Below are 114,404 nucleotides of genomic sequence, written 5' to 3'. Positions count from 1 at the left end.
GGGCGACGCCAGTGCGGTGGGCGCCGGCACCTTCACGCTGACGCCCGGCACGCACGAGAAGGACGCGAAGGGGCGGTTCCGGGTGCCGCCGAGCGCGCAGCCGGGGACGTACGAGATCGTCGCGGTCTGTGCCCAGGGCGGTCGGCGGGTGACAGGTGACCTGGTGGTGACGCTGACGTCCCCCCGGCAGCAGGTGCATCCCCGGGGAAGTGTGAAGACGGGGGTCGGCGGCGGTCTCGGCCGCGACCCCGTGCAGACCGCGGCAGGCGTGGCGGCTCTCGCCGTCGCCGCCGCGGGCGGTACCTGGCTCCTGCATCGCCGGGCGAGAGGCGACGGGATCTGACGGACACCCTCCGCTGTCCGTCCGCCGGTACCGCATGTCCCCTCCCCCTCCGGGTCCGACGCCCCTCGCGGCCCGGAGGGGGAACAGGGGTCGACCGAGGAGGCTCGTGTGCACAGGTTCAGCAACATGGCGATAGCCGGCGTCACCGTCGTGGCCCTGTGCTCCGGCGCGTGGCTGCTGGGCAGCGGCGCGGAGACACGTCCACCGCCGCAGCCGTCCGCCGAGCAGGCCGGCTCCGGGGAGGACGGGCCCGGGCGCGGTTCCGGGCGGGACGGCGGCCGGGACTGGACGTACGGCCGACTGCCGACGGCCCCCGCCGCACCCGCGCTGCCGCCGTCCCCGCCCGACCGCATCCGCATCCCGGCGATCCGCGTGAACGCCCCCCTCATGGGCCTGCGCCTCACCCCGACCGGCAGCCTCGACGTCCCGCCCGCCGCGAAGAAGAACCTGGCCGGCTGGTACGAGGCCGGCACCACCCCCGGCGAGACCGGCACCGCGATCGTGGCCGGACACGTGGACAACGCCGACGGCCCCGCCGTCTTCTACGACCTCGGCGCCCTGAAGAAGGGCAGCACCGTCGAGGTGGACCGGCGGGACGGCGGCGTCGCGCTGTTCACCGTGGACGCGGTCGAGATGTACGCGGCGAAGGACTTCCCCGACGAGAAGGTGTACGGGGCTGCCGAGCGGCCGGAACTACGGGTGATCACCTGCGGCGGAGGCTACTCACGCGCCACCGGCTACGAGGGGAACGTGGTCGTGTTCGCGCACCTGACGGGCAGCCACTGAGGCGGAGCCGGCCGGCGGGCCGGAATCGGCACACGGCCCGAATCGGCCGGCGAGTCGACCCCGACGACCACACACGTCCGGCGCGTCCAACCCGCCCACCCCGCCCAGGAAACAGACCGTCAGGCGAGCCACTGCTCGTACGCCAGGTTCGCCACCAGTGCGAAGACCACCGTCAGCAGCACGATCCGTACGAAGCCGCTGCCCTTCTTCAGCGCCGTGCGCGCGCCCAGCATGCCGCCCGCCAGGTTGAACACGGCCATCAGCGCGGCCAGTCGCCACAGCACCTCGCCCTGCCAGGCGAACATCGCCAGGGCACCCGCGTTGGTGCAGCAGTTGACGATCTTGGCGATGGCGGAGGCGGTCACCAGGTCGAGGTGGAGTACGGCGGTCAGGGTGAGGACCAGGAACGTACCGGTGCCGGGGCCGATCAACCCGTCGTAGAAACCGATGCCGAGGCCCGCCAGGCCGATCGCGGAGAGGACCTGGCGGCCGGTGGCCGGGCCGGGGGCAGGGGCCGTGCCGAAGGCGGGCCGGAGGATGACGAAGGCCGCGACCGCGAGCAGCACGACCATGATCACGGGCTTGAGGACGTCCGTGCTCATCCCGGCCGCGAAGAACGCCCCGGTTGAGGAGCCGACCAGCGCGGCCAGACCGATGCGTACGGCCGTGCCGACGTCGACCGGCGCCTTGCGGGCGTACGTCACCGCCGCGCCGGTCGTGCCGACGACGGCGACCGCCTTGTTGGTGCCGAGCGCGGAGGCGGCGGAGGTGCCGGCCGGCAGCCCGAGGAGCAGGGCCGGCAGGAGCAGCAGACCGCCTCCGCCGACCACGGCGTCGATCCAGCCCGCCGCGAGGGCCGCGAGGCAGAGGACAACGACCGTGGTCAGCGATATGTCGGGCATGATCGCGACCTTAGGGACAGGATGCGTGCGCCGTCCATGTAACTGAGCGGGTTCTGAGGTTCGGCCGGTGGGTCGAGACGGGCCCGCACGGACTCGACGTCCTCCGCCCGCCTCACACCCCGCCCCCGCCGTAGGCCCGGAACCCTCACACCCACCCCCGCCGTCCGCTGAGGGCAGCGTTCCTCACGGGAAACAGACGTGATGCGGTCGGGTAACACCCGCACCGCACGCTCCTGACATGACCTCGAATACGCGTGTGGTGGTGATCGGCGCCGGACTCGCGGGCGTACGTCTCGCCCGGCGGCTCGGTGAGCTCGGCACGCCCGCGCTGCTGATCGGCGAGGAGGAGCACCGGCCGTACAACCGGGTGCTGCTCGCCGAGGTGCTGGCCGGCCGCTACAGCGCCGAGGTGATCGCCCTCCCGGCGCCCGCGGAGCTGACGCGGGCCCGGGTCACCGGCATCGACCGCGCCGCGCGGACCGTGAGCTGCGCGGACGGCTCGTTGATCGCATACGACACGCTGGTCCTGGCCACCGGCTCCAACCCCGTCCTCCCGCCCCTGCGCGGCCTGTTCACCCCCGATCACGAACTGCCCGAGGGCGTCCACGCGTTCCGCACGATGGACGACTGCCTGGGCCTCTCCAAGGCGGTACGGCCCGGTGTGCGGGCGGTCGTGATCGGCGGCGGACTCCTCGGGGTGTCCGCGGCCCGCGCGCTCGCCGTACGCGGAGCGCAGGTCGTCCTGGCCCAGCAGTCCGAGCGGCTGATGGAACGTCAGCTCGACCCGGGCGCGTCCCGGCTGGTCCGCCGCCACCTCACGGAACTCGGCGTCGAGGTGCACACCGAGTGCCGCGTACGGGACGTGCGCTGTGTCGGCGGCGCGGTCCGCTCGGTGGAGATGGCCGACGGATACGCCCTCGACGCCGACCTCGTGGTCCTGGCCTGCGGGGTCCACCCGCGCGTCGGCCTCGCCCAGCAGGCGGGGCTCGCCATCCACAAGGGTGTTCTCGTCGACGACGAGCTCCGCACCTCCGACCCGCACATCCGGGCCGTCGGCGACTGCGCGCAGCACGACGGCACGGTGTACGGGCTCGCCGCCCCCGCACTCGAACAGGCCGAGATCCTGGCCGAGTTGCTGGCGGGCGGGGCCGCGGTCGCCGGCGCCCGCTACACCGGCACCCGTTCCCTGACCCGGCTCACGCTCGCCGGGCACAGCGCCTTCGACCTCGCCGCGTTCGGCGAGACCGAGGCGCGCCCCGGCGACGACGTCATACAGCTCGCCGACGCCACCCGCGGCACCTACCGCAAGGTCGTCGTCCGCGACGACCGCCTGGTCGGCGGGGTTCTCGTCGGCGAACTCGGCACCGTCGGCGCGCTCGCGCGCGCCTGGGAGGGAGCAGAGCCGCTGCCCTCCGACGGCGGCCCTCTGCTCCACCTGCTCACCAACGACGGAGGCTCCTGATGACCGCCACCCTGGGGGCCACCCCCACGATCGTGCTCGTCGGCCATGGCATGGTCGGACAGCGCTTCCTCGAAGCGCTCGCCGAGCGCGGCCTGACCGCCACGCACCGTGTGGTCGTGCTGTGCGAGGAGCCGCGTCCGGCGTACGACCGCGTGCAGCTCACCTCGTACTTCTCGGGCCGCACACCCGAGGACCTCTCGGTGACCGACATGGAGTTCATCAAGGACCACGGGATCGAACTGCACGTCGGCGACCCGGCCGAGACCATCGACCGGGCGGCGAGGACGGTGACCGCGCGCTCCGGTCTGACCGTCGCGTACGACACCCTCGTCCTGGCGACCGGTTCCTACCCCTTCGTGCCGCCCGTCCCGGGCAAGGACGCCGAGGGCTGCTTCGTCTACCGCACGATCGAGGACCTCTTCGCGATCGAGGCGTACGCGAAGTCGCGGGCGACGACGGGTGCGGTGGTCGGCGGCGGCCTCCTCGGCCTCGAGGCGGCCGGCGCGCTCAAGGGCCTCGGACTGACCTCCCACATCGTGGAGTTCGCACCGCGCCTGATGCCGGTACAGGTCGACGACGGCGGCGGCGCCGCCCTCCTGCGCACCATCGAGGACATGGGCCTGAGCGTCCACACCGGCACCGGCACGCAGGAGATCGTGGTCGGCGAGGACGGCGCGGTCACCGGCATGAAACTGTCCGACGGCTCCGAACTCGCCACCGACATGGTGGTGTTCTCGGCCGGTGTCCGGCCGCGCGACCAGCTCGCCCGCGACAGCGGCCTCACGGTCGGCGAACGCGGCGGCATCGCCGTCGACGAGCAGTGCCGGACCGTCTCCGACCCGCACGTGTTCGCGATCGGCGAGTGCGCGCTCGCGGCGGACGGCCGGGTGTACGGCCTGGTGGCCCCCGGCTACGAGCAGGCCCAGACCGCCGCGGCGACCATCGCCCAGGACGAGGCGTCCTTCACCGGCGCCGACCTGTCCACCAAGCTGAAGCTCCTCGGCGTCGACGTGGCGTCCTTCGGCGACGCCCACGGCACCACCGCCGACTGCCTCGACGTCGTCTACTCCGACTCGCGCTCGGGCACGTACAAGAAGCTGGTCATAGGACGCGACGGTCAGCTCCTCGGCGGCATCCTGGTCGGCGACGCGGAGGCCTACGGCACACTGCGTGCCCTCACCGGCTCGGTGCCGCCGATCTCGCCCGAACAGCTGGTGCTGCCGGCGGGTTCCGGGGGCGGCGCCCAGCTCGGCCCCTCCGCCCTCCCCGACGAGGCGGTCATCTGCTCCTGCCACAACGTCACCAAGGGCACGATCCGCGGCGCGGTCACCGAGCACTCCTGCACCACCGTGCCCGAGGTGAAGAAGTGCACCAAGGCCGGTACCGGATGCGGCAGTTGCGTCAAGGTGCTCGGCCAGCTGGTCACGGCCGAGCTGGAGGCGAGCGGCGTCGAGGTCGACAAGGGCCTGTGCGGCTGCTTCGCGCAGACCCGCGAGGAGCTGTACGAGATCGTCCTCGCCCTGCGTGTCAACACCTACCAGGACCTCCTCGACCGTTACGGCCGCGACGGCGCCCGGGGTGGCGACGGCTGCGAGATCTGCAAGCCGGCGGTCGGCTCGATCATCGCCTCCCTCGCCCCGACGATCGGTGCGAGCGGCTACGTCCTGGACGGCGAGCAGGCCGCCCTGCAGGACAGCAACGACCACTTCCTCGCCAACCTCCAGAAGAACGGCTCGTACTCGGTCGTGCCGCGCATCCCCGGCGGCGAGGTCACCCCGGAGGGGCTGATCGTGATCGGCGAGATCGCCCGCGACTTCGGCCTCTACACGAAGATCACCGGCGGCCAGCGCATCGACATGTTCGGCGCCCGGGTCGAGCAACTCCCGCTGATCTGGGCCCGTCTGGTGGACGCGGGCTTCGAGTCGGGCCACGCCTACGGCAAGTCACTGCGCACGGTGAAGTCCTGCGTGGGCCAGACCTGGTGCCGCTACGGCGTCCAGGACTCCGTCCGGATGGCGATCGACCTCGAACTGCGCTACCGGGGCCTGCGCTCACCCCACAAGCTCAAGTCGGCGGTCTCCGGCTGCGCCCGCGAGTGCGCGGAGGCCCAGTCCAAGGACTTCGGCATCATCGCCACCTCCAACGGCTGGAACCTCTACGTCGGCGGCAACGGCGGCGCCACCCCGCGTCACGCGGACCTGCTGGCCCAGGACCTGTCCGACGCCGAACTGATCCGCCTCATCGACCGGTTCCTGATGTTCTACATCCGCACCGCCGAACGCCTGGAGCGCACCTCGACCTGGCTGGAGCGCATCCCCGGCGGCCTCGACCACGTGCGGGACGTGGTGGTGGAGGACTCGCTCGGCATCTGCGAGGAGCTGGAGTCCCTGATGACCGACCACGTGGCGGGATACCGCGACGAGTGGGCGACGACCATCAACGACCCCGAGAAGCTCGCCCGGTTCGTGTCCTTCGTCAACGCGCCCGACACCCCCGACCCGGTGGTCGGCTTCGTCCCCGAGCGCGACCAGATCAAGCCCGACCTTCCGCTGCTGAGCATCGGCATGCGGCCCCTGGAAGACACCGCAGACGTCCTGGAAGGAAGCGCCCAGCGATGACCCTGGCACCCGAGACAACCGATCTGAAGCTGCAACTCCGCCTGGACGACGTGGACGAGGCCTGGTTCACGGTCTGCGACCTGAGCGCGCTGCTGCCCGGCCGCGGCGTGGCGGCACTGCTGCCCGACGGCCGCCAGGCCGCCCTCTTCCGCGACCGGGCCGGCCGGCTCTACGCCATCGACAACCGCGACCCGTTCGGCGGCGCGGCCGTCCTCTCCCGCGGCCTGACCGGCACCCACCAGGGCCGCCCCTTCGTCGCCTCACCCCTGCTGAAGCAGCGCTTCGACCTGGAGTCCGGCCAGTGCCTGGACGACGAGGCGGTCCGCGTGACGACGTACGAGGTCCGGGCCGCGTAGGGGGTGCCCGACGGGTCGTTCTCCCGCTCGGAGGAGGCGGCCCCAACGGTGGACGGCGGCGCGACGGCCTGACCGCGGTCGGGCCGTCGCCGGATGTCACGGACGCCGGATGTCACGGAAGAGACACTTCCACCACGAGGCCGGGCGGGCGGCAATACGGTCATTCCCCTCACGTAGCACCTCTGGGGGACGAGATGAGCAATCCGTACGCCACGCCGCAGCCGCCCAAGTGGGCCCGGAAGCGGTACGTCCTGCCCGCGCTCGCGGTGGCGCTCTTCGCCGGTGTCGGCATAGGCGCCGACGGCGGCGACACCACGACCGACGCGAAGCCGGCGGCCGCCGCGCCCCGGCCGACGGTCACCGTCACGGCCACGACCACGGAGACGGCCGCGCCGGAACCGGCAGCCACGGTGACCGCCACCAAGACCGTCAAGGCCACCAGGACCGTCAGAGCCACCAGAACCGTCACCGCCCAGCCGGCCGCCGACAGCGACTCGGGCGGCGACGACGTCTACTACGCCAACTGCACCGAAGTCCGAGCCGCCGGCGCCGCCCCCATCCACCGCGGCGAACCGGGCTACGCCTCCCACCTGGACCGCGACAACGACGGCATCGCCTGCGACACGTGACCGCCGGCGATTCGGTCCCACGACGTCAACCCCCCTGAGGTGACGCGCACCGGACCGAGACCTTCCCCCGTACCGTCGGATCGCTGACGACCTGCGGGCGGCGATCGCGGTGGGAAGGTTCGCTCCGGGCGAGAAGCTGAAGTCGGAGAACGAGCCCAAGGAGCAGTACGGCACGACCCGGGTGACCGTGCGCAAGGCGCTGTCCCTGCTCAAGGCGGACGGGCTGCTGATCAGCGAACAGGGCAGCCACACGAGCCCAAGGCCGGGCCTCAACCCAGTTGCTTCGTGATCGTGACGGCAGCCTCTGACGGCAACGTCAGCGGGCGCGTCCCAGGGAGCTCACCAGGCACAGCCATGGGCTCGGAAACCAGTCGGGGAACCCAGTCGATGCAGGGTGAAGGTCACTATCGTTTGAGCCAGGCACGCATCACCGAGTTCCAAGGTAACGGAACCTGGACGTCGCTTCCCTTAGCCCTCTTGGATTCGCAATTCGAGCCCCCACGCCTCACGGAAGGTATTCTTACAGAAAATCGACGCACCCGGATCAAGAGCGATGGTATGGCGAGCGTAAGCCAGTCTATTTAGCGACTTAGCGCCGGACACTGGCTCTTTCGCCTCTTTCATTCTCCGAGTGATCTGATCTGTATCGAAGAACTCATTCACCGTCAGGGCAAAGTACATAAATGCCTGAAGTTCCTGCCCCAAACGGACAGCTCGGGACAGCCTTTCGGAGGCTCCCAGATCCGCCTGTCCTGCGACCCATTGCTGCAATCTGACATACCACTGGAAAAGAAGCTCCGCTGTCACCGGGTCGGCAGGTTCGATGCGGTCCAGTTCCTTTAGCAAAGCGACGCCAGCCGCATCCAGCGGATCTGCAATCACAGCGTGCCTCACAGCACGCAGCCTAGCGTTGCACTCTCGATGGAAAATTTCAGAAAGAGCCGTCGAAAATTGGATCTTGCTCGATTCCTCCAAGCCTCCGACGAGTAGCCGTGCACTCCGGTGCAAGTCCCGAGGGAGACCACCGGAAAGGGCGGAGCATAGGCCGACGAAAGGCTCGGTAGTTGGATGATCGCCGACGGCCGGACGGACGAGTTTGTGAGACTCGCCGCCGACCTGGACAAGGGAGTCCGTGACGAAGCCCTGCGGCTGTCACGGCCTAGAAGGCTGATGAAGATCTTGGTGAGGGGCTGTCCGGCCGTCAGGCCGGACAGCCCCTCCGGTCATGTAGTGGCTGGTGCGAGGTGCCAGGTGCCACTGGTGTGGGTGAGTCCGAGGTTGATCAGTCGGCGGAGGTTGAGGGCGGCGGCCCGGGTGTGGAGCCAGGTGTTGTTCTTGATGGTGCCGCGGTAGCGCAGGCGCCGGTTGCCGTGGTGGACGAGCCAGGCGACGGCGCGTTCGACCGGTGGTCTCCAGCGGCGGTAGTCGGCCTGCCAGCCAGGGTCGGTGGCGGCCTGGTGGCGGGCGGCTGTCTGGAGGTCGTGGTGCGGTCGGATGGTCAGGATGCGTCCGGCCTTGGCTTTGGTGCACCGCTCGCGCAGGTGGCATGCGGTGCATAAGTCCCCGAAAGAGGCTTTGCGTTGGTGGTGCTGCCCGCCGGGGTCGGACAGGGCCACGGCGTGTCCGGCCGGGCAGGTCACGATGGCGGCTGTGGTGTCGATGGCGAAGTCGTCGAGGATGAAACCGCCGGGGATGGCGGGTCGCAGTGGGGCGGGTTTGAGGAACAGCCGGTGGCCGGCCTCGTGGAGGGTCTGGCGGGCGTCGGCGGCGGAGTAGGCGGTGTCGCCGAAGACGTCCAGCGGGTCGTCCTCGTCGGCGAGCAGGTCCAGGCCGACGGCGGCCTCGTGGTGTTCGGCTCCGGCGCCGGGCCGCAGGGCGACGGCGGTGTATAAGCCGGTCTCGGGCTCGATGGCCAGGTGGGCCTTGAAGCCGTCCTGCTGGTGGCTGCGGGTCTTGTGGATGTGCCGGGCTTCGGGATCGACGGTGGAGAGCATCCGGCTGGGAGCGGTGCCTTGGGTGATGCGCCAGCGTCCGTCGCGGCCGTCGGAGTCCTCGGCGGGCTCGACGTCCTGGCCGGCGACCAGGGCCAGGATGCCCACCACGTTCGCGGCTTTGTCGCCGAGTTGCTGGTCTGGCAGGTGGCCCAGCAGTCGCAGGGCATCGGTGACCAGCGCGTCGACCAGCTCGGCGCGGGCCTGCTCGTCGTTCCAGGCGATGCGGGGCTTGCCCGGGTCGGTGTAGTCGTGGGCGGTGCACTGCGCAGCGACGACCGCGTCGGCGCCGGGGACCTCGCGGATCACCGCGCGGACGGCGGCGATGAGCTGGGTGACGGTGTCCTGGGTGGCGACCGCGTCGTCCAGCACGGTGGAGTCCAGCGCCCGGCGGTGCTTGCCCTTGAGGACTCCGGTGGCCTTCACGACCTCGCGCACGGCCTCGAAGATGCGGTTGGGGCGGGCGGAACGGGCCAGCCGGCGGCGGAAGTAGGCCAGCAGCGACGGGTCGAAGGCCATGTCGTGCAGGCCCAGCCCGCAGGCGGCCTTCCACCGCAGGTCGCACCGCAGCTCCTGGACCGTCTCGAAGTCCGACAGCCCGTTAAGGGCCTGCAAGGTGATCGCGGCGGCCAGAATCTGCGGCGGCATGCTCGGCCGTCCGTTCGCCGACGGGTACATGTCCACGAACATCTCAGCCGGGAACAGCTCGCCGCGGTGCTCGGCCAGGAACGCGAACACACTCCCTGCCGGGATCAACTCCCGGCAGGTCTCCCACACGTCCGGCCCGACCATCTCGCCGACCCACTCACCCATCGCCACATGGCGAGTCTTGTCGGCGTACACACGATCGTCCCCGGTCGCGTACGAGTGAAAAGGGACGCTTGATGGTGCGGTGAATCGTGGTGCCCGGCACTCTTCTGCTCGTCCGGTGAAGGGTGGCGGAGGGTGGTGACGCGGTGGTTTTGGACCCGCAGCGCTGGCTGGAACTGCGGCGGTTCCGTGCTCTGGTCGAGTCAGGGGCGGTCAGTCTGACCGAGGTGGCCAAGGAGACTGGGCTGGACCGCAAGACGGTCCGCAAGTATCTGTCGAGCACGGCGGCGTCGGTGCCGCCGAGGCGGACGTCGAACGGCCGGCCCCGGAAGAAGGCGGTCGACGAGGTCGCCCCGTTGATCGACGCGATGCTGCGGGCAGAGATCCTCATCAAGGGTGCTGTGGTGCACGAACGCCTGGTGAAGGAGTACGGCTCGACGATCAACTACCAGCGGGTCAAGCTCTATCTGCAGGAGGCCCGGCCGCGGATCGCGGGTGAACTGGGGATCGAGCCGCGGGAGTTGGCGGGTATGCACCGCCGCTTCGAGGTGGTTCCCGGGGCCCAGGCTCAGGTCGACTGGGGCGATGAAGGCAAGATCCTCGCCCACCTGGGAATCCCGAAGGTCTACTCGTTCCATATGGTGCTGTCGTACTCGCGCGATCCGTTCTGCTGCTTCACCACGAGCCAGGACCTGCAGACCTTCTTCGACTGCCACCGGCGGGCATTTGCGCACTTCGGCGGGGTGCCGATGTCGATCGTCTACGACCGGACCAAGACCGTCGTGCGCCGGCACGTCGCTCCCGGTGAGGCGGTTCCGCTGCATCCGGAAGCGGTCGGCTTCGCCGGCCACTACGACTTCGACATCGACGTGCTGGCCGCCTACCGGCCCACCGGGAAGGGTCGGGTCGAACGCCAGGTGTTGATCGTGCGTGATCACGTGCTGGCCGGGCGGGCGTTCTCCTCGCTCGAGGAGTTGGATGCCGCGTTCTTGGCGTGGGTGCCGCAGCGACGCGCCCGCACCCACGCCACCCACCACGAGGTCATCGGACACCGGGCCGCCCGGGATCACGCCGCCCTGAAGCCGTTGCCGTCCTCGCCCTATCTGGTGGCCGAGCGGCATCTGCGGCCGGTGGGCAAGGACTGTCTGGTCGCGTTCGGCGGGAACCTCTACTCGGTGCCCGCCCGCAAGGTCCGCCCGCGTCAGCTGGTGGAGATCAGAGCGACGAAATCCCAGGTCATGCTGCACACGACCGTCCCCGATGCCAGCGGCGAGACGTTGCTGTCCAGCCATCCGCGGGCGGTCGGCCGCGGCGTGGTTGTCAAGCAGGATGAGCACTGGGACGGCCTGCCAACCGGCAAGAACCGCCGCACTACGACGGGCGACGAGCCGCCACCACCGCAGAGCGAGTTCCCCGCGGCGGGTCGCATCGGGCCCTTGCAGGCCCTGTTGAACCGGGCCGCTGCAACCCAGATCGAGGTCGGGCGGCGGCCGCTGTCGGTCTATGACGAACTGACCGGCACCCGGCCCTTCACCACCAACTCCCCGACGAAGGAGTCGTCTTGAGCGAGCTGACCGGCAACCGCATCCGCACCACGGCCGGCAAGCTCGGCCTGCCCCACCTGGCGGAGACCATCAACGAGTACACCCGCCGAGCCGACGAGGCGAAGATGGGCTACCTCGACTTCCTCGACCTGGTCCTTTCCGAAGAGCTCGCCGTCCGCGACGACCGCCGCTTCCGCCAGGGCCTGCGACTGTCCAAGCTGCCACACCACAAGACGCTGGACGAATACGACTTCTCGTTCCAGCCCGAGCTCGACCCGCGCAAGGTCAAAGACCTCGCCAGCCTCTCCTTCGTCGACGGCAAGGCGAACGCCGCGCTGCTGGGGCCACCGGGAGTGGGCAAGACGCATATCGCTGTCGCTCTCGCTGTCGCGGCCTGCCGGGCCGGCTACTCGATCTACTTCACCAGTCTCGACGACATGGTCCGCAATCTGAAGGCTGCCGAGTCGGCCGGACGGCTGGTCAACAAACTCGGCACCTACCTGCGGCCGAGCGTCCTTGTGATCGATGAGGTGGGCTACCAGCCCCTCGAACGGGCCGAGGCGAACCTGGTCTTTCAGGTCATCTCCAAGCGTTACGAGAAGGGCTCCATCATCCTGACCTCCAACAAGACCTTCAGCGAATGGGGACAGGTGTTCGGCGACGAGGTCCTCGCCACCGCGATCCTCGACCGGCTCCTCCACCACTGCGAAGTGATCGCGATCAACGGCCCGAGCTACCGGCTCAAGAACCGCCTCCAGGCCATCGAGCGGGAGAACGAAGTGGCCTAACACCTGGGGACGTTCAAACGTACCGGCCCGGCCCGAAGCGAGAGTACGCCGACAAGTCTGGCCCTGCCGCTGACGCGGCAGGGCCAGAACCCAAGATCTTCATGAGCCTTCTAGGGAGCAGCCATGAGTAAGCGTCGGTACGTAGCCAGAGGCGTGCCGGACGGTCACCGGATCTGGGACAACCGAGGGCGCCGATGGTGGGGCGATCTCTACGAGCTGTGTCCCGATCTTCTACTGGTTGAGCTGAACGGCGCGGCCGACAGCGAAAAGATCACGGCTCTGCTCAAGCAGTACCGAGCCCAGAAGCGGTAGCGCCGGGGCCGTCTCCGAGAAAAGCCGCTTGTCAAGACCGCGTGCGGCGGCTGACACCAGCGGTTGACACCAACAAGCGCGAACAGCAGCGGTCGACGCCGGACCTCCGTGGACGATCGGCCGAGGCGTAGGACCGGTGGGTCGACGTCGATGGTCCCCGGTGATCGACCTGATAAGGATGAGGCCACAGGTTCAAATCGTGTTGGCCCCACCGGTTCGAAGACCCTTGACCTATCCCGGTCGGGGGTCTTCGGCGTTCACGGACCCTTGTCCACAGGAGGCGGACTGGGTCGGCCGATTCCTGCCAGAAGTGGGCCGACGGCAGACAGGATGGGAGCAACCGCTACAGCGGAAAATACGTGCGGGTTTCAGCGGGCCGGGCGCCGGGTGGAGCACCAGATGGAGCGGGCCGCCAGGTAGACCAGATCGGCGATGAGGAGTAGTACGCCGACGGACATCAGGTAGAGCGTGCCGTCGACGGCCGCGCCGATGGCGATCAGAGCGGTTCCAGCGATGAGCAGGGTCAGGAAAAGGACCACGACGGGATGCCTCCCGGGAAGGAATCGCGCGGGACCTCATGCGGTGCGCCGGGCGCGGTGGCGGGCCTCCCTGAGTCGGACCTTCGACGGGAGGCGGTCCAGGCCGGCCGAGTCTCGTGCGTTTGCGAGTGTTTCGCGGCTCAGCTGTCCCAGCGTTCGCGCCGGCTCCGCGTAAGGCTCCAGCAACAGCCGCACGCGTGCGGTGGGAGCCGTACGTCGGCCCGACAGCCGGACCTGAGCCCGCGAAACCCCGTTCAGGGCTCGCGCCTCTTCCTCGATGGCGTCCTCCAGCGTGCGTCCGTCGAGCCGCGCCGCCGCGCCGTCCTCGCTGTGGACGAGGACCCTGTCCAGGCGATGTCCGCGCTGCGCGAGGAGCCACCACAACAGCAGGACCAGCAGCACGGCGAGCACCGCGATCACTGTCGGCCACCACCAGCCCTCGTCCCGCCACCGGGTACGTCCCTCGGCACCCAACAGCACATCGTCCGGCCCGACGAAGGGCCACCAGCCCGGCATGCCGAAACCCCAACGGCGCTGGAGATCCAGCCCTCCCACCAGCACGCCGCTGCCCAGGGCGAACAGTCCGAGGCCGAGAAGCCCCAGCAGCACCCGGTTCACTGTCCTGCGCATCAGAATCACCTCAGCCCTTCTTCGGGCGCCGGACGCGCACGGTCAGTGTGGGTTGCCGGGCGAGACCCAAGGACTTCACGGCTTCCCCCAGCGTGGCGGCCAGATCCTCGTGGACCTCCTCGAGCCCGCGGAAATGGGCCTGTGCCAGGACTTTGACCTTCCGGCGGCCGACAGCGATCTGGGCCGACCGGACACCGGGCACCCGCACCGCCCAGTCACGCAGCACCAGAGCGGCCGCGCGGCGGTCGAGCCCAGCTCGGACATCCTCTGTACCGGGGACGACGGTGGGCTGCCGCATGGGCAGCAGCCTGCGCAGACCCGGCGTCACCGCCAGCAGGAAGAGCCACAGGCCGAGGGCCATCGCCACCGCGGCCCCGACCATCACCCAGATGTCGTCCAGTGGCCGTGTGGCCAGTTCCTCGGCGAGCTGCCGCCGCCAGCTCATCGCGGACCGGCCTGCCCGCACCGCGACCACGTCGTACAGGAGCAGTCCGACGGCCGCGGCGGACAGCAGGGCCACCATGGCCGCGGGAATCCGCCGCGCCGACCAGAAGCGGCGCGCCAACCGGCCTGATGCGTCGGTCGTCGCCGTCGCGCCCGTGCCCGGGGTGTCCTCGGCGGACGGAGCCGCCTGTCCGGGATCGGCGGGAAGGTCGCTGTCACCGGTCGACTGCCGCCAGGTGTGCGCGCTCATCTCACCCTCTCCTGGTCCGTGTGCCGCCCATGCACTGAGTGCAGCCTCTCGACCGACACCACGAGGTCAGACACGTCCATGCCGACCCATGTCCTGAGCCGTTCGGTGACCTCCCGGCGCACCGCGGCGCACTGCGCCCCGATATCGGACGGATAGCCGAGCTCGACGACGATGCGCAGCCGCGCCTCCCCGAGCGCCGCCTGCCGTTGCGCGGCGGACTCGGCGTCTCGTCCTGCGGTATTCCGCCCCGGGGATCGCCGCACAGATGAGTTCACACGTGGCGTCCGGCGGCCCGGCGGTACGCGGCGGGTGAACCCGCTCAGTGCCTCGCGCGTCACATGGGCGGCGATCTTCGCAACGACCCGGTCGGCGACGGTGATCGCACCGCGCTCCTCGCGGGGAACGGCCGGACGCCGATCTGCTTCACCGGTCACTGCCGCCAGTCCCCGCGGGTCCGTCGCCGGTCGTCGCGGATCCGCTCCTGGCGGTCCCGGCGGCGGACGAAGTCGCCCGGTTCGAGATCGCCTTCCGTGAACCGCCCGACCACAAGACCGACGACACCCAGCCCCAGCACCAGCAGGAAAGCCCAGAAGTTACCGAAGTACGCCGCGAAACCCAGCGCCATTCCGGCCATCAAGCCCACCACGGCCCTGCTCATCACGCGCTCCTTCACTCAAGCCGGCTGCTCCGCGCGCGCCCCGGCTACTGAATCCGCTGCCGCTCTTCCCCTTCGTCCTCCTCGTCGGCCGGCAGCTTCACGTCGCTGACCGTGATGTTGACTTCCACCACTTCCCGACCCGCCATCCGCTCCACCGCGGAGATCACGTTCTCCCGCACCTCGGCGGCCACGTCCGTGATCGAGACGCCGTAGTCGACGACGATCTCCAGGTCGATGGCCGCCTGCAGCTCTCCGACCTCGACACTGACCCCGCGCGTGGCGGATTTGCCACTGCCCGCGCCGGGCAGCCGCTCCCGCATGGCTCCCATCGAGCGGGCCAGTCCACCGCCCAGGGCATAGACGCCGAGCACGTCCCGTGCCGCCATTCCGGCGATCTTCTCCACCACCACATCGGCGACGGTCGTCCGGCCGCGAGAACCGGGCGCACCGCCGAGCTTGACGCCGGTGTTCTTTACGCCGGTGTTCTCAGTCATCGGGACATTCCTCCCTTGAGAAGCTCACATACCACTCACCGTTGATATTGTAGTCGTTTTAGTATTTTTTGGCCTAATATGTGGCGTGAGGTGGAGCGGTCCCATGAGTGGCCCGAACGTCCTGCCTGGGGCTCTCGCGGACACTCCGAGCGCAGTGTGGGCAGGAAGAGAACCGCAGCCATGGGAGCAAGAGGGTGAGAGGGGTGAAAACCGAGGCATGGACGCAGGCAGTACGGCATCAGCTCGACCTCGGTCGGCTGCTCCCGCTCGGCCGGCCGGGCGACGGGACATGGATCACCGAGCAAGCGGCCGTCCGGGTCCTCGGGCGCGCGGCCGCCGCGATTCCCGGTGTTTGGCTTGAGTCCCTGCGCATCGGGCCGGCACCGCTCGAGCCCGTGTCCGAACCGGCCGTGCGTCCGCCAGCCAGCGCGCTACCGCCCGGCCCGCTCAGGATCGAAGCCGCCTTCGCGGCATCCCTCGGCCGGCCACTGCCAGAAACCGCCGCCCAGTTGAGGAGTGCGCTGCTCAACGCGGCCGCTGAACGGCTCGGCCTGGCCACAGTTACAGCCGACCTGCGCGTCACGGATCTCCAGGTGGGCCCGGAGACGGTCGTCAGGTCAGGAACCTCAACGAGGGCCATGGAGCCCGCGCCGGAAGCGGCAGCCACAGCCCCAGCCGCGCGAAGCTCGCCCCCTGAGACCGGAACAGGACCCATGTGGGGGCCCGTCAGTAAGCTGGCGGACGTCGCGTCGGCTGTTCCGGGCGTCGCCCGCCTCACCGCCGTGTTGGGAAGCCGCCCGGTCAAGGTGCAAGACCATGACGATCCACCCGGCCGCCACATCGAGGTCCACCTCGCGGTAGCCCCAGGACACCATCCACTGGAAGTCGCCCGCGCCATCCGGGCCGCCGTAGCCGACGCAGCCACCACTGACGCCCCGGGCCCGATCACCGTCGCCGTCCTCATCGCAGAAACCGCGGCCTAGCCCGGGCCTAGCCCACCACTCGTCAACAGCAGCTCAAAGCATTCGGCCTGATCCAGTCCCATGTCTTCGGCCTCACCCTCGGCGCAGGCCACACCGCGGCGAGCACTGCCGGGGCGATCGCTGTGACCTGGGCAACCAGCGAACGAGCCAACGCCTCCGAAGCCGGTGCAGTACAGCAACCCCAGCAACCGCCAGCGCCCAACACCGGCCCTCACAGCCCTCCCCGCAGCCTGTATGACCTCCATCCAATGACCGATCTCTACAGAGCTACGGATCAAAAGGCCTCTGACATCCACGGCTGACCTCAACGACGCCAGACGGGGGCACACCCGCGTCTCTGTCCGGCCGTCGCACCAGTCGAGAGCAGCAGCCGCAGAGGGCCCGGATCGAACTCCTGAAGCGATGCTCTTCCACCCGCCGTCTAGGGATCCCAGTCAGGGGAGGCGCCTCTCTTATGACGGCTCGTGACAGGATCCGGCCGCATACGGAGGGCACAACGAGGGCACAACGGCTTCACTCCGGTTCAACGGCAACCAACGTCAGCAAGCTGCATTTTCCCTGGTCAGCGCCGTATCTTGACAGTCTCCGCAGTTGATGCACAAAGGGGCGGCACCCCCGCACAGGGTGCCGCCTCCTCCTTGCGAGCCGGAGCCGTCGTGATCGGTGAGGGTCGGGGATCGGCGACCGCTCCGGGGTCAGTGGGAGATCAGCGGTGGTCGCTCCCCGTCGACTGCGAGGCCGCCCGTCCCGCCTCCAGTCGTGCCACCGGGATGCGGAAGGGGGAGCAGGAGACGTAGTCGAGGCCCACCTCGTGGAAGAAGTGGACGGACTCGGGGTCGCCGCCGTGTTCGCCGCAGACGCCGAGTTTCAGGTCGGGGCGGGTGGCGCGGCCGGCTTCGGCGGCGAGTTTCACCAGGGAGCCGACGCCGTCCCTGTCGATCGTCTCGAAGGGGGAGACGCCGAAGATGCCCTTCTCCAGGTAGGCCGTGAAGAACGAGGCCTCCACGTCGTCGCGGCTGAAGCCCCACACCGTCTGGGTGAGGTCGTTCGTGCCGAAGGAGAAGAACTCCGCGGCCTCCGCGATCTGTCCGGCCGTCAGCGCGGCGCGCGGCAGCTCGATCATCGTGCCGATCGCCAGCTTCAGCTCCGTACCCGTGGCGGCCTCCACCTCGGCCACCACCTGGTCCGCCTCCTCGCGCACGATCTCCAGCTCCTGGACGGTGCCCACCAGCGGGATCATGATCTCCGCGCGCGGGTCGCCCTTGGCCGCCTTGCGCTCGGCCGCGGCCTCGGCGATCGCTCGTACCTGCATCGTGAACAGGCCGGGGATGACCAGGCCGAGGCGCACACCGCGCAGGCCCAGCATCGGGTTCTGCTCGTGCAGGCGGTGCACGGCCTGGAGCAGCCGGAGTTCGTTCTCGTGCGGCTCCTGGCGGGACTCCGCGAGCGCCACGCGGACCGACAGCTCCGTGATGTCCGGGAGGAACTCGTGCAGCGGCGGGTCGAGGAGGCGGACGGTGACCGGGAGGCCGTCCATCGCCGAGAACAGTTCCACGAAGTCCTTCTTCTGGAGCGGCAGCAGCTCCTTCAGCGACTCCTCGCGCTCGGTCTCCGTGTCCGCCAGGATCAGGCGCTCCACCAGCTCACGGCGGTCGCCGAGGAACATGTGCTCCGTGCGGCACAGGCCGATGCCCTGGGCGCCGAAGCGGCGGGCGCGCATCGCGTCCTCGGCGTTGTCCGCGTTGGCGCGCACGCGCAGCCGGCGCTTGCGGTCGGCGAAGGCCATGATCCTGTGTACGGCCTCGACCAGTTCGTCGGCGTCGTTGGCGCCCGCGTGCATCCGGCCCTCGAAGTACTCGACCACCGGGGAGGGGACCACCGGCACCTCGCCGAGGTAGACCTTGCCGGACGATCCGTCGATGGAGATCAGGTCGCCCTCCTCCACCACGTGTCCGCCCGGCACCGTCATCCGGCGTCGCTTGGTGTCGACCTCGAGTTCCTCGGCGCCGCACACACACGTCTTGCCCATGCCCCGGGCGACGACGGCGGCGTGCGAGGTCTTGCCGCCGCGTGAGGTCAGGATGCCCTCCGCCGCGATCATGCCGTCCAGGTCGTCGGGGTTCGTCTCGCGGCGGACCAGGATGACCTTCTCGCCCGAGCGGGACCACTTCACCGCCGTGTACGAGTCGAAGACCGCCTTGCCGACGGCCGCGCCCGGCGAGGCCGCGATGCCTCGGCCGACCTGCGCGACCTTGGTGTGCTCGTCGAAGCGGGGGAACATCAGCTGGGCGAGCTGGGCGCCCGTCACGCGCTGGAGCGCCTCGGCCTCGTCGATCAGGCCCTGGTCGACGAGCTGTGTGGCGATGCGGAAGGCCGCGCCCGCCGTGCGCTTGCCGACGCGGGTCTGGAGCATCCACAGCTGGCCGCGCTCGATAGTGAACTCGATGTCGCAGAGATCCTTGTAGTGGTTCTCCAGGGTCTCCATGATCTGCATGAGCTGGTCGTACGACTTCTTGTCGATCGTCTCCAGCTCCGCGAGCGGGACGGTGTTGCGGATGCCGGCCACCACGTCCTCGCCCTGGGCGTTCTGGAGGTAGTCGCCGTAGACGCCCTGGTGACCGCTGGCGGGGTCGCGGGTGAAGGCGACGCCGGTGCCCGAGTCGGGGCCGAGGTTGCCGAAGACCATCGAGCAGACGTTGACCGCGGTGCCGAGGTCGTGCGGGATGCGTTCCTGGCGGCGGTAGAGCTTGGCCCGGTCGGTGTTCCAGGAGTCGAAGACCGCGTGGATCGCGAGGTCCATCTGCTCGCGCGGGTCTTGCGGGAAGTCCCGGCCGGCCTCGGTCTTGACGATCCGCTTGAACCGGGTGACCAGCTTCTTGAGGTCGGCCGCCTCGAGTTCGGTGTCGACCGTGACCTTCTTGGCGTCCTTGGCCTTCTCCAGCGCCTCCTCGAAGAGGTCGCCGTCGACGCCGAGGACGGTCTTGCCGAACATCTGGATCAGGCGGCGGTAGGAGTCCCAGGCGAACCGCTCGTCGCCGGCCTGCGCGGCCAGCCCCTGGACCGACTTGTCGGAGAGGCCGATGTTCAGGACGGTGTCCATCATGCCGGGCATGGAGAACTTGGCGCCGGAGCGGACGGAGACCAGCAGGGGGTCGTCGGCCTGGCCGAGCTTCTTGCCCATCTTCGCTTCGAGGGCGTCGAGGTGTGCACTCACCTCGTCACGCAGTGCCGCCGGCTCCTCACCACTGTCGAGGTAGACCTTGCAGGCCTCGGTGGTGATCGTGAAGCCCGGAGGCACCGGAAGGCCCAGGTTCGTCATCTCGGCGAGGTTGGCGCCCTTGCCGCCGAGGAGGTCCTTGAGGTCCTTGTTGCCCTCGGTGAAGTCGTAAACGAACTTCACGCCCTCAACGCTGGTGCCGTGCTCAGCTACCTGGGGATCTTTGTTTTCCGACACGGGTCTCGACTCCTCGAGGACGCGGTGGCTGCCCTGACGGGCAGGAACATACCCAGATCGAAGGCGCCTGGGTACGTCCACTTGCGCGTCATGCGCCTGTAACCACTCGTCCGCCAGCGGATCGAAAGTCAAGGCTTGGCAAGCGACCGACCGTTTGTGTTTTCACTTCTTGAACGCATCGACCCCCCGAACCTCGTTACAGTCCCACCATAGCGCTCAGGTGAGCGTCTTTCGGCACGTTTGATTTCGATCGATGAACGATCAAGGGGTGGCACTGAGTGCCACCCCTTGGAGAAGTGCAGTCGCCCATGATCCGCTCATCTGAGCTCAACCCCGATCAGGCGTGGCGAGAATCACCTGTCGCGGCCGACGAGATTTCACCATCCGGACGCGCTCCCGGACCGGAAACGGCGGGAAACAGCCTCGTCACACGCCGAGCGCCAGCAGCCGCTGCTCCACCCGCTCCGGCGCGTACAGATGCTCCACCACGAGCGCACCGGCCCCCACCAGCCCGGCCCGCTCCCCGAGCCGCGAGGTCACCACGTCCAGGTGCGCGGTGGAGCGCGGCAGCGCCCGCTGGTACAGCAGCTCGCGCACGCCGGTGAGGAAGGGGGTTCCGGCCAGATCTCCCGCGATCATCAGAACCCCGGGGTTGAGCAGGGTCACCACGGTGGCCAGGACGTCACCGACCTGCCGTCCCGCCTCGCGCGCCAGCGCGGCCGCCTCCGGATGCCCGGAGGCCAGCAGATCGCGTACGTCCGAGCCGGAGGCGGCCGGCACCCCGGCCTCCGCCAGCCTCCGCGCGACGGCGCCGCCGCTCGCCACGGCGGCCAGACAGCCGTAGGAACCGCAGCGGCACAGCAGGTCCGCGCCCGCCGGGACCCGGATGTGGCCGAGGTCGCCGGCGCCCCCGTCGATGCCCCGGTAGAGGGAGCCGTCCACCACGACGCCCGCGCCGATACCGGTCGACACCTTCACCAGGACGAACGCCGAGCAGTCCGGGTGGGCGGTGCGCTGTTCGCCGTACGCCATGAGGTTGGCGTCGTTGTCCACGAGCACCGGCACCGCCGGCCCGCCCGTGTGCTCGGTGAAGACTCCGGCCAGCCGGCTCCTTATGTCGTAGCCGTCCCAGCCGGGCATGATCGGCGGCTGCACGACGCGGCCGGTGTCGCCGTCGACGGGCCCGGGCACCGCGAGTCCGATCCCGCAGACCTCGTCCGCCCGGCGGCCGGTCTTCTCGACCAGTTCGGCGAACCAGCGACCGAGTTCCCCGAGGACCACGTCGGGGCCGTCCTCCAGGCGCGGGGTGCCGCTGTGTTCGGCGAGGATCTCGCCGGTCAGGGAGAGGACGGCCGCGCGCGCGTGCCGGGTGTCGAGGTCGGCCGCGAGGACGACGGCATGGGCGTCGTCGAACTCCAGGGTGATGGAGGGCCGGCCGCCCTGCGGGGAGTCCACGGGACCCCCGGCGCCCTCGCGCAGCCAGCCGGCGCGGAAGAGGCGGTCGAGGCGGTGGCCGACCGTGGCCCGGGAGAGTCCGGTGACGTGCTGGAGCGCGCCGCGGGTGGTGGCGCGGCCGCTGCGGACCAGCTCGAGCAGGTCTCCCGCACTCGCCTGACTCGCGCTCCTCCCGGTTCTGCCGGGCCTTCCGGTCATGCGCACCCCCTTGTGTTTCTCCATGTTGCATTACATATTGAGTTTTGCGTGTTAAATAGACGTAACCCTACGGTAGCCACTGCCGAACTGGTCGGCCGTACGTCTTCGGGGAGCCTGAGTGGACCGCACAACCCAACTGACCGCTCGTAACGCGGGACGCCTGGACCACGCGCGCACCATGTCCTCACCTCCCTTTTCCGGCCATGGTGAGGTTTCGGGCCCGGAGCCCATTGCATACGATCCGGCCGTGACCAAGCCGTCACTGCACGTCAGGGCAGCCCGGGTGCTGGAGGGCAACTGGACCGGCACGTCGACGGTGCCCTCGCGCGGCCTGTACCCGCACCAGTGGTCCTGGGACTCCGCGTTCATCGCCATCGGTCTGCGCCACCTGTCGCCGTTACGGGCCCAGACGGAGCTGGAGACGCTGCTCGGCGCCCAGTGGGGCGACGGGCGGATCCCGCACATCGTCTTCAACCCCTCCGTCCCGCTCGACGCGTACTTCCCGAGCCCCGACTTCTGGCGCTCCTCGACCGCGGGGCGCGCTGCGGGCGCCCCGCGCACGGTACAGACCTCGGGCATCGTGCAGCCACCGGTGCACGCGCTGGCCGCGTGGCTGGTGCACTGCGCGGACCCGGGTCTGTCACGGGCGCGCGGCTTCCTGGCCGGCGTGTACCCACGCCTCGCCGCCTGGCACCGGTATCTGCTGCACCGGCGGGACCTGGGCGGGGGCTCGCTGGCGTCCGTCGTACACCCCTGGGAACAGGGTATGGACAACAGCCCCTGCTGGGACGCCCCGTTGAGCCGGATCACGCCCGCCCCGGCCCGCTCCTTCCGCCGCGCGGACCTCGACCACGGCGCCGCCGACGACCGGCCGACGGACCTGGACTACGGGCGTTACGTGCGGCTGGCGACGGACTACCGCGACGGCGGATACGCCGACGGGGCGGACACGGGACCGGCCCGCGGGGCCTCGGTCGAGGGCGGTGGGGGGAGAGGTGCGGGCGGATTCGCGGTGGAGGACCCCGCGTTCAACGCCCTGCTCATCGCCTCGGAGCACGCGCTGGCCCGCATCGCCCGGGAGCTGGGGGCCACCGGCACGGCCCGGCACGCGCGCGCGGAACGGCTGACAGCCGCGCTCGTCGACCGGCTCTGGGACCCGGCCGAGAACCTGTTCTTCTGCCGGGACGTGCGCGGCGGGGAGCTGATCCCCGAGCGGAGCGTGTCCGGGCTGATCCCGCTGCTGCTGCCCGGGCTCCCGCGCGAGATCACCGCCGCCCTGGTCGGGACGGCGTGCTCACCGCACTTCGGCCTCGGCACCTCGACCCGCCTCGTACCGAGTTACGACCTGCTCGGCGAGGCCTTCGACCCGCACCGCTACTGGCGCGGGCCGGCCTGGTTCAACACGAGCTGGCTGGTGGAGCGCGGGCTCAGGCAGCACGGCGAGCAGGCGAGGGCGGGTGCGCTGCGGGAGGCCGTGCTGCGGACCGCCGACAGCTCGGACTTCGCGGAGTACGTCGATCCGTACACCGGCGAGGCCTGCGGGGCGACCGGCTTCAGCTGGACCGCCGCGCTCACGCTCGACCTGCTGCACGAGCCCCTCGCGGGCGGCGCGGCCGGACCGGGCACCGGCGCAGCCACGGACACGGACACGCACACGGACAGCGGCATGTTCGACCTGAGCGGCGTGCACGTCCGGACCGCGTGACCGGCCCGGACGTGAACAGCCTGGACGGCAAGGCACTCAAGGGCGTCAAAGGAGGGGACCGGGGATGACGGACCGGCATCATCTGCTCGTGCACGGCGGGACGTTCGCCGCCGTGGGTGACGGTGGGGACATCAGCGGGGTCCGGGGCGGAAGCTCCCCGGACGGATTGTTCGTGCGCGACGCGCGACACCTGAGCCGTTGGCAACTGACGGTCGACGGCGCGGTGCCCGAGGCGCTCACGCCGGTCGCGGACGGGGACACGGCACGCTGTGTCCTCGTTCCGCGCGGCGGCCGGCAGGAACCGCCCGCGTACACGCTCTTCCGTGAACAGGCCGTCGGAGACGGCGCGTTCGTCGAGTCGCTGCGGGTGACGAGCAATCGTCCGGTGCCGACGACGGTCCACCTCGCGGTCACCGCGGACGCCGACTTCGCCGACCAGTTCGAGCTGCGCTCCGACCACCGCACCTACGCCAAGTCCGGAGCCACCCGCTCCCGCCAGATCCATGACGACGGCGTGGAGTTCACCTATCGGCGCCGTGACTGGCGGTCCGTCACGACCGTGACGGCGGAGCCCGCGCCGGACGCCGTCGAGGAGACCGGCACGGGCGCCCGGCGCCTGGTCTGGACACTGGAACTGGAGGCGCACGGCTCGGCGGAACTGATGCTGCGGGTCATGGCACGGCCGCACGGCGACCGGCGGACCCGGCGCGTACCCCGCTCCCCCGCCGCCCTCAACGAGCAACTCATCGCTCTCGAAGGCGAGTTCGTGGAGGGCGTGGCGTTCCCGACCGGCTGGCCCGAGCTGGCCGCGGCCTGCGCGCGCGGTCTCGCCGACCTGGCCTCGCTCCAGGTCCCGGCGACCGGCCCGGACGGCGAGGAGCTGCGGGTGCCCGCCGCCGGCGCCCCCTGGTTCCTGACCCTGCTGGGCCGCGACGCCCTGCTCACCTCACTGTTCGCCCTTCCCTACCGGCCCCAGCTGGCCGCCGCCACGCTCCCCGCGCTCGCCGCAGCCCAGGCCACGGAGGTCGGCCCCGACGCGGTGGCGCAGCCCGGCAAGATCGTGCACGAGGTACGGCACGGCGAGCTGGCGCACTTCGGGCAGGTGCCGTACGGCCGGTACTACGGCTCGGTCGACGCCACCCCGCTCTTCCTGGTGCTGCTCGGGGCGTACGTCGAGCAGACGGGGGACGCCGCGCTGGCCCGCCGTCTGGAGCCCAACGCCCGCGCGGCGATCGGCTGGATGCTCGACCACGGCGGGCTCACCTCCCGCGGCTACCTGGTCTACCGCGCCGACCAGGGTGGCCTGGCCAACCAGAACTGGAAGGACTCCCCCGGCGCGATCTGTTCCGCCGACGGCACCCGGGCGAGCGGCTCGGTGCTGGCGGCGGGAGCCCAGGGGTACGCGTACGACGCGCTGCGCCGCACCGCGCACCTCGCGCGCACGGTGTGGGACGACGAGGTGTACGCGGCCCTGCTCGAGCAGGCCGCCGCCGACCTCCGCGACCGTTTCCAGCGTGACTTCTGGATGCGGGCCCACTCCTTCCCGGCGCTCGCGCTCGACGGCGAGGGCCGGCAGGTCGACGCGCTGGCCTCCGACGCCGGGCATCTGCTGTGGTCCGGGCTGCTGGACAAGGAGTACGGCGAGCTGGTCGGCCGGCGCCTGCTGGAGCCCGACTTCTTCTCGGGCTGGGGGGTGCGCACGCTGGCGGCCGGGCAGCGGGCGTACCACCCGCTGTCGTACCACCGCGGTTCGGTGTGGCCGCACGACAACGCGCTGATCACCCTGGGCCTGGCCCGTTACGGCCTGCACGACGAGGCCCGCACCGTCGCCCACGCCCTCGTCGACGCGGCCACCGCGGCCGGCCACCGCCTCCCCGAGGTCCTCGCGGGGTACGGCCGGGACACGCACGCCGAGCCGGTGCCCTACCCGCACGCCTGTGTGCGGGAGTCGCGGTCGGCGGCGGCTCCGTTGGCGCTGCTCACCGCGGTGGGAGGCGCGTAGCGGGGCGGTCGGCGCGCCCGCCGGCGAGTGGTCGGTCCGGGAGGTTGACGAGGCGTTTGCCCGGTGTTTGCCGAGCTCTGGTCCGGTAGGGCTGAACAGGGCTCGCGCACCGGCCGTACGGGAATGCGGCGGAATCGTTCCCCCTTGTCGGGTCCGCCGTTTCACCGGGCTTCGTACGGAAGGACCTTCGGGTGCCTGTCTTCACGCGCTTTCGCCACCTGTCCACGCCGGACGACGGTGCGCCGTCGGCGTCGGCGTCGTCCGAGAGCGCGTCGGCGGCACCGGCGGAGGCCGACGCGCCCCCGTCACCCGAGGCCGAGACCGCCGCCGAGACCGAGGTGGAGGCCGACGCCGAGATACCAGCGGAACCCGGAGCCGAAGCCGAGACCGAAGCCGAAGCCGAACCTGGAGCCGAAGCGGAAAACGAAGCCGAAGCCGAAGCCGAGGCAGCAACGGCTGCGCCCCCCGAGGCGTCCCCCACCGCCGCCGCCCCCACCGCAACCTCCACCACGACCACTGCCACTCCCCACAGCACCACCGTCCTCGCTTCGCTCGGAGCCCGTCTGGCTCACCTGCGCACCTGGCGTGCGCGGTATCCGGAGACCGCGCGGGTTCTGCGCTGGACGACGACCGTCCTCGCGGCGGCTCTCGTCTTCGTCGCCCTGCTGCTGCCGAACAACGTGAACGCGCTGCACCTCAACCGGTTCACGCGACTTCCGGCGGAGGCGATCGTCGTGGCGGCGGTGGTGGTCGCCCTGCCGCGGCGGCCGCGCGTCGTCGTGGCGGCCGTGTCCGGGGTGGGCCTGGGCGTGCTGACCGTGCTGAACTTCCTCGACATGGGCTTCACCGAGTACCTGGGCCGGGGCTTCAACGCCGTCCTGGACTGGGAGCTGCTGCCCGACGCGCAGTCGTATGTCGCGGACTCGATGGGCAGGACGACGGCGATCGCCGCGACCGTCGGCCTCGTCGTGCTGGTCCTGCTGCTGCTGGTGGTGATGGCGCTGGCGACGGTCCGAATCAGCAACCTGCTGGCCCGCAACACCCAGACCGCCACCCGCGCCACGCTCATCGCGGGCACCGCCTGGATCACCTGCGCCACTCTCGGCATCGAGGTGGCGGGCGTGCCGGTCGCCTCCGACCGTGCGGCCGGTGCCCTGCAGATCCAGGCGCGGCGGGTCAGGGACACCATCAGGGACGAGGCCTCGTTCGCGAAGGAAGCCGGCGCCGACCGCTTCGGGGGCACGCCGGGCGACCAGTTGGTGCCCGACCTGCGCGGCAAGGACATGATCTTCACGTTCATCGAGAGCTACGGCCGCAGCGCCATCGAGGACCCGGTCATCGCCCCCGGTGTCGACAAGACGCTCAAGGCGAGCACCGCGGCTCTGGCGAAGGCCGGCTTCCACGCGAAGAGCGGCTGGCTGACGTCGGCGACGTACGGCGGCAGCAGCTGGCTCGGCCACTCCACCACCATGTCGGGCCTGTGGATCGACAACCAGCAGCGCTACCGCACGGTCATGGCCGGTGATCACCTCAGTCTCACCAAGGCGTTCCAGAAGACCGGTGACTGGGACACGGTCGGGGTCATGCCGGGCATCCAGAAGGGCTGGCCGGAGGCCAGGTACTACGGCCTGGACAAGGTCTACAACGCCTTCCAGATGGGCTACAGGGGCCCGAAGTTCAGCTGGTCGACGATGCCCGACCAGTACGCGCTGGAGGCCTTCCAGCGGTTGGAGCACAGCAGGAAGCGCGACAAGCCGCTGATGTCGGAGATCATTTTGACCTCCAGCCACCAGCCATGGGCGCCCATCCCGAAGACGGTCGGCTGGGACCAGCTCGGCGACGGCTCGGTCTTCGGGCCGATCGAGAAGGCGGGCAACAAGCCGTCGGACGTCATCGCCGACTCCACCCGGTCCAAGCAGGAGTACGGCAAGTCGATCCAGTACTCGGTCACCAGCCTCACGCAGTGGCTGGAGCGCTACGGCACCGACGACACGGTTCTCGTGTTCCTCGGCGACCACCAGCCCATCGCCCGGGTCAGCGGCAACCACGCCAGCCGGGACGTGCCGGTGTCGATCGTCGCCAAGGACCCGAAGGTCCTCGACAAGGTGGCGTCGTGGAACTGGTCGGACGGGCTGATGCCCGCCCACAACGCCCCGGTGTGGAAGATGAGTTCGTTCCGCGACCGCTTCCTGACGGCGTACGGGTCCACTCCCCACCCAACGAAGGACTGAGCGCCCGGTCCGGCGGGTTCAGCCTCCGGACGTGTCCAGTTCCGCGTCCTCGCCGATGCCCGCGCAGTCGTAGGGATCCTTCAGCCAGCCGTCCGGCAGCACCACCCGGTTGTTGCCGGACGTACGGCCGCGGGGACCGTCGGCGCCGTCGGGCCAGGGCTGGTCGAGGTCCAACTCGTCCAGCCCGGAGCGGAGTTCGGCCAGCGAGGAGGTGACCGCGAGCCGCTTGCGCATCTCGGAGCCGACGGCGAAGCCCTTGAGGTACCAGGCCACGTGCTTGCGGAAGTCGATGACCCCGCGCCTCTCGTCGCCGATCCACTCGCCGAGCAGGGTGGCGTGGCGGACCATGACGTCGGCGACCTCGCGCAGGGCGGGCCGCGCGATGTCGTGCGTACGGCCTTCGAAGGCGGCCACCAGGTCCGCGAACAGCCACGGCCGGCCGAGGCAGCCGCGGCCCACGACGACCCCGTCGCAGCCGGTCTCGCGGACCATGCGCAGCGCGTCCTCGGCCGCCCAGATGTCGCCGTTGCCGAGCACCGGGATCTCCGGGACGTGCTCCTTGAGCCGCGCGATGGCGTCCCAGTCGGCGGTGCCGCCGTAGTGCTGGGCGGCGGTGCGGCCGTGCAGGGCGATGGCCGTCACGCCCTCCTCGACGGCGATGCGCCCGGCGTCGAGGTAGGTGATGTGGTCGTCGTCGATGCCCTTGCGCATCTTCATGGTGACGGGGAGGTCGCCGGCGCCGCTGACCGCCTCGCGCAGGATGGACCGCAGCAGGTTGCGCTTGTAGGGGAGCGCGGACCCGCCGCCCTTCCTCGTCACCTTCGGCACCGGGCAGCCGAAGTTCAGGTCGATGTGGTCGGCGAGGTCCTCCTCCGCGATCATGCGGACGGCCTTGCCGACGGTCGCCGGGTCGACGCCGTACAGCTGGATCGAGCGCGGCTTCTCGGTCGCGTCGAAGTGGATCAGCTGCATGGTCTTCTCGTTGCGCTCGACCAGCGCCCGGGTGGTGATCATCTCGCTCACGAACAGGCCCTTGCCCCCGCTGAACTCCCGGCACAGGGTGCGGAAGGGGGCGTTGGTGATCCCGGCCATGGGTGCCAGTACGACGGGCGGCCGGACGGTGTGCGGGCCGATCTGCAAGGGGGAAACGGGCGTGGGCATTCCCCCATTGTCACGTATCGGCGATGATCATGTATCAGTCATTAGTTAGCCGCACTATCGAAACGGGCGTACGATGTCCCGCATGCCCGAGCTCAGCCATCGCCGCCGCATGCTGGTTCTCGCGATCTGCTGTATGAGCCTGCTGATCGTGAGCCTCGACGTCACCGCCCTGAACGTGGCCCTGCCCTCGATGCAGCACGAGCTGCACGCGAGCACGGCGGGCCTGCAGTGGACGATCGACGCGTACACGCTGGTGCTCGCCTCGCTGCTGATGCTGGCCGGCTCCACGGCCGACCGGATCGGCCGCAGGCGCGTCTTCCTCTCGGGCCTGGTGATCTTCGTCATCGGCTCGCTGCTGTGCTCGCTCGCGCCGAACCTCGACTCGCTCGTCGCGTTCCGCATGGTGCAGGCGGTCGGCGGGTCGATGCTCAACCCGGTCGCCATGTCGATCATCACCAACACCTTCACCGACCCCCGCGAGCGGGCCCGCGCGATCGGCGTGTGGGGCGCGGTGGTCGGCATCTCCATGGCCGCCGGTCCGCTGATCGGCGGGCTGCTCGTGGAGTCCGTCGGCTGGCGCTCGATCTTCTGGGTCAACCTGCCGGTGGGTCTCGCCGCCCTCCTGCTCACCCTGCGCTACGTGCCCGAGTCCCGCGCGCCCAGGGCCCGCCGCCCCGACCCGGTCGGCCAGCTCCTGGTGATCACGCTGTTCGGCTCCCTGACGTACGCGATCATCGAGGCGCCGACCGCCGGGCTCACCACGGTTCTGCCCTTCGCGGTGCTGGCGCTGGCCGCGCTCGTCGGCCTGCTCCGGTACGAGCCCAGGCGCGCCGAACCCCTCATCGACCTGCGCTTCTTCCGTTCGGTGCCGTTCAGCGGGGCCACCGTGATCGCCATCAGCGCGTTCGCCTCGCTCGGCGGGTTCCTGTTCCTGTCCACGCTGTACCTGCAGAACGTGCGCGGCCTGGACGCGCTGCACGCCGGTCTGTGGATGCTGCCGATGGCGGTCCCGATGTTCCTCTGCGCCCCGCTGTCGGGGCGGCTGGTGGGCACCCGGGGGCCGCGGCTGTCCCTGCTCGTCGCCGGCCTCGCGATGACGGCCAGCGGGGTGCTGTTCGCCGCCTTCGAGGCCGAGACCTCCAACGTCACCCTGTTCGTCGGGTACGTCATGTTCGGCGTCGGCTTCGGCTTCGTGAACGCGCCGATCACCAACACGGCGGTGTCCGGCATGCCGAGGGCCCAGGCCGGGGTCGCCGCCGCCGTCGCCTCCACCAGCCGTCAGCTCGGGCAGACGCTCGGGGTCGCGGTGATCGGCGCGGTGCTGGCGTCCGGCGTGGGCTCGTCGTCGTACCGGGACACGTTCGTCTCGGCGGCCCGGCCGGGCTGGTGGATCCTCACGGCCTGCGGACTGGCGGTGCTGGTGTTCGGGGCGCTGACCAGCGGGCCGTGGGCCCGGCGGAGCGCGGAGCGGACGGCTGAGCAACTGGCGGCGACGGACGTACGCGAGGCGGCCCGGGTCGTCGCCTGAGCCCGGTCGGCCCGGCACCACGCGACCTCTGAGCCCGATCGGCCCGGCACCACGCGGGCGCGCTACCGGGCCAGCGCCATGGCCTGCAGCTTCTCCAGCCGCTGCCGCGACACCTCGTCCGCCGGCACGTACGTGACCATCCTCGGACCCAGCCCCGGCCCGAGCCACAGGTCGGTGTGGTCGACGGTGATGCGGCCGACGTGACGGTTGTCGAACTCCTTGCGCTTGGTGCGGTGGGCGACGACCTCGTGCCGGTCCCAGGCCTCGCAGAAAGCCGGGGACTCCGCGCGCAGCCGCTTGAGGAGCAGCTTCCAGGCCGGCTCGGCGAGATGGCCGGCCATCGTGGCGCGGAAGCGGGCCGCCATGAGACGGCGGGTCTCCTCCAGGTGCACGATCGAGGAACTCCACTCCTCGTGCGTGTAGCAGAGGATCATGCAGTTGTGGTCCTCGGGCGGCACCGCGTCGAGGTCGCACAGCAGCAGCCCGTACGTCCGGTTGTAGGCGAGGATGTCGTACCGGCTGTTCTGGACGCAGGCCGGGACCGGTTCCAGCTGCTCCAGCACCGCCCGCAGCGCCGGTGTGATCGACGGACACGCGGTGGCCGGCGTCGGGTCCGCCGCGCCGGCCAGCCGGAAGAGGTGGGCGCGCTCGGTCGGATCGAGCAGCAGGGTGCGGGCGAGGGCGTCCAGGACCTGCACGGAGACCTGGATGTCCCGGGCCTGTTCGAGCCAGGTGTACCAGGTGACGCCGACCGCGGAGAGATGGGCGACCTCCTCCCGGCGCAGGCCCGGGGTACGCCGTCGGCTGCCGCGGGGCAGGCCGACCTGCTCGGGGGCGAGATGTTCGCGGCGGTGCCGGAGGAAGGCGGCGAGTTCGTGCCGCCGGACCTCCGCCACGGCCGTGCCGCCGGGGAGCGTGCCGGGGACCGTCTCCTGGGCCATGGTCGTCATGCCTCCAGCCTGCCGCGGTTCGGACCCTGTTTCCAGGTAGTCCTTGTACCAGGATAAGGAGACTCTGGTACCAGCCTGCGGCCGGGCGCAGGCTCGTGAACGTGACCAAAACCACGACTTCACGCCCCGCCCCCACCGCCGTGGCCCCACCCCTGCTCGGCGGCCTCGGGCTGTTCACCGTGCTGCTGGCCGCGGCACTTCCCCTCGTCGACTTCTTCATCGTCAACGTCGCGCTGCCCACCATCGGCCACGACCTCTCGGCGAGCGAGGCGGTCCTCGAACTCGTCGTCGCCGGGTACGGACTCGCGTACGCCGTGCTCCTCGTCCTCGGCGGCCGTCTCGGTGACCTGTTCGGCCGGCGTCGGCTCTTCCTCGGCGGCATGGCCGCCTTCGGGCTGACCTCGCTGGCCTGCGGACTCGCGCCCACCGCCTGGACCCTGGTCGCCGCCCGGGTCGCGCAGGGCGCGGCGTCCGCCGCGATGCTCCCGCAGGTGCTCGCCACCATCCAGGCCGCCACCGCCGGACCCCGCCGGGCCAAGGCGATGGGCCTGTACGGCGCGACCGCCGGGCTGTCCATGGTCGCCGGGCAGATCCTCGGCGGGATCCTGGTCGCCGCGGACATCGCCGGCACCGGCTGGCGTTCGGTGTTCCTGGTGAACGTGCCGGTGGTGATCGCCGGCCTGGTGCTGGCCGCCCGGGCCGTACCGGAGACCCGCTCCCAGCGCCCCGAGCCGGTGGACGGGCCGGGGACCGTACTGCTCGCACTGTCCCTGCTCGCGCTCCTGGCCCCGCTGACGGAGGGCAGGGCGGCGGGCTGGCCGCTGTGGACGTGGCTGTCGCTGGCGGCCTTCCCGCTCCTGGCGGCGGCGTTCTACGCGGTGGAGCGCAGAGCGGACCGGCAGGGCCGTACGCCGCTGGTGCCGCCGAGCCTGTTCCAGCTGGTGTCGCTGCGCCGGGGCCTGGTGCTGATCGTGCCGTTCTCCGTCGGCTTCAGCGGCTTCATGTTCGTGATCGCGGTGGCACTGCAGCGGGGCGCGGGGCTCGGGCCGGTGCGGGCGGGACTGGCGCTGGCCCCGATGGCCGTCGTCTTCTTCTGTGTGTCGCTGGCCGGCCCCAGGCTGGTCGCCCGCCACGGCACCCGCGTGGTGACGGCGGGCGCCGTGATCCAGGGGCTGGGTGTGGCGCTGATGGTGCTGGCCGTGCGCGGCTCCTGGCCGGACCTCGGGCTCGTCGAGCTGCTCCCGGGCGCGGCGGTCGCCGGCGCGGGTCAGGCGCTCCAGCTCCCGGTGGTGTTCCGGATCATCCTGTCCGAGGTGCCGCCCGCCCGGGCCGGTGTCGGCGGCGGCGTCATGATCACCGCCCAGCAGTCGTCGCTGGCGCTGGGCGTGGCCACCCTCGGCACCCTGTTCCTGTCCCTGGTGTCCAGCCTGGGCATGCGGGACGCCCTGGTCACGACGCTTCTGGTGCAGCTGGCGGGCATCGCCCTGACCGGCCTGCTGAGCGTGCGTCTCCCACGGACGATCGGCTGAGGCCGAGGCCGCCGGCGCGGACCCTTCTCCCGATTTGTCCTCACGAATTGAACAAGTCATCACTGAACGCCCCCCGTTGATGTCGACCTTGCTGCACACTCCTTGCTGCGCGGGCCCCGTACCGCGCCCCCGGACGGGTTCTTCGCTGCGGGTCGCCGTTGGAGGCGTCATGCTGGAGATCAACACGAGCAAGGTGAGCCGCTGGGACCAGCACGGACGCGAGCATGTCGTCCGGGTGCAGCGCTCGGGGATGCAGCGCACGATCAGATGTGACACCTGCGGCTGGCGCAAGGGGGCGCAGTTCCTGCCCTGGCTGAAGGCGGAGGAACATCTGGCCGAGGCCCATCAGGCCACGGTGGACCCGACGGCGACGTAGAACCTCCTCGGCGGCCGGCGATGACTTCCCGCGGCCCGGGGGGGCGTAGTGGTACGACGACACCGCACCGGAAGGCCGAGCGATGAGCGCACTGCGTACCACCCTGCAACGGCACGTCGACGACGGAACGGTGCCGGGCGCTCTCGGGCTCGTGGCCCGCGGTGCCGACGTCGAGGTGGTGACCGTCGGCTGCGTGGACGCCGAGGGCACCGCCCCGATGGCCCGGGACTCGATCTTCCGTATCGCCTCGATCAGCAAGCCGGTCACTGCGGCGGCGGTGCTGACGCTGGTGGAGGACGGGCTGATCGGGCTCGACGACCCGGTCGAGGGGTGGCTGCCGGAACTGGCGAAGCCGACCGTGGTGCGCACCCCCGGTGCCCCGGTGGACGACGTGGTCCCCGCGGCCCGCCCGATCACGGTCGAGGACCTGCTCAGCTCCCGCACGGGCTGGGGCTTCCCGTCGGACTTCTCGCTCCCCGCGGTCCGGGCGCTGTTCGAGGTCCAGAAGGACGGCCGAGCCCCGCAGGCCTACCCGGACCCGGACACCTGGCTGGCCGCGCTCGCCCAGGTCCCGCTGGTGTACCAGCCGGGCGAGGCATGGCTCTACGGCACCTCGTCCGACCTGCAGGGCATCCTGATCGCCCGGGTGTCGGGCCGTACGCTCCCGGAGTTCCTGGCGGAACGGATCTTCGAGCCGCTGGGCATGACGGACACGGCGTTCGAGGTGCCGGCGGCGAAGCGGGACCGCTTCACGAGCTTCTACCGCGCCGACGCGACGGGCGCACGGGAACTCGCGGACGCCCCGGACGGCGACTGGAGTCACATCCCGGCGTTCCCGTCCGGAGGCGGCGGCCTCGCCTCGACGGCCGACGACTGGCTGGCCTTCGCCCGCATGCTGCTCGACGGCGGCACGGCGAACGGCCACCGCCTCCTGTCCCCCACCTCGGTGAGCCGCATGACCACCAACCACCTGACGGCCCGGCAGCGGCAGATCGGCTCCCTGTTCCTGGAGGACCAGGGCTGGGGCTACGGCGCCTCGGTCGACGTCACCCCGGCAGCCCCCTGGAACGTCCCCGGCCGCTACGGCTGGGTCGGCGGCACGGGCACCACGGCCCACATCGTCCCGTCCACCGGCACGGTCGCCATCCTCCTCACCCAGGTGGCCATGGAGAACCCGGTCCCGACACCGCTGATGCGGGACTTCTGGGAGTGCGCGGCGGAGTAACCCGGGATGAACTCCCATAAATCTCCGCTTAACCTCCGAACATGCCACCTTCGCGTGCCCGCCTCAGCGTCATGGCGACGGTCCTCGGCCTGGTGCTGGTGCTCGGAGTCGTGTGGCTGGTCAGATCCGCCACCACCGGCAGCGAGAGCACCGCCGGTGTGGACCGGACCACCGACTCCGCCGACCCGTCGAACGACACCGACGGCACGGCCGACAGCACGACTCACAGCACGGCTGACAGCACCATCGACAGCGACGGCGACGGTACGCCCGACAGCCGGACGACCAGGTCGGGCGCGGCCTCGGACAGCACCGCCACCGACGGTGGCGGCACGCCGCAGGGCGGCAGGACACCCAAGGGCCGGCGACCGTCGGTCGAGCTGAACGGCGTCAACCTCCAGGGCTCCGGAAACAGCGAAGGCTGTGTGACCGTCATCAACAAGACGGCCACTCCCGCGGTCATCGAGAGCGTCTCCTTCGTGATCACTGGTGGGCCGGCGAGACCTGCGGTTCACTCCGACAACGGCGACCACTGCTACCGCGCGGAGGGCGACGATCGTGATACCCCCTGTCTCGGCCTCCTGCTGGTCGAGGGCCGCCAGTGCCTGACGGGCGCGGTCCTCGCACCAGGCGCCCGGGCAGGTGAGTACACGGTTCAGGCAGTGGTTCACTCAAGCTTCCTGTGCGACAACGACAAGATCGATCCGTGCAACTACGTGACGGACTGGGGCGGTCCGCCGCCCACCCCGCAGGCCCCTGTACGGGTCCGTAGCTCGGGGACCGGAAAAGCACTCCGGTCAACGATCGTGGTGGGGGGCACGAGCCCTCCCCCACCCGGCGACTCGTCTCCGCCCGACACCTCCCAGGGGGAGGAAGAGGGCGACGAGGGATGACGGCCCCGGAGCCGCCACCACCGCACGCGCCCGAACCGGCCCCGGCACCCACGCCGGCGCCGGAGCCCACCGCCGAAGATCACGCCGTCCCCGCCCGGGTCCGGCGGCTCGCGGAGGCGCTGGGCCCGGCGACCCTGGCGACCGCGCTGCTCTTCTACTTCGGCTACGTCGCCACCCGCGCGCGGTACGACTACTTCGGCGTGCCCGTGGACATGACCGGTCGCTCCAATCAGGACCTGATGCTGGACGGCCTCGAGGTGGTCTTCGTCCCGGCGTCGATGATCTTCCTGGGCTTCATGGCGCTCGTCGGTGTCCACGCTCTCGTCCTGTGGGTGCTGTCCCGCGACGCGGACGCGCGGAACGACACCTCCGCCGCCGCGTTTCTCGCGTACTGCTTCGTCCTCGTCGGCGTCCTGCTGATCGGCAGAGCGTTGATCGGCATCTTCGTGCAGGGGTCCGAGGTCAGCGTGGTCATCGGCGCCACCCCGCTGTCGCTGGCCTTCGGGCCGGCGGCGGTGGCGTACGGCATCTGGATCCACGGCCGGCGGCGCGGGCGCCCGGTGCTGCCGCTGAGCCTGGCCAGGAACGGCGTGATGTGCACGATCGCGCTGGGCGTGGCCGGGCTGTTCTGGGCATCGACACAACTGGCGTGGGCGTACGGCACGGGGCGGGGCGAGCAGGACGCGGAAGCCCTCGCGGACCGCCCCGAGGTCGTCGTGGACACCAAGGAGCCGCTGGACGGTGTGCCCACGGGCGTGACCCAGGTCCGGCTCGGCACGGCCGGGGAGAGCGGGAGGACGTACCACCACCGGTACCGGGGCTTCCGGGTGCTGATGACCTCCGGCGGACGGCTGTTCCTGGTGACGCCGCAGTGGCGGCTCGGACGGGACCAGACAGTCGTCCTGCCCTATGGGGACGACATCCGGGTGCAGCTCATGCCTCAGCCCTGACCCTGGGCCCGCAGCCCTCGCAGCAGCAGGTCCACCAGCGCCGTGAAGTCCTCCTGCGCGCCCGGCCGCTCCCACAGGCGGTGGTAGCCGGGGTCGTGGAAGCGGCCGGTGGCCTGGAAGACGGCGCCGGCGGTGGTCCGCGGGTGGGGGGCCGTGAAGACGCCGGACGCGACTCCCGCCTCGATGATCCGGGTCAGCTGACCGGTCAGGTCGGCGAGGTGCTCGCCGACCACCTCGCCGGTCTCCCCGGTCAGCACCATGTACGTGGCGAACAGCTCGGGGTCGTCGCCCGCCTTGCGGCGCTTGGCGTCGAAGAGCGCCGCGAGCCAGTCACGCAGCCGGGTCTCCGGGGCCCGTGACTCGTCGGCGGTGATGGCGGAAAGCGTCTCGGACGTCCGGTCCAGCCAGCGCTTCGTGACCGCCTCCCGCAGCGCCGCCTTGGTCCGGAAGTGCCGGTAGACGCTGCCATGGCTGACGCCGAGCGCGCGGGCCACGTCGACCACGGTGGCCTTGGCCGGGCCGTGGCGGCGCAGCACCTCCTCGGTCGCTTCGAGGATGCGGTCGGCGGTCAGGGTCTCGCTGGGTGCCATGAGGAGGACCGTACCGGCGGCCGGATCAGCGCTCGCTGTCGAGGTGGGCCATGGCCGCGGGCGCGTAGCGGTCGCCGGCGGCCGCGTCGGCCGGGACCGCTTCCTCGATCGCGGTGAGGTCGTCCGCGTCCAGCGTGACGTCCAGCGCGCCCAGCGACTCCGCGAGCCGCTCCCGGCTGCGGGCGCCGATCAGCGGCACGATGTCCTCGCCGCGGGACAGCACCCAGGCGATCGCGATCTGCGCGACACTGACGCCCTTCCCCTCGGCGACCTTGCGCAGCGCCTCGACGAGGTCGAGGTTGTGCCGCAGGTTGTCGCCCTGGAAGCGGGGCGAGTGGGTGCGGAAGTCGTCGGCGCCGAGCTGCCGGTCGCGGGTGAAGTGGCCGGAGATCAGGCCGCGGGACAGGACGCCGTAGGCGGTGATGCCGATGCCCAGTTCGCGGGTGGTGGGCAGGATCTCGGCCTCGATGCCGCGCGAGATGAGGGCGTACTCGATCTGGAGGTCGGCGATCGGCGCGGTGGCGGCGGCCCGGCGGATCGTCTCGGCGCCGACCTCGCTGAGGCCGATGTGCCGGACGTACCCCTGCTCGACCAGCTCGGCGATGGCTCCGACCGTCTCCTCGATGGGGACGTCCGGGTCGAGCCGGGCGATGCGGTAGACGTCGATGTGGTCGACGCCGAGGCGCTGGAGGGAGTAGGCGGCGAAGTTCCGCACGGCGGCGGGGCGGCCGTCGTAGCCCGACCAGCTGCCGTCCGGGGCGCGCAGGGCGCCGAACTTGACGCTGGTGAGGGCCTGTTCACGGTGGGCGGCGGGGGCGGTGCGCAGGGCTTCGCCGATCAGCAGTTCGTTGTGGCCCATGCCGTAGAAGTCGCCGGTGTCCAGCAGCGTCACGCCCGCCTCCAGGGCGGCATGGATAGTGGCGATGGACTCGGCCCGGTCCGCGTCGCCGTACAGCGCGGACATGCCCATGCAGCCGAGGCCGAGGGCGGAGACCTGGGGGCCGGTGGTGCCGAGGGTGCGCGTGCGTGTGGTCATGCACCCACCCTGACATGACAGCTGACAGATTTCAATATCTGTCAGCTGTCATCTGTTGGCCGTCACCTGTTAGCCGAGATCTGTATCCGTCGCCGCGCCGCCGCAGCGCGGATGGCCGTCTCAGCGGACCCCCGGAACACGACGAACGCCGGACGGGCTGATCGACTCAGCCCGTCCGGCGTTCGGGGAAATGGGGTCCGAAGGCTAGGCGCCCAGCAGGCGTCCGGCCAGGTAGCCCTCGATCTGGTCGAGGGAGACCCGCTCCTGCTTCATCGTGTCGCGCTCGCGCACCGTCACCGCGTTGTCGTCGAGGGTGTCGAAGTCGACCGTCACGCAGTACGGCGTGCCGATCTCGTCCTGACGGCGGTAGCGGCGGCCGATGGCGCCGGCGTCGTCGAACTCGATGTTCCAGTTCTGACGCAGCGCGGAGGCCAGGCCCTTGGCCTTCGGGGACAGCTCCGGGTTGCGGGACAGCGGCAGGACCGCGACCTTCACCGGGGCCAGGCGGTGGTCGAGGCGCAGCACCGTGCGCTTCTCCAGCTTGCCCTTGGCGTTCGGCGCCTCGTCCTCGATGTAGGCGTCGAGCAGGAACGCCAGCATCGCGCGGCCGACACCGGCCGCGGGCTCGATGACGTACGGCGTCCAGCGCTCGCCGGCCTCCTGGTCGAAGTAGGAGAGGTCCTGGCCGGAGGCCTTGGCGTGGGCGGAGAGGTCGAAGTCGGTGCGGTTGGCGACGCCCTCCAGCTCACCCCACTCGTTGCCGCCGAACTGGAAGCGGTACTCGATGTCAGCGGTGCGCTTGGAGTAGTGGGAGAGCTTCTCCTTGGGGTGGTCGTACCACCGCATGTTCTCCTCGCGCAGGCCCAGGCCGGTGTACCAGTTCCAGCGCTGCTCCATCCAGTACTCCTGCCACTTCTCGTCCTCGCCCGGCTTGACGAAGAACTCCATCTCCATCTGCTCGAACTCGCGGGTGCGGAAGATGAAGTTGCCGGGCGTGATCTCGTTGCGGAACGACTTGCCCATCTGGGCGATTCCGAACGGCGGCTTGCGGCGCGAAGTGGTCTGCACCTGGGCGAAGTTGGTGAAGATGCCCTGGGCGGTCTCGGGGCGCAGGTAGGCGACGGAGCCGGTGTCCTGCGTCGGGCCGAGGTGGGTGGACAGCAGGCCCGAGAACTGCTTGGGCTCGGTGAACTGGCCCTTGTTGCCGCAGTTGGGGCAGTTCACGTCCGCCAGGCCGTTCTCCGGCAGGCGGTGGTGCTTGGCCTCGTACGCCTCTTCCAGGTGGTCCGCGCGGAACCGCTTGTGGCAGGAGGTGCACTCGGTGAGCGGGTCGGAGAAGGTGGCGACGTGACCGGAGGCGACCCATACCTCGGGGGCCAGGATCACGGACGAGTCGATGCCGACCACGTCCTCGCGCGACGTCACCATGTAGCGCCACCACTGGCGCTTCAGGTTCTCCTTGAGCTCGACACCGAGCGGTCCGTAGTCCCAGGCGGCCTTCTGGCCACCGTAGATCTCACTGCAGGGGAATACGAAGCCACGGCGCTTGCTCAGGCTGACGATGGTGTCGATCTTGTCGGCGGCCACGGTGCTCTCTTCATAACGACGACGGACGACGAAGCGAGACGCTTCAGAGCGAATGCTTCAGCGTACCGGCGGGGGCTCCCCCTCAACCAAATCGGTTCCCCGGACAAACTTCTCACCAGCGTTGTTGACAACGGTTTCCATAGTTGTTGAAAATGACTGTCATGAACGTACGACGACTCATACCCGCGACCGCGGCAGCGGCGGCCACCGCCCTCGGCCTCGCCACCCTCTCCGCCTGCTCCACCGAGAGCGCCGCCGCGAACACGGACAAGTTCGACGTCGTCGCGTCGTTCTACCCGATGGCCTTCCTCGCCGAGCGGATCGGCGGGAGCCACGTCCACGTCGCCAGCCTCACCCAGCCCGGCCAGGAACCGCACGACCTCGAGATCAGCGCCAAGCAGCGCGTGCAGCTCGAGCAGTCCGACGCCGTCCTGTATCTGAAGAACCTCCAGCCCTCCGTCGACGACGCGGTCTCGCAGTCCGGCGTGAGGACGAAGGTCGACGCCGCCTCCCTCACCACGCTCGAGAAGCACGGCAACGAGGTCGGCGGCCACTCCGCCGCGCACGACAGCGGCGAGAACACGGAACTGTCCGGCCTCGACCCCCACATCTGGCTCGACCCGGTGCGCTACGCCCAGGTCGCCACGGGCGTCGGCAAGGCCTTCGAGAAGGCGGACCCGAAGCACGCCGCCGACTACCGGAAGAACACCGCGGCCCTGGTCAAGAAGCTCGACCGGCTCAACACGCAGTTCGCGGACGGCCTGAGGAACACCGGGTCCAAGGTCTTCATCACCACCCACGCCGCCTTCGGCTACCTCGCCGAGCGCTACGGCCTCACCGAGGAGGCCATCAACGGCCTCGACCCCGAGTCCGAGCCCAGCGCCGCGCGCGTACGGGACCTTGAGAGGATGGCCAAGGCCGACGGCGTCTCCACGGTGTTCTACGAGACCCTCGTCAGCGACAAGACCGCGAAGACCGTCGCCAAGGACGCGGACCTGAAGACGGACGTCCTCGACCCGATCGAGGGCATCACGTCCAAGTCCCGGGGCACGGACTACTTCTCGGTCCAGGAAGCCAACCTCAAGGCGCTGCAGACGGCCCTGGGAACCAAGTGATCGTCACGGAAGGCGGCATGGACGTCATGGGCGAGCCCGTCATATCGCTGCGCGGGGTACGCGCCGAGCTGGGCTCGCGCCCCGTCCTGCGCGGCATCGACCTCACGGTGCACCCCGGCGAGGTCGTCGCGCTGCTCGGCGCGAACGGCTCCGGCAAGTCGACCGCCGTGCGCAGCGTCATCGGCCAGGTCCCGGTCAGCGCCGGTGAGATCGAGCTGTTCGGCACCCCGCGCCGCCGCTTCCGCGACTGGCGGCGCGTGGGCTACGTACCGCAGCGCACGACGGCCGCGGGCGGGGTGCCCGCCACGGTCACCGAGATCGTCTCCTCCGGCCGGCTGTCCGCCGCCCGCTTCGGCATGCTGCGCAAGGCCGACCACGCGGCCGTACGGCGGGCCCTGGAGCTCGTCGGTATGGCCGACCGGGCCAAGGACTCCGTGAACGCCCTCTCCGGCGGACAGCACCAGCGTGTCCTGATCGCCCGCGCGCTCGCCGCCGAGCCCGAACTGCTGATCATGGACGAGCCGATGGCCGGCGTCGACCTGGCCAGCCAGGAGGTGCTCGCCGGGACGCTGCGCGAACAGGTCGCCGCCGGCACGTCGGTTCTGCTCGTCCTGCACGAACTGGGCCCCCTGGAGCCGCTGATCGACCGGGCGGTCGTCCTGCGCGACGGCTGCGTGGTGCACGACGGCCCGCCCCCGCGAGCGGTCGGCCAGCACGCGCTGCCCGGCCACGACCACGTCCACCCGCACGCGCCCGCGGGCACCGAACCGATCCGCACGGGACTGCTGAGCTGATGACCTTCCTCGACTTCCCCTTCATGCAGCGGGCGCTGGTCGCCGCCGTCCTGGTCGGCATCACCGCCCCCGCCGTCGGCATCTACCTCGTGCAGCGCCGCCAGGCCCTGCTGGGCGACGGCATCGGCCATGTCGCGATGACCGGCGTCGGCCTCGGCTTCCTGCTCTCCACCTCCCCGGTGTGGATGGCGACCGCCGTCTCGGTGCTCGGCGCCGTCCTGATGGAGCTGATCCGCTGGTACGGCAGGACACGGGGCGACATCGCCCTCGCGATGCTCTTCTACGGCGGCATGGCCGGCGGCGTGATGCTCATCAACCTCGCGCCGGGCGGCTCCAACGCCAACCTCATGTCGTACCTCTTCGGCTCCCTCACGACCGTCTCGGAGTCGGACGTGACGGCGATCAGCCTGCTCGCGGGATTCGTGATGCTGGTCACCCTGGGCCTGCGCCGCCAGCTCTTCGCGGTTAGCCAGGACGAGGAGTTCGCCCGGGTCACGGGCCTGCCGGTGCGCGCGCTCAACCTGCTGACCGCGGTCACGGCGGCGGTCACGGTGACGGTCGCGATGCGGGTCGTCGGGCTGCTCCTGGTCTCCGCGCTGATGGTGGTCCCGGTGGCCGCCGCCCAGCAGCTCACCCGCAGCTTCGCGGCGACCTTCGCCGTCGCGGTGGCGATCGGCGTGACCGTGACCATCAGCGGCACCGTCACGTCGTACTACCACTACGTGCCGCCCGGTGCGACGATCGTGCTGTTGGCCATCGCCGCGTTCTTCGTGCTCACGGTCCTCGCCACCCCGCTGGCCCGGCGCCGCGCGCGTGCGCTGGCCGCCGCACAGCCCGCCGGGGATCCCACGGAGTGCACGATTCCGGCCGGCCGGGCAGCCGACGGCAAGGTCGGCGTCTGACCGCTGACAGGCCGGACTGGCACAATGGCCCGGCAAGCGCAGACGCTAGGAGGCAACCGGTGACGACCGCTGGACCGCCCGTGAAGGGCCGCTCCACCCGGCAGCGGGCTGCCGTCGCGGCGGCCCTCGACGAGGTGGACGAGTTCCGCAGTGCCCAGGAACTGCACGACATGCTCAAGCACAAGGGCGACTCCGTCGGCCTCACCACGGTCTACCGCACGCTCCAGAACCTCGCCGACGCCGGCGAGGTCGACGTCCTGCGCACGTCCGACGGCGAGTCCGTCTACCGCCGCTGCTCCACCGGTGACCACCATCACCACCTGGTCTGCCGCGTCTGCGGCAAGGCCGTCGAGGTCGAGGGCCCGGCCGTGGAGACGTGGGCCGAGTCCATCGCCGCCGAACACGGCTATGTGAACGTGGCCCACACGGTGGAGATCTTCGGGACCTGCTCCGACTGCGCGACCGCCGCCACGGCCGGCTGATCGCTGCCGGCCGATCGCGGTCGGCCGATCGCGGCGGTCCCGCACCCCGGGTGGCTACGGGGTGGCCTGCCCGCCTTCCAGGGACAACAGCACCTCGTTCGGCGTGGCGCCGCCGAAGCGGCGGTCCCGGGACGCGAACTCCACGCACGCCCGCCACAGGTCACGGCGGTCGAAGTCCGGCCACAGCACGTCCTGGAAGACCATCTCCGCGTACGCGCTCTGCCAGAGCAGGTAGTTGGAGGTGCGCTGCTCGCCGCTCGGCCGCAGGAACAGGTCGACGTCCGGCATGTCCGGGTAGTACAGGTACTTCGCGAGGGTCTTCTCGTCGACCTTCGAGGGGTCCAGGCGGCCCGCCTTCACATCCTCCGCGAGGGCCTGCGCCGCGTCCGCGATCTCCGCCCGGCCGCCGTAGTTCATGCAGAAGTACAGGGTCAGACGGTCGTTGTCCTTGGTCTGCTCCTGGGCGATCTGGAGCTCCTTGGCGACCGACTTCCACAGCTTGGGCATCCGGCCCACCCAGCGCACGCGAATGCCGAGCTCGTCGAGCTGGTCACGGCTCTTGCGGATGAAGTCGCGGTTGAAGTTCATCAGGAAGCGGACCTCGTCGGGCGAGCGCTTCCAGTTCTCGGTGGAGAAGGCGTACAGCGAGATGTTCCGCACACCCATCTCGACCGCGCCCTGCAGCACGTCGAGAACCTGCTCGGCGCCGACCTTGTGCCCCTCGGTGCGCGGCAGCCCGCGCTGCTTGGCCCAGCGGCCGTTTCCGTCCATGACGATCGCCACGTGTTCGGGGACCAGCTCACCCGGGAGCTTCGGCGGGCGAGCACCGGACGGATGCGGATCCGGCGTCTTGTACTCGCGGCGCCGGCGCCCCAGGATCCCGCGTACAGCCATGTGGTTCTCGTCTCCCTCGGTCCGTTGCTTCTACTTCTCCACGTAGCGCAGCGAACGCAGTCCGCGCTCCATGTGCCAGTGCAGATACGCGGACACCAGCCCGCTCCCCTCGCGGACGTACCGTGCCTCGCACGCGTCCGCGTTCTCCCAGTCTCCCGTAAGCAGCGCACCGAGCAGTTCGAGGGTCCGCGGCGAGGGTACGACGCTGCCGGGCACCCGGCAGTCGACGCAGACGGAGCCGCCCGAGGCGACGGAGAAGAACCGGTTCGGCCCCGGCAGCCCGCACTTCGCGCAGTCGCCGAAGCTCGGGGCGTAGCCGTTGACGGCGAGAGACCGCAGCAGGAAGGCGTCCAGAACGAGATGCGAGGCGTGCTCGCCGCGGGCGAGGGTGCGCAGGGCGCCGACGAGCAGCAGGTACTGCTGCACCGCCGGCTCCCCCTCGTGATCCGTGAACCGCTCCGCCGTCTCGAGCATGGCGGTGCCGGCGGTGTAGCGGCCGTAGTCGCTGACGATCCCGCCGCCGTACGGCGCGATGGTCTCGCTCTGCGTACACAGCGGCAGGCCGCGCCCGATCAGCTCGCTCCCCCGCGCGAAGAACTGCACGTCGACGTGCGAGAAGGGCTCCAGGCGGGCCCCGAACTTGGACTTGGTGCGCCGCACCCCGCGCGCCACCGCGCGTACCCGCCCGTGCCCGCGCGTGAGCAGAGTGATGATCCGGTCCGCCTCACCCAGCTTCTGGGTGCGCAGCACGATGCCGTCGTCGCGGAACAGACTCATGTGGCCCATTCTCTCTTACGGCGCACGCGCTCCGGGCCGGGCCGGCCGCTTTCGTTTCGGCCGGGCCCCGCTTCAAGGCACCTCGCCCCGGCTGCGTGCGTTGGCGTACGCCGTCGCCGCGCTGAGCCGCTCGGCCGGCGTCGCGTGCCGCACGGCTCCCGGCTCGGCGTCCCACTCCCGGCCGCCGCCGTACGGCCTCAGCTGTACGTAGGGTCCTTCGTGCCCCATGACGATCCCGAGCCTTCCGCTGCGGCCGTCCACGACATACGCCCCGACGGCGGGGTTCACCGCCCCGCCGCCGCGATGCGCCGCGCGGTCTGCCCGGAACACCGGCGGGTTTCCACGAGCGGACCGGGCGCCTCCCGCGCAGGACTCACCGGGTGGAGCCCCAGCGAGGGAGGAGTAATTCCGGCTTTGTCCAGCGCCTCGCGCAATTCCTTCACCGCTGCCTCCGCTTCTTCGGCGCAGAGCGCCGAGTGGTGTGCCGTCACCTTGATCCCCAGCTTTCCGAGTTTCACTCTTCGCGTCTGGGAAGTGACGTCGTGCACCTACACTCGGCAGGAGTCTGTGCACTACAAGCGCAGGTCAGGGCAGACGGGCCGGTCGGGCCGACGGTTCACGCACGTTCGCCCCGTCGCGCAAACGTTGCCCCCGCGGCGCTAGTCGCCCGAATCCGGCGGGTTGGTCGCCGCGCGGAGCGAGTCGGGTAAGCCGTTCGGGCTGACGTCGCTGATGTTCCACAGCTCGGTGAAGCGCTTCAGCCGCTCCTGCACTTCCTTCTGGGTGGCGTCCACCGTCGTCCACGAGGGCACGTTCATCTGGTCCGCGGTGATCTCGTAGGAGAGCGCTCCGTCGAAGAGGATGAAGTCGATCATCTTGCCCCGCTGGGCGTACATCGGCAGTTGGGGCAGGGCCACGACCCGCACGTCGATGCCGATCCCCCGCTGCTCCTCGCGGAGTTGGTCCAGCAGTGCGATCTCCTCGGGGCTCTTCACCACGTGCAGCCGGCGCACCCGGACCCCGCGCTCGACCGCCTCGCTCTGCGCCTCCAGATAGCGGCCCGCGGGCTCGCTGCTCCAGAAGTCCCGGTCGACGGAGGTGCTGATGGCGTCCACGGAGGTCCGGGCGCACCGGGTGAGGGTCAGCAGCCAGTCGTGGTTCTCACCGGGCGACTTGGCGTGCAGGTTGGCGAAGTTGTACATGTAGCCGGCGAGCCGGTCGATCTCCTGGTGCGCGAACTCGTGCAGGATCGTCGGCCCCATGGCGACCACTTTCGTGGCGTGCTCGGCCAGCCGGGGCACCCCGTCGTCGCGCAGTTGCTCCACCTCGTTGAAGAGCTTGGTCGCCCGGCCGATGTCGACGAAGCGCTGCTCGACCACGTCCCTCAGCTCACCGAGCTGGTGCGCGAAGGTGATCATGAACTGGACGATCAGGATCGCACCGCCGAAGAGCACGGACACGACCACCCGCCACAGGTCGTCCTGGGACGGGGAGATCACGTTCGTCAGCACATAGGCCACGCCACCCGTCACCACGGTGATCAGGAGCTTCTGGAGCAGCGACCGTGCGCCGTCGTCTCTGTCCCGCTCACTTCTGCCCGTAGGAGCGGTGTTGTTGCGCGGCGGTATCGGTGGATTCATCTCTTTCTCCCCCCGTTGGGATGTTCCTGTCCTCCGCGATCAGGGCCCCGCCGACAGGAGCTCGCGCCGCGCCGTCGCGGCGTGCAGGGCCAGCTGGTCACGGACGCGCTGTACCAAGGTCTGCCACTGTCGGCTGAAGCCGGGTTCCTCTTCGAGTACGTCCCACAGGACGCCCAGCGACCGGTCCAGCCGGGTCCTCGGCATCCACAGGTGCAGCAGATGATCGACGAGCGGGCCCAGCACCTTGAGCGTCCCGGCCCCGTCCGCGGACCCGAGCCTGATGCCGTCCAGTTTGTCCACGACCGTCGTCAACAACCAGTCGTGCAGGGCGAAATCCTCGGCGAGCCGGGCCACCGCCGCGGGTTCGGTGCCGTTCGGCACCCTCAGTCGCACAAGGCGTACGCCGTCGGCGGCCACGGTGAAGCGTTCCAGCCGCGCTCCCCGGCCGTCCGCCGCGGGTAGCGCGGCCCACCGCAGGCTGGTGGTGGCGGACGTGAGGGGGGCGTCGTAGTCGAGGAGTCGGTGTTTGCGGGAGATCGTCGAGAGGAGCCCTTCGGCGATCGAGCCGATGTCGAGCTCGTCGGCGCCCGGCTGCCAACGCTCCGTCAGCAAGGCATCGGCGACGACTGTTTCGGCCAGCCTGCCGACCGGCAGCAGTTGGCCGGGCCGGGTCAGGTAGTAGCCCCAGGGCCGGCGGCGGTCCGGGCCGGCGGCCGGTGCGGAGAAGTACGCCGTCGCCTGGAGCACCCGGCCCTCGGTGAGGCTCGCGCGGGCCGCCACCGTACCGACCGCGCGGACCTTGCCCCGGTTGCCGGTGGGCAGCCGGCAGTCGACGCCCGTGAGGACCTCGGGCGAGACGGCGTGGAGGTTGGGGCGCTGGGAGACGCGGACGCGTTCGTCGGCGCGCAGGGTGAGCAGCCGCTCGGCCACCGCCGCGCTCACGGCGTCACGGCACGGCAGCAGACACGTGCGCACCTCGCCGCAGGCCAGCACCGGGCGTGCCGTCTCCCCCGGGGCGCCCATGTCACAGCCCCGGCGGGAACACGTAGGACGTGCGCTCCACGACACCGGCGGGCACGGGGAAGTCCTCGTCGGCGGCACGCCCTACCACCTGGCCGAGCGCTCCGGCGTCCACCTGGGTCTGCTCGAGGATGACACGCACGGCGTGCTCGACGGGCAGGAACCGGGAGGGCAGGACGCTGCACGTGTAGTACGCGGTGAAGGGCGCCGCGGACGGGTTGAGCCGGAGCAGCGGCGGCAACGCGTCCCAGTCGTCGGGGAAGGCGGCCGGGTCCCAGCCGGTGGGGGCGAGGACGGCCTTGCCGTTGTCACGGAGCAGTCCGAGGCGGGCCAGTTGCCAGACGGCGGCCAGGAAGGCGCAGGACCAGGTGCGGCGGTCCGCGTTCTCGTCCCACAACTCGACGTCCACGAAGACGGAGTGACCGCGCGCACCGGTCTCGCTGGGGGGCTGCCAGGAGGGTGCGGCGCTCAGCGCGGCCGCCGTACGCTGCGCCGGGGCGCGACGCCCGTTGGTGAGCCAGCCGGTCCGGCTGAGGGGCGGCCGGAAACCCCTGCTGCCGGGTGGCGGTGTCTCGACGAGCCGGCCCAGGACGAACTCGGCGAGGCCGCCGCGTTCCGGCCGGCGGGGATCGGTGGCGGCGCAGCCGGACTCGCGGGCCAGGTAGTCGATGGTCAGGCCGGCCTGTTCGGCCGCCTTGAGCAGGGGCGGTAAGAGCTCGGCGGGCGTGGCCAGGCGGCTGAAGTAGTCGTCGATCAGGAAGCAGGTGCTGATCCGGGGCCGTTTGCCGTCCGGGAGCGGAGGGAGCGAGGCACGGGCGGCCTCCACCCAGGGGCGCACCGCGGCGAAGTGCCCGCGCAGTCGCTCGGGCCCCTCGGCGAAGTCCTCCATGTACAAGTGGCCGAGTTCCAGGGAGAGATGGGAGAACGGCACGGCCTCCGTGCGTGGCTGGGCGCTGGTTTCCTGGAAGACGGCTCCGGTTCCGGTTCCGGTCACAGCTCCCCCCAGAACTTGTCGTCGGCCAGCCGTTCCGCCAGTTCTCCCATCGCCTGCCAGGTCCCGATATTGGCGATCCGGCTGTCCAGCACGTCCTGGTCGGTGATGAGCTGTTCCCGTAATTGCAGGACGGGTTCCAGGGGAACGGCTCCCAGCACCCTGCTCTTGCCGATGCCCAGTTCGGCCGCGACGACCTCGAGCTGTTTGTTGTACTGGCGCATCCAGGCCGACTGCGCGGGCGGCATCTGCGACCAGAGCGACGATTCGAGATCGGGTACGGCGGCCCGTACGAAACGGATGGCGCCGAGCAGCGCCTGCCGGTCGTGCCCCATTTCCTCACCGGCGCTCACGATGCCCTGATTTCCGCTGACGAGTTCGGCGGCGGCCATGACGTGCTGTCGCGTCCAGCGGTGGTAGATGAGCCAGCGGACTTTGACGCGCCGCAGCTCCTCCTGCGCGGTGGCGGCGAGCGCCAGGTCCATCGCATAGCTGCGTCCGGCGCTCAGATCGACCACGATGACGTCGAATTCACGCTTGAGGCGGAGGATGAGGTCCACGCAGCGGTGCAGGTTTTCCGTGTCGGTGACGAATTCGCCGCCGCTTCGGTCTCCGGGCAGCAGGACCAGACGTCCGGAGCGGTCCGGCTTGTCACGCAGGACGTAATGCTCCGTGCGTGCCCAGATGTCGACGCGCAGCGGTTCCCCCGTCTCGCCCTTCAGATAGGAGTGCAGGCCTCGTCCTTCGGCTTCTTTCAGGACATCGGGTATGTCGAAGACGGCCGGGGCGGTGGGCGAGCCGAAGTCGAAGTCGAGATAGCAGACGTCGTCGCCGTCGAGTGCCCGGCGGTAGGCGAGGTTGGCGCTCGTGACCGAGCGGCCGGTGCCTCCCTTGTCGGAGGCGGCGAACACGAGCACGGGTCACACCCCCGACCCGGTGTCCCTGGCACGGGCCAGGGTGTCCAGCCGGCGCAGCACTCCCATGGACAGCGCGCAGGCGGTGCCCGGTTCGGTGTCGAGGAGCAGCCGGGCACGGCGCAGGTCGGCCTCGACGCCCTTCAGTTCCTCGCCCTCCTGGCTCTTGGCCGGCGGGGCGAGCTTCATCTGTTCCTTGCCGAGCAGGTGCGTCGACTCGCTGAGCAGTGACCGGGCCAGCGCGGTCAGTTCGGCGCTGCGGATCGGGGGCTGCGTGTAGAGCTGGGAGGCGGCGACCATGCACTCGGTGACACGTTCGGTGATGCTCCACGACAGCGGTCCGCTGCGCTCCTCCGAACTGGGGTATGCCGCATGGACGTTGTCCCACAGGCCGACCCCCTCCCCCTCGCCGACGCGCCGCTTCCACAGGTGGCCGAGGATGTCCTCGGCCAGCTGGAGCAGCCGGTCGTGGGAGGCCTGGTTGCGGGAGAGCGAGCACAGCTGGATGGTCCGCTTGAGCAGCTGCGCCGAGAAGTCCGTCATCGCCCACTGCATGGCGGGCCCCTGGCCGTCGCTGCCGAGCAGAGGCAGGGCGACACCGGGATTGTGCAGGCGTACGGCGGGGTCGTCCCTGGTCATACGGCTGGTGATACGGCCGCGCTCGGCGAGACGTTCCATGATGCCGACCGTGCGGGTGAGGTCGTCGTCGGTGGCCCGGCGGCGGACCAGGTCGTGGACGAGGATGGAGGCGACGCAGAGGGAGAAGTACTCCGACTCCAGCTGCTGGCCCGTGGTCCGCCACGGGATGTCCTCCAGGGGCCAGCTGCCCTCCCCGAAACGCGCGATGGCCGACCAGTACTGCTGGGTGATCTCCCAGCGCAGGCGCAGCGCCTCGGCGAGCCGCTGCTGTTCGGTGTTGAGCAGGGCCAGGGTCAGGGTGCGGTCCGAGAACAGGTCCTGGATGCCGTCGAGGGCGACGACGGTGAAGTAGAGGTAGGGGACGGCGTCGGCGGCGCCCCGAGGCTGCTCCCCGATGTCGTCGGTGGTTTCCACCTCGGGCGCGTCCCTGACCAGGCTCCAGGCCCAGCCGCACTCGAACAGCCGGTTGTCGTTGCGGAGTTGCTCCTCGACCTCGACACCGAGGACGAGGCTCTCGCTGATGACGGCACGCAGCGCCTTGAAGCGTTCCTGGAACCGCTGGAGGACCACCCGGTCCGACAGCCGCTGCTGGCCGAGGAGACGGCACAGGGCCTGTCCCTGACTCGATTCGGCGTCGAAGACGTTGACGGTGAAGGAGCGCAGCAGGCTCACCATGGCGGAGGTGAGGCGTTGGCTGGTCGCGTCCCAGAGGCCCTGGATCAGTTTCTGGGTGTCGGCGCGGTTGGTTCTCGTGCGGTAGATCTTGAGGAAGCCGAGGGTGGCGAGGCAGAGGGTGACGGACATCGAGAAGGAGTCGACGACCCCGATTTCCTGCTGTTCCTTGGTGAGTTCCTGCTCGGGGTCCTCGGGAAGGAAGTAATAGCCCCCGGAGAACGTGGGACCCACGCCCCCGCCGTGATGCTTTCCCATGAATTCACTGAGCACCCGCACGAGGCTCCCGGGAATCTCCGTGGGATCGCCCATCTCCTTGAGGGCCTTCTCCACGTCCTCCTGGGTCGTGTCGGGATTGTCGAGGCGGAATTCGGGGATCTCGGTCGCCGGATACATGAGGCAGAGCAGACGTTCGGCGTCGGCGACGCTGCTGCGGCCGCCCCATTCTCCCCAGCTCCAGTCGCCGCTCCTGAAAGAGTGGCCGGCAATGGCCTGCCACACGTCGAGAAGCTGCAGGCGCGGCTTGATCTGCATTCCCATGCCCCCTCACACAGGTGCGAAAAAGAGACCGCTGTCAGTCGTTGCGGTGACCGCAGGCCAGGATCATTCCCGTGTATCCCTCGCGCACGAGACCGCCCGGTTTTCCGATGTGAATGGGATCGACGTCTCCGGCGTACTGCTTCAGCAGGTTGCGCACCTCCTGCTCGCCCACGTCGCTGGCCGGGAAGTCGTGCACGCCCACCTGGTATCCCAGGGAGTGCTCCATGAAAGCGGCGGCGAAAGGGGCGCCCGGTTCGAGGGCGTTCATGAAGCAGGACACACCGCGCCGGAACTCGTCGAGCGATGTGGTGATCGACTCCGCGACGAAGAACATCGTGCCCATGGCCCAGCGTTCCGCTTCGCCGTTGGGCCCGGGCTCACCCAGGTCGTACAGGTTGCCGTGTCGGGGCCTGACGGTCTGCCCGAACCGCGCCCGGGGGTCCGCGCCGAGCCGGGCGTACCCGTCCTCCTTGCGCAGGACGTCCCAGAACGGGTCCCAGTCGGGGTCGAAGGAGGCGCGCTGACCCTCGAGGTGCGCCACGTTCGCAGCCGACCACTCGTACAGCGTGATCTCGTCGCACCACGGGAGCATCGTGAAGGCGGGGTAGAGGTTCGGACCCGCGCCGACGTCAATACCGGTGGCCACCGGGCCGGGGTTCCGCCGGAAATGATCACCGAAGTGGTCACGGACAGCCGAAAGGATCTCCTCGTCGTCGGGATGAAGCACGAGGTAATTGTTCCTGATGTACGCCTGGGGGTCGAAATTGTCCCAATCGACATCGGCGTTCAGCTTATCCGCACCAGCGGGCGATCCCGGGGTCATTGGCTCAATGTAGCGCACCGCGCTCGAGGGCTGAGCCAGCCAATCACGCCAGGTCCTGTTCGCACCTTGAATGACCGGATACCGTCCGGCGAAGATAGGGGAACCTGCGCCAGAACCTGCGCCAACCCAGTCGGTATGCATATCGCACCATTGGTATGCATCTTCGAATCCTCCACAAGGGGACTACATGGCTCCTCTTCTCCGGATCAGGGCGGTCACCGAGGCGGATCTGCCGGAACTCGTCCGTCTGGACGGGCAGGCCTTCCCCTCGGGGCCGTATCCCTACTTCGTACTGCGGCAATTCCTCGACGCCTACGGTGACCACCTGCTCGTCCTCGACGACGGCTCGAGTCTGCTCGGCTATGTCTTCGCGACCGCCCCCAACGCCGACCACAGCTGGATACTCAGCCTCGCCATCACCCCGGGCCTCCAGGGCCGGGGGCTGGGCCGCAGGCTGATGTCGGAGATTCTGGAGCATCTGCGCTCCGAGGACGTGAAGGAGGTCTGGCTCACCGTCGAGCCGACCAACGACACGGCCGTCGTGCTCTACCGTTCGCTGGGCTTCGTACCGGAAGGAGCGCCCCGCCAGGACTACTTCGGTCCGGGTCAGCACCGCCTGCTGATGACGCTCGCGTTCTGACGGTAGGAGCGCGCCACGGCGTGGAACGCCTCCTTCGGCTCCCAGTGCCAGCGCGAATCCGGGTCACCCGGGCGGTCCTCGAGGGTCTTGGTGATGCTGTAGCTCGCCAGGTCGAGGTCGTGGCGCGGGTCGCCCGGGCGGTGCGGGGCGTCCGGGGTGACGAACTCGAACGCCATCGCCGCGTACAGGCCCATCGACTCGAAGACGTGCAGCAGGTCGGTCAGGTAGGCGGCCTGGGTGCGTTCGCTGCGGACCAGGTGGCCCTTGATCTCCGGCGGGTCCTTGTCGTAGTCGACGGTGTTCCAGCCCATGCCGCCCGCCTCGGGCGCGCCCCTGTACGTGCAGGTGCCGAACTCGGTGATGGCGAGCGGCTTCCCCCAGCGCAGGTAGCGGCGCAACTCGCGGACGTGGGCGGCGGGTTGGCGGTGGTACGCGTAGTAGTCGATGCCGACGACGTCGAACAGGTTCCAGTCGACCGTGTCGTCCTGAGCGGCCGCGTAGCTCAGCCGGCCGTGGAAGACGGAGCGGCCGACCGCCGCCGCCCTCGCCGTGAAGCGGTTCAGGCGGCGCTGCATCCTCTCGGGGTCGAAGGTGCCGTCCAGCAGGTTCCGCACGCGCTCCATGACCGTGTCACCCGGCACGATCCCCGGCACGAACAGCCAGAACTCGCAGCCCACGCTGAAGTCGACACTCGCGCCCTGCCGGCGCAGCCGCTCCGCGAACCGCCCGGTTTCGGCCAGGTGCTCCAGGATCTCCCGCTCGGGGACGTCCGCGAGGGTCGGCTGGAGCCAGACGTGCAGTCCGCGTTCGGCGGCCTCGGCCGCGGTGGTGGTGAGGCGCTCGACGCCGTCTCCGGTGACGTCGACGGTGTCGGCGTGCAGGTCGTCGCGGATCGCGCGGAGATCCGCCCGCATCCGGGCCGGGCTGAAGGCGGTGCCCGGACGCTCCCCCTCCCCGACGGTGTACACCACACCCCGGCGCGCCAGGCCACGCCCGCCTCCGGTTCGGCCCCCGCCTCCGGGTCCGCCCCCGGTCGCCACCCCTGATCCGTGCCCACTCCCGGTCGCGACGGCCGGCCCGGCCGGCAGTACGGCCGCGCCCAGCCCCACGGCCGCCGCCCCGGCGAGAAACTGCGTCCTGTCGATCCCCTTCGGCTTCTCCATGCCGCCACTGTGCGCGGCCTGCCGCCGTCGCACCGTCCGCCAACGGTCTACGGCACCGCAACCAAGGAATGACATCCGGCGTCGATCACTGAAGAGATCGACGGCCCGCTTCGACCGAAGGAGAGAAAGATCTTACGTTCCGCCAAGTCCCCGATGACCCGACGTGCCCTCCTCGCGGCCGGCACCGCCACCGCGACCACCCTGCTGATGCCCACCGCGTCCGCGCACGCCGCCGCGAACGGCGAGAGCGACGGCAGCGACCACGTCACCGCGCGGCTGAGTACCCTGGAGTCCCGACACGGCGCCCGTCTCGGCGTGTTCGCCCACAACCTCGCCACCCGGAGGACCGTCCGTTACCGCGCCGACGAGCGTTTCCCGGTCTGCTCCCTGTTCAAGACGCTGGCGGCCGCGGCCGTCCTGCGCGATCTGGACCGGCACGGCGAGGTCCTCGCCCGTCGCGTCCACTACACGGCGGCCGACCTGGTGGAGAACTCCCCGCGGACCGAGCAGCACCTCGCCGACGGCATGACCGTCGCCGAACTCGCCGACGCGGCCATCCGCTACAGCGACAACACCGCGGGCAACCTCCTGCTGCGGCAACTGGGCGGTCCCACCGCGGTCACCCGCTTCGCGCGTTCCCTGGGCGACCGGGTGACCCGCCTCGACCGCTGGGAGACGGAGCTCAACTCGGCGGAACCGTGGCGGATCACGGACACGACGAGCCCGCGCGCGATCGGCCGTACGTACGCCCGCCTGGTCCTCGGCGACGCGTTGAACCGCCCGGACCGCGAGCTCCTCAACCACTGGCTGCTGAACAACACCACCAGCGGCAACCGCTTCCGGGCCGGACTGCCCGCGACCTGGACGATCGCCGACAAGACCGGTGGCGGCTGGTACGGCGCCAACAACGACGTCGGCATCGCCTGGACGGAGGACGGCACCCCGCTCGTCCTGGCCGTCCAGACGACGCTTCCGGACCGGGACGCGGCGTACGACCACGACCTGATCAAGGAGACCGCGGCGCTGCTCGCGGACGCGCTCACCTGACCGGGGCGGGGAACCGCCGTACGTAGCGCCGCTGCCACGGCGTCTCCACCGCGTGCCGGTCGTAGTGGGCGCGGACGTACGCGACGGCCTCCTCGGGCGGTACCCCGTCCAGGACCGCCAGACAGGCCAGGGCCGTGCCGGTGCGGCCCCGGCCGCCGCCGCAGGCGAGCTCCACACGTTCGTCCGCGGCCCGTTCCCAGGCCTCGGCCAGCAGGGTGCGGGCGGCCTCCCGGTCGGCCGGCAGCCGGAAGTCCGGCCAGCGGAGCCAACGGGACTCCCAGGGCACCTCGGGCGGTCGCCCGCCGAGCAGATACAGGCCGTACGACGGATGCGGCGCCCCCTCCGGCAGGGGGCGCCGCAGGCCGCGCCCCCGGACCAGCCGCCCGGACGGCAGGCGCAGAACGCCCGCCGCGTCCGCGCCCCAGCGCCCGTCCGGTCGCCCGCTCTGCCGCCCGTCGCTCGTCATCGGCCCATTCCATCCCCGCCCGCCGTCGCGGGCAACCGATTCCGCGGTGACGGTGGTCTGAGGGGCGAGGGAGGGTGCTTGATGCAGGCCGAACAAGAAGACAGGTTCCAGGAGTTCGTCAGAGCGCGGTGGTCCCATCTCGTGCGGACCGCGTACCTGCTCACGGGCGACGCGCACCACGCCGAGGATCTGACGCAGACGGCGCTGGCGAAGGCGTACCGCTCATGGCGGCGGGTCTCGCGCAGCGACAACCCGGAGGCGTACGTCCGGCGGATGCTCGTCAACTGCAACAGCGACCGGTTCCGCAAGCGGCGCGTCGCCGAGTCGCTGACGGCGGCACCGCCGGAGGTCGCGGGGCGCGACGAGGCGGTGTCGTGGGCCGACGAGCGCAGCGCACTGCTGACCGCGCTGGCCGGACTGCCGCCCCGGCAGCGGGCGGTGGTCGTCATGCGCTACTGGGAGGACCTGTCCGAGGCGGAGGTCGCCGACGTGCTCGGCTGCTCCCCCGGCACGGTCAAGAGCCAGGCGTCCAAGGGGCTGGCGAAATTGCGTACGTATCCGGGGCTCGCGCAGATCATGGACGCGGCCGGGCAGGGAGGCAGCAGGTGAGCGACGAGCAGGCGCGAGAGCGGGAGCGGGACATCGAGGAACGGGTGCGGGAGCTGCTCGCCGAGGACGCGTACACGATCCGGCCGTCGCCGGCGCCGTATCCGGCGATCCGCCGCCGGGGCGTGGTCGAGCGGCGGCGCCGGGTGGCGGCGGCCGGAGCGGCCCTGGTGACGCTGGCGGCGCTGCCCGTGGGGGCGTACGCGGTGGGCGGTGGCGGGGGCGGGGGCTCGAGCACGGGGACGCCTCAGTCGTCGGTCGGCGCCACGCTGTCCCCGACGCGGGCGGCGACACCGACGCCTTCCGCGACGCCGTCGGGGCCCGCGGGTCCGGCCACGGCCGGGCAGTTGCTGGACCAGATCACCTTCGCGCAGGCCGCGGACGGGCTGGACAAGTGCCTCGCCTACAACAAGGGCGCCGTGCGGCACGCGGGGAGCGTGGACCTGGGCACGGCCGAGGACTACCGGATCATCCTGGCGATGAACAGCACCGGCGACTCCAACGCGCCCGGTGACGGCATGTACGTGGTCGCGGTGCAGGAGCGGCCGCAGCGGATCCGGCTGATCTGCACCCTCAGGAACGGCACGGCCGAGGGCCTCAACACCAGCGTCGGTGACGACGGAGCGCCGGGTGCGGTGTCCGCCGACATCAACGGCGGCAAGCTCTATCAGCAGTCCTTCCTCGACAAGGGCCACTGGAAGCTCCCGTTCCGGTGGGGGGTGATCGGCACGGTGAAGTCCTCGGTGTCCAAGGTGACCGTCTCCTACGGCGACGCCACCAGCCAGGCCGCCCTGGACCACGGCTGGTTCGTCGCCTCCGGCCTGCTGAAACAGCAGGTCACCGTGGCCCCGCACATCAAGGGCTACGACGCGGGAGGCACGCTCGTCTACGACTCCGACCAGGACGAGTCGTACGAGAAGACGCTGCCGTAGCGGCACACGGGGGTGGGTGGCCCGCCGGGCGGGTTCCGGCCGTGGGGCGCCGTACAGGGGTCGGCGCCCCCGCCGGACCCGGCCGCGTCGGGCCCGCCGCACCGCTCGCGCTGCCACCATCCCGGGGAGAAGGACAGGTCGAGCCGCGACCTCGTCCGCCACCACCGCCCCAGGGAGCCTTCATGACGATCCCCGCCCCGCTGACCGGTGTCGTCCCGCCCGTCTGCACACCCCTGACACCGGACCGCGAGGTGGACGTCCCCTCCCTGCTGAGGCTGGTCGACCATCTGGTGGACGGCGGGGTGAGCGGGCTGTTCGTGCTCGGTTCGACCTCGGAGGCGGCGTATCTGACGGACCGGCAGCGGAGGCTGGTGGTGGAGTCGGTGGCGGGGCACGTGGGCGGCCGGCTTCCGGTCCTGGCGGGCGCCATCGACATGACGACACCCCGGGTCCTCGACCAGGTCGCCTCGGTGACGGCGGCGGGCGCGGACGCGGTGGTCGTGACGGCCCCGTTCTACGCCCGTACCCACCCCGCCGAGATCGGCCGCCACTTCCGCCTGGTCGCGGCCGGCAGCCCGGTTCCCGTCCTGGCCTACGACATCCCGGTCGCCGTGCACACGAAACTCCCCGCGGACCTGGTCCTGGACCTCGCCGCCGAGGGTGTGCTGGCCGGGCTCAAGGACTCCAGCGGCGACCTGACCGGTTTCCGGACCGTCGTGACGGGCGCCCGCACCCGCCCCGACATCACCGGCTTCAGCGTCCTGACCGGCTCCGAGACCCTTGTCGACGCGGCCCTCGCGCTCGGCGCGGACGGGGCGGTGCCGGGCCTCGCCAACGTCGACCCGCACGGCTACGTCCGCCTCGACGGCCGGTGCCGGGCCGGCGACCGGGACGGCGCCCGGGCCGAACAGGAGCGGCTGTGCGCGCTGTTCGGTCTGGTGGGCGTCGGCGATCCGGCCCGGATGGGCGGCGGTTCGTCGGCGCTGGGCGCCTTCAAGGCGGCGCTGCACCTGCGGGGGATCATCGACTGCCCGGTGACGGCGGAGCCGCAGGTGCCGTTGTCGCGGGGCGAGGTGGAACGGGTGGGTACGTTCCTGGCGGCGGCGGGCCTGCGGTAGGGCCGGTTCACGCACCGCCGGGTCCGCCGGCACGTTCCGCCACGTCCGTCCGCCGGAACTCGATCGCGTCGTACGTCCCCGAAGTCCCCGTCTCGTACAGCACCCCGACCGTCCCGCGTCCGACCCGGACCAGATCCGAGTACGCGGCCCGCTGCCGGGACAGCGTGACCGCCCTGGTGAAGGTGACCCCGCCGTCCGTGCTGCGCCAGATCGCCATCTCCCGTCGGGCGGTGGGCACGGACGGTCCGGAGAACAGCAACAACCCCGTGGGCCGGCCGAGTTGGAGGACGCTGCCCTGGACCACCGGCACGTCGTCCAGCGTGGGCTGCACGGCGTAGGGACGGTCCAGGCTCTCCCCGCCGTCACTCGAGAAGCTGTCGAGACGGTTCCCCGGACTGGTGCCCTGCTGGTCCCGGGCACTGAAGTAGAGGCGGCCGTCCGGGAGTTGGGCGGCCGACGACTCGTTCGCGTTGTCCACCCCGTCGTACGAGTCGTCGACGAAGCCCAGCCGCCAGCCGCGCCCGCCGTCGTCGCTGTAGATCGCGTGGGCGCCGTAGTACCTGGACTCGCGGCCCGTGTCGGAGGAGCCCGCCGGGGGCGCGGCCGAGTGGTTGGCTGGGACGACCAGTCGTCCGGCGTGCGGTCCGCGGGTCAGGGCCACCGCGTGCCCGGGCCCCGTGGCGTACCAACGCCAGCCGTCCGGCTTCACCTGCCGTGTGATGTCCCGGGGCGCCGAGAAGTCCCGGCCGTCGTTCCGGCTGTGCTGGACGAACACCCGGCGGCCCTGCTCCGCAGTGACCTCGCCGCGCATGATCTGCGACTCCGTCACGGCCCCGCTGTTGTAGGAGGTGACCAGGACGACCGCACCGGTGCGCGGATCGACGACCGGCGCGGGATTGCCCCGCGTGTCCCCGCCCCCGGCCGCCACCACCTGGAGCGGACCCCAGGTGCAGCCGCCGTCGGTGGACCGGCGCAGCACGACGTCGATGTCGCCGGAGTCCCCGGCACCGTCGTGCCGGCCCTCCGCGAAGGCGAGAACCGTGCCCCGGCGGGTCGTCACGGCCGCCGGGATACGGAACGCGGCGTAGCCGTCCCGCCCCGAGACGTACGGGACCGAGGACCCGCACCGGGCGACGGCCGAGGCGTTCGGGGCCGTGAACGGGGTGAGGAACACCGCGGTCACGAGCAGGGCACGGCTCAGGAGAACCATCGGGCTCCCTCACGGGCGGACGGAGGCTGGCTGTCCGTCACATGGTCCCCGGTGCCACCGCTCCCGACGCGTACGCCACGACGACGGGCCTCCCTCCGGTCCGGATGTCCGGGTCGGTCTCCGGACAACCGGCTCGACGGGGGCGACGCGTCGGGCGGCAGGGCGAGCCGGGCGTACTGCGCGGGGTGGCGCGGGGCCGGGACCACTCCCCGGGGAGTGTCAGGACGGCGTCCGGGCCGCCGCCAGCAGGCTGGTGACGTCGTCCGTGCACAGGGTGAGGGCGGCGCCGACCGTGGTGAGGGCCTCGCGTTCGGCGGGGGTGTACGGGCCGTCCGCCAGGGCGATGCGGGCGCCCTGGAGGAGGATCGATTCGCGGCCGGCGGGGGCAAGGTGCGGGGTGAGGGGGTCCAGGGCCTCGTGGAGCTCTATGGCGAGGCCGGCGCCGCAGGGGCGGCCGTAGACCCGCCCGGTGTCGGCGGCCAGGGCTTCGACGAGGGCCTCGAGCTGTTCCTCCGTGCAGTCGTCGAAGCCGGCGGCGCGGACCGTGCTCGCGGCGGCCTCCAGGGCCGCACGGGCGCAGGTGCCGCCCGCGGCGAGGACGGCCAGGGCGACGGTGTGGACGGCGTCGCGGAGCATCGCGGAGAAGCGGGTGGTGGTCGGGTGGTCGAGGACGTCGGTCCCGAAGTGGCGGCGGCACGCCGCGCACTCGACGACCGGGCCGGTCTCGCCGCGCGGCAGCACGGGCACGCCGAGCAGGGTGAAGCGGCGGCGGCCGGTCAGCCGCTGGTAGTTGCGGTCGCCTCCGCAGCCGGGGCAGAAGAACTCGCCGTCGCCCACCGGCGTCCATGCGATACGAGTGCCCAGAAGGCGCGCAAGCCTGGCGGCCCCATGGCCGTCTCGTCCCCGTACTGGCAGCACGTCGCACCTCCGTAACGCCGCGGCAACATCGCCGCGCTTGCGTGATGTTAGCCACATCGGCGAGGTGGAGTCAGCACCCTGGACGAGACCTGCTCGTGACCTGCACATGGATTGGCCGGTATACGACGGGGCCCCGCCTGCCGTCACGCGGCGGGCGGGGCCCCTGTGAACGAGGGCAAACCCCCGGTCAGGATGGTCAGCGGGTCGCTCGGTTGACGGCCGAGACGACCGCCTTCAGGGAGGCGCGCGTGGTGTTCGCGTCGATGCCGATTCCCCACAGGATCTTGTCGTCGATCGCGCATTCGATGTAGGAGGCGGCCTGCGCGGAGGCTCCCTCGCTCATCGTGTGCTCCTGGTAGTCCAGCAGCCGTACGTCGATGCCGACGGACTGCAGGGCGTCGAAGAAGGCCGAGATCGGACCGTTGCCGGTTCCGGTCAGCACGGTGTCGACGCCGTCGACCGTCGCTTCCACCTTCAGCGTGTCCACACCGTCGGTGTCGGTGGTCGACTGGCCGTTCTTGACCTGAATGCGACCCCAGGCGTTCTGGGGGTTGGGCAGGTACTCGTCCTGGAAGGTCGCCCAGATGTCCTTCGGCGTGACCTCGCCGCCCTCGGCGTCCGTCTTCGCCTGGATGAGCTTGGAGAACTCGATCTGCATCCGGCGGGGCAGGTCCAGCTTGTGGTCGTTCTTCAGGACGTACGCGATACCGCCCTTGCCGGACTGCGAGTTGACGCGGATGACGGCCTCGTAGGAGCGGCCGACGTCCTTCGGGTCGATCGGCAGGTAGGGGACCGCCCACTCGAGGTCGTCGACGGTGACGCCCTTGGCGGCCGCGTCGGCCTCCATCGCGTCGAAGCCCTTCTTGATGGCGTCCTGGTGGGAGCCGGAGAAGGACGTGTAGACCAGGTCGCCCACGTACGGGTGGCGCGGGTGGACCTCCATCTGGTTGCAGTACTCCCACGTACGACGGATCTCGTCGATGTCGGAGAAGTCGATCTGCGGGTCGACGCCCTGGGAGAACAGGTTCATGCCCAGGGTGACCAGGTCGACGTTGCCGGTGCGCTCGCCCTGCCCGAACAGACAGCCCTCGACGCGGTCGGCGCCAGCCATCAGCGCCAGCTCGGCGGCGGCGACGGCGGTGCCGCGGTCGTTGTGCGGGTGGATCGACAGGACGACGTGCTCGCGGCGGGTCAGGTTGCGGCCCATCCACTCGAAGCGGTCCGCGTGCGTGGAGGGGGTCGAACGCTCCACGGTGGCGGGCAGGTTGAGGATGATCTCGCGGCCCGGGCCGGGCTGCCAGACGTCCATGACCGCCTCGCAGACCTCCAGGGCGAAGTCCAGCTCGGTGTCGGTGAAGATCTCCGGGCTGTACTGGTAGCCGAACTCCGTCTCCGGGCCCAGGTGCTTCTCGGCGTACTCCATGACCAGCCGGGTGCCGTCCACGGCGATCTGCTTGATCTCTTCCCTGGAGCCGCGGAAGACGACCCGGCGGAAGACGGGGGCCGTGGCGTTGTACAGGTGGACGGTCGCGCGGCGGGCGCCCTTCAGCGACTCGACCGTCCGCTCGATCAGGTCCTCGCGGGCCTGGGTCAGTACGGAGATCGTCACGTCGTCGGGGATCGCGCCGGGCTCCTCGACGATGGAGCGCACGAAGTCGAAGTCGGTCTGGCCGGAGGCCGGGAAGCCGACCTCGATCTCCTTGTAACCCATCGCGACCAGCTGGTCGAACATCCGGCGCTTGCGCTCGGGCGACATGGGGTCGATCAGGGCCTGGTTGCCGTCACGCAGATCGGTGGAGAGCCAGCGGGGGGCGACGGTGATCCGGTTCGCGGGCCAGGTGCGGTCGGGGATGTCGACCTGGTCGTACTGTCCGTACTTGTGGATCGGCATGTGGCTGGGCTGCTGGCGGTTCGCCATGATGCGGGGGCTCCTCGAAGGCTGGTCCTGAGGGACGGCCGACGGCGCAACGCCAAAACTCCGCGGGGAGGGGGTCGGCCTCGGTTACAGGCCCTCGCCGCGGCAGCTAAGGAGAAGAAGCAGCCCGATACGCATGATGCTCCGCAGCCTAGCCGAGCCACGCCGGACGCGTGGGCCCGTATCAGTATGCGGGATCCGCCGGTCAGACAGGGCGAACGGGACAAAAAGTGCTCCATACCACTCGGCGACGGAGCGTGACCTTCGTTGTCCGCACATTTCACCAATCATGGTGGCGGGTAGTGACACGCACATCACCCAGTGCAAGGGTGCCGGGCATGACGACTCACGGGGGCTTCGAGCCCGTCTTCTGCACTGTCGTACCGCCGCACCTCCTCGACCGGCTCGCGCGCAACGACAACCCCGCGCTCTCCGGTCCCGCCCGGCGCACCATCCTGCGCGACAGTGAGCTGCGTACGCTCCGCCAGGTGACCACCGAGTACGGCCTCGCGGTCGCCCCGGCGGTGAAGGCACCGTCGGACCAGGCGCTGCGCACGATCTACGACGCCGGGCACGGCACCGCCCTGCCCGGCACCGAGGTCCGCTCCGAGGGCCAGGACCCCGGCCAGGACGCGACCGTCAACCGCGCCTACTCCGGTCTCGGCGCCACCTTCGACCTCTATCTGAAGGCCTACCAGCGCCACTCGATCGACGGGGACGGCCTGCCCCTCGACGCCACCGTCCACTTCGACGAGGGCTACAACAACGCCTTCTGGAACGGCGAGCAGATGGTGTTCGGTGACGGTGACGGCGAGATCTTCGTCGACTTCACCAGCTCCATCGACGTCATCGGGCACGAGCTCACCCACGGCGTCACGCAGTACACGGCGAACCTGACCTACAACGGCCAGCCGGGTGCCCTCAACGAGTCGATGTCCGACGTGTTCGGCTCACTCATCAAGCAGTACTCCCTCGGCCAGACCGCCGCCGAGGCCGACTGGCTGATCGGCGCGGGCCTGCTCGCCCCGGACGTCACCGGCACCGCCCTGCGGTCCATGAAGGCGCCGGGCACCGCGTACGACGACGACGTCCTCGGCAAGGACCCTCAGCCCGCGACGATGGACGAGTACGTGCGCACCGGCCGGGACAACGGCGGCGTCCACATCAACTCCGGTATTCCCAACCACGCGTTCTACCTGGCCGCCACCGCTCTCGGCGGCTACGCCTGGGAGAAGCCGGGCCAGATCTGGTACGACGTCCTGACCGGCGGCGAGCTCGGCGACCGGGCCCTCTTCACGGACTTCGCCAAGCTCACGGTGAAGGCCGCGCGCGAGCGCTTCGGTGACGGCGGCGAGGAACTCCAGGCCGTGGAGAAGGCGTGGGAACAGGTGGGGGTGCGGATTCTGTGAGGGCGTACTAGACAGGACCCATGCGTATTCAGGTGAGGCGCACGGGCGGGTTCGCGGGCATCGAGCGCCATGCCGAGGTCGACACCTCGGGACGGCCCGATGCCCACGAATGGCACGCCCTGGCCGAGAAGGCACTCGCCGCCGGCCGGGGCACACCCCCCATCGGCGTCCCGGACGGTTTCTCCTACGAGATCACGGTGGACGGGAGGACGGCCCACGCGGCCGATCCCCGGCTGACGGAGGAGCAGCGCCGGCTGATCTCCCGCGTGCTGAAGGAAGGCGCGTAACCCGTTCTTCACGCCTGCCCGTTGACTTCTGTTACCGCTGGTACGGATGATCCGGCGCATGGCGACTGATCCGCGTACGGCGACGAACCCGATATCCCGGTTCCCGGCAGGCTTCCTCTGGGGCGTCTCGACCTCGGCCCACCAGATCGAGGGGGCGGCCGACAAACGGGAGCCGTCCGTGTGGGACGCCTTCACCGCCGAGCCGGGCCGGGTGAAGGACGGCTCGACGGCGGAGGTGGCCTGCGACCACTACCACCGCTACCGCGAGGACGTGGCGCTGCTGGCCGGCCTCGGAGTCGACGCGTACCGCTTCTCGATCTCCTGGCCGCGGGTGAACTCCCCCGACGGCCTCGACTTCTACGACCGGCTGGTGGACGAGCTGTGCGCGGCGGGCGTGCGCCCGGTGCCGACCCTCTTCCACTGGGACCTGCCGGTCGGTCTCGACTGGCTGGAGCGGGACACGGCGTCACGCTTCGCGGACCACGTGTCGCTCGTCGCCGACCGTCTCGGCGACCGGGTGAAGAAGTGGATCACCCTCAATGAGCCCGCCGAACACACCCTGCTGGGACACGCGTTGGGCGCGCACGCCCCGGGCCGGCAGCTGCTCTTCGACGCCCTCCCGGCCGCCCACCACCAACTCCTCGCCCACGGCCGGGCCGTACAGGCCCTCCGCGCGGCCGGCGCCGCGGACATCGGGATCGCCAACTCGCACGGACCGGCCTGGCCGGCCTCGCGGGAGCCGGCCGACGTGGAGGCGGCCGAGTTCTACGACCTGCTGCTGAACCGGCTGTTCTCGGACCCGGTGCTTCTGGGGGAATACCCGCAAGGGATCGGCGAGTTGATGCCGGGAGACGTCTCAGCAGACCTGAAGGTCATCGGGGAGCCCGTGGACTTCTACGGCGTCAACTACTACGCACCGACGAGGGTGGGGGCCCCGCAGGGCGAGGAGATCGAGTTCGGCGGTCTGACCCTTCCGGCCGAACTCCCCTTCACCGTACGGGAGATAGAGGGCCGACCGGTCACGGACTTCGGCTGGCCGGTGGTCCCCGAGGGCCTGACCGAGCTGCTCACCGGCTTCCGCGACCGCTTCGGCGACCGCCTCCCGCCCATCGTCATCACCGAGAACGGCTGCTCCTACCCGGGGATCGACGACCAGGACCGGATCGCCTACCTCGACGGCCACATCCGCGCCCTGCACGACGCCGTGGAAGCGGGTGTGGACGTACGCGGCTACTTCGTCTGGTCGCTGCTGGACAACTTCGAGTGGGCGGAGGGCTACGAGCGCCGGTTCGGGCTGGTCCACGTGGACTTCGAGACGCTGGAGCGGACACCCAAGGCGTCGTACGGCTGGTTCCGGGACGTGCTGCGGGCGCAGAGATGACGACGGCCGGCCCGGCCCTGGACGACGCCCTGGCCGAGCCCGTCGAACGGGTGGGCCGGAGCTGGGCGGCGGCGCTCGCGCTGGCCAACGGGGCGATCTGGGTGGGCTGGTACGGCCCCCTGCAGATCCTGCTGGCCTCGCAGTCGGAGGACTTCGCCCCCGGCACCGGCATGTCCAAGGAGACACTGCTCGCCTGGGTGACCGGCGCGGGCGCGGTGGTGTCGCTGGTCGCCAATCCGCTGTTCGGCGCGCTGTCCGACCGTACGACGGCGCGGTGGGGCCGGCGTACGCCGTGGATCGTGGCCGGCGCCGCGGGCGGCGCGCTGTCGCTGCTGCTGCTCGCGGGGGCGAGCGGGGTGTGGACGATGGCGGCGGGCTGGTGCCTGGTCCAGCTGACGCTGATCGCCGCCTTCGCCGCCGTGACGGCCGCGGTGCCCGACCGGGTACCGCGGCTCCAACGCGGCTCGGTGGGCGGCTGGTTGGGGGCGGCGCAGATCCTGGGCGTGGTCGGCGGGACGGGCCTGGCGACGGTGGCCGGGGGCACCGGGGCGGGCTACGCGGCCTGCGCGGTGTTCACGGTGGTGGGCGTGCTGCCGTACGTCCTGCGCTACCCGGATCTGCGGCTGGCGGCGGCGAACCGGCCACCCTGGTCCTGGCGCGGTTTCCTCGCGGGCTTCTGGCTGAGCCCGCGCCGCCACCCGGACCTCGGCTGGGCCTGGCTGACCCGTTTCCTGATCAACCTGAGCAACGCGCTGGTGCTGCTGTACCTGCTGTACTACCTGCGCGACCGCCTGCACCACGGCGACCCGGAGCAGGGCGTGCTGATCCTCACCGCGGTCAACGGCGTGACCCTGCTGGCGACGGTCGTCGTCGGGGGCGTCTGGTCGGACCGGGTCGGCCGCCGCAAACCCTTCGTGATCTGGTCCGGCGTACTGATGGCGGTGGCGACGGCGGCCCTGGCCGGCTGGCAGACCTGGCCGGGGGCGGTCGTCGCGGCGGCCGTCCTCGGCGTCGGCTTCGGCGTGTTCACCTCGGTCGACTTCGCCCTGATGACGGACGTCCTGCCGAAGGCACGAGACCGCGGCAAGGACCTGGGCGTGATCAACGTGGCCAACGCCCTGCCCCAGGTGATGGCCCCCGCCCTGGCCGCCCCGATCGTGACGCACCTGGGCGGCTACCGCATGCTGTACCTGGTGGCGGCGGCGATCGGCCTGGCGGGAGCGCTGCTGGTGGTCAGGATCCGGGGAGTGGACTGAGCTGGACGGCGTCGCGTCCAGCCCCTCCCCCCTTCAGCCCCTCCGGCGGCACCTTCAGCCCCTCCGGCGGCACCTTCAGCCCCTCCGGCGGCACCTTCAGCCCCTCCGGCGGCACCTTCAGCCCCTCCGGCGGGACCTTCAGCCCCTCCGGCGTTTGAGGAGCGGGGGTCCGGGGGCAGCGCCTCCGGGGCCGGGACGGGAAGGGGCGGCGGGGGCGAGATCCCGGCGGGAGCCAAGACCACCGGCCGCGGACTCCGAGCCGAGAACCCGCCTCCGGAAGAACGAGACCCCAGGTCTCAGAACCCCAGCTTCCGCAACTGCCGCGGATCCCGCTGCCAGTCCTTGGCGACCTTGACATGCAGGTCGAGAAAGACCGGCGTCCCCAACAACGCCTCGATCTGCTTGCGCGACTTGATCCCGACCTCCTTCAACCGCTTGCCCTTGGGACCGATGATGATCCCCTTCTGGCTGGGCCGCTCGATGTAGACGAAGGCGTGGATGTCCAGGAGCGGCTTGTCGGCCGGCCGGTCCTCGCGGGGCAGCATCTCCTCCACCACCACGGCGATGGAGTGCGGCAGCTCGTCGCGCACCCCCTCCAGCGCGGCCTCGCGGATCAGCTCCGCGATCATGACCTGCTCGGGCTCGTCGGTGAGGTCGCCCTCGGGATAGAGGGCCGGGCCCTCCGGCAGCAGCGGGACGAGCAGATCGGCCAGCAGGTCCACCTGCTTGTCGGCGACCGCCGACACCGGCACGATCTCCGCCCACTCGAACCCGAGCTCCTGCCCGAGCTGGTCGATCGCGATGAGCTGCTCGGCGAGCACCTTGCCGTCGACGAGGTCGGTCTTCGTGACGATCGCGATCTTCGGCGTCTTCTTGATGGACGCCAGTTCCTTCGCGATGAAGCGGTCGCCGGGACCGAGCTTCTCGTTCGCCGGCAGACAGAAGCCGATCACGTCGACCTCGGCCCAGGTGGTCCGGACGATGTCGTTGAGGCGCTGGCCCAGCAGCGTCCGCGGTTTGTGCAGCCCGGGGGTGTCCACCAGGATCAGCTGGGCGTCGGGCCGGTGCACGATCCCCCGTACCGTGTGCCGCGTCGTCTGCGGCTGGTTCGCGGTGATCGCCACCTTCTGCCCGACCAGAGCGTTCGTGAGGGTGGACTTGCCCGCGTTGGGGCGGCCGACGAAACAGGCGAAGCCCGCCCGGTGGACGGCCTCCGGCGTTTCCGACGGCTCGGATGACTGGCTGCGAACGCTCATGGTGCCCATTCTCCCTGATCCACGGAGCCCTGCCGTACAGGCGTCCGTCCCCGTTCCTCCCCGTGAGCTTTCGGAAACCCTCACGCAACGAAACGTGACGGAAACACATCCGTACGCAACCGGAAACCGGGGCCGGTGAACCTCTGACGAGCCCCCACACCGGAGGAGACGACCGTGACCCTCGCCGCCCCCCTCGCCGCAGGGCGAGTCGACACCGGCGACACCGCCTGGCTGCTCGCCGCCACCGCCCTGGTCCTGCTGATGACGCCGGGCCTGGCCCTGTTCTACGGCGGCATGGTCCGCACGAAGAGCGTCCTCAACATGCTGATGATGAGCTTCGTGTCGATCGCCCTGGTCACGGTGGTCTGGCTGGCGGCCGGCTACTCCCTCGCCTTCGGGGACGACATCGGCGGCGGGCTGCTCGGCGGGCTGAAGCACGCCGGCATGGCGGGTCTGGGCCCCGACAGCGTCCACGGCACCGTCCCGACCCTTCTCTTCGCCACCTTCCAGCTCACCTTCGCGATCGTCACGGCCGCGCTGATCAGCGGCGCGGTCGCCGACCGGGTGAAGTTCGGCGCGTGGCTGGTCTTCGTGCCGGTGTGGACCCTGCTGGTATACGTTCCCGTCGCGCACTGGGTGTGGGGCCCGGGCGGCTGGATCCTGGAACACCTCGGCGCCCTGGACTTCGCCGGCGGTCTGCCCGTCGAGATCACCTCCGGTGCCTCCGGTCTCGCGTTGTGCCTGGTCCTCGGCCCGCGGCTCGGCTTCAAGAAGGACGCCATGCGTCCGCACAACCTCCCCATGGTCATGCTGGGCGCCGGTCTGCTCTGGTTCGGCTGGTTCGGCTTCAACGCGGGTTCGGCCCTCGGCGCCAACGGCCTCGCCGCGGCCGCCTTCCTGAACACGCTCGCCGCCGGCTGCACCGGTCTGCTCGGCTGGCTCTTCGTCGAGCAGAAGCGCGACGGCCATCCGACCACGCTGGGCGCGGCCTCCGGCGCGGTCGCGGGCCTGGTGGCCGTCACGCCCTCGTGCGGTTCCGTCTCGCTGCTCGGCGCGCTGGTCGTGGGCCTCGCCGCCGGTCTCGTCTGCTCGTACGCCGTGAGCTGGAAGTTCAGGCTGAACTACGACGACTCGCTCGACGTCGTGGGCGTCCACCTGGTCGGCGGAGTCGTCGGCACGCTGCTCATCGGCGTCTTCGCGGTCGACACCATGACCGGCGGCCCCGAGGGTCTCCTCTACGGCGGCGGACTCACCCAGCTCGGCAAGCAGCTGGTGGCGGTCCTCGCGGTGGGGGCGTACGCCTTCCTCGTCACGTACGGCATCGGCAAGCTGATCGACAGGTCACTCGGCTTCCGGGCGAGCGAGGAGCAGGAGCACACCGGCCTGGACCTTACGGTGCACGCCGAGACGGCCTACGATCACGGGGTCCTGGGCCATGGCGCCCCGGTCTCCGCATCCGCCCTCCCCTCCGGCCAGAAGGTCAAGACGCAGGCATGAAGCTCATCACCGCGATCGTCAAGCCGTACCGCCTCGACGAGGTCAAGAGCGCACTCCAGGAAATCGGTGTGCACGGTCTCACCGCGACCGAGGCCAGCGGCTACGGCCGGCAGCGCGGCCACACCGAGGTGTACCGCGGCGCCGAGTACCAGGTCGACCTGGTTCCCAAGGTCCGTATCGAGGTCGTCGTCGAGGACGCGGACTCGGACGCCGTCATCGACGCGATCGTGAAGGCCGCGCGGACGGGGAAGATCGGCGACGGAAAGGTATGGGCACTGCCGGTGGAGACGGTCGTACGCGTGCGGACCGGTGAGCGCGGGCCCGACGCGCTCTGACCAGCAGGACCGCCCCCACCACGGCCACGCCGAACAGGACGGCCGCCACCAGCCACGGCAGCGCGAAGAAGCTCGCGCTCGCCGACTCCCTGGTGTCCTTCGCGCTGGCCGTCAACGTCACGTCCCCCCAGTCGAGTTGGGGTGCGCCCCGCCACGGTTCGGTGAGGTGCACGCGCTGGCCGGGCAGCAGCTCGGCGGGGATCTTCGCGAGGTCGCGGGCCAGCAGCGTACGGCCGAACAGGCCCTTGGCCCGCAGCTCCACCTTCGGGTTCAGGGTGACGTTGCCGGTGTTGCGCAGGGTGTAGGAGACCGTCGCCGTGCTGGCTCCGAGGCCGGGGACGAGGGGCTGGTGATGGGTGAGGTGGACGTCCTCGACGGCGATCGCGGACAGCGCGGGGCCGCCCACCCGGAGGTAGACGCGGGCGCCGACGGCCCGCTGCACCCCGAGCGCGAGGGAACCGTCGCCCTTGTCGATCCGCTCGTCCAGTGCCACCAACGCGCCCGGGTGGTCGCCGGGTTCGGCGCCTTCCGGCACGGCGATCGTGAAGGGCACGGTGATCTTGCCGTGCGCGGGGACGGTCACCCGGGAGCGGGCCGGGCGCGCCCAGGCGCCCACGCCCCGTTGGGTCTCCTTGGGTGTCCGCACCGCGAAGCCGCCGTCGCGCGCGGTGTTGTAGGCGTCGGCCGCGTACAGCCGGAAGGTCAGCGGCGCGCCGGTCTTGTTGGCGACGACCACCTTGTCGCGCAGGGTGGTTCCGGGGTCGGCGGAGAGGTAGAAGTACGGCCGCGCGGCGACCTGCGAGGAGACGGGGTAGACGGACCAGCTGCCGTTGTCCGCGGCGTGTGCGGGGCCGGCCGAGAACACGGCGAGGGCCGCGCTCAGCAGGCTCAGGAGGAGGACGTACGGCTTGCGCATGGGTGCGGACCCCCACGGAACCGGATCGGGGTGGACGGGCGGGTGCGGCCCTGTGCGGACGGGCGCCCGGCCACCGGAGACGGACATACGGTCAGGTGAGCGTGAGGGTGAGAACGCCGGAGTACGTGCCCGGAGGCGTGAACGCCGGCACGTCCAGCGACAGCCCCGCGTCGGCGGTGAACTCACCGCCGGTGAGCGTGCCGTCGGGGGTGGAGGCGAGGGTCGCTCCCGAACCGCCCACCGGGCCCGCCGAACCGGCCTGGCAGGTGCTCGGGCTGGCCGCCTTGGTGGCGCAGGCGGGGGTCCAGCTCAGCTTCCCGGCGTCGATCTTGGCGCCGGGACCGGTGAAGTCGGTGACCTTGCCGGTCAGGGACCAGCCCGCGGGTCCGCCGCGGAAGTCCTTGACGGTCACGGTCCGCAGGGCACCGTCGGAGGCGCCGCCCTTGCCGAAGTCGACCGCGGACAGCTGGACGGCGTCCCCGTCCTGGGACATGGACAGCGAACCGGCCTTCACCGTGGTGGTGATCTTCTGGCTGCCGGCCGGGACAGGTGTGTCGTCGATGACGACGTAGGCCGCGGGGCCCGCTCCCTTGTCCGTGTTCCAGGCCGCGCCCTCGTACGCCACCACGCCCGTCGTCGTCTTGTCGCTGACGGCGAGCGAGCCGCTGAAGTCACCCTGGGCGTCCGCGGTCACGGTTGCCTTGTCCGCGGTCTGGGTGCCGCCGGACCGTCCGGCGAGGGTGACACTGGCGCCCGGGGTGAAGTCGCTGCCGCTGACGGTGACGCTGTCACCGGGCTTCCCGGAGGCCGAACTCAGTGAGATGGCACGGGTGTTGGTCTGTGTTCCGTCGGTGGCGGTGACGGTCTCGGACACGGGTGCGGGCGGATTGGTGACCGTGCACGGCGTGTCCAGTTCGAGGATGTAGCTGGTGTGGATGTTGTAGTCGCCGGGCGAGAGAGTGATCGCGCCGGGCGCGGTGACGGTGAAGGTGCCGGTCATGGAGAAGGACGGGAAGGGTGCCTTGCCGGGCACCGGATCGTTCTTCTTGGGTCCGGCGACGGTGACGCTGCCCGTCTGTGCCCCGCCGAGGGTGACCTTGCCTGACGGCGTCATGATGTCGGCCGGCAGGGCGAGGTCGGTGGGGTTGTTCGCGGCGGGCTTGACCACCGTGTACTTCACGGTGACCGTGTCGCCGACCTTGGGAGCGGCCTTGTCCACCTCGATCTTCGCGGTGGTGGTGCCGTCGATCGGCGGAAGGCCCGCGACCGCGGGCGGAATGCAGTGTGTGGCGAAGTCGACGTCGGCGGACGCGGCGCCGGCCGGAGCGGCCAGCGCACCACCCGCGGTGACGGCGAGCGCGGTCGCCCCGAGCAGCGACGCCCAGCGCCGTCTTCGGGAACCTCGGGCACTTCCGGAACTTCGGGGTGAACCCATGTTGCCCCCTCCTCCAGGGTGCGGGCGCAGCGGCTCTTCTGCGCCGACAGGGGGCATTGAGGTGCGGATCGCGTGAGAAGTCAATGGACATCACGCGAGGAACTGATGGACCGTCAGCTTCCTTGCTTCATTGGAGAACTGACGGCCTGTCGACTCAGTTTCCAACCGCTATCAGCTGAACACGAACGGGCCCGGCGCCTGCGCCCCGGTCGCCGTACAGGTGACGGTGATCCCGAAGACGACCATCTTCAGGGAGCCGCCGTAGAGGTCCAGGCTGTCACCGGAGGCCACGGTCCCGTTGAGCGGACCGACCGTGATCGGGTCGCCGGTGGCCATGGCGGGGTTCACGGCGCCGGAGAAGACCCCGGCGGCACCGGTCGAGTTCGCCATCGTGAGCGTGGAACTGATGCCGTTCGCGCCGATCGGGATCGGCGCGGTGATCGCGGTGGAGGTCAGTTTGAGGGTGGCGGCCGTGCCCGTCTGGGTGGCCGTGAGGGTGGCTGCGCCGCCTCCGAAGAGACCGCAGTTGGCGGTGACGGTCGCCGTCAGCGGGGTGACGGCGACAGCCGAGGGCGCGAGGGCCAGTCCGGTGACCGCGAGGGCCCCGACCAGCATTGCCGCACCTGATCCGATTCGCTTGCCTCTCATGGGATCCGCTCCCTTCCCGAATACGGGAATCCATGTGGGGGGTGGATGGACGGGAGATACCGACGGACCACCGCCCGGGAGGGATGGGTGCGGACACCCTGCCCGAGCCAAATCTGACGGTCCGTCGGAACTTACGGTCCATTGATGCGCGAGAGACACGGGAGAGCAAGGGCGAATTCCGGCCGGGTGACGGTGAGCGCGTTCGGCTTCCTGCGCCTTCAGCCCGCCCGGCGTTGAGAAAGACCTGACCTCAGCCCGCGGTCAGCGTGAGCCGGACCGTCCCGTCCGGCGCGGCCAGCAGCACGGGCGTCCCCGGCCCGCCCAGATCCCGTACGGCGGCCAGGTCCTCGGCCGGCACCCCGTCGGCGTCCGTGACCACCGCCGCCGCCTCCAGGGACTTCGCCCCGGACGCCACCGCCATGGCGACCGCCGTGCGCAACGCGCTCAGCCTCAGCGACTCCAGACCGACGGTCCCGGCGACATACGTACGGCCGGTCTCGTCCCGCACGGCAGCGCCCTCCGGCACGCCGTTGCGGGCCCGGGCCGAGCGGGCCAGGGTGACGATCTTGCGGTCCTCGGGGTCGAGCGCGCTGCTGTCGGTCATGACCCGAGCATACGGAGCGGCACCTCCCCCATCCGCCCGCGGGGGCGCCGCGCTCAGTCCAGGGTCTGGGTGAGCTCGGAGCGGGTGGCCGTGTGCACGACACGGGCCCGCGCCCCGTTCACCAGCGGCAGGTACGGCGGGACGTGACCGCACTCCACGTCGGCGATGATCGGCACGTTCAGCGGACCGAGCGCGTCCACAACGGCCTCGTACTGGGTGAGCGTGGGCGCGTCGGGCGCCCCGGTCCGGCCCACGAGCACCGCGTTCGCCGCGTCGAAGAACCCGGCCAGCCGCATGCCGTGCAGATTGCGGCAGATGGCGAAGGCACCGTCCTCGGCCGCCTCCACGTAGACGAGCAGCCCCTCCGGAGCCGACTCCCGCACGAAGGACGCGACGTCCAGACAGGGCGTGCCCGTGAGATTGGCGAGCGTCTCGACGCAGCCGCCGATCAGCCGGCCCTCGACGTCCACGTCACCGTCGCCGTCCAGTCGGGTCCAGCCGCCGGGAGTGTCGAGCGTGAGCTCGCGTACGCCGGGGTGGAGCCGGTAGTCGTCCCAGCCGGTCGAGCGGTGACGGCCCGGCGGGGTCTGCGTGAACGGCCCGCCCTGCGGCGCGGCGACGACGTCCAGCCAGGACAGCAGCCCCTCGGGCACCCGGTAGGGCGTGTCCATGAGGTTGTTGCCGTGCACGGTCGCCACGCCGGCGCGGAGGGTCAGCGGGGTGATGATCGTCGACATGTCGGAGAACCCGACGACCCAGGTGGGCTCGGCCTCCCGCAGCCTGTCGAAGTCGAGCAGCGGCAGCAGGTCGATCGCGGTCTCCCCGCCCCACGGCGGCACCACGGCCCGGACGGCGGGATCGGTCAGCAGGTCCGTCAGCTCGGCCGCACGCTCGGCGGCCGGGGCGCTGAGGTGCCCCGCGCCGTCCATGCACCGGCCGACGACCACCTCGTACCCGCGCGCCTCCAGGTCACCGATCGCCACGTCGAGCCGTCCGCGCAGCTCCTTCGGGACACCGCTGGACGGAGACGTGACGCCGATACGGTCACCGGGACGCAGGGGGCGCGGGTATCTCACTGTCATGCGCCGGATTCTGACACGCGGTCACGTCGGCGGGACAACGGATTTCAGGGCCGGTCCAGCCGCAGCCGTTCCGCCCTCGGCAGTCCCGCCACCACCAGGTCGTAGGAGTCCTCGACGAGCTCCCGGACCAGCCGATCGGGCAGGTCGCCGTCGACGGTCACCGTGTTCCAGTGGCGCTTGTTCATGTGGTAGCCGGGGATGATCAGACCCGGGTGCTCGCCCCGCAGCCGCACCGCGTCGTCCGGGTCGCACTTCAGGTTCACGGTGAGCGGCCGTGCCTCCAGGCCGGTCAGGGCGAAGAGCTTGCCCAGCACCTTGAAGACGGACGTCTCGGGATTGAACGGGAAGTCCTCCACGGCCGCGTTGAAGGACAGACAGAGGGTGCGCAGCTGCTGGGGCGTCACTCCGGCCTCTTCTCCTCCTCCGGGGGGCCGCCCTGGCCCACCGGCTCCACGAGCACGGTCACGATCTTGTTCCGGCGGCCGGCCGCCGCCTCCGCCGTCAGCTTCAGTTCACGGCCGTCGGGCAGCTCCACCACCGCGGAGGCCCCGGCGATGGGCACCCGGCCCAGCGCCTTCGCGAGCAGGCCGCCGACGGTCTCCACGTCCTCGTCGTCGTACTCCTCCAGGCCGTACAGCTCGCCCAGGTCGGTGATGTCGAGGCGGGCGGTGACCCGGTGGCGGTCGTCGCCGAGTTCCTCGACCGGCGGCAGTTCGCGGTCGTACTCGTCGGTGATCTCGCCGACGATCTCCTCGAGGATGTCCTCGATGGTGGCGATGCCGGCCGTGCCGCCGTACTCGTCGATGACGACGGCGACGTGGTTGCGCTCCTGCTGCATCTCGCGCAGCAGGTCACCCGCGTTCTTGGTGTCGGGCACGAAGGCGGCGGGCCGCATCGCCGTGGACACCAGCTCGCTCTCGGCCTCCCGGCTGATGTGCGTCTTGCGGACCAGGTCCTTCAGGTACACGATCCCGACGATGTCGTCCTCGCTCTCGCCCGTGACCGGGATGCGCGAGAAACCCGAGCGCAGGGCCAGGGTGAGCGCCTGGCGGATGGTCTTGTAACGCTCGATGACGACCAGGTCCGTCCGCGGGACCATGACCTCCCGAACGAGGGTGTCGCCCAGCTCGAAGACCGAGTGCACCATGCGGCGCTCCTCGTCCTCGATGAGGGACTCCTTCTCGGCGAGGTCGACCAGCGCGCGCAGCTCCGCCTCGGAGGCGAACGGGCCGCGGCGGAAGCCCTTGCCGGGGGTGAGGGCGTTGCCGATGAGGATCAGCAGGGACGGGATCGGTCCCATGATCCGCGCGAGCGGCAGCAGGACGTACGCGGCCGCCGTCGCCGTGTTCAACGGGTGCTGGCGGCCGATGGTGCGCGGGGACACACCGACGGCGACGTACGACACCAGAACCATCACGCCGATCGCGGCGAACAGGGCCGGGACGGTCCCGTCGATCGCCTTCAGACAGGCGTAGGTGACCAGTGCGGCGGCCGCCATCTCGCAGGCGACGCGGACCAGCAGCGCCATGTTGAGATAGCGGGTCGGATCCGCGGCGACCTGCGCGAGCTTGGCACTGCCGCGCCGGCCGGAGCGTACGGCCTCCTCGGCGCGGAAGCTGGAGACGCGCGCCAGGCCCGCCTCCGCGCAGGCGGCGAGCCAGGCGACGACGACCAGGGCGATCGCGCCGGCGACGAGCGGAAGGCTCATGAGACGGTCGGGGCCGGGGAGGGACCGGTCAGGCCCTTCTCCGCGCGCCAGCCGTCCACGATGGCTGCCTGGAGGCCGAACATCTCGGCCTTCTCGTCGGGCTCCTCGTGGTCGTAGCCGAGCAGGTGCAGCACTCCGTGGACGGTGAGCAGGTGCAGCTCCTCGTCCATGGAGTGCTGTGTGGGCGCCTCGGTGCCCTGCTTGGCGGCGACCTCGGGACACAGCACGATGTCACCGAGAAGGCCCTGCGGGGGCTCGTCGTCGTCCTTCGACGGCGGACGCAGCTCGTCCATCGGGAAGGACATGACGTCCGTGGGCCCCGGCAGGTCCATCCACTGGATGTGCAGCTGTTCCATGGCGGCGGCGTCCACGACGATCACCGAGAGCTCGGAGAGCGGGTGGATGCGCATCCGTGCGAGCGCGTAGCGGGCGATGTCGAGGATCGCCTGCTCGTCGACCTCGGTTCCGGACTCGTTGTTGACGTCGATCGACATGGGCGTGCTGGTCTACTTCCGCTTGTTACGGGCGCCCTTGTGGGTGCCGTTCTCCGTACCGTTCTCGCTGTCGTACTTCTCGTACGCGTCGACGATACGGCCGACCAGCCGGTGCCGTACGACATCGCTGGACGTGAGCCGGGAGAAGTGGACGTCGTCGAGGCCTTCGAGGATGTCCTGCACCTGCCGCAGACCCGACTTGGTGCCGCTCGGCAGGTCGACCTGCGTCACGTCACCCGTGATCACGATCTTCGACTCGAAGCCGAGCCGGGTGAGGAACATCTTCATCTGCTCGGCGCTGGTGTTCTGCGCCTCGTCCAGAATGATGAAGGCGTCATTCAGGGTTCTACCCCTCATGTAAGCCAGCGGTGCCACCTCGATCGTGCCCGAGGCCATCAGCTTCGGGATCGAGTCCGGGTCCAGCATGTCGTGCAGGGCGTCGTAGAGCGGGCGCAGGTACGGGTCGATCTTCTCGTACAGGGTGCCCGGGAGGAATCCCAGCCGCTCCCCCGCCTCGACCGCGGGGCGGGTCAGGATGATGCGGTTGACCTGCTTGGCCTGGAGTGCCTGGACCGCCTTGGCCATGGCCAGGTAGGTCTTGCCGGTGCCGGCGGGGCCGATGCCGAAGACGATCGTGTGCGTGTCGATCGCGTCGACGTACCGCTTCTGGTTCAGGGTCTTGGGGCGGATGGTGCGGCCACGCGAGGACAGGATGTTCTGAGTGAGTACCTCGGCCGGGGTCTCCTGGCCGTCGCTCTCCCCGTTCTCGCTCGCCCTGAGCATGGCGATCGAGCGTTCCACTGCGTCCTCCGTCATCGGCTGCCCGGTGCGGAGCACCAGCATCATCTCGTCGAACAGGCGCTGGACGAGGGCGACTTCACCGGCGTCGCCGACCGCGTTGATCTCATTGCCCCGGACGTGGATGTCGGCCGCCGGGAAGGCCTTCTCGATCACGCGCAGGAGGGAGTCGCCGGAACCCAGCACGGTCACCATCGGGTGCTGGGCGGGGACGGTGAACTGTGCTCTCGCCTGTCCCTGCGCGGGGGTGTGAGCTGTGGGTGTCTGAGTCATGGGCCGGCTCTGTAGGCCTTGCTCGTCCTCCTCGATACGACTCGCCCGCCACGGGGGCGGTCTGGCGATTTCAAGGGTACGCCGGGGGACTGACAACACCGTAGGGCTTTTAGCTGACCCATTCGGCGAGGCGGTCGGGACCCCGTGCGGCACCACGGTTCCGGGTTTCCTTCGGCACCACGGGAGCGGGCCTCTCCGGCCCCACGGTTCCGGGCTTCCTTCGGCGACCGGTCGGGGCTTCTTCCAGCCCGGTCAGGCCGAGCGGCCGAAGCCGATCGTCGGGACCGCCCTGCGCAGCGGCCAGGGCCGCGACTCCGCGCGGCCCGGCAGCATTCCCGCCAGGAACGCGTACCGGCTGAGCGCCTCCGGATCCTGTTCCTCGACCGATTGCACCGTGCGCCACCAGGCCGCGATCTCCGACCAGCCGGGGGCCGACAGGGAGCCGCCGAACTCCTGGACCGACAGGGCCGCCGTGAGCCCGGCGAAGGCGAGCCGGTCGGCCAGTGGCCAGCCCGCGAGGGTGCCGGTGACGAACCCGGCCACGAAGACGTCCCCGGCTCCGGTCGGGTCGAGGGCCTCCACGGCGATGGCCGGTACCTCGGCGGTCTCCCCGGTCCGCCGGTCGACGGCGTAGGCGCCGTCCGCACCGAGGGTGACCACCGCGAGCGGTACGTGCTCGGTGAGCGCGTGGGCGGCGGCGCGCGGACAGTCGGCTCCCGTGTACCGCATGGCCTCCTCGGCGTTCGGCAGGAACGCCTCGCAGTGCTCCAGGTCCGCGAGGCCCGCCAGGTCCCAGGTGCCCGTGTCGTCCCAGCCGACGTCGGCGAAGACGCGGGTGCCGCGTCGGGCGGCCTGGGCGATCCAGGGGGCCCGCTCGCCGGGCGTGAGCGAGGCGACGGCGGCGCGCGCGTGCGGCGGGCACTCCGGCGCGGGCTCCTCGGGCGGCGGCTCGTGGCCGTGGGAGACCATCGTGCGCTCCCCCTCGTACGCCATCGAGACGGTGACCGGGGAGTGCCAGCCGGGCACGGTGCGCGACGCGGAGAGGTCGATGCCCTCACCCTGGGCGAGGGCGTCCCAGCAGTACTCGCCGTAGATGTCGTCACCGAAGGCGGCGGCGAGCGAGGTTCTCAGGCCGAGGCGGGCCAGGGCGGTGGCCATGTTGGCGACGCCGCCGGGGCTGGACCCCATCCCGCGTGCCCAGGACTCGGTCCCGCGCACCGGGGCGGAGTCGAGCCCGGTGAAGATGATGTCCAGGAAGACGGTCCCCGTGAGGTAGACGTCCCGGGGCGGGTCCTGCGGCGTGCGCAGGGCGGCGAGCGGGTCGACCTGGGGCCGGCCGCGGTGGTCCTCTCCGTCGGACATGGTCACGGTGACTCCCTGGCAGTGCGGTTCAGGCCAGTCTGCACCACACCACCGACATCACCTCGTGGCCTCACCGCGACGCCGCGCGCGGGGCGGCCCGTCGCGTCAGGCGGCCGCGGGGCCGGTCCCCGGCCGGCGTCCGGCGACACGGGCCGCGCCCGGCGTCACCTCGGGTGCCGTGGCCGCGGGGGCCTTCGCCGGCCTCGTACGGGCCGGGTCGTTGCGTCCGCCGCCGCGTACCAGCAGCACACTCAGCGCTGCCAGGAAGCCGACGACGGTCAGGCCGACCAGTCCGGCGCTGGTCGAGCCCGTCGCGTCCTCGATGAGGCCGAAAGCGGTCGGCGTGACGAAGCCGCCCAGGTTGCCGATGGAGTTGACCAGCGCGATGCCGGGGGCGGCGGCCCGCGCGTCCAGGTAGCTCTGCGGGATGGTCGAGAAGATCGGGGACGCGGGCTTGAACCAAATCGCGGGTGGTCCTGGCGGTACTGCCGGCACGAGCGGCTCCGATCGTGTGCAGGGTAGGCAGGGGGAGGGCGGGAGTTACCAGCGCGGCACGGACGGCGTGACCCAGCCCGGCTCGGCGACGCGCATGGCCGCCGCGTCGTCCCGTTCGCGCAGGGAGCCGTCGTCGTCGAGCCAGCGCCGGTGGAGGAACGCCAGCCGGTCGCGGTCGAGTTCGACGCCGAGGCCGGGCCCGTCCGGGACGGCGACCTTGCCGGCCTCGAAGGTCAGCCGCTCGGTGAGCACGTCCTCCGACTGCCAGGGGTAGTGGGAGTCGCAGGCGTGGTGGAGGTTGGGGACGGTCGAGGCGACGTGGGTCATCGCGGCGAGGCTGATCCCCAGGTGGGTGTTGGAGTGCATCGACACCCCGACGCCGAACGTGCGGCAGATGGCGGCGAGTTGCTGGGTGTTGCGCAGGCCGCCCCAGTAGTGGTGGTCGGAGAGCACCACCTGGACGGCGTTCTTGGTGAACGCCTCCTTGATCTCGGCGAAGGTCGTCACACACATGTTGGTGGCGAGGGGTACGGCGGTCTTCGCGGCCACCTCGGCCATGGCGGGCGTGCCGAGCGCGGGGTCCTCCAGGTACTCGAGGACGTCGCCGAGTTCGGCGGCCACCTTCAGCGAGGTCTCCACGGACCAGGCGCCGTTGGGGTCCAGACGCAGCGGGTGCCCGGGGAAGGCCTCGGCGAGGGCGTGGACGGCGGCGATCTCCTGGTCCGGCGGGAAGACGCCGCCCTTGAGCTTGAAGGAGGTGAAGCCGTAGCGCTCGGTGAACCTGCGGGCCTGCTCGACGACTCCGGCCGGGTCGACGGCGGCGCCCCAGTCGTCCTTCTCGGCGGCCACGCCCGCCGGGTGGTCGGCCCACTTGTAGAACAGGTAGGCGCTGTACTCGACGCTGTCCCGGAGCTTGCCGCCGAGCAGCGCGTGCACGGGCAGGCCGAGCGCCTTGCCGAGGGCGTCGAGGCAGGCGACCTCGAAGGCGGAGACGACGGACAGCCTCAGTTTGTCGGCGGTCTGGACGCCACGCAGACCGCCGACGTCGACCTGGCCGGAGACGCGGGTGCCGTCGACGGCCACCTCGTCGGCGAGGACGAACAGGCCGTTGAGATCACTGACCTGACGGCCGGTCAGTTTGGCGGCGAACGGACGGGCCAGCTCCAGGTACTTGGTGTCGCCGTACGTCTCGCCGACGCCGGTGACTCCGTCGGCCGTCACCACCTCCACGATCAGGCGGGGGGTGTACGGCTGGTGGACGCCCTGCGTGTTCAGCAGGGGCGGGTCGGCGACCAGGATCGGGGTCAGCCGTACGTCGGTGATGGTGAGGTTCACAGGGCGGCTCCTACGAGGTCGAGTCCGGCGGTGAGCAGGTTCTCCAGATCGGCCAGGTCGGCGGCCGTCGGGTCGGTGAGCGGGGCGCGGACGGGTCCCACGGGGCGGCCCCGCAGCCGGGCCGCCGCCTTCACCAGCGACACGGCGTATCCCGGTACGCGGTCGCGGAGTTCGACGAGGGGGACGTAGAAACCGCGCAGCAGTTTCTCCACGGTGCCGTCGTCGCCGTCACGGAGGGCGGTGAAGAAGGTGTTCGCGATCTCGGGGGCGAAGGCGTGCACGGCGGAGGAGTAGGCGGGGACGCCGACGGTGGCGTAGGCGCGGGCCTGGATCTCGGCGGTGGAGGCGCCGTTGAAGAAGAGGAAGTCCTCCGGGGCGGCGAGCGTGAGCCGTTGCAGCCGGTCGAGGTCGCTGTGGCCGTCCTTGAGTCCGATGACGTTCGGGACGCGGGCGACGCGCTTCAGGGAGTCGGCGGTGAAGGTGACCTGGCCGCGCTGGTAGGCGATGAGCGGGAGCGTGGTGCGGGCCGCGAGCTGCTCCAGCTGGGCGACCAGGCCGTCCTGTGGGGCGGCGACGAGGTAGTGGGGCAGGACGAGGAGCGCGTCTGCGCCGGCCTCCTCGGCGACGCGGGCGAACCGGACGGCCTGGGCCCATCCGTAGCCGACGCCGGCGACGACGGGTACGCGGCCGGCGGTCTCCTCCACGGCGATGGTGACCACCCGGCGGTACTCGTCCTCGTCCAGGGAGAAGAACTCGCCGGTGCCGCAGGCGGGGAAGACGGCACCGGGGGCGGTGGCGACCTGGGCCGCGAGGTGCGCGCGGAAGCCGTCGGGGTCGAGGGAGCCGTCGTCGTGGAAGCTGGTCAGCGGGAACGACAGCACGCCCCGCGTCATGCCCTCCCGCAGCCGCCGGACCGTGTCGGTGTCGAGGCTCACCCTCGCTCATCTCCCTATGTAGACGCTATCTATGTATGGAGATGGAGATTAGATAGGCGAACGGCACCCGTCAAGGGACCGCCCGGCCCGATTACGATCGGCACATGTCAGAGACAGGCGGCGTCCGCGAGGTGAAGTCCGCGGCGCGCACCGTCGAGCTGCTCGAGGTACTGGCCGAACGCGGCGACCGTCCGGCCCGCCTCCAGGAACTCGCGGACGAACTGGGCGTGCCGCGCAGCTCGATGTACGCGCTGCTGCAGACCCTGATCTCGCGCGGCTGGGTGCGCACGGACGTCACCGGCTCGCTGTACGGCATCGGCATCCACGCCCTGCTCACCGGCACCAGCTACCTGGACTCCGACCCGCGCGTCCGGGCCGTCCGCCCGTATCTCGACGAGGCCTCCCAGGCCCTGGGCGAGACGCTGCACCTGGGCCGCCTCGACGGCCGGCACGTGGCGTACCTGGCGACACGCGAGTCGCACGAGTACCTGCGCACCATCAGCCGGGTGGGGCGGCGGCTGCCGGCGCACGTGGGCGCGCTGGGCAAGGCCCTGCTGGCCGAGCGGGGCGACGAGGAACTGCCCGAGGGTCCGTACGAGGCGCTCACCCCCCACTCACACACCGGCAGGGAGTCCCTGGCGGCGGATCTCGCCGGGGTGCGGGCGCGGGGCTATTCGATCGACCGCGAGGAAGGCGTGGCCGGCATCGTCGGCTTCGGCTTCGCACTGCGCTACGACTCCCCCGTCCGGGACGCGATCAGCTGCTCGGTGCCGGTGGCCCGGCTGACGCCGGAGCACGAGGGGCAGATCGTCGCGGTGATGCGGGAGATCAGGGGCAAGATCGAGGCGACGGCGCCGGGCGCGGGGGGCGCGCCTCACTGGCGGCAGTAGGCCCGACCGGGCGGCTTGTTCAGCCGGCCGCGGTAGCTCGGCGGCCCCACGACACGGCGGGACCCCGGCAGGCGACGGCCCACCGGGGTCCACACGGAACGGGCCCGGCCTACCGGAACTCGTACGCCTCCACCTCGGCGAGGTACCGCGCCCGGCGTTCCTCGTCGTGTTCCAGGAAGGAGGCAAGGAAGGAGTTGCGGGCCAGCTCCCGCAGCCGGTCCTCGCCCAGGCCGAGGCTCCGGTGTACGGCGTCGAAGTTGTCGCCCGCGTAGCCCCCGAAGTAGGCGGGGTCGTCGGAGTTGACCGTGCAGAGCAGACCGGCGTCCAGCATGGCCGGCAGCGGGTGGTCGGGGAGGACGTCGACCGTGCGGAGCCGGACGTTGGACAGCGGGCACAGGGTCAGCGGGACGCGGTCGCGGACCAGCCGCTCGACCAGCGCCGGGTCCTCCATGCAGCGCAGGCCGTGGTCGATCCGCTCCACGCCGAGCACGTCCAGGGCCTCGGTGATGTACTCCGGCGGTCCCTCCTCGCCGGCGTGCGCCACGCGGCGCAGCCCGAGCGCGGCGGCGGCCTCGTACACCGCGCGGAACTTCGCCGGCGGGTGCCCGACCTCGGCCGAGTCGAGCCCGACGCCGACTATCCGGTCGAGGTACGGCTTGGCCGCGTCGAGTGTTTCCAGGGCCGACTCGGCGGACTCGTCCCGCAGGAAGCACATGATCAGCTGGGTGGAGACGCCGTGCGCCGACTCGCTCGACTCCAGCGCCCGCCACAGCCCCTCGACGACCGTGTCCATCCCGACGCCCCGCGCGAGGTGCGCCTGCGGGTCGAAGAAGATCTCCGCGTGCCGCACGCCCTGCGCGGCCGCCCGGGCCAGATAGGCGTTCGCCAGGTCCGTGAAGTCCCGCTCGGTGCGCAGGACGGCCATGAGCTCGTAGTACAGGTTCAGGAAGGACTGCAGGTCCTGGAACCGGTACGCCTCGCGCAGCTCGTCGGTGTCGGCGTACGGCAGGGCGACGCCGTTGCGGGCGGCCAGCTCGAAGGCCAGCTCCGGCTCCAGAGTGCCTTCGATGTGCAGGTGCAGTTCTGCTTTCGGGAGGGACATCGAAGTATCGTACGGGTGTTTTATCGCCGTTTCGGAACCGGGACTCTCAGCAGGTCGTGCGCCACGGTCAGCTCCCCCTCGAAGCCGGCCGCCCGCGCCTGCCGCTCGAAGTCGTCCGGATCGGTGTAGCGCTGGCTGAAGTGGGTGAGCACCAGGTGCCGTACACCCGCGTCCCGCGCGACCCGGGCCGCCTGACCGGCCGTCAGGTGACCGTGCTCCACCGCGAGCTTCTCGTCCTCGTCGAGGAACGTGGACTCGATGACCAGCAGGTCGCAGCCGTCCGCGAGCGCGTACACGCCGTCGCACAGCCGGGTGTCCATGACGAAGGCGAACCGCTGCCCCCGGCGCACCTCGCTGACGGCCTCCAGCCGCACCCCGCCGACGGCCCCCTCGCGCTGGATGCGGCCCACGTCCGGGCCCTTCACACCGAGTGCGGCGAGCCGGTCGGGCAGCATGCGGCGGCCGTCGGGCTCGACCAGCCGGTAACCGTAGGACTCGACGGGGTGGGAGAGCCGGCGGGCTTCGAGGGTGTAGGCGGGCGCTGTCGCCAGGACGCCGTCCGTGTCGACCGGGGCCTGGGTGAGCTCGACCGTCTCGCGGTAGGCGGTCGCGTAGCGCAGACGGTCGAAGAAGTGCCGGCCGGAGAGCGGGTAGTGGGCGGTGATCTCGTGCGGGACCCGGTCCAGGTTGATGCGCTGGATGACTCCGGCGAGACCGAGGCAGTGGTCGCCGTGGAAGTGCGTGACGCAGATCCGGTTCAGGTCGTGGGCGGCGACCCCGGCCCGCAGCATCTGGCGCTGGGTGCCCTCGCCGGGGTCGAACAGGATGCCCTCGCCGTCCCAGCGCAGCAGGTAGCCGTTGTGGTTGCGGTGCCGGGTGGGGACCTGGCTGGCGGTGCCGAGGACCACCAGTTCACGTACGGACATGGCTCGCTATCCGGGGGGCCACTGCATGCCACGGCCGCCCAGCACGTGGGCGTGGACGTGGAAGACGGTCTGGCCGGCGCCGGGGCCGGTGTTGAAGACGACCCGGTAGCTCTCCAGCTTGTCCTCCTCGGCGACCGCCTTCGTCTCGCGCAGGACGTCCGCGGTGAGCGTGGGGTCGGCCTCGGCGAGCGCGGCGGCGTCCCGGTGGTGGGCCTTGGGGATGACCAGGACGTGGGTGGGCGCCTGGGGGTTGATGTCCCGGAACGCGACGGTCGTCTCGGTCTCCCGGACGATCGTCGCCGGGATGTGCCCTGCGACGATCTTGCAGAACAGGCAGTCGTCCTGCGGCTCCCCTGCCATGGGTGTCTCCTCACGCGCGGTGATCTCTGACGTCGGCATCGTATCGACCGCCACCGCCTTTCCTCGCCCCCGGCGCCCCGTCCCGACCCCGCCCGAGGCGCCGGGTTTTCACCGCACGCCCGGCGTTCGAGGACGAGGCCCGCTCACGGCCGAAGCGGAGGTCCGGGGGCGGCGGCCTCCGGGGTCGGTCACGGCAGCGAAGGGGGCGTCTTGGCGGGCGTCTCCTCCAACGCGGCCAGCGCGAGCGCGATCGCCTTGTCGAGCTGGGCGTCGCGGTCCGCCGCGTAGTCCTGGGGGCGTTGCACGACCTCCACGTCCGGGTCCACGCCGTGGTTCTCCACGCCCCACTCGTAACCCTCCAGCCAGAACGCGTACTTGGGCTGGGTGATGAGCGTGCCGTCGACCAGGCGGTAGCGGCTGTCGATGCCGACGACGCCGCCCCAGGTGCGGGTGCCGACCACCGGGCCGATGCTCAGCGCCTTGATCGCCGCGTTGACGATGTCCCCGTCGGAGCCGGAGAACTCGTTGGCCACGGCGACGACGGGCCCGCGGGGCGCGTCCTGCGGATAGCTGACGGGCCGCATCCCACGCGGCAGGTCCCAGCCGACGATCCGGCGGGCGAGTTTCTCGACGACCAGCTGGGAGGTGTGCCCGCCGCGGTTCTCGCGGACGTCCACGACCAGACCCTCGCGGGTCACCTCGACGCGCAGGTCACGGTGGATCTGGGCCCAGCCGGGCGCCTGCATGTCCGGCACGTGGAGGTAGCCGAGCCGGCCGCCGGATCGCTCGTGGACGTAGGCCCGCCGGTCCGCGACCCAGGCGTGGTAGCGCAGCGGTTCCTCGTCCGCGACGGGGACGACGACGGGGTGCCGCAGGTCGCCGCCGCCGGACGGGGAGATGGTCAGCTCGACCGCCTTGCCCGCCGTCCCGACCAGGAGCGGGCCAGGTCCGGTGACCCGGTCGACGGGGACTCCGGAGACCGCGACGATCGCGTCCCCGGCGCGCACCGCGACACCGGGCGCGGCCAGCGGCGAGCGGGCGTCGGGGTCGGAGGTCTCCGTGGGCAGGATCCGGTCGATGCGCCAAGTCCCGTCCTCGTGACGGGAGATGTCCGCGCCCAGGAGCCCCTGCCGGGCGCCGCCGCCGCGTCCGCCGCGCGGGACGACGTAGGCGTGCGAGGTGCCGAGTTCGCCCTGCACCTCCCAGAGCAAATCGACCAGGTCGTCGTGGGTGGCGACCCGGTCCAGCACCGGCCGGTAGCGGTCGAGTACGCCGTCCCAGTCGACCCCGCCGAGGTCCGGCCGCCAGAAGTGGTCGCGCATGATGCGGCCGGTCTCGTCGTACATCTGCCGCCACTCGGCCGCCGGATCGACCAGCTGGCGTACCCGGCCGAGGTCGACGGTGATGTTGGTGTCGCTGTCCTCGTCGTTCGAGGCGCGCCGGTCGCTGGGGACGACCTTGAGCCGGCCGTCCGTCCACAGCAGGACACGTTTGCCGTCGCCGCTGACCGCGAAGTGGTCGGCGTCGGCGGCGAGGTGCTCGATGCGCTGCTGGGCGAGGTCGTAGCGCTCCAGCTCGGTGTTGGGGTCCGGGTCGTCCGGGGTGGCCCGGGACGACCCGAGCACCCCGCGCACGGGGTGCCGCAGCCACAGCACGCCGTCCTTGGCCGCGCGCAGGTTGGAGTAGCGGGCGGCCTCGACCGGGAACGGCACGAGGCGGTCGGCCAGACCCTCCAGGTCGACGCGGGTGGCGGGGGTCCCCTCGCTGTCCGGCGTCTCGTCCTTGTCCGGCGCCTCGAAGGGGCGGCCGTGCCGCTGCGGTCCGAAGGGGGACGGCGTGGTCGCGGCCAGGGTGATCAGGTGCGGGCGCACACCCTCCACGAACGCCAGGTCGAAGACGTGCTCGTCGTAGACGGGGTCGAAGGAGCGGGTCGACAGGAAGGCGAGGTGCTTGCCGTCGAGGGTGAACGCGGGCGCGTAGTCCTTGAAGCGCAGCGGGGTGGCCTCGGTGACCGACAGGTCGGTGGTGTTGGCGAGCCGGAGCTGACGCAGCGGGTTGGTGCCGGGGTGCGACCAGGCCAGCCATGCGGAGTCGGGTGAGAAGACCAGCCCGGACACGTCTCCGTCCTCGCTGCGGTCGACCTCGCGGACCTCGCCGCTCTCGCGTTCGACGAGCAGGACGCGTCCGTCGTGCGCGGCGACGGCGGCGCGGCTGCCGTCGGGTGCCATGGCGAGGCCCAGGACCCGGCCGAGCTGTCCGGCGGCGAGCCGGCGCGGGGTCGCGCCGGGCGCGAGACCGGTGGCGGGCGCGAACTCCAGGGCGTCCTCGCCCTCCGCGTCCGTCACCCACACCACCCACTCCCCGCCCTCGGCGCGGAAGGTGCGCGGCAGCCGGGCCCGGACCCCGGGCTGGGCGGCGAGCGCGCGGGCCGGGCCGGAACGGTGGGTGACCCAGTGGACGGCACCGCGGACGGCGACCGCGCTGCCGCGCGCGGTGTGGTCGGGGGCGGCCGAGCCGAACCAGCGGGCGGCGTTGACCGGGAACGGCTGCCGGTCGGTGCGCTGGCCGCCGAGCCGGATGTCCAGCCTGCGGGGTTCGGCGCCGTCGAGGTCGTCGAGCAGCCACAGTTCACCGGCGGACGCGTACACGATCCGGGTGCCGTCGCCGGCCGCGTGCCGGGCGTAGAACCCCTCGAGGGGGGTGTGCCGCCGCAGGTCGGACCCGTCGGCGAGGGAGGAGTACAGCGCTCCGACGTCCTCGTGGTCGGACAGGAAGGCGATCCTCTCCCCCGCCCACACCGGGTACTCGATGTTGCCGTCGAGGTCGGCGTGCAGCCGGACGAACTCACCCTCACCGTCGGGGTCGATCCACAGCTTGCCCGCCGTGCCGCCCCGGTAGCGCTTCCACCAGGCGGCCTCGCGCCCCATGGGCGCCGACAGCAGGACCAGGGCCGGTCCGTGGGCGACGTCGCCCACGGGGCCGTAGGGCAGGGTGGTGGCGGGTCCGCCGTCGAGCGGGACGGCACGCGCCCAGGTCCGGCGCAGGCTCGCCTGGCCCTGGGTGCTGATCGCGAGGACCTGCCCGTCCGGGGTCCAGCCGCGCACCTGGGTCTTGGAGCTGCCCCAGTAGGTCAGGCGCCTGGACGGCCCGCCGTCGACCGGGGCGATGTGCACCTCGGGCGCGCCGTCCCGGGTGGAGGTCCAGGCGACGGTCGTCCCGTCGGGCGAGACGCGGGGCTGGGTGACCGGCACGTTGTCGGCGCTGACCCGCCAGGCGCGGCCGCCGTCGAGGGGGGCGAGCCAGACGTCGTCCTCGGCGGTGAAGGCGACCAACTCGCCGTGCAGGTGGGGAAAGCGGAGGTAGGCAGGTGTGGGCGACTGTGTCACGCGATCACCCTATGCAGCGACCGCCCGCTCCGCACAGGGAAACGGATCACTTCCCCTCGACGGGACGGCACTGCGGATCGGTCTGGCACCAGATGGTCCGCGTGACGGTCACCGTGGCGGTGGGTCCCTGGCCGGGGTTGTTCACCCGCGGCGCGGTCGTGGCGTCGCAGTTGCCGAGCCCGTCCACGTGGAACCGCACCCTGCCGCCCACCTTGGCGGTGAGATCGCCGCGCACACAGGCGCCGTTGACCGCGCGGGTGACCTTGCCGGTGACGGTGATGTCCTGCCCGCCGTCCGTCTCACCCTTGCAGTCGACGGCCGCGACGGTGTTCTCGGTGGCCGAGGGCGCGGAGGAGGTCGACCCGTTCCTGTCGTAGGAGGCGGTGCAGGTGAGCCAGCGCACGTTCACGTCCTGCCGCTCCAGCCGCTTCGTCGCCGTCTGGTCGGTCGTGAACGCCACGCTCGCGGAACTCAGTCCGTTCGGATCGCAGGCGGCCGCACCGCCCACGACGACCACCGCGAACACGGCCGCGCCCGCCACCCGCCGACCCCGTGGCCGACGCCAAATCCGCCTCAAAGCCCCCATGGAAGGCAGCCTGCCACTGACCCCGCCGCCACGGAAGGGCGCATACGGCCACTCCCACGCCCGCGTGCGCCCCGCGGTCAGCCGAGCAGCAGCAACCACTCCTGGAGTTCCACGAGGTTGCCCTCCGGGTCCTTGAGATGGGCCACCCGCAGACGGTCCGTCATGAGGACCGGGCCGCGCAGCAGGGTCGCGCCGCGGGTCGCGAGGTCGGCGCAGTAGGTGTCCAGGTCGTCCACGCGCAGCACGACCAGGGAGCGGTGGCCGCTCGCCTCGTCGCCCAGTTCGCCCAGCACCTCGGCCATCATCGCCCGGTCCTGGAGGGCGATGCCCGCCGAACCGGCCGCCGGGCTGAACTTCTCGTACGGCCCGGCCGTCGCCCCCGACTGCGGTCTGAGGCCGAGGACTTCGGCGTAGAAGCGGTAACAGGCCGGGAAGTCGGTGACGAGCAGGCGTACCTGTGCGAGTTCCACTGTGTGCACTCCGGATTCAGGACCAGCGGCCGGTACGGCCGAGCAGCAGGGCGGTCGCCGCCGTTCCGGCGGTCGAGGTGCGCAGCACGGTGGGACCCAGCCGGTACGCCTTCGCGCCGGCCTCCTCGAACAGCGCCAGCTCCTCGGGCGAGACACCGCCCTCGGGCCCGACGACCAGCACGATCTCACCCTCGGCGGGAAGTGCGGCCGTCGCGAGCGGTTCGCTGCCGTACTCCCGGTCCTCGTGCAGTACGGCGGCGAAGTCGGCTTTGGCGAGAAGTGCCGCAACCTGCTTGCTCGTCGACGCGTCCGCGACCTCGGGGAAGCGGACCCGGCGGGACTGCTTGCCGGCCTCGCGGGCGGTGGCGCGCCACTTGGCGAGGGCCTTCAGGCCGCGCTCGCCCCTCCACTGCGTGACGCAGCGGGCGGCGGCCCACGGCACGATCGCGTCGACGCCGGTCTCGGTCATCGTCTCCACGGCCAGCTCGCCCCGGTCCCCCTTGGGGAGGGCCTGGACGACGGTGATCCGGGGCTCCCGCGGCGGTTCCTCGGACACACCGGTCAGGTGCAGCACCAGCCGGTCCTTGCCCTCGGCGGCCGTCACCTCGCCCTCGGCCCACCGTCCGGCGCCGTCCGTGAGGACGACCGTCTCCCCGGGCCGCAGCCGCTTCACCGAGACGGCGTGCCGGCCCTCGGGGCCGTCGAGGACGTACTCTCCGCCGTCGCCCGCGCGGAGGTGCTCGACCACGAACACCGGGGCCGTCATCGGTCCCCGCCCGCCGCCGGGAACACCGACAACGCTGTCCTGGCGGCGTCGAGTTCGGCGGCCAGTACCTCGACGAGCCGTCCCGCCGGCAGGTCGCGGGCCATCCGGTGGCCCTGCCCGGCCCACAGCGCCATGCCCTGCGCGTCGCCCGCCTTGGCGGCCGCCTTGCGCAGCGGCGAGGTCAGGTGGTGGATCTCGGGGTAGGCGGGGGGCGCGTACGGGCCGTGCTCGCGCATGAAGCGGTTGACCAGACCGCGGGCCGGCCGGCCCGAGAAGGCGCGGGTCAGCTCGGTGCGGACGAACAGCGGATTGGTCAGCGCCTGCTTGTGCACGGCGTTCGCGCCGGACTCGGGGGTGGCGAGGAACGCCGTGCCGAGCTGGGCCGCGACGGCGCCCGCGGCGAGCACGGCGGCGATCTGGCTGCCGCGCATGATGCCGCCGGCGGCGACGACCGGTATGTCCACGGTCTCGCACACCTGGGCGACCAGCGACAGCAGTCCGACGCCGGAGCCGTCCGCCTCCGGGAGGTCACGGTGGGTGCCCTGGTGGCCACCCGCCTCCACGCCCTGGGCGATCACCGCGTCGGCGCCCGCCCGCTGCACGGCGAGTGCCTCCTCCACGGTGGTCGCGGTGGCCAGGGTGAGGGTGCCGACGCGGCGCAGGGACTCCAGGGTGTCCGGGCCCGGGACGCCGAAGTGGAAGGAGACCACCGGCACCGGGTTGTCCAGCAGCACCGCGAGCTTGGCGTCGTAGCCGTCGTCGCGGCCGCTGTCCGGGTCACCGAGCTCGGTCTCGTACCAGGAGGCCTCGCCCGCCAGCTGGTGGGCGTAGACGTCCACGGTGGCCGGCGGGTGGGGGGCCGGACCGGCCGTGCCGCCCGCGCCGGGACCGGGGTACTCCGGCTGCGGCATGAAGAGGTTCACGCCGAACGGGCGGCCGGTGAGCCCCCGCAGCTGCTTGATGTCCTCGTACATCCCGTCCGCGGTCTTGTACCCGGCGGCCAGGAAACCCAGCCCGCCCGCCTCGGACACGGCGGCGGCGAGCTGCGGTACGGAGACGCCGCCCGCCATGGGGGCCTGCACGATCGGATGAGGGCAGAGATCGGTCAGTGCGGAGGACATGACGGCATGTTGTCACGTCCTCCGAACAAGTCCGAATCCGGCCTTCCGCCCGGCATAGGCCACCGGCATCCGGGTCCGGACGGCCTTGGTCAACGACCGTTGAAGGCGTCCTTGAGCCGCGAGAACAGCCCCTGCTGACCCGGCTGGAACTGCCCGGTCGGCCGCTCCTCGCCGCGCAGCTTGGCGAGCTCCCGCAGCAGCCGCTCCTGCTCCGGGTCCAGCTTGCTCGGGGTCATGACCTCGACGTGGACGATCAGGTCGCCGCGTCCGCCGCCGCGCAGGTGCGTGATGCCACGCCCGTGCAGCGGGATCGACTGGCCGGACTGGGTGCCCGGACGGATGTCGACCTCCTCCATCCCGTCGAGGGTCTCCAGCGGCACCTTGGTGCCGAGGGAGGCCGCCGTCATCGGGATGGTGACCGTGCAGTGCAGGTCGTCGCCGCGCCGCTGGAAGGTCGAGTGCGGCAGCTCGTGGATCTCGACGTAGAGGTCGCCGGCGGGACCGCCGCCGGGGCCGACCTCGCCCTCGCCCGCGAGCTGGATGCGGGTGCCGTTGTCGACACCGGCGGGGATCTTCACCGTCAGCGTCCGACGCGAGCGCACCCGCCCGTCGCCCGCGCACTCCGGACACGGAGTGGGGACCACGGTGCCGAAACCCTGGCACTGCGGGCACGGCCGCGAGGTCATGACCTGGCCGAGGAAGGACCGCGTGACCTGCGACACCTCACCGCGTCCGCGGCACATGTCACACGTCTGGGCGGAGGTGCCCGGCGCCGCGCCCTCACCGTTGCAGGTGGTGCAGACGATCGCCGTGTCGACCTGGATGTCCTTCGTGGTGCCGAAGGCCGCCTCGTCGAGCTCGATCTCCAGCCGGATCATCGCGTCCTGGCCGCGCCGCGTGCGCGAGCGCGGGCCCCGCTGGGACGCCGTACCGAAGAACGCGTCCATGATGTCCGAGAAGTTCCCGAAGCCCCCGGCCCCGAAGCCGCCCGCGCCGGCGCCGCCCGCCTGCGAGAGGGGGTCGCCGCCGAGGTCGTAGACCTGCTTCTTCTGCGGATCCGACAACACCTCGTAGGCGGCGTTGATCTCCTTGAACCGCTCCTGGGTCTTCGGGTCCGGGTTGACGTCCGGGTGCAGCTCGCGAGCGAGCCGCCGGAAGGCCTTCTTGATCTCTTCCTGCGACGCGTCACGGCGCACGCCGAGAACGGCGTAGTAGTCCGTGGCCACCTACGACTCCGCCAGGATCTGTCCGACGTACCGTGCCACTGCGCGTACCGCTCCCATCGTTCCCGGGTAATCCATGCGGGTCGGTCCGACCACGCCGAGCTTGGCTACTGCCTCGCCGCCCGAACCGTAACCGACCGACACCACAGAAGTGGAGTTGAGTCCCTCATAGGCGTTCTCGTGACCGATGCGTACGGTCATGCCCGAATCCCCCGCCTCGCCAAGCAACTTGAGAAGCACGACCTGCTCCTCCAGCGCCTCCAGGACGGGCCGGATGGTGAGGGGGAAGTCATGTCCGAAGCGGGTCAGATTGGCGGTCCCGCCGATGATCAGCCGCTCCTCGTTCTCCTCGACGAGCGTCTCCAGGAGGGTGGAGAGCACCGTCGTGACCGTACCGCGGTCCTCGGCGTCGAAGCCCTCCGGGAGGTCCTCCACGAGCCGCGGGACGTCACTGAAGCGGCGGCCCGCCACCCGGCTGTTGAGCCGCGCCCGCAGATCCGCGAGCGAGGCCTCCCCGAAGGGCGCCGGGGCGTCCACCATCCGCTGCTCGACCCGGCCCGTGTCCGTGATCAGCACGAGCATCAGCCGGGCGGGGGCGAGCGCGAGCAGTTCGACGTGCCGCACGGTCGAGCGGGTCAGCGACGGGTACTGCACGACGGCGACCTGCCGGGTGAGCTGGGCGAGCAGCCGCACGGTGCGCGCCACGACGTCGTCGAGGTCGACCGCGCCGTCGAGGAAGTTCTGGATGGCGCGCCGCTCGGGCGCGGTCATGGGCTTGACCCCCGCGAGCTTGTCGACGAACAGCCGGTAGCCCTTGTCGGTGGGGATGCGCCCGGCGCTGGTGTGCGGCTGGGCGATGTACCCCTCGTCCTCGAGGGCGGCCATGTCGTTGCGGACGGTGGCCGGGGACACGCCGAGACTGTGTCGCTCGGTGAGCGCCTTCGAGCCGACCGGCTCCTCGGTGCCCACGTAGTCCTGGACGATGGCGCGCAACACCTTGAGCCTGCGTTCACTCAGCACCGCGCTCACCTCCAGATGTCGTCCCCCGGACCATTCCTGGCACTCTGTCCGTTCGAGTGCCAGCACTCCCGGCCCAGTGTACGGCCGGGGGGTGCACCCCGGGCAAGGCCGGTCGCACGGCTCGGTGCCGAGCGGGTCCGCGCGGCGCCCGACAGGTCCGCGCCGGCCGCCCGGCGGGAAGACGACGACAGGGCCCGTCATGGCGTCACCCACCCGTTGTCCCGCCCCGGGCGGGCGGGAACGCGGAGACAGGGCCTAGCGTCGCGGTATGACGGTGACTTGGGAAGAGCTGGGGTGGGAGCGGCTGGCGTCCGGGGTCGGGCGGTGCAGGCTGCCGGGATGGGACTGCACGGCGGGACTGGTCGTCGGGGCGGGCGCGGCCCTGATGGTGGACGCCGGGTCCAGCCTCGAGGAGGGCGGCCGGCTGCGGGCCCGGGCGGCGGAGCTGGCCGGCGGAGATGTGACCCATCTCGCGCTCACCCATCCCCACTTCGACCACGTCTTCGGGGCGGCCGCGTTCGCGGACGCGGAGGTGTTCGGCGCGGTGGGCGTCGACACGGTGCTCGCCCACGCGGGCCGGGCGGAGCTGCGCGCGGACGCGGTGCGCAACGGGCTGGACGAGCGGGCGGCGGGCGCGGCGGTGGACGCCCTCGCCCCGCCCCGGCACCACGTCAGCGGCGAGTGGACCCTCGACCTGGGCGGCCGGCAGGTCCTGCTGGCGAACGTGGGCCCCGGTCACACGGCCCACGACCTGGTGGTGCTGGTGCCAGGCGACCCGGAGGTCGTCTTCTGCGGCGACCTGGTCGAGGAGTCCGGAGAGCCGCAGGCGGGACCCGACGCCGTACCGTCGCGCTGGCCCGACGCCCTCGACCGGCTGCTGGGCCTCGGCGGCGAGGACGCGCTGTACGTGCCCGGCCACGGCGCCGCCGTGGACGCGTCGTTCGTGCGGGCGCAGCGGGACGCCCTGGCGGCCCGTTTCGGCGTGTCGCGGGGGCCGTCGTAGCGGCTTCGGGACGCCTTCTCCTATCGTCATCCGAATGCTCCCACCCGTCTCCCGCCACCACCCCTCCGACGAGGGTCCTTCGGGCCCGCGGCGCCGTCTGTACTCTCCGGACCTGACCCCGCCGTGGAAGAAGCCCAAGCCCGCGCCCGAGGTGCCGGCGGAACCGGGTCTCGTGGTGGAGGAGCCGGGGACCGGCTTCTGCGGCGCGGTGGTCCGCTGCGAGGCCGGCACGGTCACCCTGGAGGACCGTTTCGGAAAGCACCGGGTGTTCCCGATGGAGCCGCGCGGCTTCCTCCTGGAGGGCCGCGTGGTGACGCTCGTACGCCCCACCGGACAGGCTCCGGTACGGCCCTCCCGCACCGCCTCCGGTTCGGTCGCCGTCCCCGGCGCACGCGCGCGCGTGGCCCGCGCCGGGCGCATCTACGTCGAGGGCCGGCACGACGCCGAACTGGTCGAGCGGGTGTGGGGCGACGACCTGCGCATCGAGGGCGTGGTGGTCGAGTACCTGGAGGGCGTCGACGACCTGCCCGCCGTCGTGGCCGACTTCGCGCCGGGCCCGGACGCCCGCCTGGGCGTCCTGGTGGACCACCTGGTGCCGGGCAGCAAGGAGTCACGTATCGCCGCGTCGGTGACCAGCGACCACGCGCTGGTCGTCGGCCACCCGTACATCGACGTCTGGGAGGCGGTGAAGCCGTCGGCGCTGGGCATCACGGCGTGGCCCCGTGTCCCGCGTGGTCAGGACTGGAAGACGGGCGTGTGCCGGGCACTGGGCTGGCCCGAGAACACGGGTGCGGCCTGGCAGCACATCCTGTCCCGGGTCCACTCGTACCGGGACCTGGAGCCGGAACTGCTGGGCCGGGTCGAGGAACTGATCGACTTCGTGACCGCGCCGCATTCCTAGCCCGTCCGGCGCTCGAGGACGAGGCCCGTCCAGGGCCGAAGCGTGAGTCCGGGGCGGCGGCCCCCGGGTTCGGAGCGGCGGGGCGACCGACCGCCCCGCGACAGCCCCGCTCAGGTCACTCCACCGGGTGTCGGTCCGCCAGACGTCGGTCCGCCAGGTGTCGAGCGGACCCGGTATCAGTCCACCAGACGTCGGTCCGCCAGGCGTCGATCGGACCCGGTATCAGTCCACCAGGTCCCTGACCACCGCGTCCGCCAGCAGCCGCCCGCGCAGGGTGAGGACCGCGGCACCCTCGTCGTACGGCCGCCGCTGCAGCAGTCCGTCGGACAGCGCCCGGCCCGCCGCGGCGAGCCCCCGCTCGTGCAGGAGCGACAGCGGAACGCCCTCCCGCAGCCGCAGCTCCAGCAGGATCCGCTCCACGCGCCGGTCCTCCGCGGAGAGGACCTCGCGCCCGGCGCCGGGTGAGCGCCCCGACGCCAGCGCGGCCGCGTACGCCCCCGGATGCTTCACGTTCCACCAGCGCACCCCGCCCACGTGGCTGTGGGCGCCGGGACCCGCGCCCCACCAGTCGGCGCCGCGCCAGTAGAGCTCGTTGTGCAGGCAGCGGCCCGCGTCCGAGGTCGCCCAGTTCGACACCTCGTACCAGTCGTAGCCGGCCGCCGACAGCAGTTCCTCGGCGATCAGGTAGCGGTCGGCGTGGACGTCGTCGTCCGTCATGGGGACCTCGCCCCGGCGGATACGGCGGGCGAGCCCGGTGCCCTCCTCGACGATCAGGGCGTACGCCGAGACGTGGTCGGGCCCGGCGCCGAGCGCCGCCTCCAGCGAGGCCCGCCAGTCGTCGTCGGACTCGCCGGGGGTGCCGTAGATCAGGTCGAGGTTCACGTGCTCGAAGCCCGCCGCACGGGCCTCCGCCACGCACGCCTCGGGGCGCCCCGGCGTGTGCGTGCGGTCCAGGATGTCCAGCACGTGCTGCTTCGCGCTCTGCATGCCGAAGGAGATCCGGTTGAAGCCGCCGTTCCGCAGGGCCGCGAGATACGACGGGTCGACCGACTCCGGGTTCGCCTCCGTCGTCACCTCCGCGTCCTCGGCCAGCCCGAACTCCTCGCGGATCGACCGCAGCATCCGTACGAGGTCGCCGGCGGCCAGCAGGGTGGGCGTACCGCCGCCGACGAAGACCGTACGGACCGGGCGCGGGTCGTCACCGAGGATCTTGCGGGCCAGGCGGATCTCGTCGATCACGGTGTCCGCGTAGTTGTCGCGGGAGGCGAGGACCCCGCCCGTGCCGCGCAGCTCCGTCGCCGTGTAGGTGTTGAAGTCGCAGTAGCCGCAGCGGGTCGCGCAGTAGGGGACGTGCAGATAGAACCCGAGGGGGCGGTCGGCGGACCCGGCGAGCGCGGTCGCGGGCAGCGCGCCGTCGTCGGGGACGGGCTCACCGTCGGGGAGTGCGGAAGGCATGCCCTCCATTGTCCAGCACCCGCCGGCGTTCCCGTCCCGACCGACACCGGAGGGCCGCCGGACGGGGCGGTCGCCTTGGTACGGCCGGTACGGCGGGCTCCGATGCCGGAGCCGAGACGCAGCCGTCCGCGCGGGCAGCGGCAGCGGCAGCGGCAGCGGCAGCGGCAGCGGCAGCGGCAGCGGCAGCATGCGGCGCCGTCGTCACTCGGCCTGGAGTACCAGGAGCGCGAGGTCGTCCTCCGGTGGCCGCGCGCCGAAGTCGTGCACCAGGTGCTTGATGCGCTCCGCGATCAGCTGGGCGCTCAGCCCGGCGCAGCCCGTGAGCGCCGCCGCGAGGCCGTCCCCGTCGTCGAACTGGCGCGAGCCCGAGCGGCGCTCCGTGACGCCGTCGGTCACGCACAGCAGGCTGTCGCCGGGGCGCAGCACGAACGTCTCGCTGGTGTACGTCTCGTCCTCGACCACTCCGAGGAGGGTCTGCGGCCGCGCGGCCGCGGAGACCTCGCCGGCCGCGCCGAGGAGCAGCGGCAGCGGATGCCCGGCGGAGGCGAGGGTGCAGCGCACCCCGCCCTCGAAGGGGACCAGCTCGCCGTAGAGGAGCGAGAGGAAACGGTTCTGGGGCCCGTCGCCGGGATGGACCGGGCCGCCGCCGGCGGCCACCAGCGCGCGGGCCGCCGCGTCCGCCGCCTCGGTCGCGTCGTCGAGGAGCAGCTGGTTGAGGCGGTCGAGGACGTCCGCGACGCGGTAGCCCTCGCGGGCCAGCAGCCGCAGCCAGGGCCTGGCGAGGCCGATGACGACCGCGGCCTCGGGACCCTTGCCCTGGACGTCGCCCAGGGCGAAGCACCAACGGCCGTCGCCCCCCGGGAAGAGGTCGTAGAAGTCGCCGCTCGGTCCGCCCTTGTCGCACGGCTCGTAGACCAGGGCGCTGCGCATCCCGGGTATCTCCGCCACGGCCCCGGGCAGCAGCCCTCGCTGGAGCACGGCACTGATGGTGGCCTGCCGGGCGTACTGGCGGGCCGCGCCGATGGCGAGCGCCACCCGGCGACCGAGGTCCTCGACGAGGCCGGTGATCTCGTCGGGGAAGCGCAGCAGGCCCGCCCGACCGATGACCAGGGTGCCCAGCGGGCGGCCCCCGGCGATGAGCCGGTAGGCGAGCGCGGAGCCGTGGGTTCCGTGCGGGCCGAGCGCCTCACCGGGCCACGGGAAGGGGACGGGGCCGGAGCGTAAGCCGTCGGGCGGGCCCGGCGGGTCCTTCTCCAGGGCCCGGCGCAGCTCCTCGATCCGGTTCTCGCTGCCGTGCCAGACGCGGGCCAGCCGCGGCCCGGGGGCGAACCCGCCGCTCTCTCCCCAGCCTCCCGAGCCCTCGGCCTCGCCCGAGCCGGGCGACCCCCAGCGCCCCATGACCTCGTCCTCCATCCACACCGCGCACCAGTCGGCCAGCCGCGGCACGATCAGCTGTCCGGCGAGGGCGGCGACCAGGTTCTCGTCGAGCTGTCCGGCGAGCAGGTCGGAGGCCTCGGCGAGGAACGACAGGGCGCCGCGGTCGAGCCATTCCCGGTCCTGCTCGGCGCGCAGCGGTTCCGGCGCGAGGATGCCGGCGACGTGCAGGCCACGCCGTAGCGCCCGTTCGCCGACGTACGCCACCTTCGCGTCGCCTGCCGTCCGTCCCTCGGCGGGCAGCCGCGCCCACACCGTCTTGGCGCCCGTGCGGTAGGTGATGCCCCAAGACTCGGCGAGCGCGGCCACGAGCCGCAGGCCGCGCCCGTACTCCGGTGTCTCGTACGGCGGTTCGGGGTCGGCGCCGCGCGGAGCGCGGGAGGGGTGGTGGTCGGCGACCTCGACGACGAGGGCACCGGTGTCCGCCTCCAGCCGCCAGCCGAGCTCGACGTCGGTACCCGCGTGCACGACGGCGTTGGTGACGAGTTCACTGACGGCCACCACGGCGTCGTCGGCGAGACGGCCGGTGAGGTGCTGTGTACCGGGCAGGCCCCGCTCGGCCCACTCGGTGAGCGCGGCCCGCACGAGCGCACGGGCGACGCCCGGCGCATCCGGACTACCGGACAGCGCGGCCTGCGCCTCGGCGCGGACGGGGGGTTGCGCGGACGCTTCGCGTGAGGCGGGTACTTCCCGTGACGCCGGTACCTCCCGTGACCCTGGTGCTTCGCGTCCCGCGGAGGCTTCGTCGTGCGGACGGTTCCGTCCGGGCGCGGCACCGTCGTACCGGGACGCGGCACCCGCGTACGCGGACGCGGCGCCCTCGTGGGCAGACGCCGCACCTTCGTACGCGGACGCGGCGCCGTCAATCCCGGACACCGCACCCTCGTGCGCGGACGCGGCACCGTCCTTCCCGGACACCGCACCCTCACCTTCGTGCGCGGGCGCATCCGTGTCGTGCGCGGGCGCGTCGGAGGCTTGCGCGGGCGCGCCGGTGTGAGCCGCGCTCTCGCTCCCAGGCACATCAGAGGCACGGGCGGCGGTCTCCCGTTGCGCCGGAATGGCCCCCATGGACAGCTCCCCGAACGGTTCGGACGAATACACCTCAGTCGATGGCGACAGAGTGACAGACTGGCCCCGCCCATAAGCGCCGAGTTACCGAAGTGGGCCGCCATGAGTGAGAACAGTGCTACGCATGTGCTCGAAGACGGACAGAACGACGTTCATATTCGAGCATCCGATCTGCGTCCTCTGCTCGCCGCGATGACCGCCGCCCGAGACGGTGACTTCACGAAAGTGCCGGAATCCGGCCACGGGATGGTCGCCGAACTCACCGCCGTCTTCAACCAGATCATGGACCGGAGCGTGCACTTCAACTCCGAGTCGCAGCGGGTGAAGCGGGAGCTGGTGCGCTACGGCCGGCTCGACGAACGGCTTTCGGCGAGCCCCGGCCAGGGCGGCTGGACCTCCCGGGTCAACGACGTGAACCAACTGCTCGACGCCCTGGTGGCCCCGGCGGCGAACGCCACGCGCGTGCTCGACGCGGTGGCCGGCGGTGACCTGACCCAGCGGGTCGACCTGCACGACGGGAGCCGGCAGTTACGCGGCGACCTGCGCCACCTCGGGCGGGCCGTGAACAAGATGGTCGACCAGTTGTCGCTGTTCACCGGCGAGGTGACCCGGGTCGCGCGCGAGGTCGGCACCGAGGGGCGGCTCGGCGGGCGGGCCAAGGTGCAGGGTCTGTCGGGGAGTTGGCGGGCGGTGACCGAGGCGGTCAACACCATGGCGTCCCGGCTGACGGCCCAGGTGCGGGACATCGCGCTGGTGACCACGGCGGTGGCCCGCGGCGACCTGACCCGGACGGTGACCGTGGAGGCGACCGGTGAACTGCTCGAACTGAAGCTGACCGTGAACACGATGGTCGAGCAGCTCTCCGCCTTCGCCGACGAGGTCACCCGGGTCGCCCGCGAGGTCGGCACCGAGGGCCAGTTGGGCGGCCGGGCGCAGGTGCGGGGCGTGTCCGGGGTCTGGAAGGACCTCACCGACAACGTCAACTTCATGGCCTCGAACCTGACCTCCCAGGTCCGCAACATCGCCCAGGTGACGACCGCGGTGGCCAACGGCGACCTCAGCCAGAAGATCACGGTCGACGCACAGGGCGAGATCCTGGAGCTGAAGTCCACCATCAACACGATGGTCGACCAGCTCTCCGCCTTCGCCGACGAGGTCACCCGCGTGGCCCGCGAGGTCGGCACCGAGGGCAACCTCGGCGGCCGCGCCCAGGTCCGGGGGGTCTCCGGGGTCTGGAAGGACCTCACCGACAACGTCAACTTCATGGCGGACAACCTGACCTCGCAGGTCCGCAACATCGCGCTGGTCTCCACCGCCGTCGCCCAGGGCGACCTCGGCAAGAAGATCACGGTGGAGGCGAAGGGCGAGATCCTGGAGCTGAAGTCCACGATCAACACGATGGTCGACCAGCTCTCCGCCTTCGCCGACGAGGTCACCCGGGTCGCCCGCGAGGTCGGCACCGAGGGCAACCTCGGCGGTCAGGCACAGGTCAGAGGCGTCAGCGGGGTCTGGAAGGACCTGACGGACAACGTCAACTTCATGGCGCTGAACCTGACGTCGCAGGTGCGCAACATCGCCCAGGTGACGACCGCGGTGGCCAACGGCGACCTGTCCAAGAAGATCACGGTCGACGCCCGCGGCGAGATCCTCGAGCTGAAGGACACCGTCAACACGATGGTGGAGCAGCTGCGCGCCTTCGCCGACGAGGTGACGCGCGTGGCCCGCGAGGTCGGCACCGACGGTCGGCTCGGCGGCCGGGCCCAGGTGCTCGGCGTCTCGGGCGTCTGGCGGGACCTGACGGACAACGTCAACTACATGGCGGACAACCTGACGTCGCAGGTCCGCAACATCGCCCAGGTGGCGACCGCCGTGGCGCAGGGCGACCTGTCGAAGAAGATCGACGTGGACGCGCGCGGCGAGATCCTGGAGCTGAAGACCACCATCAACACGATGGTCGACACGCTGTCCTCCTTCTCGTCCGAGGTCACGCGTGTGGCCCGCGAGGTGGGCAGCGAGGGTCAGCTGGGCGGCCAGGCGAGGGTCGAGGGCGTCTACGGCACCTGGAAGCGCCTGACGACCAACGTCAACGAGCTCGCCCTGAACCTGACCACGCAGGTCCGCGCGATCGCCGAGGTCGCCTCCGCCGTGGCCCAGGGCGACATGTCCCGCTCGATCACCGTGGAGACGCAGGGCGAGGTCACGGAGCTGAAGGACAACATCAACCTGATGGTGGCCAACCTCCGCGAGACGACCCGCGCGAAGGACTGGCTGGAGTCCAACCTCGCCCGGCTCGCGGCCCTGATGCAGGGCCACCGCGACCTGATGGAGGTCGCCGACCTGATCCTGCGTGAGCTGACCCCGCTGGTGAACGCGCAGTACGGCGCCTTCTTCCTGGCAGACCCCGACGAGGACGGCTCCTCGCTGCGCACGGCCGTCCCCGCGAAGGGGCTGGCGTTCATCGCCGGGTACGGCTCGGCGCAGAGCGCGACCGTCGACACCGGGGGCATGCCGGTGCACGGGCTGGTCCGGCAGGCCGCCCGGGAGAAGAAGCGGATCCTGGTGGAGGAGGCCCCGCCGGGCTACATCAAGATCAACAGTGGGCTCGGCGAGGCCGCCCCGAGCAGCGTCGTCATCATCCCGATCCTGTTCGAGGACAAACTTCTCGGCGTGATCGAGCTGGCGTCCTTCTCCCGCTTCTCGGACGTCCACCTCGCCTTCTTCGACCAGTTCGTGAACACCATCGGGGTCGCGATCAACACGATCATCGCCAACTCCCGCACGGAGTCCCTGCTCGGCGAGTCCCAGCGGCTGGCCATGCAGCTCCAGGAGCGTTCCGACGAACTCCAGAAGCAGCAGGCGGAGTTGCAGCGGTCGAACGCCGAGCTGGAGGAGAAGGCGGCCTTGTTGGCGACCTCCTCGCAGTACAAGTCGGAGTTCCTGGCCAACATGTCCCACGAACTGCGCACCCCGCTGAACTCGCTGCTGATCCTGGCGAGGCTGCTCTCGGACAACCCCGACGGCCGCCTCTCGGACCAGGAGGTGCAGTTCGCGACCACGATCCACCGCTCCGGCTCGGACCTGCTCCAGCTGATCAACGACATCCTCGACCTGTCCAAGATCGAGGCGGGCCGGATGGACGTACGCCCCAAGCGGCTGCCGCTCATCAAGCTGCTCGACTACGTCCACGCCACCTTCCGCCCGCTCACCCTCGACCGGGGGCTCGCCTTCGAGGTGGCGGTCGGCGAGGACGTACCGCGCGAGATGTACTCGGACGAGCAGCGCCTCCAGCAGATCCTGCGCAACCTCCTGTCCAACGCGATCAAGTTCACCGCGACCGGCCGGGTCGAACTGCGGGTCAACCGGGTCAAGGACCCCGAGAACCCGTACGTGCGCGACAGCGGCGAGGTGGTCGCCTTCGCCGTCTCCGACACCGGCATCGGTATCGCGCGGGAGAAACTCCCGGTGATCTTCGAAGCGTTCCAGCAGGCCGACGGCACGACGAACCGCAAGTACGGCGGTACCGGTCTCGGCCTGTCCATCAGCCGGGAGATCGCGGGGCTCCTCGGCGGCCGTATCGTCGCCGAGAGCGATCCGGGCAAGGGCTCCACCTTCACCCTGTACGTCCCGATCGTGAGCCCCGGCCACTCGGCGACCGGCCCGGCCCCCGAGGAACGCCCCCTGCCGGTGCCGGACGAGCTGTCCGCCGGGTCCTTCCCGGCCACCCACGACACGTACGACTCCTGGCCGGCGCCCACCAAGCTGGAGGCGTGGAAAGCGGGGCGCGCGGGCCGGGTACTGCCCGGCCGGCGGGTGCTGATCGTGGACGACGACATCCGCAACGTCTTCGCGCTCACCCACGTCCTGGGCCGCGTCGGCATGCCGGTCCTCTACGCCGAGAACGGCCGTGAGGGCATCGAGACCCTGGAGCGCAACCCGGACGTCGAACTCGTCCTGATGGACATCATGATGCCGGAGATGGACGGCTACGAGACCATCGCCGCCATCCGCCGCGCCCCGCGCTGGACGGGTCTGCCCATCGTCGCGCTGACGGCGAAGGCGATGCCCGGAGACCGCGAGAAGTCGATCGCGCGCGGCGCCAACGACTACGTACCCAAGCCGGTGGACGTCGACCAGCTGCTGACCGTCGTCTGCTCCCTGCTGGACCCCGAGGGCCCCGACGACGACACCACCGGGGCCCCGGAACCGGATCCGGCGGCGGAAGCCGCGGTTCCGCCGACGACTGAATGAGGCACAGTCACCATGAGCGCTGAGGAAACGACCGACGAGCGCGCCAGCATCCTCCTGGTCGACGACATGGAGGACAACCTGATCGCGCTGGAGGCCGTCCTGGGGTCCCTCAACGAGCCGCTCGTCCGCGCACGTTCGGGCGAGGAGGCGATGAAGGCGCTGCTGCGCCGGCGGTTCGCCCTGGTGCTGCTCGACGTCCGCATGCCGGGCATGGACGGCTTCGAGACCGCCGCCAACATCAAACGGCTCGACCAGACCAAGGACGTCCCGATCATCTTCCTGACCGGTGCCGAGGACGACTCCGGCTACGCCTTCCGCGGCTACGCGACCGGCGCCGCCGACTATCTGACCAAGCCCTTCGACCCCTGGGTGCTCAGGGCCAAGGTCAGCGTCTTCCTCGAACTGCACCGCAAGAGCCGCCAACTCGAACGCCTGCTGTCCCGGCAGCACGGGGAGAACGGCGAGATAGGCATCCTGCTGGCGGAGCTGGAGGACCGGCTGGCCGGCAGCGATCCTCCGGACCTGACGGCGATGCGCGCGCAGATCAGGGAACTGCGCCACCTGGTGAGCCGGGGACGCCCGTCCTGACCCGCGGCGCGGGGAACCGCGCGACGGGCCACGACGGACGGACGGTCACCGGCGGTCCCCCGCCGCCTTCTACGCCTCGCGCGAGCCCGCGTACATCTCCTCGATCAGGTACTTGTACTCCCGCTCGACCACCGGCCGCTTCAGCTTCAGGCTCGGCGTGATCTCGCCGTGCTCGACGTCGAGGTCCCGGGGCAGCAGCCGGAACTTCTTGATCGTCTGCCAGCGCTGCAGGCCCTCGTTGAGTTCCTTGACGTATCCCTCGACGAGGGCGACCGTCGCGGGCGCGGCGACGACGTCGGCGTACGACCTGTCCGCCAGCCCGTTGTCCTTCGCCCAGTCGAGGATCGACGGCTCGTCGAGCGCGATGAGCGCGGTGCAGAAGTTCCGGTCGGCGCCGTGCACGAGGATGTTCGAGACGTACGGGCACACCGCCTTGAACTGCCCCTCGACCTCGGCGGGCGCGATGTACTTGCCGCCGGACGTCTTGATGAGGTCCTTCTTGCGGTCGGTGATCCGCAGGTAGCCGTCGGGCGACAGCTCGCCGATGTCACCCGTGTGGAACCAGCCGTCGGACTCCAGGACCTCGGCGGTCTTCTCGGGCAGCCCGTGGTAGCCCTCCATGATGCCGGGGCCGCGCAGCAGGATCTCGCCGTCGTCCGCGATCCGCACCTCGGTGCCGGGCAGCGGCTTGCCGACCGTGCCGGTGCGGTAGGCCTCGCCCGGGTTCACGAAGGAGGCCGCGGAGGACTCGGTGAGGCCGTAGCCCTCGAGGATGTGGATGCCGGCGCCGGCGAAGAAGTAGCCGATGTCGGGCGCGAGGGCGGCGGAGCCGGAGACGCAGGCGCGCAGGTTGCCGCCGAAGGCCTCGCGGATCTTGGAGAAGACCAGGGCGTCGGCGACCTTGTGCCGGGCGCTCAGGCCGAACGGCGCCGAGGCCGTACCGGTGCGCCGGAAGTTGTCCTGGGTGACCTTCGCGTACTCGCGGGCGACGTCCGCGGCCCACTGGAAGATCTTGTACTTGGCGCCGCCGCCGGCCCGGGCCTTGGCCGCGACCCCGTTGTAGACCTTCTCGAAGATGCGCGGCACGGCCGCCATGTACGTCGGCTCGACGACCGGCAGGTTCTCGATGATCTTGTCGACCCGGCCGTCGACGGCGGTGACGTGTCCCACCTCGATCTGGCCGGAGGTGAGCACCTTGCCGAAGACGTGCGCGAGCGGCAGCCACAGGTACTGCACGTCGTCGGCGCTGATCAGCCCGGTCGCGGCGGTGGCCTTCGCCATGTACGACCAGTTGTCGTGGGGCAGGCGGACGCCCTTGGGGCGGCCGGTGGTGCCGGAGGTGTAGATGAGCGTCGCGAGCTGGTCCTTGGTGATCGCGCCGACCCGCTCCTTGATCAGGTCCGGGTTCTTCTCCAGGTACGCGGCACCGCGCTGCTCCAGCTCGGCGAGCGTGAGCACCCAGTCGTCGGTCTCGACGCCGGCCGGGTCGATGACGACGACATGGGTGAGGTCGGGCAGCTCACCGCGCTTCTCGCGCGCCTTGGCGACCTGGGCCGCGTCCTCGGCGATCAGCACCCGGCTGTCCGAGTCGGCGAGGATGAAGGCGGACTCGTCGGCGTTGGTCTGCGGATAGACCGTGGTGGTGGCCGCCCCGGCGCACAGGATGCCCAGGTCGGCGAGGATCCACTCGACCCGGGTGGAGGAGGCGAGCGCGACCCGCTGCTCCGACCCCACCCCCAGTTCGATCAGGCCGGCGGCGATGGCGTAGACCCGCTCGGCGGCCTGGCCCCAGGTCAACGACTTCCAGTCGTCTGGCCCCTCACCGGAGGCCGGAGGCACGGGATAGCGGTATGCCTCCGCGTCCGGTGTGGCCGCCACGCGCTCCAGGAAGAGGGCCGCCACGGTCGGCGGGCGGTTCTCGATCAGGGTCTGTGTGTCGCTCACGACATCCTCCGGGGCCCCGCGACGGTGCGGCTGGCTCAATTGCGGCTGTTGTTTAACTCGCGAGTAACTATCGAGCAGGGGATCAGGTTAAAGCCCGACCGGCCGGTGCGTAAGAGGCCGCGGCCTGTCACTTCCTACAGAGAGCGACGCTACGCACGCGTAGGGGCCCGTCGCACTTTCGCACGACGGGCCCCCGTTGCGCCGGATTTCGCCGGGCAGGACACGGTTACCCGCAGTTACCCACGATTACTTCTTGCCCTTGCCCGATCCCGCACTGTCATCACTGCTCAGCACCGCGATGAAGGCCTCCTGCGGAACCTCCACGGAACCCACCATCTTCATCCGCTTCTTGCCCTCCTTCTGCTTCTCCAGCAGCTTCCGCTTACGGGAGATGTCACCGCCGTAGCACTTGGCGAGGACGTCCTTGCGGATGGCGCGGATGGTCTCGCGGGCGATGACCCGGGAGCCGATGGCGGCCTGGATCGGCACCTCGAAGGCCTGCCGCGGGATGAGCTCCCGCAGCTTGGCGACCAGCCGCACGCCGTACGCGTACGCCGCGTCCTTGTGCGTGACCGCCGAGAAGGCGTCCACCTTGTCGCCGTGCAGCAGGATGTCGACCTTGACCAGGCTGGAGGCCTGCTCGCCGGTGGGCTCGTAGTCGAGCGAGGCGTAGCCGCGCGTCTTGGACTTCAGCTGGTCGAAGAAGTCGAAGACGATCTCCGCGAGCGGAAGCGTGTAGCGGATCTCGACCCGGTCCTCGGACAGGTAGTCCATGCCGAGCAGGGTTCCGCGCCGGGTCTGGCACAGCTCCATGATCGACCCGATGAACTCGGAGGGCGCGAGGATCGTGGCGCGTACGACGGGCTCGTACACGTCGTCGATCTTGCCCTCGGGGAACTCGCTCGGGTTGGTGACCGTGTGCTCGGCGCCGTCCTCCATGACCACGCGGTAGACCACGTTGGGCGCGGTGGCGATGAGGTCGAGTCCGAACTCGCGCTCCAGGCGCTCACGGATCACGTCGAGGTGCAGCAGGCCGAGGAAGCCCACGCGGAAACCGAAGCCGAGGGCGGCGGAGGTCTCCGGCTCGTAGACCAGCGCGGCATCGTTGAGCTGGAGCTTGTCGAGGGCGTCCCGCAGCTCGGGGTAGTCCGACCCGTCGAGGGGATACAGGCCCGAGAACACCATCGGCTTGGGGTCCTTGTACCCGCCGAGGGCCTCGGTCGCGCCCTTGTGCAGGGTGGTGATGGTGTCACCGACCTTGGACTGACGGACGTCCTTCACGCCGGTGATGATGTAGCCCACCTCGCCGACACCGAGGCCGTCGGCGGAGAGCATCTCCGGCGAGTTGGTCCCGATCTCCAGCAGCTCGTGCGTGGCGTTGGTGGACATCATCCGGATGCGCTCGCGCTTGTTGAGCTGCCCGTCGATGACTCGTACGTACGTGACCACGCCCCGGTAGGAGTCGTAGACCGAGTCGAAGATCATCGCGCGGGCCGGGGCGTCCTGGACGCCGACCGGGGCGGGAACCTCCGCCACCACCTTGTCGAGCAGCGCCTCGACGCCGAGCCCGGTCTTGGCGGAGACCCTGAGCACGTCCGCGGGGTCGCAGCCGATCAGGTTGGCGAGCTCCTCGGCGAACTTCTCCGGCTGGGCGGCCGGCAGGTCGATCTTGTTCAGTACGGGGATGATCTTGAGGTCGTTCTCCATCGCCAGGTAGAGGTTGGCAAGGGTCTGGGCCTCGATGCCCTGGGCGGCGTCGACGAGGAGGACGGTCCCCTCACAGGCGGCCAGCGACCGGGACACCTCGTACGTGAAGTCCACGTGCCCGGGGGTGTCGATCATGTTGAGGATGTGGGTCTTGCCCGGGTCCCCGGTCGGGGCCCAGGGCAGTCGGACCGCCTGGGACTTGATCGTGATGCCGCGCTCGCGTTCGATGTCCATGCGGTCGAGGTACTGAGCGCGCATCTGCCGCTGATCGACCACCCCGGTCAGCTGGAGCATGCGGTCGGCGAGCGTGGACTTGCCGTGGTCGATGTGCGCGATGATGCAGAAATTGCGAATCAGAGCCGGGGCGGTACGGCTCGGCTCGGGCACATTGTTAGGGGTCGCGGGCACGCAGGGTCCTGTCTCTTGAGGCGCCTTGTGCCTCGGGTCGGATCGATACGTAGTCTCCATGGTCCCACGGGCGGAGGGCGGGGACGGATTTGCCCCGATCCAAGCCGGTGCCGGGCGGCGACCCCCGGCCGGTTTGGGTTGCCCCATGAGCCACTGGTAGCCTGGGTGGCTGTGTCTCATGCCCTCTCAGCACGAGGCACAACCCAAGAAATCACCGGTACGGGACCCGTGCGGCCCCGTGCCAGAACCTGTAGAGGCTCATTCGTGGCGAACATCAAGTCCCAGATCAAGCGGATCAAGACCAACGAGAAGGCTCGGCTGCGCAACAAGGCCGTCAAGTCCTCCCTGAAGACCGCGATCCGCAAGGCCCGCGAGGCCGCTGCCGCGGGTGACGTCGAGAAGGCCACCGAGTACCAGCGCGCTGCCGCGCGTCAGCTCGACAAGGCCGTCTCCAAGGGCGTCATCCACAAGAACCAGGCTGCCAACAAGAAGTCGGCGCTGGCTGCGAAGGCCGCGTCCCTCAAGGGCTGACACTCATCTCTTGATCTGATCGCCGGAGGGAATCGAGCGGGCCCTCTCATCCGCTCCCGTCCGGCACCCCGGTATCCGCGCGCGGCCTGCGTTCGCCACGCGGGCGCGGATCCATCCTCTTGAACCGAGGCCCCGGCACCCGCCCTTCCCCAGGGCGAGCGCCGGGGCCTTCGGCATACGGCCTCCCGGACGACCAGACGGCTTGCTGACGTGAGTGCTTGATCACGTCAGGCTTGCCGACGTCAGGGCTTGCCGACGTAGGGCCAACCTCACGGCTTGCTGACGTCAGGGCTTGCTGACGTCACGACCAGAATTCGTTGGTCGCGTCGATGTCCGCGACGCACTCGTCGAGGTCGCTGATCTTGTCTCCGACGATCCGGAAGACGATGCATCCCGTCTCGTCCATGCGCTTCCCCTGGCGCTCGGCGGAGAAACGGTGCACCGCCACCGCGTGGCCCCGACCGTCCACGAGCACCTGCCGGACGTCGACACGCAGGGTGCCTCCCGTCTCCGAGAAGAGCCGGCCGTACATGTCGATCATCGCGTCCTGCCCCTTGAAGTCACCCGACAAGGGGTGGCTGCCGGGCACATGATGTGTGGCGTCCGCCGTCATCAGCCCGCGCAGGGTGTCCATGTCCCCACGCGAGAAGGCCTCGTAACCCTTTCGAACGAGCGCTGCGTGCGGGTGCTCAGCCATACCCACCGCCACCTCTCCATTACCTGGGCGATTCGGGCTGACAGTCACGATTGTCCTCCCCGAAGGAGGCAAAGGCGAGAGCGGCACAGGCACGGCACCGGCACCTGTTGCGGTCCGGACAGCAGGCCCGCGCGATACGGCCCCCGGTACGTACTACGCCCGCCCGCGCGACCGTGCCGCCCGCGCGATCGCGACGACGGCCTTCTCCAGGGCGTACTCGGGGTCGTCCCCGCCGCCCTTGACGCCCGCGTCCGCCTCGGCCACCGCCAGCAGCGCGACGGCGACGCCGTCCGGCGTCCATCCCCGCATCTGCTGACGCACCCGGTCGATCTTCCACGGCGGCATCCCGAGCTCACGCGCGAGGTCGGCCGGCCGGCCACCACGGGCCGACGACAGCTTGCCGATCGCCCGCACCCCCTGGGCCAGCGCACTGGTGATCAACACCGGCGCCACCCCGGTCGCCAGCGACCACCGCAGCGCCTCCAGCGCCTCCGCCGCCCGCCCTTCGACGGCCCGGTCCGCGACCGTGAAGCTGGACGCCTCGGCACGCCCGGTGTAGTACCGCCCCACGACCGCTTCGTCGATCGTCCCCTCGACATCCGCGACCAGCTGGGAGACCGCCGAGGCCAACTCCCGCAGATCGCTTCCGATCGAGTCCACCAGCGCCTGACACGCCTCGGGTGTGGCGGAGCGCCCGAGCGCCCGGAACTCGCCCCGCGTGAAGGCCAGCCGGTCCGCCGGCTTCGTCATCTTCGGGCACGCCACCTCCCGCGCCCCCGCCTTGCGCGCGGCGTCCAGCAGCCCCTTGCCCTTGGCCGCGCCCGCGTGCAGCAGCACGAGCGTGATCTCCTCGGCGGGCGCCCCGAGATACGCCTTCACGTCCTTGATCGTGTCGGCCGAAAGATCCTGCGCGTTGCGTACGACGACGACCTTGCGCTCCGCGAAGAGCGAGGGACTGGTCAGCTCGGCGAGCGTGCCCGGCTGCAACTGCTCCGGATTCAGATCGCGTACGTCCGTGTCGGCATCGGCGGCCCTGGCGGCGACCACCACCTCCCGCACGGCACGGTCGAGCAGGAGGTCCTCCTGGCCCACGGCAAGCGTCACCGGGGCGAGAGGGTCGTCATTCGCAGCGTTCCTGGCCATCGCGACAAGCATCGCACGCGCCACTGACAACACTCCCCGGCAACCGCACGCCCGGACCGCCCGGCCCTGCCGGCGTCCCTGACACCGTCTCCGCCAACGACCCTGCCGCCGGCCCCGCGACAACGGCCGGCGGGGCTACGGCTCCTCGCGCCAGCCGTCCCACCGCCCCACGAACTCCTCCAGCTCTCGCGGGTCCAACCGCTCCTCCTCGTCCCGCAGGAGGAGAAGCCACTGCGCGTCCTCGGCGTCGTCCTCGCCGGCCAGCGCGTCCCGGACGAGCTGCGGCTCCTCGTTGAGCCGGAACCGCTCCCCGATCGCCTCAGCCGCCTCCTCCGCGGCATCCCGGTCGGGCAGCACCAGCACATGTCTCACATCAGTCACGGAAGCCATTGTCCGGCAGGTCAGCCGTCGGCCGTGGCGCCGGCGGTCCGCACCGCCGGAACGCGGTCGAGTGCGATGCCGAACCGGTCCCGGTACACCGCGAGCACCTCCTCGTCGGTGGCCTGTTCTCGCACCTCGCGCGTCCCGTCGGCGGCCGTCACCGTCAGCTTGCGGCCGCTGAGCGTGATCCTCCCTCCGTCCTCCGTGACCCGCGAGCACACGAGCGAGCGTGTGAAGTGCGACTGTGGTGACGTGCTGTGCCACCAGGCCCCGGCGACGAAGTCACCCAGCACCCGGGGCCTCGTTTCCAGGCGGTACACCGCCTTCCCGTCCAAGGCCACGTCCAGGTCCGCCGTCCCCGGCGTTCCGGCCCCGCCCCGCGCCCCGGCCGCGTCCGGCTCCGCCTCGCCGATCCGGAACACGCCACCGGGATCCACCTGCTCCCCCTTCTCCCCCAACGCCAGCGGGTAGTGGCTGTGCGCGCCGAATCCGACGTCGGCCAGCCACTCGCCTGCGTCCACCGTCCGCACCCGCAGCGCGAGATGGTCGTACGGGATGCCCAGCCGCCCCTCGTCCGCGTACACCCGCGCCGCGAGCAGCGCGACCTCGAAACCGAGTGCGGTCAGCAACGCCCCGAACAGGCCGTTGAGTTCGTAGCAGAACCCGCCCCGCCGCGCGCCCACCACCTTGTCCAGCAACCGATCCTCCGTCAGCACGATCTCCTCGCCGAGATGGATGGACAGGTTCTCGAAGGGCACCGTCCGCAGATGGCGCAGCTGCAGCTCACGCAGGGCGTCGGCGGTGGGCCGCGCCGGGCGCTCGGCTCCCAGGCGGCGGAGAAGGGCATCGACCTGTGTGGAATCCATGACCTCAGTCTCGCGCCACCCGCAGCTCACCGCCGCCCTCACCGGTGACCGCCAAGGCCCCGTCCCGGTCCGTCCGCAGCACCGCCGAGCCCCCTGCCCGCAACGCCGCGACCGTACGGGGAGCCGGATGCCCGTACGGGTTGCCGGCCCCGCAGGAGATCAGCGCCAGCCGCGGAGCCACCCGGCGTATGAGATCCGGGTCCTGGTACGCCGAGCCGTGGTGGGCCACCTTGAGCACATCCACACCGGCCAGCCGCGCGCCCGCGGGTGATCGCAACAAGGCCTGCTGTGCGGGTGGTTCGAGGTCCCCGAGCAGGAGAAACCGTATCCCCGCCGACCGTGCGAGCAGCGCGACACTGGCATCGTTGGGGCCGTCCGGATCCGCCGCCGGCCGCGACGGCGGCCACAGCACCTCCCAGGACAGGGAGCCGGTGCGGCGTTGCTCTCCGGCCACGGCACGCGTCACGGGAATCCCCCGGGACGCAGCCGCCCTGCGCACGAACGCCACCTGTTCCGCGGGCTCCTCGAAGCCGGTCGTCTCGATCGCGCCCACGGATCGTCCGCGCAGCACACCTCGCAGCCCCGCCACGTGATCGGCGTGAAAATGCGTCAGCACGATCAACGGAATCCTGGTGATGCCCAACCCGCGCAGACAGCGGTCCACCAGCTCCGGGTCGGGTCCGGCGTCCACCACGACTCCGGCCCCCTCTCCCGCCGCGAGGACGGTCGCGTCCCCCTGCCCCACGTCGCACACCGCGAACCGCCAGCCCGGTGGTGGCCAGCCCGTGATCACCCTGGTCAACGGTGGCGGCTGCACGATCGCGAGCGCGAGCAGCACCCCGCAGGCCCCGCACAGCCACGGGTGCTCCAGCAGCCGCCGGCCGGCGAGCACGACCACCGCCGTGACCAGCGCGAGCAGCAGCGCCCCCGTCCAACTGCCCGGCCAATCCACTCCCCCGCCGGGCAGCGCGGCCCCGGTACGTGCGATGTCGGCGATCCACCCGGCGGGCCAACCCGCGCACCAGGCAAGCACTTTGGCCGTCGGCATCGTCACCGGCGCCGTCGCCAGCGCCGCGAAGCCCAGCACGGTGGCCGGCGCGACCGCGAACTCCGCCAGCAGATTGCACGGCACCGCCACCAGGCTCACCCGGGCCGACAGCACGGCCACCACCGGCGCGCACAGGGCCTGCGCGGCAGCCGCCGCGGCCAGCGCCTCGGCCAGTCGCGGCGGAACCCCACGCCGCCGCAGCCCCGCGCTCCAGCGAGGTGCGAGCGTGAGCAGAGCCCCGGTGGCCAGCACGGACAGCAGGAACCCGTAACTGCGGCCCAGCCACGGGTCGTACAGCACCAGCAGCAGTACGGCCGTCGCCAGGGCCGGGATCAGTGACCTGCGGCGTCCGGTCGCGAGGGCGAGCAGGGCCACGGCTCCGCAGGCGGCGGCCCGCAGCACACTCGGGTCCGGTCGGCACACGACGACGAAGGCGAGCGTCAGTGCCCCGCCGAGCAGCGCGGTCGTCCGGAGGGGCAGACCGAGACGCGGCGCCAGACCGCGGCGCTCCACGAGCTGCGCCAGGCCGGGCGGCCCGATGAGCAGGGCCAGCAGGATGGTGAGGTTGCTGCCGGACACGGCCAGCGTGTGCGCGAGATCCGTCGCTTTGAACGCCTCGTCCAGCTCGGGAGTGATCCGCGAGGTGTCCCCCACCACCAGCCCCGGCAGCAGCGCCCGGGCGTCGGCCGGCAGCCCGCCGGTCGCCTCCCGCAGCCCCGCGCGGAGCCGCCCCGCGAGCCGCTGCGGCGCCGACGGCTGCCCCACCATTTCCGGCGCCGCCCGGCCCCGCACCCTCAGCACGGCCACGATCCGGTCACCGCCGACCACCGGGGGCGCGAGCCGTGCGGTCACGCGCAGCCGCGTGGACGGAAGCAGCCCGAGCCAGGGCGAACGCCCCGCACCCCTGGCCACCGGGCCTCTGTCCACCGGCCCCGCGTCGACGAGCACCAGCACGGGTGCCCGCGTCACGGTCCCCGTCCCGTCCGCGTTCTCCACGCGCCGGATGTCGGCGTTGATCAGCACCGATGTCGGGGCCACGTGATCCCGGTCGACGCGCGGCCGGGTGAGCCGCGGATCGGAGGTGATCTCGACCTCCGCGGTGACGGTGGAGTACTGCCGTGCCAGCCCGGGCACCGGTCCGCGCCGAAGGTCGGCACCGTGCAAACCGGCGGAGGCGGCCGCCGCGGCCACACAGAGCAGCACGGCGGCGACAGAGACACGAGGCCATGTGACGAGCTCGGCAGGGAAGCGGGGTAAACGTGACGATGGACCGCGCTCGGGGTGGGCGAGCGATCCCGCGTCGGATTCGGGGTGGGCAAGCGGCCCAGGACCGGGCTCGGGATGGGCGGGCGGCCCAGAGCCCGGCTCGGGATGAGCGAGCGGCCCAGAACCCGGCTCGGGATGAGCGAGCGGCCCAGAGCCCGGCTCGGAGTGGGCGAGCGGCCCTGGGGCGCGCTCGGGGCGGGCGAGCGACCCCGTGCCGCGTCCGGGGTGGGGAAGCGGTCCTGGGCACCGCCGGGAGCGGGCGAGTGATCCCGCGTCGGATTCGGGGTGGGCAAGCGGTCCTGAGCCACGCTCCGGGCGGGCGAGCGGCCCCGTGCCGCGTCCCGAGTCGGTGAGCGGCTCTGGGGCACGATCGAGGGGGGCGAGCGGTCCCGTGCCAGGTCCGGGTTGGGTGAGGGAGCCCGCGCCGTGTCCGGGTCCGGGTCCGGGTCCGGGCCACGGGCGGGTGGGGGCGGTCGGAGGGCGAGGCGCGCGTGCGTCTGTGTGCCTCGGCTCCGGGCGGGCCGCGTTGTCGCCTGCGACACCAGTGCCCGGGTTGCCGTTACCCCCGCCACCCGTGTCGCGCCGCCGCGCCGTGAGCAGTGCGCCGGCTGCGGCGAGGCACACGACCGCGACGGCGGTGATCCACTCCGGCGGGGCGTCCACCATCAGCGCGGCCGTTGCCCAGGCGGCGAGCGCGGGCGGTACGAGCCGTAGATCCGTCGGTCCTTCCTGC

Annotated in this window: 104 protein-coding genes and 1 pseudogene (1 of these 105 only partly in view); 42 read left to right on the top strand and 63 right to left on the bottom strand. The window is 71.1% G+C overall.

Features of this window, described 5'->3' with window-relative positions; translation table 11 throughout:
- Both OG985_RS31205 and OG985_RS31200 read left to right on the top strand, forming a co-directional pair.
- Positions 1-343, top strand: the 3' portion of a protein-coding gene (locus OG985_RS31205) for a hypothetical protein (protein WP_371671677.1). Its footprint begins 182 nt before the window's first position; the window shows 343 of its 525 coding nt (coding positions 183-525); the start codon falls outside the window, past its left edge; its stop codon occupies positions 341-343.
- A 126-nt stretch (positions 344-469) separates the two neighbouring features.
- Positions 470-1,129 carry a class F sortase gene (locus tag OG985_RS31200; RefSeq protein WP_371674549.1) on the top strand — a complete coding sequence of 220 codons (660 nt, stop codon included), beginning with the start codon at positions 470-472 and terminating at the stop codon, positions 1,127-1,129.
- 119 nt (positions 1,130-1,248) lie between these two features.
- Here the strand turns inward: OG985_RS31200 and OG985_RS31195 are convergent, their stop codons facing one another.
- The gene (locus tag OG985_RS31195; RefSeq protein ID WP_371671676.1) at positions 1,249-2,031 is read right to left on the bottom strand and encodes a sulfite exporter TauE/SafE family protein; all 783 of its coding nucleotides are present in this window, start codon (positions 2,029-2,031) and stop codon (positions 1,249-1,251) included.
- A gap of 238 nt (positions 2,032-2,269) precedes the next feature.
- Between OG985_RS31195 and OG985_RS31190 the strand changes: the two genes are divergently transcribed.
- The 5 genes from OG985_RS31190 to OG985_RS31170 all read left to right on the top strand — a co-directional run bounded on the left by OG985_RS31190 (position 2,270) and on the right by OG985_RS31170 (position 7,385).
- Entirely contained in the window at positions 2,270-3,493 is a 1,224-nt protein-coding gene (locus OG985_RS31190) for an NAD(P)/FAD-dependent oxidoreductase (RefSeq protein ID WP_371671675.1), read from the top strand.
- Entirely contained in the window at positions 3,493-6,111 is a 2,619-nt protein-coding gene (nirB, locus tag OG985_RS31185; protein ID WP_371671674.1) for a nitrite reductase large subunit NirB, read from the top strand. The genes OG985_RS31190 and nirB overlap by 1 nt, the downstream gene beginning before the upstream one ends.
- Positions 6,108-6,467 (top strand): nitrite reductase small subunit NirD, encoded by a 360-nt coding sequence (gene nirD, locus OG985_RS31180; protein ID WP_371671673.1) that lies wholly within the window; start codon positions 6,108-6,110, stop codon positions 6,465-6,467. Before nirB ends, nirD begins: the two co-directional genes overlap by 4 nt.
- Positions 6,468-6,661: 194 nt before the next feature.
- Complete coding sequence (locus OG985_RS31175) at positions 6,662-7,096, top strand: excalibur calcium-binding domain-containing protein (protein ID WP_371671672.1); 435 nt, start codon at positions 6,662-6,664, stop codon at positions 7,094-7,096.
- A gap of 79 nt (positions 7,097-7,175) precedes the next feature.
- Positions 7,176-7,385, top strand: a complete 210-nt coding sequence (locus tag OG985_RS31170; protein ID WP_371674548.1) for a GntR family transcriptional regulator — start codon at positions 7,176-7,178, stop codon at positions 7,383-7,385.
- 179 nt (positions 7,386-7,564) lie between these two features.
- Here the strand turns inward: OG985_RS31170 and OG985_RS31165 are convergent, their stop codons facing one another.
- Both OG985_RS31165 and OG985_RS31160 read right to left on the bottom strand, forming a co-directional pair.
- Positions 7,565-7,990 (bottom strand): hypothetical protein, encoded by a 426-nt coding sequence (locus tag OG985_RS31165; protein ID WP_371671671.1) that lies wholly within the window; start codon positions 7,988-7,990, stop codon positions 7,565-7,567.
- 329 nt (positions 7,991-8,319) lie between these two features.
- A complete protein-coding gene (locus tag OG985_RS31160) occupies positions 8,320-9,900 on the bottom strand; it encodes an IS1182 family transposase (RefSeq protein WP_371666829.1) in 1,581 nt (526 codons plus the stop codon).
- A 143-nt stretch (positions 9,901-10,043) separates the two neighbouring features.
- Between OG985_RS31160 and istA the strand changes: the two genes are divergently transcribed.
- The 3 genes from istA (at position 10,044) to OG985_RS31145 (ending at position 12,541) form a co-directional block, all read left to right on the top strand.
- Positions 10,044-11,462, top strand: coding sequence for an IS21 family transposase (istA, locus tag OG985_RS31155; RefSeq protein WP_331719138.1), 1,419 nt, complete (start codon positions 10,044-10,046; stop codon positions 11,460-11,462).
- Complete coding sequence (gene istB, locus OG985_RS31150; RefSeq protein WP_189845846.1) at positions 11,459-12,229, top strand: IS21-like element helper ATPase IstB; 771 nt, start codon at positions 11,459-11,461, stop codon at positions 12,227-12,229. The genes istA and istB overlap by 4 nt, the downstream gene beginning before the upstream one ends.
- 123 nt (positions 12,230-12,352) lie before the next feature.
- Entirely contained in the window at positions 12,353-12,541 is a 189-nt protein-coding gene (locus OG985_RS31145; RefSeq protein WP_371671670.1) for a hypothetical protein, read from the top strand.
- 368 nt (positions 12,542-12,909) lie between these two features.
- Here OG985_RS31145 and OG985_RS31140 read toward each other — a convergent pair whose 3' ends face one another.
- Genes OG985_RS31140 through OG985_RS31115 form a run of 6 tightly spaced genes read right to left on the bottom strand, consistent with a single transcriptional unit; the run spans position 12,910 to position 15,556 of the window.
- Positions 12,910-13,080, bottom strand: coding sequence for a hypothetical protein (locus OG985_RS31140; protein ID WP_371671669.1), 171 nt, complete (start codon positions 13,078-13,080; stop codon positions 12,910-12,912).
- A gap of 36 nt (positions 13,081-13,116) precedes the next feature.
- A complete protein-coding gene (gene amaP / locus OG985_RS31135; RefSeq protein WP_371671668.1) occupies positions 13,117-13,710 on the bottom strand; it encodes an alkaline shock response membrane anchor protein AmaP in 594 nt (197 codons plus the stop codon).
- 10 nt (positions 13,711-13,720) lie between these two features.
- A complete protein-coding gene (locus tag OG985_RS31130; RefSeq protein WP_371671667.1) occupies positions 13,721-14,404 on the bottom strand; it encodes a DUF6286 domain-containing protein in 684 nt (227 codons plus the stop codon).
- Complete coding sequence (locus OG985_RS31125) at positions 14,401-14,838, bottom strand: Asp23/Gls24 family envelope stress response protein (RefSeq protein ID WP_371671666.1); 438 nt, start codon at positions 14,836-14,838, stop codon at positions 14,401-14,403. Before OG985_RS31125 ends, OG985_RS31130 begins: the two co-directional genes overlap by 4 nt.
- Positions 14,835-15,062, bottom strand: a complete 228-nt coding sequence (locus tag OG985_RS31120; protein WP_310433611.1) for a hypothetical protein — start codon at positions 15,060-15,062, stop codon at positions 14,835-14,837. The genes OG985_RS31125 and OG985_RS31120 overlap by 4 nt, the downstream gene beginning before the upstream one ends.
- 44 nt (positions 15,063-15,106) lie before the next feature.
- Positions 15,107-15,556, bottom strand: a complete 450-nt coding sequence (locus tag OG985_RS31115; RefSeq protein WP_371671665.1) for an Asp23/Gls24 family envelope stress response protein — start codon at positions 15,554-15,556, stop codon at positions 15,107-15,109.
- Positions 15,557-15,759: 203 nt separating this feature from the next.
- On the opposite strand from OG985_RS31115, the gene OG985_RS31110 reads away from it, so the two are divergent.
- The gene (locus OG985_RS31110) at positions 15,760-16,539 is read left to right on the top strand and encodes a hypothetical protein (protein WP_371671664.1); all 780 of its coding nucleotides are present in this window, start codon (positions 15,760-15,762) and stop codon (positions 16,537-16,539) included.
- Positions 16,540-17,245: 706 nt separating this feature from the next.
- On the opposite strand, the gene ppdK is transcribed toward OG985_RS31110, so the two are convergent.
- Together ppdK and OG985_RS31100 are read right to left on the bottom strand one after the other, a co-directional pair.
- On the bottom strand, positions 17,246-19,993 hold the full coding sequence (gene ppdK, locus OG985_RS31105) for a pyruvate, phosphate dikinase (RefSeq protein ID WP_371671663.1): 2,748 nt from the start codon (positions 19,991-19,993) through the stop codon (positions 17,246-17,248).
- A 426-nt stretch (positions 19,994-20,419) separates the two neighbouring features.
- Complete coding sequence (locus OG985_RS31100; RefSeq protein ID WP_371671662.1) at positions 20,420-21,646, bottom strand: ROK family protein; 1,227 nt, start codon at positions 21,644-21,646, stop codon at positions 20,420-20,422.
- Positions 21,647-21,764: 118 nt separating this feature from the next.
- Between OG985_RS31100 and OG985_RS31095 the strand changes: the two genes are divergently transcribed.
- The 3 genes from OG985_RS31095 to OG985_RS31085 all read left to right on the top strand — a co-directional run bounded on the left by OG985_RS31095 (position 21,765) and on the right by OG985_RS31085 (position 27,584).
- Positions 21,765-23,351: a hypothetical protein gene (locus tag OG985_RS31095; RefSeq protein WP_371671661.1), complete on the top strand. Its 1,587-nt coding sequence runs from the start codon at positions 21,765-21,767 to the stop codon at positions 23,349-23,351.
- Between the two features lie 64 nt (positions 23,352-23,415).
- Positions 23,416-25,353: a glycogen debranching N-terminal domain-containing protein gene (locus OG985_RS31090; RefSeq protein WP_371671660.1), complete on the top strand. Its 1,938-nt coding sequence runs from the start codon at positions 23,416-23,418 to the stop codon at positions 25,351-25,353.
- 191 nt (positions 25,354-25,544) lie between these two features.
- A complete protein-coding gene (locus OG985_RS31085) occupies positions 25,545-27,584 on the top strand; it encodes a CDP-alcohol phosphatidyltransferase (protein ID WP_371671659.1) in 2,040 nt (679 codons plus the stop codon).
- A gap of 18 nt (positions 27,585-27,602) precedes the next feature.
- On the opposite strand, the gene dusB is transcribed toward OG985_RS31085, so the two are convergent.
- Positions 27,603-28,745, bottom strand: a complete 1,143-nt coding sequence (gene dusB / locus OG985_RS31080; protein WP_371671658.1) for a tRNA dihydrouridine synthase DusB — start codon at positions 28,743-28,745, stop codon at positions 27,603-27,605.
- 82 nt (positions 28,746-28,827) lie between these two features.
- On the opposite strand from dusB, the gene OG985_RS31075 reads away from it, so the two are divergent.
- Entirely contained in the window at positions 28,828-30,273 is a 1,446-nt protein-coding gene (locus OG985_RS31075) for an MFS transporter (protein WP_371671657.1), read from the top strand.
- Between the two features lie 62 nt (positions 30,274-30,335).
- Here OG985_RS31075 and OG985_RS31070 read toward each other — a convergent pair whose 3' ends face one another.
- On the bottom strand, positions 30,336-31,223 hold the full coding sequence (locus tag OG985_RS31070) for a helix-turn-helix transcriptional regulator (RefSeq protein ID WP_371671656.1): 888 nt from the start codon (positions 31,221-31,223) through the stop codon (positions 30,336-30,338).
- A gap of 101 nt (positions 31,224-31,324) precedes the next feature.
- Between OG985_RS31070 and OG985_RS31065 the strand changes: the two genes are divergently transcribed.
- The 5 genes from OG985_RS31065 to OG985_RS31045 all read left to right on the top strand — a co-directional run bounded on the left by OG985_RS31065 (position 31,325) and on the right by OG985_RS31045 (position 36,196).
- A complete protein-coding gene (locus OG985_RS31065; RefSeq protein WP_371671655.1) occupies positions 31,325-32,752 on the top strand; it encodes an MFS transporter in 1,428 nt (475 codons plus the stop codon).
- 169 nt (positions 32,753-32,921) lie between these two features.
- A complete protein-coding gene (locus OG985_RS31060) occupies positions 32,922-33,128 on the top strand; it encodes a hypothetical protein (RefSeq protein WP_371671654.1) in 207 nt (68 codons plus the stop codon).
- 82 nt (positions 33,129-33,210) lie between these two features.
- Positions 33,211-34,353: a serine hydrolase domain-containing protein gene (locus OG985_RS31055; RefSeq protein WP_371671653.1), complete on the top strand. Its 1,143-nt coding sequence runs from the start codon at positions 33,211-33,213 to the stop codon at positions 34,351-34,353.
- Between the two features lie 41 nt (positions 34,354-34,394).
- Positions 34,395-35,246 carry a hypothetical protein gene (locus OG985_RS31050; RefSeq protein WP_371671652.1) on the top strand — a complete coding sequence of 284 codons (852 nt, stop codon included), beginning with the start codon at positions 34,395-34,397 and terminating at the stop codon, positions 35,244-35,246.
- The gene (locus OG985_RS31045) at positions 35,243-36,196 is read left to right on the top strand and encodes a hypothetical protein (RefSeq protein WP_371671651.1); all 954 of its coding nucleotides are present in this window, start codon (positions 35,243-35,245) and stop codon (positions 36,194-36,196) included. Before OG985_RS31050 ends, OG985_RS31045 begins: the two co-directional genes overlap by 4 nt.
- On the opposite strand, the gene OG985_RS31040 is transcribed toward OG985_RS31045, so the two are convergent.
- From OG985_RS31040 to OG985_RS31030, 3 genes are all read right to left on the bottom strand, one after another.
- Positions 36,187-36,786 (bottom strand): TetR family transcriptional regulator, encoded by a 600-nt coding sequence (locus OG985_RS31040; protein WP_371671650.1) that lies wholly within the window; start codon positions 36,784-36,786, stop codon positions 36,187-36,189. The genes OG985_RS31045 and OG985_RS31040 overlap by 10 nt on opposite strands.
- A 25-nt stretch (positions 36,787-36,811) precedes the next feature.
- Positions 36,812-37,822, bottom strand: a complete 1,011-nt coding sequence (locus OG985_RS31035; protein WP_371671649.1) for an aldo/keto reductase — start codon at positions 37,820-37,822, stop codon at positions 36,812-36,814.
- Positions 37,823-38,026: 204 nt separating this feature from the next.
- A complete protein-coding gene (locus OG985_RS31030) occupies positions 38,027-39,409 on the bottom strand; it encodes a glycine--tRNA ligase (RefSeq protein WP_371671648.1) in 1,383 nt (460 codons plus the stop codon).
- A 161-nt stretch (positions 39,410-39,570) separates the two neighbouring features.
- Between OG985_RS31030 and OG985_RS31025 the strand changes: the two genes are divergently transcribed.
- From OG985_RS31025 to OG985_RS31010, 4 genes are read left to right on the top strand one after another with little or no spacing between them, the layout of a single operon-like run.
- Positions 39,571-40,524 (top strand): metal ABC transporter substrate-binding protein, encoded by a 954-nt coding sequence (locus OG985_RS31025; protein WP_371671647.1) that lies wholly within the window; start codon positions 39,571-39,573, stop codon positions 40,522-40,524.
- Positions 40,525-40,550: 26 nt separating this feature from the next.
- A complete protein-coding gene (locus tag OG985_RS31020; protein ID WP_371674547.1) occupies positions 40,551-41,318 on the top strand; it encodes a metal ABC transporter ATP-binding protein in 768 nt (255 codons plus the stop codon).
- Positions 41,318-42,220, top strand: coding sequence for a metal ABC transporter permease (locus OG985_RS31015; RefSeq protein WP_371671646.1), 903 nt, complete (start codon positions 41,318-41,320; stop codon positions 42,218-42,220). Before OG985_RS31020 ends, OG985_RS31015 begins: the two co-directional genes overlap by 1 nt.
- A 59-nt stretch (positions 42,221-42,279) precedes the next feature.
- Entirely contained in the window at positions 42,280-42,702 is a 423-nt protein-coding gene (locus OG985_RS31010; protein ID WP_371671645.1) for a Fur family transcriptional regulator, read from the top strand.
- A gap of 54 nt (positions 42,703-42,756) precedes the next feature.
- Here the strand turns inward: OG985_RS31010 and OG985_RS31005 are convergent, their stop codons facing one another.
- From OG985_RS31005 to OG985_RS30965, 9 genes are all read right to left on the bottom strand, one after another.
- On the bottom strand, positions 42,757-43,596 hold the full coding sequence (locus OG985_RS31005; RefSeq protein ID WP_371671644.1) for an isoprenyl transferase: 840 nt from the start codon (positions 43,594-43,596) through the stop codon (positions 42,757-42,759).
- Between the two features lie 30 nt (positions 43,597-43,626).
- Positions 43,627-44,373, bottom strand: coding sequence for a DNA repair protein RecO (gene recO, locus OG985_RS31000; protein WP_371671643.1), 747 nt, complete (start codon positions 44,371-44,373; stop codon positions 43,627-43,629).
- A 72-nt stretch (positions 44,374-44,445) separates the two neighbouring features.
- Positions 44,446-44,661: a hypothetical protein gene (locus OG985_RS30995; protein ID WP_371674546.1), complete on the bottom strand. Its 216-nt coding sequence runs from the start codon at positions 44,659-44,661 to the stop codon at positions 44,446-44,448.
- Between the two features lie 371 nt (positions 44,662-45,032).
- A complete protein-coding gene (locus tag OG985_RS30990) occupies positions 45,033-46,013 on the bottom strand; it encodes a DUF6879 family protein (RefSeq protein WP_371671642.1) in 981 nt (326 codons plus the stop codon).
- 39 nt (positions 46,014-46,052) lie between these two features.
- A complete protein-coding gene (locus OG985_RS30985; RefSeq protein ID WP_371671641.1) occupies positions 46,053-47,036 on the bottom strand; it encodes an SCO2521 family protein in 984 nt (327 codons plus the stop codon).
- Position 47,037: 1 nt separating this feature from the next.
- On the bottom strand, positions 47,038-48,027 hold the full coding sequence (locus OG985_RS30980; protein WP_371671640.1) for an SCO2522 family protein: 990 nt from the start codon (positions 48,025-48,027) through the stop codon (positions 47,038-47,040).
- Positions 48,024-48,941: an SCO2523 family variant P-loop protein gene (locus OG985_RS30975; protein WP_371671639.1), complete on the bottom strand. Its 918-nt coding sequence runs from the start codon at positions 48,939-48,941 to the stop codon at positions 48,024-48,026. Before OG985_RS30975 ends, OG985_RS30980 begins: the two co-directional genes overlap by 4 nt.
- A 3-nt stretch (positions 48,942-48,944) precedes the next feature.
- A complete protein-coding gene (locus OG985_RS30970; RefSeq protein ID WP_371671638.1) occupies positions 48,945-50,783 on the bottom strand; it encodes an SCO2524 family protein in 1,839 nt (612 codons plus the stop codon).
- A gap of 40 nt (positions 50,784-50,823) precedes the next feature.
- Positions 50,824-51,612 carry an SCO2525 family SAM-dependent methyltransferase gene (locus OG985_RS30965; RefSeq protein ID WP_371674544.1) on the bottom strand — a complete coding sequence of 263 codons (789 nt, stop codon included), beginning with the start codon at positions 51,610-51,612 and terminating at the stop codon, positions 50,824-50,826.
- A gap of 187 nt (positions 51,613-51,799) precedes the next feature.
- On the opposite strand from OG985_RS30965, the gene OG985_RS30960 reads away from it, so the two are divergent.
- Positions 51,800-52,252, top strand: coding sequence for an N-acetyltransferase family protein (locus OG985_RS30960; protein ID WP_371671637.1), 453 nt, complete (start codon positions 51,800-51,802; stop codon positions 52,250-52,252).
- Here OG985_RS30960 and OG985_RS30955 read toward each other — a convergent pair.
- Complete coding sequence (locus OG985_RS30955) at positions 52,219-53,415, bottom strand: abortive phage infection protein (protein ID WP_371671636.1); 1,197 nt, start codon at positions 53,413-53,415, stop codon at positions 52,219-52,221. The genes OG985_RS30960 and OG985_RS30955 overlap by 34 nt on opposite strands.
- 153 nt (positions 53,416-53,568) lie before the next feature.
- On the opposite strand from OG985_RS30955, the gene bla reads away from it, so the two are divergent.
- Positions 53,569-54,462 (top strand): class A beta-lactamase, encoded by an 894-nt coding sequence (gene bla, locus OG985_RS30950; protein WP_371671635.1) that lies wholly within the window; start codon positions 53,569-53,571, stop codon positions 54,460-54,462.
- Here the strand turns inward: bla and OG985_RS30945 are convergent.
- A complete protein-coding gene (locus OG985_RS30945) occupies positions 54,455-54,928 on the bottom strand; it encodes a protein phosphatase (protein WP_371671634.1) in 474 nt (157 codons plus the stop codon). The two genes, bla and OG985_RS30945, sit on opposite strands and share 8 nt — an antisense overlap.
- Positions 54,929-55,009: 81 nt before the next feature.
- Between OG985_RS30945 and OG985_RS30940 the strand changes: the two genes are divergently transcribed.
- The 3 genes from OG985_RS30940 (at position 55,010) to OG985_RS30930 (ending at position 57,584) form a co-directional block, all read left to right on the top strand.
- The gene (locus OG985_RS30940) at positions 55,010-55,537 is read left to right on the top strand and encodes a SigE family RNA polymerase sigma factor (protein ID WP_371671633.1); all 528 of its coding nucleotides are present in this window, start codon (positions 55,010-55,012) and stop codon (positions 55,535-55,537) included.
- Positions 55,534-56,466 carry a hypothetical protein gene (locus OG985_RS30935; protein WP_371671632.1) on the top strand — a complete coding sequence of 311 codons (933 nt, stop codon included), beginning with the start codon at positions 55,534-55,536 and terminating at the stop codon, positions 56,464-56,466. The genes OG985_RS30940 and OG985_RS30935 overlap by 4 nt, the downstream gene beginning before the upstream one ends.
- Positions 56,467-56,648: 182 nt before the next feature.
- A complete protein-coding gene (locus OG985_RS30930; RefSeq protein ID WP_371671631.1) occupies positions 56,649-57,584 on the top strand; it encodes a dihydrodipicolinate synthase family protein in 936 nt (311 codons plus the stop codon).
- A gap of 7 nt (positions 57,585-57,591) precedes the next feature.
- Here OG985_RS30930 and OG985_RS30925 read toward each other — a convergent pair whose 3' ends face one another.
- From OG985_RS30925 to leuA, 3 genes are all read right to left on the bottom strand, one after another.
- Positions 57,592-58,794: an exo-alpha-sialidase gene (locus tag OG985_RS30925; protein WP_371671630.1), complete on the bottom strand. Its 1,203-nt coding sequence runs from the start codon at positions 58,792-58,794 to the stop codon at positions 57,592-57,594.
- Positions 58,795-59,013: 219 nt separating this feature from the next.
- Entirely contained in the window at positions 59,014-59,712 is a 699-nt protein-coding gene (locus OG985_RS30920) for a TerB family tellurite resistance protein (protein ID WP_371671629.1), read from the bottom strand.
- A gap of 196 nt (positions 59,713-59,908) precedes the next feature.
- On the bottom strand, positions 59,909-61,630 hold the full coding sequence (leuA, locus tag OG985_RS30915) for a 2-isopropylmalate synthase (protein ID WP_371671628.1): 1,722 nt from the start codon (positions 61,628-61,630) through the stop codon (positions 59,909-59,911).
- A gap of 335 nt (positions 61,631-61,965) precedes the next feature.
- On the opposite strand from leuA, the gene OG985_RS30910 reads away from it, so the two are divergent.
- The 4 genes from OG985_RS30910 to OG985_RS30895 are packed head-to-tail and all read left to right on the top strand — an operon-like array spanning position 61,966 to position 65,960.
- Positions 61,966-63,036 (top strand): M4 family metallopeptidase, encoded by a 1,071-nt coding sequence (locus OG985_RS30910; RefSeq protein WP_371671627.1) that lies wholly within the window; start codon positions 61,966-61,968, stop codon positions 63,034-63,036.
- A gap of 20 nt (positions 63,037-63,056) precedes the next feature.
- Positions 63,057-63,323 carry a protealysin inhibitor emfourin gene (locus OG985_RS30905; RefSeq protein WP_371671626.1) on the top strand — a complete coding sequence of 89 codons (267 nt, stop codon included), beginning with the start codon at positions 63,057-63,059 and terminating at the stop codon, positions 63,321-63,323.
- A 58-nt stretch (positions 63,324-63,381) separates the two neighbouring features.
- Positions 63,382-64,704 carry a GH1 family beta-glucosidase gene (locus OG985_RS30900; protein ID WP_371671625.1) on the top strand — a complete coding sequence of 441 codons (1,323 nt, stop codon included), beginning with the start codon at positions 63,382-63,384 and terminating at the stop codon, positions 64,702-64,704.
- Positions 64,701-65,960: an MFS transporter gene (locus OG985_RS30895; protein ID WP_371671624.1), complete on the top strand. Its 1,260-nt coding sequence runs from the start codon at positions 64,701-64,703 to the stop codon at positions 65,958-65,960. Before OG985_RS30900 ends, OG985_RS30895 begins: the two co-directional genes overlap by 4 nt.
- A 296-nt stretch (positions 65,961-66,256) precedes the next feature.
- On the opposite strand, the gene era is transcribed toward OG985_RS30895, so the two are convergent.
- Positions 66,257-67,216, bottom strand: coding sequence for a GTPase Era (gene era / locus OG985_RS30890; RefSeq protein WP_371671623.1), 960 nt, complete (start codon positions 67,214-67,216; stop codon positions 66,257-66,259).
- Positions 67,217-67,390: 174 nt separating this feature from the next.
- Between era and OG985_RS30885 the strand changes: the two genes are divergently transcribed.
- Together OG985_RS30885 and OG985_RS30880 are read left to right on the top strand one after the other, a co-directional pair.
- Complete coding sequence (locus OG985_RS30885; RefSeq protein ID WP_371671622.1) at positions 67,391-68,713, top strand: ammonium transporter; 1,323 nt, start codon at positions 67,391-67,393, stop codon at positions 68,711-68,713.
- Complete coding sequence (locus OG985_RS30880; protein ID WP_371671621.1) at positions 68,710-69,048, top strand: P-II family nitrogen regulator; 339 nt, start codon at positions 68,710-68,712, stop codon at positions 69,046-69,048. The genes OG985_RS30885 and OG985_RS30880 overlap by 4 nt, the downstream gene beginning before the upstream one ends.
- Here OG985_RS30880 and OG985_RS30875 read toward each other — a convergent pair.
- The 13 genes and pseudogenes from OG985_RS30875 to OG985_RS30815 all read right to left on the bottom strand — a co-directional run.
- Positions 68,945-69,964: pseudogene (locus OG985_RS30875) on the bottom strand (WxL protein peptidoglycan domain-containing protein); the annotation flags it as partial. The gene OG985_RS30880 and the pseudogene OG985_RS30875 overlap by 104 nt on opposite strands.
- A 91-nt stretch (positions 69,965-70,055) precedes the next feature.
- A complete protein-coding gene (locus tag OG985_RS30870) occupies positions 70,056-71,399 on the bottom strand; it encodes a beta-xylosidase (RefSeq protein WP_371671620.1) in 1,344 nt (447 codons plus the stop codon).
- Positions 71,400-71,570: 171 nt separating this feature from the next.
- Positions 71,571-72,047: a hypothetical protein gene (locus tag OG985_RS30865; protein WP_371671619.1), complete on the bottom strand. Its 477-nt coding sequence runs from the start codon at positions 72,045-72,047 to the stop codon at positions 71,571-71,573.
- Positions 72,048-72,297: 250 nt separating this feature from the next.
- Positions 72,298-72,651 (bottom strand): cytidine deaminase, encoded by a 354-nt coding sequence (locus OG985_RS30860; protein WP_371671618.1) that lies wholly within the window; start codon positions 72,649-72,651, stop codon positions 72,298-72,300.
- A gap of 53 nt (positions 72,652-72,704) precedes the next feature.
- Complete coding sequence (locus OG985_RS30855; protein WP_371671617.1) at positions 72,705-73,733, bottom strand: S66 peptidase family protein; 1,029 nt, start codon at positions 73,731-73,733, stop codon at positions 72,705-72,707.
- A 44-nt stretch (positions 73,734-73,777) separates the two neighbouring features.
- The gene (locus OG985_RS30850; RefSeq protein ID WP_371671616.1) at positions 73,778-74,137 is read right to left on the bottom strand and encodes an MmcQ/YjbR family DNA-binding protein; all 360 of its coding nucleotides are present in this window, start codon (positions 74,135-74,137) and stop codon (positions 73,778-73,780) included.
- Positions 74,134-75,441, bottom strand: coding sequence for a hemolysin family protein (locus OG985_RS30845; RefSeq protein WP_371671615.1), 1,308 nt, complete (start codon positions 75,439-75,441; stop codon positions 74,134-74,136). The genes OG985_RS30850 and OG985_RS30845 overlap by 4 nt, the downstream gene beginning before the upstream one ends.
- Positions 75,438-75,935, bottom strand: coding sequence for an rRNA maturation RNase YbeY (gene ybeY, locus OG985_RS30840; RefSeq protein ID WP_356038900.1), 498 nt, complete (start codon positions 75,933-75,935; stop codon positions 75,438-75,440). The genes OG985_RS30845 and ybeY overlap by 4 nt, the downstream gene beginning before the upstream one ends.
- 12 nt (positions 75,936-75,947) lie before the next feature.
- Complete coding sequence (locus OG985_RS30835) at positions 75,948-77,006, bottom strand: PhoH family protein (RefSeq protein WP_371671614.1); 1,059 nt, start codon at positions 77,004-77,006, stop codon at positions 75,948-75,950.
- Positions 77,007-77,258: 252 nt separating this feature from the next.
- Positions 77,259-78,368: a carbohydrate kinase family protein gene (locus OG985_RS30830; protein WP_371671613.1), complete on the bottom strand. Its 1,110-nt coding sequence runs from the start codon at positions 78,366-78,368 to the stop codon at positions 77,259-77,261.
- 105 nt (positions 78,369-78,473) lie between these two features.
- A complete protein-coding gene (locus tag OG985_RS30825) occupies positions 78,474-78,863 on the bottom strand; it encodes a hypothetical protein (RefSeq protein WP_371671612.1) in 390 nt (129 codons plus the stop codon).
- Between the two features lie 45 nt (positions 78,864-78,908).
- Complete coding sequence (locus OG985_RS30820; protein ID WP_371671611.1) at positions 78,909-80,198, bottom strand: glucarate dehydratase family protein; 1,290 nt, start codon at positions 80,196-80,198, stop codon at positions 78,909-78,911.
- The gene (locus tag OG985_RS30815; RefSeq protein WP_371671610.1) at positions 80,195-81,133 is read right to left on the bottom strand and encodes a 5-dehydro-4-deoxyglucarate dehydratase; all 939 of its coding nucleotides are present in this window, start codon (positions 81,131-81,133) and stop codon (positions 80,195-80,197) included. Before OG985_RS30815 ends, OG985_RS30820 begins: the two co-directional genes overlap by 4 nt.
- A gap of 104 nt (positions 81,134-81,237) precedes the next feature.
- Between OG985_RS30815 and OG985_RS30810 the strand changes: the two genes are divergently transcribed.
- Positions 81,238-82,023, top strand: coding sequence for an IclR family transcriptional regulator (locus OG985_RS30810; RefSeq protein WP_371671609.1), 786 nt, complete (start codon positions 81,238-81,240; stop codon positions 82,021-82,023).
- Between the two features lie 109 nt (positions 82,024-82,132).
- Here OG985_RS30810 and OG985_RS30805 read toward each other — a convergent pair whose 3' ends face one another.
- From OG985_RS30805 to hrcA, 10 genes are all read right to left on the bottom strand, one after another.
- Positions 82,133-83,125 carry an adenosine deaminase gene (locus OG985_RS30805; RefSeq protein WP_371671608.1) on the bottom strand — a complete coding sequence of 331 codons (993 nt, stop codon included), beginning with the start codon at positions 83,123-83,125 and terminating at the stop codon, positions 82,133-82,135.
- 20 nt (positions 83,126-83,145) lie between these two features.
- Positions 83,146-84,051, bottom strand: coding sequence for a ribonuclease Z (locus OG985_RS30800; RefSeq protein WP_371671607.1), 906 nt, complete (start codon positions 84,049-84,051; stop codon positions 83,146-83,148).
- A gap of 6 nt (positions 84,052-84,057) precedes the next feature.
- A complete protein-coding gene (locus OG985_RS30795; RefSeq protein WP_371671606.1) occupies positions 84,058-84,411 on the bottom strand; it encodes a histidine triad nucleotide-binding protein in 354 nt (117 codons plus the stop codon).
- 188 nt (positions 84,412-84,599) lie between these two features.
- Positions 84,600-87,797, bottom strand: a complete 3,198-nt coding sequence (locus tag OG985_RS30790) for a S41 family peptidase (RefSeq protein WP_371671605.1) — start codon at positions 87,795-87,797, stop codon at positions 84,600-84,602.
- 46 nt (positions 87,798-87,843) lie between these two features.
- Entirely contained in the window at positions 87,844-88,383 is a 540-nt protein-coding gene (locus OG985_RS30785) for a hypothetical protein (RefSeq protein WP_371671604.1), read from the bottom strand.
- A gap of 77 nt (positions 88,384-88,460) precedes the next feature.
- Positions 88,461-88,853: a VOC family protein gene (locus OG985_RS30780; protein ID WP_371671603.1), complete on the bottom strand. Its 393-nt coding sequence runs from the start codon at positions 88,851-88,853 to the stop codon at positions 88,461-88,463.
- A gap of 16 nt (positions 88,854-88,869) precedes the next feature.
- Entirely contained in the window at positions 88,870-89,619 is a 750-nt protein-coding gene (locus OG985_RS30775; RefSeq protein WP_371671602.1) for a 16S rRNA (uracil(1498)-N(3))-methyltransferase, read from the bottom strand.
- Positions 89,616-90,740, bottom strand: coding sequence for a nitronate monooxygenase (locus OG985_RS30770; RefSeq protein WP_371671601.1), 1,125 nt, complete (start codon positions 90,738-90,740; stop codon positions 89,616-89,618). The genes OG985_RS30775 and OG985_RS30770 overlap by 4 nt, the downstream gene beginning before the upstream one ends.
- Before the next feature lie 89 nt (positions 90,741-90,829).
- Positions 90,830-91,966: a molecular chaperone DnaJ gene (gene dnaJ, locus OG985_RS30765; protein ID WP_371671600.1), complete on the bottom strand. Its 1,137-nt coding sequence runs from the start codon at positions 91,964-91,966 to the stop codon at positions 90,830-90,832.
- Entirely contained in the window at positions 91,967-92,983 is a 1,017-nt protein-coding gene (hrcA, locus tag OG985_RS30760; protein WP_371671599.1) for a heat-inducible transcriptional repressor HrcA, read from the bottom strand. It lies immediately after the preceding gene.
- 268 nt (positions 92,984-93,251) lie between these two features.
- Between hrcA and OG985_RS30755 the strand changes: the two genes are divergently transcribed.
- A complete protein-coding gene (locus tag OG985_RS30755) occupies positions 93,252-93,986 on the top strand; it encodes an MBL fold metallo-hydrolase (RefSeq protein WP_371671598.1) in 735 nt (244 codons plus the stop codon).
- Positions 93,987-94,020: 34 nt separating this feature from the next.
- Complete coding sequence (locus tag OG985_RS30750; RefSeq protein ID WP_371671597.1) at positions 94,021-94,887, top strand: DUF3097 domain-containing protein; 867 nt, start codon at positions 94,021-94,023, stop codon at positions 94,885-94,887.
- Between the two features lie 222 nt (positions 94,888-95,109).
- Here OG985_RS30750 and hemW read toward each other — a convergent pair whose 3' ends face one another.
- Both hemW and OG985_RS30740 read right to left on the bottom strand, forming a co-directional pair.
- On the bottom strand, positions 95,110-96,342 hold the full coding sequence (gene hemW, locus OG985_RS30745) for a radical SAM family heme chaperone HemW (protein ID WP_371671596.1): 1,233 nt from the start codon (positions 96,340-96,342) through the stop codon (positions 95,110-95,112).
- A gap of 201 nt (positions 96,343-96,543) precedes the next feature.
- Positions 96,544-98,403: a SpoIIE family protein phosphatase gene (locus OG985_RS30740; protein ID WP_371674542.1), complete on the bottom strand. Its 1,860-nt coding sequence runs from the start codon at positions 98,401-98,403 to the stop codon at positions 96,544-96,546.
- A gap of 543 nt (positions 98,404-98,946) precedes the next feature.
- On the opposite strand from OG985_RS30740, the gene OG985_RS30735 reads away from it, so the two are divergent.
- Positions 98,947-103,092 (top strand): HAMP domain-containing protein, encoded by a 4,146-nt coding sequence (locus OG985_RS30735; RefSeq protein ID WP_371671595.1) that lies wholly within the window; start codon positions 98,947-98,949, stop codon positions 103,090-103,092.
- 12 nt (positions 103,093-103,104) lie between these two features.
- Entirely contained in the window at positions 103,105-103,680 is a 576-nt protein-coding gene (locus tag OG985_RS30730) for a two-component system response regulator (RefSeq protein ID WP_371671594.1), read from the top strand.
- A gap of 69 nt (positions 103,681-103,749) precedes the next feature.
- Here the strand turns inward: OG985_RS30730 and OG985_RS30725 are convergent, their stop codons facing one another.
- Positions 103,750-105,624: a long-chain fatty acid--CoA ligase gene (locus OG985_RS30725; RefSeq protein WP_371671593.1), complete on the bottom strand. Its 1,875-nt coding sequence runs from the start codon at positions 105,622-105,624 to the stop codon at positions 103,750-103,752.
- A 246-nt stretch (positions 105,625-105,870) separates the two neighbouring features.
- Complete coding sequence (lepA, locus tag OG985_RS30720) at positions 105,871-107,739, bottom strand: translation elongation factor 4 (RefSeq protein ID WP_371671592.1); 1,869 nt, start codon at positions 107,737-107,739, stop codon at positions 105,871-105,873.
- Between the two features lie 264 nt (positions 107,740-108,003).
- On the opposite strand from lepA, the gene rpsT reads away from it, so the two are divergent.
- Positions 108,004-108,270, top strand: a complete 267-nt coding sequence (rpsT, locus tag OG985_RS30715) for a 30S ribosomal protein S20 (RefSeq protein WP_371671591.1) — start codon at positions 108,004-108,006, stop codon at positions 108,268-108,270.
- A 301-nt stretch (positions 108,271-108,571) separates the two neighbouring features.
- Here rpsT and OG985_RS30710 read toward each other — a convergent pair whose 3' ends face one another.
- The 5 genes from OG985_RS30710 to OG985_RS30690 form a co-directional block, all read right to left on the bottom strand.
- Positions 108,572-108,967 (bottom strand): nuclear transport factor 2 family protein, encoded by a 396-nt coding sequence (locus OG985_RS30710; RefSeq protein WP_371671590.1) that lies wholly within the window; start codon positions 108,965-108,967, stop codon positions 108,572-108,574.
- Positions 108,968-109,120: 153 nt separating this feature from the next.
- Positions 109,121-110,110: a DNA polymerase III subunit delta gene (gene holA, locus OG985_RS30705; protein ID WP_371671589.1), complete on the bottom strand. Its 990-nt coding sequence runs from the start codon at positions 110,108-110,110 to the stop codon at positions 109,121-109,123.
- Positions 110,111-110,245: 135 nt separating this feature from the next.
- Positions 110,246-110,473 (bottom strand): hypothetical protein, encoded by a 228-nt coding sequence (locus tag OG985_RS30700; RefSeq protein WP_371674540.1) that lies wholly within the window; start codon positions 110,471-110,473, stop codon positions 110,246-110,248.
- A 38-nt stretch (positions 110,474-110,511) separates the two neighbouring features.
- Positions 110,512-111,357 carry an arylamine N-acetyltransferase gene (locus OG985_RS30695; protein ID WP_371671588.1) on the bottom strand — a complete coding sequence of 282 codons (846 nt, stop codon included), beginning with the start codon at positions 111,355-111,357 and terminating at the stop codon, positions 110,512-110,514.
- 4 nt (positions 111,358-111,361) lie between these two features.
- Entirely contained in the window at positions 111,362-113,608 is a 2,247-nt protein-coding gene (locus OG985_RS30690; RefSeq protein ID WP_371671587.1) for a ComEC/Rec2 family competence protein, read from the bottom strand.
- Positions 113,609-113,686: 78 nt separating this feature from the next.
- Here OG985_RS30690 and OG985_RS30685 point away from each other — a divergent pair, with 78 nt between their 5' ends.
- The gene (locus tag OG985_RS30685; protein ID WP_371671586.1) at positions 113,687-113,938 is read left to right on the top strand and encodes a hypothetical protein; all 252 of its coding nucleotides are present in this window, start codon (positions 113,687-113,689) and stop codon (positions 113,936-113,938) included.
- Positions 113,939-114,404: the final 466 nt, after the last annotated feature.

The sequence above is a fragment of the Streptomyces sp. NBC_00289 genome, assembly GCF_041435115.1.
Lineage (GTDB): Bacteria > Actinomycetota > Actinomycetes > Streptomycetales > Streptomycetaceae > Streptomyces.
This window is presented reverse-complemented; position numbering and strand designations above follow the sequence as displayed.

What these genes read in the sequence shown, in the direction of transcription:
- OG985_RS31200 (WP_371674549.1), top strand. Translation starts at nt 470, where the DNA reads ATGGCGATAGCCGGCGTCACCGTCGTGGCCCTGTGCTCCGGCGCGTGG.
- OG985_RS31195 (WP_371671676.1), bottom strand. Translation starts at nt 2,031, where the DNA reads ATGCCCGACATATCGCTGACCACGGTCGTTGTCCTCTGCCTCGCGGCC.
- OG985_RS31190 (WP_371671675.1), top strand. Translation starts at nt 2,270, where the DNA reads ATGACCTCGAATACGCGTGTGGTGGTGATCGGCGCCGGACTCGCGGGC.
- nirB (WP_371671674.1), top strand. Translation starts at nt 3,493, where the DNA reads ATGACCGCCACCCTGGGGGCCACCCCCACGATCGTGCTCGTCGGCCAT.
- nirD (WP_371671673.1), top strand. Translation starts at nt 6,108, where the DNA reads ATGACCCTGGCACCCGAGACAACCGATCTGAAGCTGCAACTCCGCCTG.
- OG985_RS31175 (WP_371671672.1), top strand. Translation starts at nt 6,662, where the DNA reads ATGAGCAATCCGTACGCCACGCCGCAGCCGCCCAAGTGGGCCCGGAAG.
- OG985_RS31160 (WP_371666829.1), bottom strand. Translation starts at nt 9,900, where the DNA reads ATGGGTGAGTGGGTCGGCGAGATGGTCGGGCCGGACGTGTGGGAGACC.
- OG985_RS31145 (WP_371671670.1), top strand. Translation starts at nt 12,353, where the DNA reads ATGAGTAAGCGTCGGTACGTAGCCAGAGGCGTGCCGGACGGTCACCGG.
- amaP (WP_371671668.1), bottom strand. Translation starts at nt 13,710, where the DNA reads ATGCGCAGGACAGTGAACCGGGTGCTGCTGGGGCTTCTCGGCCTCGGA.
- OG985_RS31130 (WP_371671667.1), bottom strand. Translation starts at nt 14,404, where the DNA reads ATGAGCGCGCACACCTGGCGGCAGTCGACCGGTGACAGCGACCTTCCC.
- OG985_RS31120 (WP_310433611.1), bottom strand. Translation starts at nt 15,062, where the DNA reads ATGAGCAGGGCCGTGGTGGGCTTGATGGCCGGAATGGCGCTGGGTTTC.
- OG985_RS31115 (WP_371671665.1), bottom strand. Translation starts at nt 15,556, where the DNA reads ATGACTGAGAACACCGGCGTAAAGAACACCGGCGTCAAGCTCGGCGGT.
- OG985_RS31100 (WP_371671662.1), bottom strand. Translation starts at nt 21,646, where the DNA reads ATGACCGGAAGGCCCGGCAGAACCGGGAGGAGCGCGAGTCAGGCGAGT.
- OG985_RS31090 (WP_371671660.1), top strand. Translation starts at nt 23,416, where the DNA reads ATGACGGACCGGCATCATCTGCTCGTGCACGGCGGGACGTTCGCCGCC.
- dusB (WP_371671658.1), bottom strand. Translation starts at nt 28,745, where the DNA reads ATGCCCACGCCCGTTTCCCCCTTGCAGATCGGCCCGCACACCGTCCGG.
- OG985_RS31075 (WP_371671657.1), top strand. Translation starts at nt 28,828, where the DNA reads ATGCCCGAGCTCAGCCATCGCCGCCGCATGCTGGTTCTCGCGATCTGC.
- OG985_RS31070 (WP_371671656.1), bottom strand. Translation starts at nt 31,223, where the DNA reads ATGACGACCATGGCCCAGGAGACGGTCCCCGGCACGCTCCCCGGCGGC.
- OG985_RS31060 (WP_371671654.1), top strand. Translation starts at nt 32,922, where the DNA reads ATGCTGGAGATCAACACGAGCAAGGTGAGCCGCTGGGACCAGCACGGA.
- OG985_RS31055 (WP_371671653.1), top strand. Translation starts at nt 33,211, where the DNA reads ATGAGCGCACTGCGTACCACCCTGCAACGGCACGTCGACGACGGAACG.
- OG985_RS31050 (WP_371671652.1), top strand. Translation starts at nt 34,395, where the DNA reads ATGCCACCTTCGCGTGCCCGCCTCAGCGTCATGGCGACGGTCCTCGGC.
- OG985_RS31045 (WP_371671651.1), top strand. Translation starts at nt 35,243, where the DNA reads ATGACGGCCCCGGAGCCGCCACCACCGCACGCGCCCGAACCGGCCCCG.
- OG985_RS31040 (WP_371671650.1), bottom strand. Translation starts at nt 36,786, where the DNA reads ATGGCACCCAGCGAGACCCTGACCGCCGACCGCATCCTCGAAGCGACC.
- OG985_RS31035 (WP_371671649.1), bottom strand. Translation starts at nt 37,822, where the DNA reads ATGACCACACGCACGCGCACCCTCGGCACCACCGGCCCCCAGGTCTCC.
- OG985_RS31025 (WP_371671647.1), top strand. Translation starts at nt 39,571, where the DNA reads ATGAACGTACGACGACTCATACCCGCGACCGCGGCAGCGGCGGCCACC.
- OG985_RS31020 (WP_371674547.1), top strand. Translation starts at nt 40,551, where the DNA reads ATGGGCGAGCCCGTCATATCGCTGCGCGGGGTACGCGCCGAGCTGGGC.
- OG985_RS31015 (WP_371671646.1), top strand. Translation starts at nt 41,318, where the DNA reads ATGACCTTCCTCGACTTCCCCTTCATGCAGCGGGCGCTGGTCGCCGCC.
- OG985_RS31005 (WP_371671644.1), bottom strand. Translation starts at nt 43,596, where the DNA reads ATGGCTGTACGCGGGATCCTGGGGCGCCGGCGCCGCGAGTACAAGACG.
- recO (WP_371671643.1), bottom strand. Translation starts at nt 44,373, where the DNA reads ATGAGTCTGTTCCGCGACGACGGCATCGTGCTGCGCACCCAGAAGCTG.
- OG985_RS30990 (WP_371671642.1), bottom strand. Translation starts at nt 46,013, where the DNA reads ATGAATCCACCGATACCGCCGCGCAACAACACCGCTCCTACGGGCAGA.
- OG985_RS30985 (WP_371671641.1), bottom strand. Translation starts at nt 47,036, where the DNA reads ATGGGCGCCCCGGGGGAGACGGCACGCCCGGTGCTGGCCTGCGGCGAG.
- OG985_RS30970 (WP_371671638.1), bottom strand. Translation starts at nt 50,783, where the DNA reads ATGCAGATCAAGCCGCGCCTGCAGCTTCTCGACGTGTGGCAGGCCATT.
- OG985_RS30965 (WP_371674544.1), bottom strand. Translation starts at nt 51,612, where the DNA reads ATGACCCCGGGATCGCCCGCTGGTGCGGATAAGCTGAACGCCGATGTC.
- OG985_RS30960 (WP_371671637.1), top strand. Translation starts at nt 51,800, where the DNA reads ATGGCTCCTCTTCTCCGGATCAGGGCGGTCACCGAGGCGGATCTGCCG.
- OG985_RS30955 (WP_371671636.1), bottom strand. Translation starts at nt 53,415, where the DNA reads ATGGAGAAGCCGAAGGGGATCGACAGGACGCAGTTTCTCGCCGGGGCG.
- bla (WP_371671635.1), top strand. Translation starts at nt 53,569, where the DNA reads ATGACCCGACGTGCCCTCCTCGCGGCCGGCACCGCCACCGCGACCACC.
- OG985_RS30945 (WP_371671634.1), bottom strand. Translation starts at nt 54,928, where the DNA reads ATGACGAGCGACGGGCGGCAGAGCGGGCGACCGGACGGGCGCTGGGGC.
- OG985_RS30940 (WP_371671633.1), top strand. Translation starts at nt 55,010, where the DNA reads ATGCAGGCCGAACAAGAAGACAGGTTCCAGGAGTTCGTCAGAGCGCGG.
- OG985_RS30930 (WP_371671631.1), top strand. Translation starts at nt 56,649, where the DNA reads ATGACGATCCCCGCCCCGCTGACCGGTGTCGTCCCGCCCGTCTGCACA.
- OG985_RS30925 (WP_371671630.1), bottom strand. Translation starts at nt 58,794, where the DNA reads ATGGTTCTCCTGAGCCGTGCCCTGCTCGTGACCGCGGTGTTCCTCACC.
- leuA (WP_371671628.1), bottom strand. Translation starts at nt 61,630, where the DNA reads ATGGCGAACCGCCAGCAGCCCAGCCACATGCCGATCCACAAGTACGGA.
- OG985_RS30910 (WP_371671627.1), top strand. Translation starts at nt 61,966, where the DNA reads ATGACGACTCACGGGGGCTTCGAGCCCGTCTTCTGCACTGTCGTACCG.
- OG985_RS30905 (WP_371671626.1), top strand. Translation starts at nt 63,057, where the DNA reads ATGCGTATTCAGGTGAGGCGCACGGGCGGGTTCGCGGGCATCGAGCGC.
- OG985_RS30900 (WP_371671625.1), top strand. Translation starts at nt 63,382, where the DNA reads ATGGCGACTGATCCGCGTACGGCGACGAACCCGATATCCCGGTTCCCG.
- OG985_RS30895 (WP_371671624.1), top strand. Translation starts at nt 64,701, where the DNA reads ATGACGACGGCCGGCCCGGCCCTGGACGACGCCCTGGCCGAGCCCGTC.
- era (WP_371671623.1), bottom strand. Translation starts at nt 67,216, where the DNA reads ATGAGCGTTCGCAGCCAGTCATCCGAGCCGTCGGAAACGCCGGAGGCC.
- OG985_RS30880 (WP_371671621.1), top strand. Translation starts at nt 68,710, where the DNA reads ATGAAGCTCATCACCGCGATCGTCAAGCCGTACCGCCTCGACGAGGTC.
- OG985_RS30870 (WP_371671620.1), bottom strand. Translation starts at nt 71,399, where the DNA reads ATGGGTTCACCCCGAAGTTCCGGAAGTGCCCGAGGTTCCCGAAGACGG.
- OG985_RS30865 (WP_371671619.1), bottom strand. Translation starts at nt 72,047, where the DNA reads ATGAGAGGCAAGCGAATCGGATCAGGTGCGGCAATGCTGGTCGGGGCC.
- OG985_RS30860 (WP_371671618.1), bottom strand. Translation starts at nt 72,651, where the DNA reads ATGACCGACAGCAGCGCGCTCGACCCCGAGGACCGCAAGATCGTCACC.
- OG985_RS30855 (WP_371671617.1), bottom strand. Translation starts at nt 73,733, where the DNA reads ATGACAGTGAGATACCCGCGCCCCCTGCGTCCCGGTGACCGTATCGGC.
- OG985_RS30845 (WP_371671615.1), bottom strand. Translation starts at nt 75,441, where the DNA reads ATGAGCCTTCCGCTCGTCGCCGGCGCGATCGCCCTGGTCGTCGTCGCC.
- ybeY (WP_356038900.1), bottom strand. Translation starts at nt 75,935, where the DNA reads ATGTCGATCGACGTCAACAACGAGTCCGGAACCGAGGTCGACGAGCAG.
- OG985_RS30835 (WP_371671614.1), bottom strand. Translation starts at nt 77,006, where the DNA reads ATGACTCAGACACCCACAGCTCACACCCCCGCGCAGGGACAGGCGAGA.
- OG985_RS30830 (WP_371671613.1), bottom strand. Translation starts at nt 78,368, where the DNA reads ATGTCCGACGGAGAGGACCACCGCGGCCGGCCCCAGGTCGACCCGCTC.
- OG985_RS30810 (WP_371671609.1), top strand. Translation starts at nt 81,238, where the DNA reads ATGTCAGAGACAGGCGGCGTCCGCGAGGTGAAGTCCGCGGCGCGCACC.
- OG985_RS30805 (WP_371671608.1), bottom strand. Translation starts at nt 83,125, where the DNA reads ATGTCCCTCCCGAAAGCAGAACTGCACCTGCACATCGAAGGCACTCTG.
- OG985_RS30800 (WP_371671607.1), bottom strand. Translation starts at nt 84,051, where the DNA reads ATGTCCGTACGTGAACTGGTGGTCCTCGGCACCGCCAGCCAGGTCCCC.
- OG985_RS30795 (WP_371671606.1), bottom strand. Translation starts at nt 84,411, where the DNA reads ATGGCAGGGGAGCCGCAGGACGACTGCCTGTTCTGCAAGATCGTCGCA.
- OG985_RS30785 (WP_371671604.1), bottom strand. Translation starts at nt 88,383, where the DNA reads ATGGGGGCTTTGAGGCGGATTTGGCGTCGGCCACGGGGTCGGCGGGTG.
- OG985_RS30775 (WP_371671602.1), bottom strand. Translation starts at nt 89,619, where the DNA reads ATGACGGCCCCGGTGTTCGTGGTCGAGCACCTCCGCGCGGGCGACGGC.
- OG985_RS30770 (WP_371671601.1), bottom strand. Translation starts at nt 90,740, where the DNA reads ATGTCCTCCGCACTGACCGATCTCTGCCCTCATCCGATCGTGCAGGCC.
- OG985_RS30755 (WP_371671598.1), top strand. Translation starts at nt 93,252, where the DNA reads ATGACGGTGACTTGGGAAGAGCTGGGGTGGGAGCGGCTGGCGTCCGGG.
- OG985_RS30750 (WP_371671597.1), top strand. Translation starts at nt 94,021, where the DNA reads ATGCTCCCACCCGTCTCCCGCCACCACCCCTCCGACGAGGGTCCTTCG.
- hemW (WP_371671596.1), bottom strand. Translation starts at nt 96,342, where the DNA reads ATGCCTTCCGCACTCCCCGACGGTGAGCCCGTCCCCGACGACGGCGCG.
- OG985_RS30735 (WP_371671595.1), top strand. Translation starts at nt 98,947, where the DNA reads ATGAGTGAGAACAGTGCTACGCATGTGCTCGAAGACGGACAGAACGAC.
- OG985_RS30730 (WP_371671594.1), top strand. Translation starts at nt 103,105, where the DNA reads ATGAGCGCTGAGGAAACGACCGACGAGCGCGCCAGCATCCTCCTGGTC.
- OG985_RS30710 (WP_371671590.1), bottom strand. Translation starts at nt 108,967, where the DNA reads ATGGCTGAGCACCCGCACGCAGCGCTCGTTCGAAAGGGTTACGAGGCC.
- holA (WP_371671589.1), bottom strand. Translation starts at nt 110,110, where the DNA reads ATGGCCAGGAACGCTGCGAATGACGACCCTCTCGCCCCGGTGACGCTT.
- OG985_RS30695 (WP_371671588.1), bottom strand. Translation starts at nt 111,357, where the DNA reads ATGGATTCCACACAGGTCGATGCCCTTCTCCGCCGCCTGGGAGCCGAG.